Genomic DNA, 115,343 nt, shown 5'->3' on the forward strand with positions numbered 1-115,343 from the left:
TCCCGGGGGGGGCGGCGTCACGCACATCCACCCCTGCGCGGGGGGGGGGGGGCCGGGGCGGGCGCCCCCCCCCCCCCCGGGGGGGCGGCGCGCCCCCCCCCCCCCCCCCCCCCCCCCCGCTCCATGTTCACGCGTACGAGAGGCCGTTGGTGGCCCCGTCCGCGGGTCAGACCTCCACGACGACCGGGAGGATCATCGGCCTGCGGCGATACGTGTCCGAGACCCACTTGCCGAGGGTCCTGCGGATGAGTTGCTGCAGCTGGTGGGGCTCCACGACCCCGTCCTGCGCCGAGCGTTCCAGGACCTCCGAGATCTTCGGGACGACGGCCGCGAACGCCGAGTCGTCGATGCCGGAGCCGCGGGCCTGGATGTGCGGACCGCCCGTGATCTTGCCGGTGGAGGAGTCGACCACGACGAAGACCGAGATGATGCCCTCGTCGCCGAGGATCTTGCGGTCCTTCAGGGCCGGCTCGCCGACATCGCCGACGGAGAGACCGTCGACGTACACATAACCCGCCTGGACCTTGCCGGAGATCTTGGCCTTGCCCTCGACCAGGTCGACGACCACGCCGTCCTCGGCGATGACGATGCGGTCGTGCGGGATGCCCGTCAGGGCGCCCAGTTCGGCGTTGGCGCGCAGATGGCGCCATTCGCCGTGCACTGGCATCAGGTTCTTCGGCCGGCAGATGTTGTAGAAGTACAGCAGTTCGCCGGCGGAGGCATGGCCGGAGACATGCACCTTGGCGTTGCCCTTGTGGATGACGTCGGCACCCCAGCGGGTCAGGCCGTTGATGACGCGGTAGACCGCGTTCTCGTTTCCGGGGATCAGGGACGAGGCCAGGATGACCGTGTCGCCGTCGACGATACGGATCTGGTGGTCGCGGTTGGCCATGCGGGACAGGGCGGCCATCGGTTCGCCCTGGGAGCCCGTGCAGACCAGGACCACCTGGCTGTCCGGGAGGTCGTCGAGCGTCTTGACGTCGACGACGAGACCCGGCGGGACCTTGAGGTAGCCCAGGTCCCGGGCGATGCCCATGTTGCGGACCATGGAGCGTCCGACGAAGGCCACCCGGCGGCCGTACTCGTGGGCCGCGTCCAGAATCTGCTGGATGCGGTGGACATGGCTGGCGAAGCTCGCCACGATGATCCGTTTGCGGGCTCCGGCGAAGACCTGACGCAGGACGCTCGAGATCTCGCGCTCGGGCGGGACGAAGCCCGGCACCTCGGCGTTCGTCGAGTCGGCCAGAAGAAGGTCGATGCCTTCCTCGCTCAGCCGTGCGAACGCGTGTAGATCCGTCAGACGGTGGTCCAGCGGGAGCTGGTCCATCTTGAAGTCGCCGGTGTGCACCGCCATGCCGGCCGGGGTGCGGATGGCCACGGCCAGGGCGTCCGGGATGGAGTGGTTGACGGCGACGAACTCGCAGTCGAAGGGGCCGATGCGCTCGCGCTGCCCCTCCGCCACTTCCAGGGTGTACGGGCGGATGCGGTGCTCCTGGAGCTTCGCCTCGATGAGGGCGAGGGTCAGCTTGGAGCCGATGAGCGGGATGTCCGGCTTCTCGCGGAGCAGGAAGGGGACGCCGCCGATGTGGTCTTCGTGGCCGTGGGTGAGGACGATGCCCTCGATGTCGTCGAGACGGTCCCGGACGGACGTGAAGTCCGGCAGGATCAGGTCGATTCCGGGCTGCTCCTCCTCGGGGAAGAGCACCCCGCAGTCGACGATCAGCAGACGGCCGCCGTACTCGAAGACGGTCATGTTCCGGCCGATCTCGCCGAGCCCGCCGAGCGGGGTGACGCGCAGGGCGCCTTCGGGGAGCTGGGGCGGCGGGCCGAGTTCAGGATGCGGATGACTCAAAAGACTCTCCTCACCACCCACGCCACGTACCGGTCGGGCACGTGGCGTGGATGACGTTCGTGCATAAGCAGTTGTCGTTGTGGAGTGCGGGCACCGGTGTCCCGCCGTATTCAGTTGTTAGGCCTTGCTACGCGGACGTCCGCGTGAAGTCTGTTGTCAGAGCTGTACCCCGCCAGCAGCAAGATCGATCTTGAGCTGGGCGATCTCCTCGGCCGAACATTCGACCATGGGGGCGCGCAGCGGCCCGGCAGGCAGTCCCTGGAGGGTCAGCGCGGCCTTGGTCGTCATGACGCCCTGGGTGCGGAACGTGCCGGTGTAGACCGGGAGCAGCTTCTGGTGGATCTCCATGGCCTTCTGCACATCACCGGAGATGAAGGCCTCGACGAGGGCCCTGAGGTCCGGGGTGACCACATGGCCCACGACCGAGACGAAGCCGACGGCGCCCACGGAGAGCAGCGGCAGGTTGAGCATGTCGTCGCCGGAGTACCAGGCGAGGCCGGACTGGGCGATGGCCCAGCTCGCGCGGCCGAGGTCGCCCTTGGCGTCCTTGTTGGCGACGATCCTCGGGTGCTCGGCCAGGCGGACGAACGTCTCGGTGTTGATCGGAACGCCGCTGCGGCCGGGGATGTCGTAGAGGATGACCGGCAGTCCGGTGGCGTCGGCCACCGTCGTGAAGTGCCGGTACAGGCCCTCCTGCGGGGGCTTGTTGTAGTACGGCGTGACGACCAGCAGGCCGTGTGCGCCGTCGCGCTCGGCCTGGCGGGCCAGCTCGATGCTGTGGTGGGTGTCGTTGGTGCCGACGCCGGCCACGATGTGGGCGCGGTCGCCGACCGCCTCCAGTACGGCTCGTACCAGGTCCGATTTCTCCGCATCGCTGGTGGTGGGCGACTCACCGGTGGTGCCGTTGATGATCAGGCCGTCGTTGCCTGCGTCCACCAGGTGGGTAGCGAGCCGCTGCGCGCCATCGAGGTCGAGTGCGCCGTCCGCCGTGAAGGGCGTGACCATGGCGGTGAGGACCCGCCCGAAGGGGGTCTGCGGAGTGGAGGTCGGAGCCATGGGTTACACGCTACTCGGTGCTCACGGCGCGGTCTGCCCTTGGGGTGTGGGGAAAGTCCTGACAAATGCGGAGCCCGGCACTGCCTGCTCGGGGGTTCAAGCAGTGCCGGGTCCGTTTGATCAGGCTAGATGAACTTCACTAAATGCCGCAATACGGACACCTCTCAAGGCCGGTCCGCACGGACGTCGACCAGAGGAGCCCGCCGGCCTTGCGCCTACGATGAGATCCCGGCGCCGAAGCGGTACGGCCGCTGCCCGGCCCCCGCAGCCAGGCACAACGGCACCGGCGTGGGAGGATTACGCCTCTCTGCCCCATTCTGAACTGGAGTGATCACCATGCACGCGGTCGAACCACAGGTGCATCTCATCGGCCGCCCGGAGCTCGACTACGACGAGATCGCGGCGTACCTGCAGGATGTCGGTGGAGAGAAGTGGCTGGAGCGCATCGACCGCGGTGAGCTGGACGACGCGCAGAACCTCGCGGAGTTCGCGGGCCGTATCTGCTACCGCTCCTGGGAGCCCGGTCTCAACCCGAACGTCACGCGTATCCGCGCGGACCAGGAGAAGTACCTGAAGAACATCCTGGCCAGCGCCCATGGGTCGGTCCTGGAGCACGTCACCTTCAACTTCATCCTGCACAACGTGAGCCGCGTGGCCACCCACGAGCTGGTACGCCACCGGGCGGGTGTCGCGGTGTCCCAGGAGTCGCTGCGTTTCGTGCGTCTGGACGACCTGCCGTTCTGGTTCCCCGAGTGGGCCCAGCAGGACGCGGAGCTCATGTCACGCGCCGAAGGGCTCCTCAAGGAGATGGAGACCTTCCAGCTCTGGATGGCGGACCACTTCGGACTGGACGAGGAGGGCGTGCCCTTCGCGGAGAAGAAGGCCAAGACCTCCTTCATGCGACGGTTCGCACCCGAGGGTCTGGGGACCGGCCTGGTCTGGAGCGCGAACGTGCGCACCCTGCGGCACGTGATCGAGAACCGCACGGCGGCCGGGGCCGAGGAAGAGATCCGCCTCATCTTCGGAAAGGTGGGCGAGCTGATGGTCAAGGAGGCCCCGGCGCTCTTCGGTGACTACACCGTCGAGGACGGCGCGTGGGTCCCGGGCTGGCGGAAGGTCTGACGCCGCATCCAGTTCCGTACATCGGAGACACGGCCGGGGTTTTCCAGCGCGATCGTGCTGGAAGGCCCCGGCCGTCTTGTGCAGCGTCCAAGACTCCAGGGCGGCCCGCTGACATCGGGGCGTTCGGTACCGGGGCGCGACATCTTTGGCGAACTTCGGTGAAGTTCTGTGAATTCGGGGCAACCGGGCACCTATCGCTACGTTCGCTCGTCTGTGTTGGTGAGAGCGATTCGTTCGATCCCTTCCCGCGGTTCCAGAAAGGAGACGCCCCCGATGTTCCTCCCCCAGCGCCCGCTGGGCGGTGCCCCCAGGCGCCAACCCGTACCCTTCGCCTTCATCGCCGAAGCCGACAAGTTCCGCAGCAATGTCGCTCCCCCACCCCGTCAGCGGTCGTCCGTGAGTCAGATAGCCGGGCGCTGGCTGCTCGGGCTCACCATCGCCGCCGGCTTGGTGGGCGCGCTGGTCCTGGGCATGCCGGCGTTGTCCACGCCGTCCGACACGGGAACCCAGCAGTCGCAGGCCTCTCAGGGGCACTGACTCTTCCGGACCCCCGCGAGTGGTGAGCGGGAACACGGCCGGATAGCCTCACCGGGCACAGCCCATGCATGGATTGAGTGAGGACCAGCCGTGCCCCTGCCCTTCCTGATGGCCGACCGCACCGATGACGCGGCACTCGACAGCCCCCTGCCCTTCGACGACCGGGACCGCTGGCGCCGTCCCTACCGGCCCGGGCCGTGGCGGGTGGGCGGAGCCGCCCTGTGGCTGCTGCTGGCCTCGTTCGTGCTGTTCGCGGCGGTCGCGCTGGCCCTGACCGGCTCGCTCTCCTCCGCCGGGGCGGTCCTCGGCATCGCCCTGCTGATCATCGCCGGCGCCCTGCGGATACTGCGCATGGGCGTGTGGGTCAGCGCGCGGGGGGTGCGCCAGGTGGGTCTGCTGTACACGCGGACGGTGCCCTGGAAGCGGGTCGTCTCGGTGCGCACGGCACAGCAGCCGGTCCGCTGGCTGGGGCTGCCGCGCACGGTGCAGGGTCAGGCGCTGACGCTCGTACGCAAGGACCGGTCGTCGGACGACATGGATCCGTTGCTGACCACGCACGGGATGGACTTCCTGGGCCGGGCGTCGGCCTTCGACCGTGCGGCGGACGCGGTGGAGGCGTGGGCGGCGGAGTACGGGCGCGGCTGAGCGCCCCCGGTGGCCATACGAAGCAGGGGCCGGTCCGCGTGATGCGGACCGGCCCCTGCCGTGTATGCGGGGTGCCGCTCAGGCCTCCAGCGGCCTGCCGTCGTGCAGGGCGATGGCGCGCTGCATCGCCTTGCGGGCGCGCGGGGTGTCCCGGGCGTCGTGGTAGGCGACGGCGAGCCGGAACCAGCTGCGCCAGTCGTCGGGGGCGGCCTCGGTCTCGGCCTTGCGCTTGGCGAAGACCTCGTCGGCGGAGTCCCGGTCGATGCGGCCGCCGGGGGTGCGCTTCAGTTCGTCCACGGGCAGGCCGCCCTCGGCGTCGAGTTCCGCGGCGAGGGCGTTGGCCCGGCGGACGAACTGGGTGTTCTTCCACAGGAACCACAGGCCGATGACCGGCAGGATCAGCACCGCCACCCCGAAGGTGACGGTGAGGACCGTGCCGGTCTGGATGAGCATCACGCCCCGGCTGCCGACCAGGACGAAGTAGAAGACCAGGACGGCGGCCGTGAGGGCGTAGGAGAGCTTCGCGCGCATGTCAGAGGTCTCGTATCAGCCCAGGTCCAGGAAGTTTTCCAGGCCGAAGGTCAGGCCCGGAGTGGTCACCACGCGGCGGGCGCCGAGCAGGATGCCCGGCATGAAGCTGCTGTGATGGAGGGAGTCGTGGCGGATGGTGAGGGTCTCGCCCTCGCCGCCGAGGAGGACCTCCTGGTGGGCCAGGAGGCCGCGGAGGCGGACGGCGTGGACGGGGATGCCGTCGACATCGGCGCCGCGGGCGCCGTCCAGCGCCGTCACCGTGGCGTCCGGGGCCGGGGCGGTGCCGGCCGCGCGGCGGGCCTCGGCGATGAGCTGGGCGGTGCGGGTGGCGGTGCCGGAGGGGGCGTCGGCCTTGTTCGGGTGGTGGAGTTCGACGACCTCCACCGATTCGAAGTAGGGCGCGGCGATCTGCGCGAACTTCATCGTCAGCACGGCGCCGATGGAGAAGTTCGGGGCGATGAGCACGCCGGTTTCCGGGGACTGGTCCAGCCAGCCCGTCAGCTGCGCGAGGCGCTCGTCGGTCCAGCCCGTGGTGCCGACGACGGCGTGGATGCCGTGGCGGACACAGAAGTCGAGGTTGCCCATCACCGAGGCGGGTGTGGTCAGTTCGACCGCGACCTGGGCGCCGGACTCGGCCAGCGCCTCCAGCTTGTCGCCCCGGCCGAGGGCGGCGACCAGCTCCATGTCCTCGGCGGTCTCGACCGCCTTGACCGCCTCGGAACCGATACGGCCCCGGGCGCCGAGGACCGCCACGCGCAGCTTGCTCATCTTCTTCGTTCCTTACCGGTGGTGTGTCAGGCGACGGCGTCGTGCAGGCGTGCGGCCTGTTTGTCCTTGAGCGGGCCGATGACCGACAGCGACGGGCGCTGTCCCAGGATGTCGCGGGCGACGGAACGGACCTCGTCCGGGGTCACCGCGGCTATCCGGGCCAGCATGTCGTCGACGGACATCTGCTCGCCCCAGCACAGCTCGCTCTTGCCGATACGGTTCATCAGCGCGCCGGTGTCCTCCAGGCCGAGCACCGTGGAGCCCTGGAGCTGGCCGATGGCACGGCCGATCTCCTCGTCCGGCAGGCCGTGCTCGGCTACCTGGTCCAGTTCGTCCCGGCAGATCTTGAGGACGTCGTGGACCTGCGAGGGCCGGCAGCCGGCGTACACACCGAACAGGCCGCAGTCGGCGAAGCCCGAGGTGTAGGAGTACACGCTGTAGGCCAGGCCGCGCTTCTCGCGGACCTCCTGGAAGAGCCGGGAGGACATGCCCCCGCCGAGGGCGGTGTTGAGCACGCCGAGCGCCCAGCGGCGGTCGTCGGTACGGGGCAGTCCGGGCATGCCGAGGACGACGTGCGCCTGTTCGGTCTTGCGGCCGAGGAGTTCGACGCGGCCGGAGGTGCGGATGGTGCGGCTGCCCTCGCGCGGGCCGATGGGGGCCGCTTCGGCGGTCCGGAAGGCACCGGCCTTCTCGAAGGCCGCGCGGACCTGTCGTACGACCTTGTTGTGGTCGATGTTGCCGGCCGCCGCGACCACCAGGTGGGTGGGGTCGTAGTGCTTCTTGTAGAAGCGGCGGATGCGGTCGGCGGTGAGGGCGTTGACCGTGTCGACCGTGCCGAGGACCGGGCGGCCGAGGGCGTTGTCGCCGAACATGGTGTGCGCGAACAGGTCGTGCACGCAGTCGCCCGGGTCGTCCTCGGTCATGGCGATCTCTTCGAGGATCGCGCCCCGCTCGACGTTGACGTCGTCCTCGAGGATGAGCGAGCCGGTCAGCATGTCGCAGACGACGTCGATGGCGAGCGGCAGGTCGGTGTCGAGCACGCGCGCGTAGTAGCACGTGTACTCCTTCGCCGTGAACGCGTTCATCTCGCCGCCGACCGCGTCGATGGCGGAGGAGATGTCCAGGGCGGAGCGGCGCGTGGTGCCCTTGAAGAGGAGGTGCTCCAGGTAGTGCGTGGCGCCGTTCAGGGCGGGGGTCTCGTCGCGGGAGCCGACGTGGGCCCAGATGCCGAAGGTCGCGGAGCGGACCGAGGGCAGGGTCTCGGTGACGATGCGCAGGCCGCCGGGGAGGGTGGTCTTGCGGACCGTGCCGATGCCGTTCTCGCCCTTGATCAGGGTTTGGGTACGGGCGACGGCCCGCGCCTCCGAAGAGGTGCGGGCCGTCGTCGTGGAGCTGCTCGACGTCACTTGTCGGTGTCGTCCTTTGCGTCCTCGTCGGAGCCTTCTTCGCCCTCGATCACGGGGATCAGGGAGAGCTTGCCGCGGGAGTCGATCTCGGCGATCTCGACCTGGACCTTCTGGCCCACGCCGAGGACGTCCTCGACGTTCTCCACGCGCTTGCCGCCGGCCAGCTTGCGGATCTGCGAGATGTGCAGCAGACCGTCCTTGCCGGGCAGCAGGGACACGAACGCGCCGAAGGTGGTCGTCTTCACGACCGTGCCCAGGTAGCGCTCGCCGACCTCGGGCATCGTCGGGTTGGCGATGCCGTTGATCGTGGCGCGGGCGGCCTCGGCGGCCGGGCCGTCGGAGGCGCCGATGTAGATGGTGCCGTCGTCCTCGATGGTGATCTCGGCGCCGGTGTCCTCCTGGATCTGGTTGATCATCTTGCCCTTGGGGCCGATGACCTCACCGATCTTGTCCACGGGGATCTTGACGGTGATGATCCGCGGGGCGTTCGGGGACATCTCGTCCGGCTTGTCGATCGCTTCCATCATCACGTCGAGGATGTGGAGGCGGGCGTCCCGGGCCTGCTTGAGGGCGGCGGCCAGGACGGAGGCCGGGATGCCGTCCAGCTTGGTGTCGAGCTGGAGGGCGGTCACGAACTCCTTGGTGCCGGCGACCTTGAAGTCCATGTCGCCGAAGGCGTCCTCCGCACCGAGGATGTCGGTGAGGCTGACGTAGTGCGTCTCGCCGTCGATCTCCTGGGAGATCAGGCCCATGGCGATACCGGCGACCGGGGCCTTCAGCGGCACACCGGCGTTCAGCAGCGACATGGTGGAGGCGCAGACCGAGCCCATGGAGGTCGAGCCGTTCGAGCTGAGCGCCTCGGACACCTGGCGGATCGCGTAGGGGAACTCCTCGCGGGTCGGCAGGACCGGGACCAGGGCGCGCTCGGCGAGGGCGCCGTGGCCGATCTCGCGGCGCTTCGGGGAGCCGACGCGGCCGGTCTCGCCGGTGGAGTACGGCGGGAAGTTGTAGTTGTGCATGTAGCGCTTGCGGGTCACCGGGGAAAGGGTGTCCAGCTGCTGCTCCATCCGGAGCATGTTGAGGGTGGTGACGCCCAGGATCTGGGTCTCGCCACGCTCGAACACGGCGGAACCGTGCACGCGCGGGATGGCCTCGACCTCGGCGGCCAGGGTGCGGATGTCGGTGACACCGCGGCCGTCGATGCGCTTCTTCTCCTTGATCACGCGCTCCCGGACCAGCTGCTTGGTCAGCGAGCGGTACGCGGCGGAGATCTCCTTCTCGCGGCCCTCGAACTCCGGGAGCAGCTTCTCGGCGGCCAGACCCTTGACGCGGTCCAGCTCGGCCTCGCGCTCCTGCTTGCCCGCGATCGTCAGCGCGGAGGCGAGCTCCGGGCGGACGGCGGCGGACAGCGCCTCCAGGATGTCGTCCTGGTAGTCGAGGAAGATCGGGAACTCGCCGGTCGGCTTGGCGGCCTTCGCGGCGAGGTCGGCCTGGGCCTTGCAGAGCACCTTGATGAAAGGCTTCGCGGCGTCCAGACCGGAGGCGACGACCTCCTCGGTCGGCGCCTCGGCACCGCCCTGGACCAGCTGGATGGTCTTCTCGGTGGCCTCGGCCTCGACCATCATGATCGCGACGTCGCCGTCCTCCAGGACGCGACCGGCGACCACCATGTCGAAGACGGCGTCCTCGAGCTCGGTGTGCGTCGGGAACGCGACCCACTGGCCGTTGATCAGCGCGACGCGGACGCCGCCGATCGGGCCGGAGAAGGGCAGGCCGGCCAGCTGGGTGGACGCGGACGCGGCGTTGATCGCGACGACGTCGTACAGGTGGTCGGGGTTGAGCGCCATGATGGTGGCGACGACCTGGATCTCGTTGCGCAGGCCCTTCTTGAAGGACGGGCGCAGCGGGCGGTCGATCAGGCGGCAGGTGAGGATCGCGTCCTCGCTCGGCCGGCCCTCACGGCGGAAGAAGGAACCCGGGATCTTGCCGGCGGCGTACATCCGCTCCTCGACGTCCACCGTGAGGGGGAAGAAGTCGAGCTGGTCCTTGGGGTTCTTGGAGGCGGTGGTGGCCGACAACACCATGGTGTCGTCGTCCAGGTACGCCACGGCGGAGCCGGCGGCCTGCTTGGCCAGGCGGCCCGTCTCGAAGCGGATGGTGCGGGTGCCGAAGGTGCCGTTGTCAATGACGGCCTCGGCGTAGTGGGTCTCGTTCTCCACTAGCGTTTTCTCCGTTACTTTCGTCTGCGTTACGTCTTTTGTCCCGGTCTGCCCGTGTGGCAGGGGGACGGTCCCGGAGAAGCGCGCCGTGCTGTGCGGGCCGGTCTTCGATCGAAGCACCCGGGGCTCGCTTCCCCCCGGGGGCCACTACCGAGGACCGGCGGCGGCTTGGGTGCGCTTCTCCTTGTTCGCTGTCGTGCTGTGTCGTGCGTATTGCGTTGTGCTACCACACTACAAAGCGTGAGTGACACTCCGCACGTTTCCGCACGTACGGCAAAGGGAGCGGCCCCGGGTGTCTCCGGGAACCGCTCCCTTCACGGCGTGTTACTTGGCGCCCGCCGCACCGCGGCGGATGCCCAGGCGGTCGACCAGCGCACGGAAGCGCTGGATGTCCTTCTTCGCCAGGTACTGCAGGAGGCGACGGCGCTGACCGACCAGGATCAGCAGACCACGACGGGAGTGGTGGTCGTGCTTGTGGATCTTGAGGTGCTCCGTCAGGTCGGAGATCCGACGCGACAGCATGGCGACCTGGACCTCGGGGGAGCCGGTGTCGCCCTCCTTGGTACCGAACTCGCTGATGATCTGCTTCTTCGTAGCGGCGTCGAGCGACACGCGTACTCCTCGTAGTCTGTGAGTGCCCACCGAGCGCCCCCGGTCTTCATCGCGGGGGAGCTTCCACTACTCGGGAGGCGGGATCCGTCGGGCGCGGCCTCAGGGGTCCACGGGGGACTCCGGGGGTGCGTACACAAACGGCCGTCGACCAGGGTACCAGTGCCGGAGTACAGGAATGTCCGGGACGGTCCCGGACCGTGCGAGACGGCCGAAGACAGGGCGACCGCCAGTAGTGTGACCGTCACAGCGTACGTACGTCGTCGGGAAGGGGTCGCCGCGGGATGAGCGAGACGGCTGAGGAGATGAAGGCGCGCAAGGAGCGGGAACGGGACGAGCTCTACGCGCTCGACATCTCGGGCGTCGAGTGGCACTGCGCGCCCGGCACCGAGCAGGACGAGGAGCGGGTCGAGATCGCCTACCTTCCCGAGGGCGCCGTGGCCATGCGGTCGTCGCTCGATCCGGACACCGTGCTGCGGTACACGGAGGCGGAGTGGCGGGCCTTCGTACTGGGCGCCCGGGACGGCGAGTTCGACCTGGAGCCGAACGAGCGCAACGGCGGCCTGGCCGCCCAGTGACCGACGGCCCGGCTGTGGGGGGGGGCGCCCCCCGGGCCCCCCCCCCCCCCCGGGCCCCCCCCCCCGGGGGCGCGGAGGGGCGGCCCCGCCCCCACGCCGGCCGGGGGGGGGTGTTGTGGGGGGGGGGCATGCCGTGGGGCGCCCGGGGGGGGGGGGCGCCCCGGCCCCCCCCCCCCGCCCCCCGGGCGGGGGCCCCCCCCCGCCCCCGGGGGGGGGGGGGGGGGGCGCCCGGGGGGCGCCCCCCCCCACAGCCGGGCTCAGCTCTCTTCGGCGCTGCCGATGCCGAGCACGGACAGCACGGCGGCCTTGGGGTGCTTGTCGTCGGCGGCGAGTTCCCGCTTCGCGAAGAAGACCCTGCCCTGTTCCACCACGATGTCCGACTGCGTCGGGTCGCCGAGCTCGCCCTCCTCGTCGGACGGCAGGCCGAAGAGCAGGTACGGGGTCAGCCTGCCGGTGCGGGGATTCCAGGCCTCCACGGCGGACGGTTCGATGTCGCTGAGGCTGCTGCGGAACACCAGCAGCCGGTCACCGCTCATCCGCAGCGGGACGACGGGCTCCAACGGCCGTCCGTCGAGTTTGCCCACGGTCTTGCCGGTCGTGCGGTCGAAGGCGACGATCCAGTTCTCCGGCTGGTCGATCTCGGACTGGTCCTTGCTGGTGACGTAGACCTGGTCGGGCCCGACGACCACGCCGTCGCAGTTCTCCAGGTCGCCGAAGAAGCCGGCGGAGAAGTAGCGGTCGCCGCACCGGGGGTCGTAGGCGTCGCCGCCCATGGAGATGGTGGCGAGCTTGCCGCCGTCGTCACCGTCGAGGGTGATGAGGTCGGTGACCAGGGTGTCGCCCGCCGCGACGGCGAGTACCGGCGGATCGGCGGAGGGCAGATAGACGTCCTGGACACCGGCGGCGACCTTGTAGGTCCAGCGCGGCTTTCCGGTGCGGGGGTCGAGCCGCTGCACCCGGTAGGTGGTGTCGGGTGCGGCTCCGCAGCTCTCCAGGGCGAGCAGCGCGCCTCCGCCGGCGAAGCCCTTGTCCACGCACTTGGCGCCGGTGGTGCTGTTCCAGAGCCGCTCGCCGCTCTTCATGTCGTAGGCCACCGAGCCGTGCCCCCAGGCCACGGCGACGACGCCCTTGGTCAGCGTGAGGTTCGTGTTGGTGACATAGGCCTCGCGCGCCGAGGGCATCGTGGCGGTCCACAGCTTCTTGCCGTTGTTCAGGTCGACGAAGACGACCTCGTCGCAGATGCCGGCGTCCTTGGTGCCCTTGCGCTTGTTCGGCTGCACCACGACCGCGGTACGGCCGTCGACGGTGACATGGCCGCTGGTGGCGCAGAGGTGACCGTCCAGTTGGATGGTCCAGGCCGTGTCGTCGACGCCCGCTTCTGTCTTGACGCCCACGATCCTGGTGCCGATGCCCTTGGCCAGGACCTTGCCGGTGGCCCAGGTGCCCGGCGCGTACCGCGGACTGGGGTCGCTCTCCTTGGGGAGGTCCTCCTCGTAGTGGTCGACCACGACCCGGCCCTCGGGCGAGGCCGGGGTCCGCTCGGTGGTCTGCCGTATCGCGTCCGGAGCGGGGGCGGCGGCCTGCCGGGCGGCGGACGACGTGTCGTCACCCAGGGACATCGCCAGCGCGCCGCCCGCGGCCAGCACGACGGCCACGGCGGCCGCCAGCGCGCCGAACAGACGTCTGCGCCGCTTCTTTCGCTCGCCGTCGGCGGCGAGTGTGGACTGGGTGTAGATGGATGGAGGTGGGCCGAAGCTCACGCCGAACGTTCCCTTTCTTCCCTTTTCTTCTCTGCTTCGCGCTACGCGTACGGCAGAACTTCCGGGAAGGCTGCGGCATGTGCCGTGCTCACTCGTACTCCCCCGTCCCCCGTGGCGTCCGCGCGCAATACCCCCGTCTTCGGGGAGAGTTCATCTGTGCTCACGCGAACACACGCTCACCCTATCCCCTTCGCACCAGGGCATCATGGACATGACTCACGCCCCCCGGAGTGGTCAACTACCGCCCGAAGTGACGGTCCTTGCCCGTTTTGTTCATCGATTGTTGGGCAATACGAAAGCTCTGCACAGGAGTTCCGGGCAGGGTGTGACCAGGCGGACGTCCGTATTGAGACGGACGGGCCTGCCGAGGTCCGGCTCCTGGTGATTAGGCTGGGAGGGGGGCGCGACGTCAGGACCGTGAACAAGACGTCGGTGCCCCGAGGGGGAGAGCCGGTGGATCGGACTACCTCAAACGAATACGGATGCTGAGAACGACACGACATGGTCGTCGCGCCGGCACGGCATGAGGGTGCTCGACCACACCAGGAGGAACTGTGAGCAGCGATCGGGACGGGATCCGCGGGGGCTGGGCCACACCCGGCGAAGACCAGCCCGACGCGGAGTCCCCCAGCGAGATGACGGGCGAGTTCACGATCGACTACGCCCCGCCCGCCTGGTACACGCAGAACGCGGCGGGCGGCCCGGGAGCGGCCGACGGCCCTGGCGGGCCGGGGTCGGCTCCGGGTGCCCCGGGGTCCGGTGACCCGTCCGGCGCGCCCGGCGGAGCGGGGGCTCCGGGCTCCGGCTCCGGTACGACGCCTGCCGCGCAGCCCCGTTCGCCGTTCCCGCCGGGAGCGCCGATCCCCGGCCTGACTCCCCCGCCGCACGCCCAGCAGCGGGGCGGAGCGCCGGGTCCCGCCGGTCCGTTCACTCCCGCACCGACGTCGGCTCCGGGTGCGCCCTTCACCCCGCCGCCGACGGCGACACCCGGAACACCGTTCACGCCCCCGCCCGCCTCGACGCCGGGTGCGCCGTTCACGCCCCCGCCCGCCTCGACGCCGGGTGCGCCGTTCACGCCGCCGCCCACCGCCGCACCTGGCGCGCCGTTCACCCAGCCGCCCGCTTCGGCGCCGGGTGCTCCGTCGGCGTCCGTGCCTGCTGCGACGCCCGGGGCGCCCTTCACCCCGCCGCCCACATCAACGCCCGGCGCTCCGTTCACTCCTCCGCCCGCGTCAACGCCCGGTGCGCCCTTCACCCCGGCGCCGACGGCGACACCCGGGGCACCGTTCACCCCGCCGGCCGCCTCGACGCCGGGTGCGCCGTTCACGCCGCCGCCCACCGCCACGCCGGGTGCGCCGTTCACGCCGCCCGCCCCGAGCGCGGACGCGGGGGCGCAGGCCGCTCCGCCGGCGCCGGCCGCCCGGCCCGCCGCGCCGTTCACCCCTGCCGCACCCCCCGCGGAGGGTCCGGCCGCCGTACCGAAGCTGCCGGTCGGTTTCGAACCGCAGCGGCCCGCCGCCGAAGAACCGGCGCCGGAGCCCGAGCCGGACAACGGTGACCTGGACAGCGGGGCGACGATGCGGATCTCCCCCGCCGCGCTGAAGCGTGACATCGCCGAGGCCGCCGGGCAGGCAGCCGCCGTCAGGAACGCGGCCGCCGAGCAGAGCCGCGCCGAGGACGAGGACGGGACCGAGACCGAGACCGACGAGGAGGAGCAGTCGGCGGCCGACGTCATCGCGCTGCTGGTCGACTCCGGCGCCAAGGGCGCGGACGAATCGCCGCACGTCGGCACCGAGGACGAGACCCCCCTCGACGACGACGCCGACCCCAGCGGTACGGCCGAGACCGACGAACTCGCCCAGAACGCCGCCCCGGTGGACGACACCGAGGGGGACGAGCCCCAGGACGCGGTCGCCGACACCGACGACGACGGCGAGCACGACGACGAGTACGGCGAGTACGACGACTACGACGAGACGCACCCCGCGTCCGAGGATGCCGCCGACGCCGTGGCCCCCGAGGACGCCGACGAGCCGGAGCACGCGCCTCCCGCGCCCCAGGACGCCGTAGCCGCCGCTCCCGCGCCGCAGCACGCGCCCCCGGCTCCCGAGGCCGCCGTGCCGCCCACCGCCTGGACTCCCCCGCCGACGCCGCCGACACCACCGGCCGCGGTGCCGCCCCTGCCGCCGTCCTACCAGCCCGCGGCCCCCGCACCGGCCGCCCACTGGCCGGCCCAGCCGGCGCCGTCGGAGCCGGCGCCCGGTCAGCCGCAGCCCCAGCCGGCGGCCGCGCAGGGTCCCACGGCCGTGCCCGGGCAACAGCCGGCGTTCCAGCCGCAGGCACCGCAGCCCGCGCCCGCCGCCTGGCAGCAGCCCCCGGCCCAGCAGCCGGGCGCCCCCGTCCCGCCGCCGCAGGCACCGGACGGCTACGGCTTCCCCCAGCCAGGCGCCCAGCCCCTCGCTCACCCGGCCGCACCGCCGCAGCCCGCCGCCCCCGACGCACAGGGCGGTTACGGCTACCCCGGCGCCCCCGTGCCCCAGGCGCCCGCACCGGCCGGCTACGGCTTCCCGCAGCCGGCCGCGCAGCCCCCGGCGCCCCCGGCTGCCCCGGCCCAGCCCGGCGGATACGGCTTCCCGCAGCCCGGTCAGCAGCCGCAGGCCCCCCAGGACCCGCGCGCCGTCCAGCCCGCCCAGCCGCCCGCTCCGGCCCCGTACCCCGAGCAGCAGGACCCGCAGGCACCGCAGGCTCCCCAGCCCCCGGTCGACCCGCGGGTCGGTGCCGCCTGGCCGCAGCCCATGCAGCACGACCAGCGGCAGATGACCAACCCCGGTGCGGCGCCGCTGGGTTACACCGCGGCCGTGGAGCTGTCCTCCGACCGGCTGCTCAACAACAAGAAGCAGAAGGCGAAGAGCGGCCGGCCCGGTGCCGCACCCTCGCGGTTCAAGCTCGGCGGCAAGAAGGAGGAGGCCGAGCGGCAGCGGAAGCTGGACCTGATCCGTACGCCGGTGCTGTCCTGCTACCGGATAGCGGTGATCAGCCTCAAGGGCGGTGTCGGCAAGACCACCACGACCACCGCGCTCGGCTCCACCCTCGCCACCGAGCGCCAGGACAAGATCCTCGCCATCGACGCCAACCCGGACGCCGGCACACTCGGCCGCCGGGTGCGCCGCGAGACCGGCGCCACCATCCGTGACCTGGTCCAGGCGATCCCGTACCTCAACTCCTACATGGACATCCGGCGGTTCACCTCCCAGGCGCCGTCCGGTCTGGAGATCATCGCCAACGACGTCGACCCGGCCGTCTCGACCACGTTCAACGACGAGGACTACCGGCGCGCGATCGACGTCCTGGGCAAGCAGTACCCGGTCATCCTCACCGACTCCGGAACCGGTCTGCTCTACAGCGCCATGCGCGGTGTGCTCGACCTCGCCGACCAGCTGATCATCATCTCGACGCCGTCGGTGGACGGTGCGAGCAGCGCGAGTACGACGCTGGACTGGCTGTCCGCGCACGGGTACGCCGACCTCGTGTCGCGGTCCATCACGGTCATCTCCGGGGTGCGCGACACCGGAAAGATGATCAAGGTCGAGGACATCGTGGCGCACTTCGAGACGCGCTGCCGGGGTGTCGTGGTCGTCCCCTTCGACGAGCATCTGTCCGCCGGTGCCGAGGTCGACCTCGACATGATGCGGCCGAAGGTGCGCGAGGCGTACTTCAACCTCGCGGCGATGGTCGCCGAGGACTTCGTACGCCACCAGCAGATGCACGGCCTGTGGACCAGCGACGGCAACCCGCCGCCGGTCGCCGCCCCGCCGATGCCGGGCCGGCCGCTGCCCGGCCAGCAGTACGCCCCGCCGCCGGCTCCGGGCCAGCAGGAGCCGTACGCGCCGGGACAGCCGTACCCGCAGCCGTATCCGCAGCAGCCGGGACAGCCTCCGCAGCAGGAGCTCTACGGCCGGCCCCAGCCCGGCGCCCAGCCCTACCCGCAGCAGCCGGGCCAGCCGTACCCCCCGCAGGCGCAGGCGCAGCCCGGTTACGGCTATCCGCAGCCGGGCGCCCAGCCCCCCGCGCCCCCGGCCCCGCCCGGCGGTTACGGCTTCCCGCAGCAGGGCCAGCCCCAGCCGCCGCACCCCCAGGAGCCGCCGCAGCCGCCGCAGCAGTAGCCGATACGCCGAAGGGCGGCCGGTGCCTCACCGGCCGCCCTTCGGCGTGTTCATGGACGAATCCTCGGGTCAGGCGTCCTCGGCCGCCACCAGCTCACGGCAGCGCTTGACGTCCTCGGCCATCTGCTCCAGCAGCGCGTCCAGCGAGTCGAACTTGGCCTGGCCGCGGACGTAGGCCAGGAAGTCGACGGCGACATGCAGCCCGTACAGGTCGAGGCCGACGCGGTCGATGGCGTACGCCTCGACCGTGCGCTCGGTGCCGTCGAACTGCGGGTTGGTGCCGACGGAGATCGCGGCCGGCATCACCTCGCCCTGGGCGTGCAGATAGCCGGCGTAGACGCCGTCGGCGGGGATGGCCGTGTGCGGCAGGGTCTCCACGTTGGCAGTGGGGAAGCCCAGCTCACGGCCGCGCTGGGCACCGCGTACGACCACGCCCTCCACCCGGTGCGGGCGGCCCAGGATCTCGCGGGCGCCCGCCATGTCACCCTCGGCGACCAGGCGACGGGTCAGGGTCGAGGAGAACGGCTCGCCGCCGCCCGCCTCACCGCGCACGTACAGGTCGACGACCTCGACCTCGAAGTCGTAGACCTTGCCCTGTTCGGCGAGGAACTCGACGTTGCCCGCGGCCTTGTGGCCGAAGCGGAAGTTGGGGCCCTCGACGACGGCCTTGGCGTGCAGCTTGTCGACCAGCACCTTGACCACGAACTCGGCCGGCGACAGCCGCGAGAACTCGGTGGTGAAGGGCAGGACCAGCGCCGCGTCCACGCCCAGCTCCGCCATCAGCTCGGCGCGGGTGTGGTGCGGGGCCAGCAGCGGCGGGTGGCTGCCGGGGCGGACGACCTCGCTGGGGTGCGGGTCGAAGGTGACGACGACCGCCGGAATGCCCAGCTCACGGGCGCGTTCGACGGCATGCCGGATGATCAGCTGGTGACCGCGGTGCACCCCATCGTAGGAACCGATGGTGACGACGCTGCGCCCCCAGTCCTCGGGGATGTCCTGCAAGCCACGCCAGCGCTGCACTGTGTCCGCTCCTCGAACCTGTGTCCGTTGTCCGTCTTACGCAGGTCTAAGGGTGCCATGTTTGCCGGACTCGGCTCACACCGGCACGGTCGCTGTGACCGGGCGCACGTGTCCGCGGTCACGCGGGGACCCGGACGCCCGCCAGATTTCCCAGCATGCGGCGGGTGCTGGGCCCGACCACCGCGGCCCATTCCTCCGGGGTGTCGGTGAGCCAGCGGGCCATCTGGGCGGCGAATCCGGGCACGTGCCGGCCCAGGTCGACCAGTCCGCGGTCGAACCGGGTCGCCCCGTCCGGGGTGCGGACCAGCAGCAGCCCGGTGCGCCTGACCAGCTCACGCATCTCGTCGCCGTCGTCCTCGCGCTGTACGGCGGCCGCGTGCAGCAGCGCGTCGAGAACGCCCGGGTCCCGCTCGTGGGCGAGCAGGAACTCCAGCAGTTCCCGGCGCAGCGGGCGCGAGACGGGGGTGCCGGCCGCGCCGAGGACGGTCGCGAGGGCCGCTCGTACCGGCTCGGGGCCGTGGTCGAGCAGCCCGGTGACCAGCGGCAGCAGGGCGGCACGGGCTCCGACGCCCTGGTCGAGGCGGCGCTCGACGAACCCGGCCACCTGCCCTGCGGTCTCCGGGCGCAGCTCGACTGCCTCCAGGACCAGCTCGGTGACCCGGTGGGCGAGGGCCGGTGTGGTGACGTCGGCGAGGGCGCGCAGCACCTGTCCGGCGCCGGGCCCGCGCAGCCGGGTACGGAAGGCCTCCAGGACGTCGTCGGGGTGGGTGGCCAGGGCGGGGACCAGGGCGCTCGGCGCGAGCTGTGGGTCGCCGGTGGCGAAGTGCCCCAGCGCCTGCGGGAGATGGCGGGCCCGGGTCCGCGGGTCCCGGACCAGCAGGGCGAGGGCGCCGCCGTGCAGGGTGCAGTCGGCGGGGCGGGCGAGCAGGGCGAGCGCGGCGTAGCGGAGCAGTTCGCGGTCGGGCTCGCTGCGGACGTAAGGGGCGGCGCGCAGGCCGTAGGCCACGGCGGCCACCCGGCGGGCCGGGCGCTCGTCGTGCGCCCAGCGGTCGACGGCCCGGCACACCGCGGAGGGCTCGTCCTCGGCGAGCACGGCGAGCAGTTCGTCGCCCCGCCGGTGCGCGGCGTCGACCAGTACCTCGGTCAGATCGTCCAGCGCCCGGTGCCGATGAGTGTGCAGCAGCGCCTGCGCCACGGTCGCCACGGTGGCGTGCGGCATCGCGGGCAACGGCCGCTCGTCGTCGAACCACCGGGTGAGATACGGCTGTACGGCGGTGGGGGCGGCGGCGAGCAGCCGGGCGACGGCGTCCAGGTAGCGCGGGGCCGTGCCCTCGGGCTCCTCGGCCGGCGGCCGGGCCCCGAACCGGCCGACGCCCGCGGTCTCCGGCAGCGGCTCGTCGGCGAGCACCAGCCTCCGCAGCAGATCGAAGCGATCGGCGTCGGGCAGGGCGAGCGCGGTCCAGAAGTCCGGCGCGAACTCGGCGGGTGCGGTGCGCTGCCGGCCCACGACCCGGTCGGCGAGCAGCCGCAGCACCCCGGTGTACGGCGTGGCGTCGGGCAGCCGGAGCAGGGTCTGGGTGAGCAGCCGGGCGGCCCACCAGGAGCCCGGGTCGAGGTCGAGGGCGTGCGCCAACTCGTTGAGCCGCGGGGCGAGTTGGGCCGGTCCGTACTGGCGGTCGAGGAGCAGCAGCGCCTGCACGACCGGGCCGACCCGGTGGTGCGGGACGGGCAGGGGGTGGGCGCTCTCGGGGGTCCGGGGGCGGTGGACGAGGGCGTGCAGGGCCTCGTCCAGGTCCAGGTGCATGCCCTGGATCCAGTCGGCCAGCTCCTCGTGGGCGAAGCGGTAGCCGCCGCCCGCAGGGACCAGCAGGCCCTCGGTGAGCACGGCGGAGGCCCAGCCGGAGCCGCCGCCCAGGTGGGCCGGGACGGGTCCCCAGGGGAACACCGCCTCGAACGACTCCCGGTCCAGCTCGCCCTGGCCGGGTCCGAGGCTGCGCCGGGCGGCCTCGTGCACCTGGCCGGAGACGCGGGCGGCGAGCCGTCGTACGGCCGTGCCGCGCAGGCCGTTCTCGGCGGCCAGCCGGACCGCGATGCGCAGGCACAGCAGGTCGAGGTAGGCGGCGAAGACGTCGTGCCGGTCGATCGGGCCGTCGGCGCGGGCGTCCGGGAGGGCGGCGCGGACCTCGGAGAGCAGGCGCAGGGCGAGGGGGTGGCGGGCGTCGCGGTCGGTGAGGGCGCCGTCGGGCACGCCGTAGCGGGAGCGGGCGCGGCGGGCCTCGTCGGGGGTGAGGTCGGCCAGCCGGACGCAGGAGGGGGTGCCGGTGCCCCGGTGCAGCAGGTCGGGCGGGAACTCGGCGCCGGCCCGCTCCCAGTACTCCTCGCGGCAGGCGACGAGGAGCCGGGCGCCGCTGTCGCACAGCCATGAGGCGGTGCCGGCGGTCCAGGCGGAGAGCCGGTGGGCGAGGACCGGTGGCATCTCTTCCGGGCCGTCCAGCAGGAGGAGCAGTGGCCGTCCGGCCCGGGCGGCGACCCGGGCCAGCCGTTCCACGGTGAGTTCGCCCAGGTCGCCCGGGAGTTGGGAGCGGGAGGCGGCGACGATCCGGACGGCGCGCTCCAGCGAGCGGCGGGCCGCGTCGGCGACCGAGTCGTCGGCGTCCTTGAGGTCGGCGCCGCGGAGCCAGAGGGTGGGGGCGGGGTGTGCTCCGCGGTTGCGGCGGGCGGCGAGGGCGGCGAGTTCCGTGGTGCGGCCGGTTCCGGGGGCGCCGACGAGGGCCAGGACGGTCCCGGTGCCTTCGGCGAAGGCCGACAGCTCCGTTGCGGTTGCCGCACGCTCTACGGGCTGAACGGGGTCCGTGTGTTCGTCTGCGGGCGCGTGGGGGCTTGTCGCGTCCACGCGGCGGTAGCCGCATGTTTGATACAGCCCCGCGCCCCTTTGGGGCGCTGCCATGCGAGGACTGGATTGGCCCACATAACCGGCCAGGGCACCCGGGGGGCCGTCCTGGCCTACTGACGTGGCTGTCAGTTCCAGGGTGCCTGCGAGGTTGAGGTCGGTGCCGTAGGCGGGGACCGTCGCGGCGTTGCGGGTGAGAAGGTCGGTCAGGGGGGTGCTGTCGGGGTGGTGGAGCGAGACGGCGAAGCCCACGTCTCGCTGGCCGGACTGGAGGGCCGTGCCCAGGACGCCGAGGACCGCGCCGGTCTCCGCGTCCAGGACCGGGCCGCCGGCCGCCCCGCCGCCGAGGCGCAGGGCGTCCCGGCCTGCCGTGCCGATCGCCAGTTCCAGGGCGTCCTCGAGGAGATGGAAGCGGTCGGTGGCGGTGTACGTCACCTGTGTCGCGGCCAGCACCCGGGCCTCGCGCCAGCGGTCGGCGGCGATCCGAACGTAGGTTCCGGTCGGGATCCGCTCCCGTACCGTGATCGGCAGCGGGTCCACGCAGAGGCCCTCGGTGCGGATCAGGGCCAGGTCGTGGGCGGGCAGCGGGGTGACCGCGTCCGAGTCGACCACGCACGTACGGTCCCCGGCCGCGTGCAGCACGATCCGGGCGAGCCCGTCGACCGCCTCGTGGCTGGTGACCAGGGTGCCGTGGTGGTCGGCCAGGAAGCCGGTGCCGCGTGGGCGTCCGGCGAGGTCGCGGACCCGGACCAGCCGGTCGTCGAGTACCGGCCAGGTGTCCTGCCGCGCCTCCCGCGTACCGTCCGCCGTGCGGCGACCGCTCCCGGTCCGCGGGCCCCGTCCCGCCATGATCGAACCTCCCCGCCCGTACATCCGTGCCCTTGTCTGAGACGGTAGGCGCGAAATGATCAGCAGGACAGAGCGGGTGGCGAACGCGCCCCCCTCCGCTCCCCCGGTTCACTCCGAGCGCCTGCTCGGTCGGGTGAATAGCCCGGGGCGGGTGGATACACCCTAGGGGTGGGGGAACCGAGGGGGGACCGTGGAGCGGCGGCGGCGCCAGACCCCGTGGTCGCCGCTCCACGGGCACACCGGGCGGTTCAGCCGAACACGGCGAGGCTCTTGGCCTTGCCCTTCTGCTCCTCGACGAGCACCAGGAAGCGGCCCTCGGGGCTGAACACGGCGACGGGACCGGCGCCGGCGTACTGCTCGGGCATGTCGATCCGCACCCCGTTGGTGAGCAGGCCGGCCCGCCTGGCGTCGACGTCCCAGCGCGGGAACGCCGCCCCGGCCGCCTCGGCGATCGGCATTACGGTCAGCTCCTGCTGGAGCTGGTCGAGGGTGCGTGCGGAGTCCAGCTTGTACGGTCCGACGCGCGTCCGGCGCAACGCCGTGAGGTGGCCGCCGACGCCCAGGTCGGCGCCCAGGTCGCGGGCGAGGGCGCGGATGTAGGTGCCGGAGGAGCAGACCACCGAGACGACCAGGTCAAGCACGGGGGTGCCGTCCTCGGCGACGGCGTCCCGGACGTCGTAGACCGTGAACGACGAGACGGTCACCGGCCGGGCCGGGATCTCGAAGTCCTCGCCCTCCCGGGCGCGCTTGTACGACCGTACGCCGTCGATCTTGATGGCGCTGACCTTGGACGGCACCTGCATGATGCGGCCGGTCAGCTTGGCGATGGCGGCGTCGACGGCCTCGCGGGTGACCTTCGAGGCGTCGGTGGACGAGGTGATCTCGCCCTCGGCGTCGTCGGTGAGGGTGTTCTGCCCGAGGCGGACGGTCCCCAGGTACTCCTTCTCGGTGAGGGCGAGATGCCCGAGGAGCTTGGTCGCCCGCTCGATGCCCAGGACGAGGACGCCGGTGGCCATCGGGTCGAGGGTGCCGGCGTGCCCGACGCGCCGGGTGCGGGCGATGCCCCGCATCTTGGCGACGACGTCGTGCGAGGTGAAGCCCGACGGCTTGTCGACGATGACAAGGCCGTCGGGCGGGGTGGGCTTGCTGGTCATTCGGTGGCGTCGTCCGTCTCGTCGGCGTCGTCCTCGGAATCCGGCTTCTTGTACGGGTCCGCCTCACCGGCGAAGGCGGCGCCCGCGGAGACCTCGCGGACCTTCGCGTCCGAGGCCCGTGCCTTGTCGAGCAGGTCCTCGATGGTCTTCGCGGTGTCCGGGAGGGCGTCCGCGACGAAGGTCAGGGTCGGCGTGAACTTCACGCCCGCCGCCGCGCCGACCGCCGAGCGGAGCACGCCCTTGGCGCTCTCCAGGCCCGCGGCGGCCGCGGCCCGCTCCTCGTCGTCGCCGTACACCGTGTAGAAGACGGTCGCCTCCCTGAGGTCACCCGTGACCCGGGTGTCCGTGATGGTGACGTGGGTGCCGAGACGCGGGTCCTTGATCCCGCGCTGCAGCTTCTGGGCCACCACCTCTCGGATGAGGTCCGCCAGCCTCTTGGCGCGCGCGTTGTCGGCCACTGGTCCGTCTCCCGTTCTTTCTTCTTTGTCGTTCTCAGGTCTAGTCGTCGTCGCCGTGGACGCGCCGTCGGACGGACAGCAGCTCCACCTCGGGGCGGGCGGCGACCAGCCGTTCGCACCGGTCGAGTACGTCGGTCAGGTGCGCGGCGTCGCCGGAGACCATGGCAAGGCCGATGCCGGCCCTGCGGTGAAGGTCCAGGTGGTCCACCTCGGCCGCGCTCACGGCGAACTTCCGCTGGAGTTCGGCGACGATCGGGCGGACGACGGAGCGCTTCTCCTTCAGCGAATGGACGTCGCCGAGGAGGAGGTCGAAGGACAGAGTCCCCACGTACATGTATGTAACCGGTTCACCCGCCGGTACGGGATCGATGGCCCTGTCAGGAACGGTACCCCGTCCCCGCCTCGGGCTCGACCGACTTTCCCGGCCCCAGGTGGGCGGGAAAAGCGCTGGCCGACGGTACCGAAGTCCCGTCGGCCAGCACCAACCGTGGGCTTACACCCGCGGCTTCTCGCGCATCTCGTACGTCGCGATGACGTCGTCGATCTTGATGTCGTTGAAGTTTCCGAGGTTGATACCGCCCTCGAAGCCTTCCCGAATCTCGGTGACGTCGTCCTTGAAGCGGCGCAGACCGTCGATGTTGAGGTTCTCCGCGATGACCTTGCCGTCGCGGACCAGGCGCGCCTTGGTGTTGCGCTTGACCTCGCCGGAGCGGATGAGAACACCCGCGATGTTGCCCAGCTTGGACGACTTGAAGACCTCGCGGATCTCCGCCGTACCGAGCTCGACCTCTTCGTACTCCGGCTTGAGCATGCCCTTGAGGGCCGCCTCGATCTCCTCGATCGCCTGGTAGATGACCGAGTAGTACCGGACGTCCACGCCCTCGCGCTCGGCCATCTGCGCCGCACGGCCTGCCGCGCGGACGTTGAAGCCGATCACGATGGCGTCCGAGCCCATCGCCAGGTCGATGTCCGACTCCGTGACCGCACCGACGCCGCGGTGCAGGACGCGGATGTCGACCTCTTCGCCGACGTCCAGCTGGAGCAGGGACGACTCGAGAGCCTCGACGGAACCAGAAGCGTCACCCTTGATGATGAGGTTGAGCTGCTGGACCTCGCCGGCCTTGAGCACCTTGTCCAGGTCCTCGAGGGAGACACGGCGCGTGCGCTTGGCGAACGCGGCGTTGCGCTCACGGGCGGCGCGCTTCTCGGCGATCTGACGGGCCGTACGGTCCTCGTCGACCACCAGGAAGTTGTCGCCCGCACCCGGGACGTTGGTCAGACCCAGGACCTGGACCGGCGTCGCGGGTCCGGCCTCGGCGACGTTGTTGCCGTTGTCGTCGAGCATGGCGCGGACGCGACCGTAGGCGTCGCCCACGACCATCGTGTCGCCGACCCGCAGGGTGCCTCGCTGGACGAGGACCGTCGCCACGGCACCGCGGCCGCGGTCGAGACGGGACTCGATCGAGATGCCCTGCGCGTCCTGGTTCGGGTTGGCCCGCAGGTCGAGCGAGGCGTCCGCCGTCAGGATCACGGCCTCCAGCAGGGAGTCGATGTGCAGACCCTGCTTGGCGGAGATGTCGACGAACATCGTGTCGCCGCCGTACTCCTCGGCCACCAGCCCGTACTCGGTGAGCTGACCGCGCACCTTGGTCGGGTCGGCGCCCTCGACGTCGATCTTGTTGACCGCGACGACGATCGGGACGTCGGCCGCCTTGGCGTGGTTGAGCGCCTCGACCGTCTGCGGCATGACGCCGTCGTTGGCCGCGACGACCAGGATCGCGATGTCGGTCGACTTCGCACCACGGGCACGCATGGCGGTGAACGCCTCGTGACCCGGGGTGTCGATGAAGGTGATCTTGCGCTCTTCGTCGTTGACCTCGGTCGAGACCTGGTAGGCACCGATGTGCTGGGTGATGCCGCCGGCCTCGCCCGCGATGACGTTCGTCTTGCGGATGGCGTCGAGCAGTCGGGTCTTACCGTGGTCGACGTGACCCATGACGGTGACGACCGGCGGACGGACCACCAGGTCGTCCTCGCCGCCCTCGTCCTCGCCGAACTCGATGTCGAAGGACTCGAGCAGCTCGCGGTCCTCCTCCTCGGGGCTGACGATCTGGACCGTGTAGTTCATCTCGCCGGCGAGGACCTCGAGGGTCGCGTCGGAGACGGACTGCGTGGCCGTGACCATCTCGCCGAGGTTCATCATGACCGCGACGAGGGACGCCGGGTTGGCGTTGATCTTCTCCGCGAAGTCGGTGAGCGACGCGCCGCGGGAGAGACGGATGGTCTCGCCGTTGCCGCGCGGCAGCATCACGCCGCCGACGCTCGGGGCCTGCATGGCCTCGTACTCCTGGCGACGCTGCCGCTTCGACTTGCGACCGCGACGCGCCGGACCGCCGGGACGGCCGAAGGCGCCCTGCGTGCCACCACGGCCGCCGGGACCGCCCGGACGCCCGCCGAAGCCGGGACGACCGCCGCCACCACCGGGACCGCCGCCGAAGCCGCCGCCACCGCCGCCGGGGCCACCGCCGCCGGGACGGCCGGCGAAGCCGCCGCCACCGCCCGGACGGGCGCCGCCACCGCCGCCGCCGGGACGACCGGCGAAGCCGCCGCCCGCGGGACGACCGGCGCCGCCGCCACCACCGGGACGACCCGCACCGCCGGGACCGCGACCGCCGCCACCGGGGCCGGGACGCGGGCCGGCAGCGGGACGCTGCGGCATCATGCCGGGGTTCGGACGCGGACCCGCGGAACCGCCGCCGGGACGCGGACCGCCCTGCGGACGGGGCATGCCGGACGGGCTCGGACGGGAACCGCCGGGAGCCTGGGGACGCGGACCGCCGCCCTGGGCGCCGGCCGCCTGAGGACGGGGAGCACCGCCGGGACCGCCGGGGCCGGGACGCGCGCCGCCCTGCGGGCGCGGGGCCTGCGGGCGGGCCATGCCGGTGGAGCCACCGGAGGTGAAGGGGTTGTTGCCCGGACGCGGACCGGCCGGACGGGCACCGCCCGGACGGGGGGCGCGGTCACCACCGGGACGCTGGCCGCCCTGACCCGGACGGGCCTGGCCCTGACCGGGGGCGGGACGACCGCCGGGGCGCGGGGCGCCCTGGCTCGGACGGGGAGCGCCACCGGGGCGCTGACCCTGACCCTGGCTCGGACCCTGTGCGGCGGCCGGGCTCTGCGCCGGGGCGGCCGGAGGGGCCGGCGGGGCGGTGAACTCGGGCGCGGCCGGAGCCGGACGCGGGGCGGGCTTCGGGCCCGGGCGCGGGCCGGAGGCGGCCGGCGCCGGGGTGACCGGAGCCGGAGCCGTGGGCGCCGCCGAGGCCGAGGCCGAAGCCGCGGGGGCGGGCGCCGCAGGGGCCGGCGGCTGCGGGACGGCCGGACGCGGCGCGCCCGGCTTGGGGGCGCCACCCGGACGTGCCGCCTGCGCCGGAGAGGGCGCCGCGGGCCTGGGGGCAGCCTTGCGCGGGGCGGGCTTGCCGGCCTTGCCGTTGCCACCGCCCTGGAAGGCGTCTGTCAGCTTGCGTACAACGGGCGCCTCGATCGTCGAGGACGCCGAACGGACGAATTCACCGAGTTCTTGGAGCTTGGCCATGACGACCTTGCTCTCGACCCCGAACTCCTTGGCGAGTTCGTATACCCGGACCTTAGCCACTTCGCTCCTTTTAGGTCCGGGTGCGTCCGGACCGTCGCTACTTCATGGGCGTACTCATCGCGTGCTCATCGAGTGCTCATCGCAATCTCGACCTACTTCCAACTCGCGGGGTACCAGAGCCGCACGGACGTTCCGTACGACGCTTCTTACGGTGTTACTGCTCGACGTAGGGGCGCAACGCCTTTACGTCCAGCGGACCCGGGACGCGGAGCGCCCTCGGGAGTGCCCGGCGGCGCACCGCCTGGTCCAGACAGACCTGGGCGGGGTGTACATATGCACCCCGGCCGGGCAGCGTACCGCGAGGATCGGGGACACATTCGTCCTCGACCGCCACGATCCGCAGCAGTTCGGTCTTGGCCGCTCGCTGCCTGCACCCCACACAGGTGCGCTCAGGGCATGCACGGGCATGCGTCCGGCCAGACACCGCTAAGTCTACCTCCCCGTAGCGACCTCACCCCTTCGGGGCAAAGATCGAACGGCTGTTGTCGTAATCCAAGCGACCTGCGGCTTGGAACTATTCCCCCCGTCCGGGTGAATCCCCGACGAGGTCGAGAGCGATCCGGACGAGGCAAGAGTGATCTACTCGGACACCTGTTCGGTATCCGGCCGGATGTCGATCCGCCAGCCGGTGAGACGGGCGGCGAGGCGGGCGTTCTGTCCCTCTTTGCCGATCGCCAGCGACAGCTGGTAGTCCGGCACGGTCACCCGGGCGGACCGGGCCGCCAGGTCCACGACCTCCACCTTGGAGACCCGGGCCGGCGACAGCGCGTTCGCCACCATCTCGGCCGGGTCGTCCGACCAGTCGACGATGTCGATCTTCTCGCCGTTCAGCTCGCCCATGACATTGCGGACCCGTCCGCCCATGGGGCCGATGCAGGCACCCTTGGCGTTCAGGCCCGAACGGGTGGAGCGGACCGCGATCTTGGTCCGGTGACCGGCCTCGCGGGCGATGGCGGCGATCTCGACGGACCCGTCGGCGATCTCCGGCACCTCCAGCGCGAAGAGCTTCTTCACCAGTGCCGGGTGGGTGCGGGACAGCGTCACGGAGGGACCGCGGACGCCCTTCGCCACCCGGACGACGTACGACCGCAGCCGCATCCCGTGCGGATACGTCTCGCCGGGGACCTGCTCCTGCACCGGCAGGATGGCCTCCAGCTTGCCGATGTCGACGAGCACGTTCTTCGGGTCGCGGCCCTGCTGGACCACACCGGTGACGATGTCGCCCTCGCGGCCGGCGTACTCGCCGAGCGTGGCGTCGTCCTCGGCGTCCCGGAGCCGCTGCAGGATGACCTGCTTGGCGGTGGTGGCGGCGATCCGGCCGAAGTCCGACGGGGTGTCGTCGAACTCGCGCGCCTCCTGCCCCTCCTCCAGGTCCTCGGGGTCCTCCTTCGCCCACACGGTCACGTGCCCGGTGTTCCGGTCGAGCACCACGCGCGCGTGGCGGCGGCTTCCCTCGGTGCGGTGGTAGGCGATGAGGAGGGCCGACTCGATCGCTTCGACCAGCAGGTCGAAGGAGATCTCCTTCTCCCGAACCAAGCCCCGCAGGGCACTCATGTCGATGTCCACGGCTACGCCTCCTCTTCTTCCGTCATGTCCTTCTTGTCCTTGCGGTTGAACTCGACCTGCACGCGCGCCTTGCCGACCTCGGCGAAGCCGAGTCTGCGGGTGGTGGCCTTGCGGCCCTTGACGCCGGGCACTTCGAGATCGAGGCCCTCGTCGTCGACGTCCAGGATGCGCGCGACCAGTTCCCCGCCCTCGGCCAGCTGGAACCGCACCAGGCGGTCCACGGCACGCACGTAGTGCCGGTGTTCGGTGAGGGGGCGCTCCGCGCCCGGGGTGCCGACCTCGAGGGTGTACTCGCCCGCGCCCATCGCGTCGCTGTCGTCGAGCTTCGCCGAGAGCTCACGGCTCACATCGGCGATCTGGTCCAGGTCGGCCCCGGTGTCGGAGTCGACGACCACGCGCAGCACCCGCTTGCGTCCGACGGAGTCCACGGCGATCTCTTCGAGATCCAGGCCCTGAGAGGTGACGAGCGGTTCCAGGAGCTCTCGCAGCCTCTCGCTCTGGGTCGTGCTCATCCGGGTGACTCCTCGGCCGCGTGTGCTGTTGTGGGTTGGGTCGCGTGTCTGGTCAAAGGGTATCCGGTCGTGAGGAGTGTTGCCGTCCACCCGGGTACGGACGGTGCCGATGAGTGGCTTCGGACAGGTGCGCGGGTACGGTGATCACGGGCGGGTCCGTCCCGTACCCCATTCCTTTCGCGTTTCTTCGTTTCCAGCTCCCCGAGGACGTCTGCCGTGCCGTTCCCCCCGCCGTCGCGTACCCCCTGGGGAGTACGCAGAAGGAGCCTGATCGTCTCGGCGGCCTCGGCCGCCGTGCTGGCGGGCTGCTCCGCCGCCCCCGACTCCAAGGCCGGCGGCGGCAGTACGTCGGTCTCCGCGCGGGCACGCGCGCGTGCGGCACGGGACAGTGAGGCGCTGCTGCGGCAGTACGACGCCGTCCTCGCCGCCCACCCCGCGCTGACGGAGCGGCTGCGACCGCTGCGGGCCGAGGTGGCGGCCCATGCGGCGGCCTTCACGGAGGGCGCTTCCGGGGGCGGTACGGCGACCGGCTCACCGTCGGCCACCGCGTCCGCGTCGACCTCCCCCGAGGTTCCGGCCGACGAGAGGTCCGCGCTCGCCGCGCTGGCCACCGCCGAGCGCGGCCTCGCCGACCGGCGGGCCAAGGAACTGCTGGACGTGCCCGGCGAACTGGCGCGGCTGCTGGCCGGGGTTTCGGCGGCCGGGTCCGCGCACGCCTACCTGCTGACGGAGGGGGAGAAGTGAGCGACGAGGCGGAGGCCGGGGTGCTGACGGCGCTCCAGGCGGCACTGGCGGCCGAGCACGCGGCGGTCTACGGGTACGGCGTCGTCGGCGGCCGGGTCGGCCGGCAGCGGCTGGCCGAGGCCCGTTCGGCGTACGACGCGCACCGGGCCCGCCGGGACGCGCTGGCCCGTGAGGTGCGGGACCTGGGCGCCGCGCCCGTCGCCGCGAGCGCGGCCTACGCGTTGCCGTTCGCCGTCACCGATGCGGCGACGGCCGTACGGCTCGCCGCCGAGCTGGAGGACCGGGTGGCCGACGTGTACTCCGACCTGGTCCGGGCGTCTTCGGGCGAGCGGCGCGGGTCGGCGGCCGGGGCGCTGCGGGAGGCCGCGGTGCGGGCGGTGCGGTGGAGCGGCAGGAGCGTAGCCTTCCCTGGGCTCGCCGAGCGGGACGCGCCGCTGGGCCGGGCCGGCGGTTCGGCCTCCCCCTCGGCCTCGTCAACTCCCTAGAGGACCAGTGCAGGACCAGTGCAGGACCAGTCCAGGAAAGGAACGACTCGCGTATGGCTTTCGAACCGCCGCGGCGCCTGGTGAAGGCGCTCGGTGAGACGGCGCCGGACGGTGACGAGTGGCTGGAGAAGCTGCCGGGTACGGTGGAACGGGCCGTCGCGCTACGCGAGTTGACCGTGGAACGGGTCCAGGTCCCCGGCGGGCGCAGCAGCGTGGTCCTGCTGGTGCGACGGGCGGACGGAACACCGGCGGTGCTGAAGCTGGCGCCGCGGCGGGCCCGGCCGGAGAGCGAGGCGGCGGCGCTGGCGCACTGGGGTGGACTGGGCGCCGTACGGCTGCTGGACGCGGACGCGGCCGACGGGGTGCTGCTGCTGGAGCGGCTGCATCCGGAGGTCTCGGTGCGGTCGCTGCCCGAGGCGAAGGCGTTGCTGGAGGCGGCGGGGACGTTGCGGCGGCTGTGGGTGGAACCGCCGGACGGGCCGGTCTTCGAGACGGTGGCGGAACGGACCGGGCGGCAGGCCACGGCGATGCGTGCGGCCGCCGACCTGGAGGTGACGCCGCTGGTCGACGCGGCGCTCGCGGCCCGGGACGAGCTGCTGGCGGCGCCTCCTGAGCGGCGGTTGCTGCACGGCACGTTTCGGCAGAGCAAGGTGCTGGCCGGGGAGCGGCTGCCGTGGCTGGCGGTGGGGCCGGATCCGGTGGTCGGGGAATGCGCGTTCGATCTGGCACGGCTGGTGCGGGACCGGGTGGAGGATCTGATCGCCTCGTCGTCGGGGGCGGCGATCACCCGGCGGCGGATCAAACGGCTCGCGGAGTCGCTCGAGGTGGATCAGGAGCGGTTGCGGGGGTGGACGTTGTTCCGGGCGGTGGAGTCGGGTGTGCGGGCCCTCCGGGTGGGGCGGCCGAGGGATGCGGAGCTGTTGCTTGAATTCGCGGGGTGGGTCTGACGGGGTCGGGTGCGGGTTCGGTGGGGGCTGAGCGCGCCCGCGCGGCGGAGCCGCATATCGGCTGGGGCCCCGCGCCCCTGAGGGGCGTTCAGCTCTGCCTTAGTTTCAGGGCTAGGACCGGACAGTCCAGCGCTGCCCTCCTGGCTCGCTTTCTTGTGCGGGGTGGGATCGGGCGGCCGTCGACCAATGGGTAGCCCCACTCGTCCAGGGTGATGTGTTCTGGCAGTAGCTCTGCGCACAGGCCGTGGCCCTGGCAGGACGTCCAGTCGATGGCTATGTGCTGGTCCATGTCAGATCCGTTCCGTGGGGACGGGCAGGAGGGGCGTGCGGTCGGTCGCGGTGCACACCCCGTGGGCGTGGGCGTCCACCTCGGTCGCGAACGTCGTCAGCGCGCTGCGGACCAGGCGGATGGTGCCGTCGGGGTGGTGGCAGGCGCCTCGGCCCGCCACCAGGCCCGCCCAGCGGGAGACGTCGGCGCGGGTGGTGCCCTGGGGGCCGGGGGCGGCCAGGGTCTGGAAGGCGGCGGCGATGCGCGGGAGGCCGTTGCGGCAGGGGCCGCACTGGCCCGCCGACTCCAGGGCCAGATAGCGCAGGACCCGGGCGGTCTCGGCCACCCCGCAGCGGCCGACGGGCAGCGCGGCCAGCACTCCTGCGCCCAAGTAGGCCGAGGAGAGCGGGACCTGGGCGGCCTCGGTCGCCGGTATCCAGGTGCCGTGGTAGCCGCCGACCAGGGCCGCGGACGCGCCTTCCAGGGGGAGCAGACGGCCGATCGGCATGCCGAAGGGGGCCTCCACCACCCGGACTTCGCGGCCCGGCACATGCAGGGTGCACAGGGTGCTGCCGGGTTCGGCGGGGGTGCCTGCCGTGCGGAACCAGTCCGCGCCGTACCGGGCGATCAGCGCCAGGTGGGCCAGGGTCTCGACGTTCTGGACCAGGGTGGGGGCGCGGCGCACCCCGCGTTCGCGGACCGGCGGGGCCGGATGGGTGGGGCGGGCCGGGCCGCCGGAGATGTACCGCGCCAGGGCCGAGGCCTGCCCGGAGAGGAAGCGGGCGGGCAGCCGTAGGACCGTCACGCTCACCGGGTCGTGGCGCTGGGCGAGGGCCGACTCCAGGTAGGAGGCGCCGTCCTCCACGGCGAGGTAGGCCTCCCCCGCGTCGACGGCCGCGGCCGCCAGCTGCAGCCCGTCCAGGACCAGGTGGGGTGAGAGCCGCAGGAGGGTCTTGTCCTTGTGGCCGGCCGGTTCGCTCTCCGCGCCGTTCGCCACGACGACCGGGGCGCGCCGGGTGCGCCGGGCCGCGTCGGCGACCGCGACGAACTTCCGGTAGGCCGGGAAGCCCGCCCCGCCGCGGCCGGTGAGGCCGGATTCGGCGAGGGTGCGCAGGACGGCGGCCGGGTCGCCGTGGGAGAGCGGGCCGTAGCGCTGCTCGTGCGTGGTGAGGTCGGCCGGGGTGCCGCCGGGGGCCAGCAGCCGGGGTGGCATGTAGACGTCGGTGAAGAGCGTGGTCATCGGTGGGCCCCTTGGGTGTGCAGAAGCGCGGCGGGAGTCTGGCGGGAGGCTCGGACGGCCTGGGCGGTGCGCAGGGCGAAGGCGGTGGTCACCGTCGCCACACAGGCCACCGTCAGCCAGGTCATCCAGTCGGTGACGGCGTCCGTGCCGATGCCGATGCCGTGGATGAGGGCGACCGGCCAGGAGAGGTACGCCAGCCAGTGCACGGCCCGCCAGGTGCGCCGGCCGAGGCGGTCGCGGAGGAGGCTGGTGACCAGGACCGCGAGCAGGAGGTCGAAGGCGACCGTGCCGAGGCCGAGCCAGAGCGGCTGGTAGGCGGAGACGAAGGGGACGAGGGCGTCGAGGGGGCTGATGCCTACGTAGCCGTCGACCACCGCCGCGGCGATGTGCAGGGCCAGGAAGCCGGTGGCGGAGAGGGAGAGACTGCGGTGCAGGGCGACCGTGCCGAAGCGGGGCAGGCCGGGGAGGCGGGTGCGCAGCCGGACGGCGATGCCGAGCAGGACGACGACCGTGAAGAGGACCAGGCAGACGGCGCCGGTGGCGCGGTTGGCGTACCAGAGGGTCTCGGAGGTCATGCGGCCGCCTCCAGCGGCACGGCGGGGGCGGGCCAGCCCGGGGTCGTGACGACCGTGCCCCGGTGGGTCACCAACCGGGCCGGCAGGCCGAGCCGGGTCAGCCAGCGTTCCGCGCCCGCGCCCTTCACCAGGGCCGCCGTGCTCGCCGCGTTGGCGTCGGCGCAGGTGGCCGCGGCCACCGAGACCGTGCGCCACGGGGAGCGGACCGGGAGTCCGGTGCGCGGGTCGACGATGTGGTGGAGGTCGTAGCCGCCGCGCTGCCAGCGGCGGGCGCCGGTGCCGGAGGTGGCGAGGCCTCCGGAGCCCAGGCCGACCATGTCGTACGACCCCTGCGCGGGCCGTTCGCCGACCGGGCCGGTGATGTCCTGGACGCGGATCTGCCAGCCGCCCGCCGGGGTTTCACCGGCGACGGCCGTGTCGCCGCCGAGGCTCACCAGGACCCCGCAGCCGGCCGTGCCGGCCAGCATCCGCGCGGCCCGGTCGGCGGCCCAGGCCTTGGCGGTCGCGCCCAGATCGAGGCGGACGCCCTCGGGGACGGTCACCGTGCCGGTCGCCCGGTCGAGGGTGACCTTGCGCCAGCCCGGGGCGCGCCGCACCCGCAGGGAGACCGGGCGGTCGTCCTCGCGGACGAGGGTGAAGTCGCGGTCGTAGCCGATCGCGTCCATCGCCGAGCCGACCGTGGGGTCCACGGCGCCGTCGGTCGCCTCGGCCGCGCGCAGGGCGACGGCGAGGGCTTCGGCGAGCAGCGGGCTGACCCGGACCGGGCGGCCCCGGGTGGTGTCGAGGGCGGCCAGCTCGGAGTCGGTGCGGAACCGGCTGCAGGCCGCGTCCACCTCGGCGAGCTGCCGGGCGAGGAGCAGGTTGCAGGAGTCCAGCAGGGCCGGGTCGGTGACGACCAGGCGGACGGTGGTGCCGAGGGCACGCCAGTCGGCGGCGGCCGTCGTCCGCGGGGCGAGGGCGGTCATGACGCCCCCGAGGTGGCGTCGGTGGAGCCGCTGCCGGAGGTGAGCCCGTCGGAGGAGGACTGGAGGTCCGAGGAGGAGTCCGAGGAGCTTGAGGAGTCCGAGGAGCTGGACGAGGAACTGTCCTTGGCCGAGCCTGAGTTGGAGCTGGAGCTGGAGCTGGAGCTCGATGTCTGTGTACCGGTGCTGCTGCTCGCCGCCGTGTCGGCGTCCGCCTGCATCGTGCCGACCAGGGCGAACACCCCCGCCGCCGCGGCGAGCGTGACCGCCGCCGCCAGGGCCGCCGTACGCCGGGCCCCCCGGCGGACCACCGCGGCCGCCCCCTGCCCGCTCTTCTCCCCCTGTTGCCTGCGCTGCACTCTCTCGGTCATGACCGATCCCCTCCTGCGTGACTCTCTGTCACGCATCACGTTCGGGGATCACCCTGAGAGAAGTCTGTGAGGCTCCCATACGGAGCGGAAGAACTGTCTGAGACCTTCCTGAAAAGACGCGGCGGGGGGGGGGGGGGGGGCGCCCGCCCGCCCCGCGGGGGGGGGGGGGGGCACCGCCGCGCGCCGGGGGCGCCCGGGGGGGGGAGCCGCGGCCGCCAGGGCGGCGCCCCGGGGGGGGGCCCCCCGCTCTTTCTTGGTGGGGGCCCCCCCCCCCCCCCCCCCGCCGCCCCCCCCCCCCCCCCCCCCGGCCGGGGGGGGGGGGGGGGGGCCCCCCCCCCCCCCCCGCGGCGGGAGTTGGCGGATCAGCCGGCGCTCAGGCGGGCGATCGCCTCGTCCACCGTCAGCTCCTCGCGCTCGCCCGTCTTGCGGTCCTTGAGCTCCAGGACGCCCTCGCCGGAGCGGCGGCCCGCGACCAGGATCTGCGGTACGCCGATCAGCTCGGCGTCCGTGAACTTCACGCCCGGGGAGACCCCGGCCCGGTCGTCGACCAGGACGCGCAGCCCGGCCGCCCGCAGCTTCTCGGAGACCTCCAGGGCGAGTTCGGTCTGCAGGGCCTTGCCGGCGGCGACGACGTGGACGTCGGCCGGGGCGACCTCGCGGGACCAGACCAGGCCGTGCTCGTCGGCGGTCTGCTCGGCGAGGGCGGCGACGGCGCGGGAGACGCCGATGCCGTAGGAGCCCATGGTGACGCGGACCGGCTTGCCGTTCTGGCCGAGGACGTCCAGCTTGAGCGCGTCGGCGTACTTGCGGCCCAGCTGGAAGATGTGGCCGATCTCGATGGCACGGTCCAGCTTGAGGCCGGTGCCGCACTTCGGGCAGGGGTCGCCCTCCAGCACGACGACGACATCGACGTACTCGTCGACGGTGAAGTCACGGTCCGCCACGACGTTCTTGGCGTGCATGCCCTCCTTGTTGGCGCCGGTGATCCAGGCCGTGCCGGGGGCGATGCGCGGGTCGGCGATGTACTTGACCTTCTCGCCCAGGCCCTGCGGGCCGACGTAGCCGCGAACCAGGTCGGGACGGCCCGCGAAGTCGGACTCGCTGACCAGCTCGACGGCGGCCGGGGCGAAGTGCTCCTCGACCTTGCCCATGTCCACCTCGCGGTCGCCGGGGACACCGACGGCCACGATCTCGCCGTCGACCTTCACCAGGAGGTTCTTCAGGGTGGCGGAGGCCGGGACGCCGAGGTGGGCGGCGAGGGTCTCGATGGTCGGGGTGTCCGGGGTGGGGATCTCCTCGACCGCGGGCACGCCGGTGGCGTCGACCGGCTTCAGCGTGTACGAGATCGCCTCGGTGTTCGCCGCGAAGTCGCAGTTCGGGCAGTCGGCGAAGGTGTCCTCGCCGGCCTCGGCCGGGGCCAGGAACTCCTCCGACTTCGAGCCGCCCATCGCGCCGGCGGTGGCGGCGACGATGCGGTAGTCGAGGCCGAGGCGCTCGAAGATCCGCTGGTAGGCCTGGCGGTGCAGGGCGTAGGAGTGGGCGAGGCCGTCGTCGTCCAGGTCGAAGGAGTAGGAGTCCTTCATGAGGAACTCGCGGCCGCGCAGGATGCCGGCGCGCGGACGGGCCTCGTCCCGGTACTTGCTCTGGATCTGGTAGAGGATGACCGGCAGGTCCTTGTAGGAGGACGCCTGGTCCTTCACCAGCAGCGTGAAGATCTCCTCGTGGGTCGGGCCGAGGAGGTAGTCGCCGCCCTTGCGGTCCTGGAGGCGGAACAGCTCGGCGCCGTACTCCTCCCAGCGGCCGGTCGCCTCGTACGGCTCCCGGGGCAGGAGGGCCGGGAGCAGCACCTCCTGGGCGCCGATCGCGTCCATCTCCTCGCGGACGACCCGCTCGATGTTGGACAGCACCTTCAGGCCGAGGGGCAGCCAGGACCAGATGCCGGCCGCGGTGCGGCGGACGTAGCCGGCGCGGACGAGGAGCTTGTGGCTGAGGACCTCGGCGTCCGCCGGGTCGTCACGCAGCGTCTTCGCCATCAACTGGGACATGCGTTGGACCGGTGCGTTCGCCATGGTTCTCGTACTCCTGCCGGGAAAGGTTGATGGCTAGGAGGTTAGCCGGGCCTGCTGTGCCGGTGGAAATCCGTTAACGGCTATCGGCGGAGCAGCGGCAGCGGGGCGCCCATCACGGCGTACGGCTTGGGGGCGCTCGGGAAGTGGACCCGGCGGGCCAGGTCCGTGTACCCGAGGGAGTGGTAGAGGCCGCGGGCCGGGCTGTCGGTGTCGATCGCGGAGAGGATCGAGCGGGACTCGGCGGCGCCGTCCGTGATCGTCGTGATCAGCCGGCGGCCGATGCCGCGGTTCTGGTGGCGGGGGTGCACATGCAGCTCGGTGATCACGAACGAGTCGTCGAGCCAGTCGGCGTGGCCCTGGGCGCGCAGGTAGGGCTCAACTACGGTGGACCACCAGTGGGTGCGGTTGTTCGGCATGCCGTAGACGAAGCCGACGAGCAGGCCGTCGGCGGTCGCGCCGAGGGCTCTGGCGCCGGGGTACTGCATATGGCGGACGACGATCTGGCGGCGTACGGCTACCTCGTCGGGGCCCAGGCCGAAGGCGATCGCTTGGACCGCCAGGGCCTCGTCCACGTGGGAGGAGAGGTCCAGGGAGCCGATCACGAGGTCCATGGGGGGAGGGTACAGGGAGGTCACAGTTGCTGCCCCTGCCATCTGTCGCGCGAGGACCGTCAGAACAGGACGCTCATGAACGCGCCGACTTCCTGGAAGCCCACCCGCAGATACGTCCTTCTCGCCGCCGTGTTGAAGTCGTTGACGTAGAGGCTGACCACCGGGGCCACGTCGGCCAGGGCGTAGCGCAGCACCGCCGCCATGCCGGGGGCCGCCAGGCCCATGCCCCGGTACTCGGGGGCCACCCACACGCCCTGGATCTGGCAGGCCTCCGGGGTCGCCGCGCCGATCTCCGCCTTGAAGACCACCCTGCCGCTGTCGTCGAGCCGGGCGAACGAGCGGCCGGAGCCGACGAGTTCGGCGACCCTCGCCTGGTAGAGGAGGCCGCCGTCGCCGGCCAGCGGGGAGACGCCCACCTCCTCGGTGAACATCGCCACGCACGCCGGCATGATCGCCTCCATCTCGTCCTTGCGGATCCGGCGGACGTACGGATCCGCGGCGATGTCGGCGGGCATCCGGTCGGTGACCATCAGGGGCTGGTGGGCACGGACCTCGCGGGCCGGTCCCCAGTGCGGCTCCAGGAGGCGCCACAGCAGGGCGGTGGCCTCGCTGGGGCCGACGATGGAGGAGCAGCGGCGGCCGGCCCGGCGGGCGCGGTCGGCGAACGCCCGGACCGCGCGCGGGGTGGCACAGATCGGGACCAGGTTGGCGCCGGCGTAGCAGAGGGACGTGAGCATGCCGTCCTCGTACCAGCCCCACATCTCGCCGCCGAGACGCCAGGGGTCGAGGCCGGCCACCTGGACGCGCGAGGTCACGAAGGCGTTCGTGACCGGCTCGCGGTCGAGTACGGCGAGCGCGGCGTCCAGGTCACTCGGTGCGAGCACCCGAGAGGTGGTCTGCGTCAACACGTGCGGGGCCTCACGCTGAGGGGTTCTGCTGATCTCCGCACTGTACCTGCGGAGGCTTGGCGGTGCCGCCCCGTGTGCTGTGAAGCGGCCGTCCACCGGGGTCCCGTCCCTGGGGGGTGCCGCCCCCGGACCCCCGCTTCGGCCTTCGGCCTCGTCCTCGAACGCCGCCCGAAGACGGTCTCAGCCCGCCACCGACACCGACGGCTCGCCCGACTCCGTGCCCTCCGCCTCCATCTGTTCGGCCAGCTTCATGGCCTCCTCGATGAGGGTCTCGACGATCTTGGACTCGGGGACGGTCTTGATGACCTCGCCCTTGACGAAGATCTGGCCCTTGCCGTTGCCGGAGGCGACGCCGAGGTCGGCCTCGCGGGCCTCGCCGGGGCCGTTCACGACGCAGCCCATGACGGCGACGCGCAGCGGGACCTCCATGCCGGTCAGGCCCGCCGTGACCTCCTCGGCCAGCTTGTAGACGTCGACCTGGGCACGGCCGCAGGACGGGCAGGAGACGATCTCCAGGCCGCGCTGCTTGAGGTTGAGGGACTCCAGGATCTGGTTGCCGACCTTGACCTCCTCGACCGGAGGCGCGGAGAGCGAGACGCGGATCGTGTCGCCGATGCCCTGGGAGAGCAGCGCGCCGAAGGCGACGGCCGACTTGATCGTGCCCTGGAACGCCGGGCCGGCCTCCGTGACGCCGAGGTGGAGCGGGTAGTCGCACTGGGCGGCGAGCTGCCGGTACGCCTCGATCATCACGACCGGGTCGTTGTGCTTGACGGAGATCTTGATGTCCCGGAAGTCGTGCTCCTCGAAGAGGGACGCCTCCCACAGGGCCGACTCGACCAGGGCCTCGGGGGTCGCCTTGCCGTACTTCTGGAGCAGCCGGCGGTCCAGGGAGCCGGCGTTGACGCCGATGCGGATCGGGGTGCCGTGGTCCTTGGCGGCCGCCGCGATCTCCTTGACCTTGTCGTCGAACTGCTTGATGTTGCCGGGGTTGACCCGGACCGCGGCGCAGCCGGCCTCGATGGCCGCGAACACGTACTTCGGCTGGAAGTGGATGTCCGCGATGACCGGGAGCTGGGACTTCCTCGCGATGGTGGCGAGGGCGTCGGCGTCGTCCTGGGTGGGGCAGGCCACCCGCACGATCTGGCAGCCGGACGCGGTCAGCTCGGCGATCTGCTGGAGGGTGGCGCCGATGTCCGACGTACGGGTCGTGGTCATCGACTGGACCGAGACCGGGGCGTCTCCGCCGACAGCCACGGAGCCGACCTGGATCTGCCGGCTCTTCCGGCGCTCGGCGAGCTTGGTCGGAACGGACGGCATGCCGAGAGAAATCGCAGTCATCTGCTGTGCAACCCCAAGTCGTGGATCTAGGTCCAGGTCCCGTCGTAAGCGGGTTCCAGACTCCGAGATTACGGCACCGGGCCAGGCGCGAGCACATCCCCCAGCGGTAAACCCACTCAATGGAAGCGGCCCGGAACACAGCGTTCCGGGCCGCTTCGAACGCCGTATGGCTACGAGATTTTCACGGGGTTAACGACATCGGCCACCTTCAGAGCCTGGTACGGATGGCCAGCGTCGGGCCTGCCTCGTAGTGCAGGACCGGTGTGCCCGCTCCCTCGTCATTCAGGAGCATCACGATCTCCCGCCACACGCCGTCCGCCAGCCAGGTGCGCTGCCGCGCTCGGACCTTCTCTGGGTCACCGAACCGCTCGGGAAGATCGCGCCAGAGGATGCCCGTGCGTAGACGGTGCAGCATCCCGGTGAAGGCCGCTCGCAGATCCAACGGTGAGCGAAAGTGATGCGCCCGGTACCTGAGGCGGAGCAGCTCCTCGATGCGGTGCCACTGGCTGTCAGCAGGGTCGGGAGGAACGAGTGTCCCTGTGCTCTCGTGCCAGCGGACGGTCAAGCACTTCGTTCCCTCTCGATACCGGAACTCCGCGTCCACGATGTCAACCTCCACCCCGGCCACCTCGATCAGGCGACGCAGCTCCGCCGAGGGGAGGGACCGGATGTCCGGAGCGGCCGCCCCCAGAGCGGCCGAAAACCGGGCTTCCCGGGCGCACAGTTCTTCCAGTTCCGCCAGCCGGTCCCGCGCGTGGGTCAGGATCCGTTCGAAGGCCCTCTGCTCCGTTTCGAGCTGCCGCATCGCAGCGGCGACGACCCGGTTGTTCTGGGTCTGGCATCGCAACTCGCCGAGTTCCTCCAGGCACTCTGCAACGAGTCGTTCCAGCGATGTCACCCGATCAAGATGCCGAATCAGCCTCGCCCGCGCCTCACAGGAAAGCGGCAGCGTCGGCCTGCTGCGCAACGGCATCGCGGCCAGCTGAGCGTTGACGTGCCGCGCCACCTCTTCCTCGACGTGATCAGCGGGCAGGAAGACACAGCCGCAGGAGTCGGCCGCGTTCCATCCCGAACAGCGATAGGTCCGCATTCCGTCCTTGCTGCGGAAGCACCCGATATACGGACGCCCGCATCTCCCTCGGATCCGTCCACTGAGCGGGTAGTCCCGGATAGGGTTCCTACGCTGTCGACTCAGCGCAGCCAATGCTCCCCGAAAGGCACACATCCGTTCAGCCGGGAGAATTGCAGGCAGCGGGATCACCACGGGCTCGCCGTACAGGGGACGTCCGTCGTCGCCGAGCCTGGTGGAGTGATCGCCCCATTGCCGATCAGGGCGCCGAAAAACCACCTCTCCGACGAATGCCGCGCTTTGCAATCGTTTGTGAATGTTCACGGAAGTCCAGCGCTTGCCGCTCCGGGTGCGGATTCCGCGACCGTTCAGCTCCACCGCAAGATCCGCGAGGGTACGCCCGCCTTCAATCACGAGATCGGCCAGCAGCCTCACCACGTCTGCTTCAGCAGGGTCCACTTCGAGGGTCGAGCCGAAAGCACCCTTCCCGTTGATCTTGTAGCCGTAGGGAGGCGGGCCACCCGGCCATCCGCCGTCGACCGCCTTGAGTTGCCGACCCGCCTGTGTGCGGCTCACGATGCGCCCGTAGTCGGCCTCGACCTCCCGTGCGAGACGGTCGATCATGAGCCACCTGTCGAGACCGGGTTCAACCAGAACTTGGGCACAGCACTCCACCCTCGCTCCGGCGTCCTCGATCTGCCACATACAACGCCAGATCGCACCCTCTGTCCGCCCAAGACGGTCGAGACGGTGCACCAGGACGAGTTTCACCCGCCCTCGGGTGATGTCATCGAGGAGCGCGTTCAGTCCCGGGCGCGAGTCCTTCGAGCCTGATGCACCGATGTCCTCACGAGACTCCACCAGACGCCACGACGAACGCTGTGCCACGAACTCGCGGATAACACGTGCCTGTGCCGGAATTCCGTACCTCCCCTTCTGTTCCGCGGTGGAGACCCTCATGTACGCCGCCACGTCCAAGGTCTCCGCCTCAGCGGGCTTGCCGTCTGCGCACGGCGCAGTACCTTGCTGCATGTCAGTCCCTTTCCAGACTGGCCAGACCCCAGGGTGTTGGCGCACCGCTGGGGTCACCCATGAACAGCAAGAACGTACGAAGATCCCGTACGCGTCGCACAAAAAAGCCGCGTCCTTCACTCGTCAGAGTTAGGCGAGTGAAGGACGCGACCCAGGCAGAGCGACAGAAATTGCTCGTTAGCTAGCTGATTTTGACCGGATTAACGACATCTGCAATGAGCACGAGAACCGTAAAGCAGATGAAGATCCCGGCCACCACATAAGCCACCGGCATCAGCTTCGCCACGTCGAAGGGGCCGGGGTCCGGGCGGCGGAGCACCCTCGCCAGGTTGCGGCGGAGTGACTCCCACAGGGCGCCCGCGATGTGGCCGCCGTCCAGCGGGAGCAGCGGGAGCATGTTGAAGAGGAACAGGGAGAGGTTGAACCCGGCCACCAGCATCAGGGCCATGGCCAGCTGCTGCGTGGGCGGGATGTCGAGGGTGAAGATCTCGCCGCCGACCCGTGCCGCGCCGACCACGCCCATCGGGGAGTCCGGCTGGCGGGGGGCGCCGTCGAAGGCCGCGTCCCACAGGGCCGGGATCTTTCCGGGCAGGCCCGCGATGGAGTCGACGGCCTCGCCGAGGCGGTCGCCCATCCAGGTCACCGACTGGCCGAGGTCCTGGCGGACGATGCCGGTGGCCGCGCTGAAGCCGAGGAAGCCCGCCGTGACGTACTGGCCCTGGACGATCTGGCCGCTGGAGTCCTTCTTGGCGACCTGGTTGGTGGCGATCTTCGCGTGCAGGGTGACGTCCTGGCCCTTGCGGTCGACGACGATCGCGACGTCCTTGCCGGGGGTGGCGCGGATCAGGTCGGAGAGCTGGTTCCAGCTGGTGGTCCGCACCCCGTCGAAGGAGACGATCTTGTCGCCGGCCTTCAGGCCCGCGGCGGCGGCCGGGGCGGCCGCGTCGGTCTTCTTGCAGGTGTCGCGGTTCTGGCTCTGCGCGATCACGCACTGGGAGACCGAGCTGACGGTGGTGGTCTGCTGGGAGATGCCGAAGCCCATCAGGACCGTGAGGAACAGGGCCACCGCGAGGATCAGGTTCATGAAGGGGCCCGCGAACATCACGATCACGCGCTTCCAGGGGGCGCGCGTGTAGAAGAGGCGGGTCTCGTCGCCGGGCTGGAGCTCCTCGAAGGCGGCCGAGCGGGCGTCCTCGATCATGCTGCGCCAGGGGGAGGTGGAGCGCGCGGTGATCCGGCCGTCGGCGCCCGGCGGGAACATGCCGATCATGCGGATGTAGCCGCCGGCCGGGATGGCCTTGAAGCCGTACTCGGTCTCGCCCTTGTGCCGCGACCAGATGGTCGGGCCGAAGCCGACCATGTACTGCGGGACGCGGATGCCGAAGAGCTTGGCGGTGGACAGGTGCCCCAGCTCGTGCCAGGCGATCGAGACCAGCAGGCCGATCACGAAGACGACTATGCCGAGGATCATCATCAGGGCTGTCATGCACGCGCCTCCGCGGTCGCCGTCTGTGCTGTCAGTTCCCGGGCCCGGGCCCGGGCCCAGGTCTCCGCTTCGAGTACGTCCGGCACGGTGAGCGAAGTTCCCGTCCGACCCGTACGGGGTGTGCCGTGTTCCTCGACGACCCGGGTGACGGTCTCCATGATCCCGTTGAAGGGCAGCAGACCGCTCCGGAACGCCTCGACGCATTCCTCGTTGGCCGCATTGAACACCGCCGGCGCGGTGCCCGCGAGCTCACCGACGTGCCGGGCGAGGTTCACGGAGGGGAAGGCCTCGTTGTCCAGTGGGAAGAACTCCCAGGTGGAGGCCTTGCTCCAGTCGAAGGCGGGGGCCGCGTCCGGGACCCGTTCGGGCCAGCCGAGACCGATGGCGATCGGCCCCCGCATGTCGGGGGGCGTCGCCTGCGCGATCGTGGATCCGTCCGTGAACTCGACCATCGAGTGGACATACGACTGCGGGTGCACGACCACCTCAATCCGATCGAAGGGAATGTCGTAGAGGAGGTGTGCCTCGATGACTTCCAGTCCCTTGTTGACCAGGGTGGCGGAGTTGATCGTGATGACCGGCCCCATCGCCCAGGTGGGGTGGGCGAGCGCTTCGTCGACGGTCACCCGGGCCAGGTCGGCCTTGGTCCGGCCCCGGAAGGGCCCCCCGGAGGCGGTGACGACCAGTTTGCGGACGTCGGCCCGGGTCCCCGCCGCCAGCGCCTGGAAGAGAGCCGCGTGCTCGGAGTCGACCGGGATGATCTGGCCGGGCTTGGCCAGCGCCTTGACCAGCGGGCCCCCGACGATCAGCGACTCCTTGTTGGCGAGCGCGAGGGTGCGGCCCGCCTCCAGGGCGGCGAGGGTGGGCGCGAGGCCGATGGAGCCGGTGATGCCGTTGAGGACGGTGTGGCAGTCGGAGGCGGCTACCCAGGTGGCCGCCTCCGGTCCGGCGAGGATCTCGGGGAGCGCCTCGCCGGCGCCGTAGAGACCGGTCAGGGCCTCGCGCAGTGCCGGTACGACGTCCTCTCGGGCGACCGCGACGGTCCGTACCCGCAGCCGGTGCGCCTGCTCGGCGAGGAGGGCGACCCGGCCGCCGTTGGCGGAGAGCGCGGTGACCCGGAAGCGGTCGGGGTTGCGCAGGACGAGGTCGATGGCCTGGGTGCCGATGGATCCGGTGGAGCCGAGGATCACCACGTCCTTGGGGCCGTCGCCCGCGAGCGGGTCGTACACGAGGTGCGGATCGGCGAGGGGGGCCGGACTGGCAGGACTGTCGGTCATCCCCCCATTGTTGCCGCAACCGGCGGCCCGGAGGACAGCGCGTCCCTCACGCGGGTGCCTTATCAGTTCTTGGCGCCGTATGAAGCGGAATTCCCCTTGTGAGGTTCACGTGAAGATCATGTGATAACACTTCTGTCGGGTCGGCGACGGGCCGACCCGACCGGAAGACATCCTGGGGGGATCTCTCCATGCGTACTGTGCGCATACGTGCTGCCCTGCCCGCGCTCGCGGGCGCCGCGCTGCTCACCGGCACCCTGCTCAGCACCCCGGCGCAGGCCGCCGGCGGCGTGACCATCTACCACGTCTGGTTCGACAGCCCGGGCAGCGACAACCGCTCCAACACGAGCCTCAACGCCGAGTGGGTGCAGATCAAGAACACCGGCGGCTCGGCCGTCTCCATCAAGGGCTGGGTCCTGAAGGACACCTCGAACCACCGCTACGTCTTCGAGAACATCAAGATCGGCGCCCACAAGACGATGAAGGTGCACACCGGCCGGGGGACGGACACCGCGTCGGACAAGTTCCAGAACCGCCGCGCCTACGTGTGGAACAACACCAGCGACACGGCGACGCTGACCAAGGCGACCGGCACCAAGGTCGACTCCTGCTCCTGGACGACGCGGGATCCGAGCGACAAGTACTGCTGAATCGCTACTTCAGCGGGCGGCGGACGTTCTCCCGGGTGGCCGGACCAGGCGTCGCGTCGGCGATCCACGGGCCCTCGCCCGACGGGTCGACGATCCCCCGCTCCAGCCACTCGTAGGAGCCGCCGAGCACCCCCTTGACGACCTTGCGGTCCAGGTCGTCGGTGTTCGACCACAGGCGGGTGAACAGCTCGTCGACGCGGACCCGGGCCTGTCGGCAGAACGCGTCGGCGAGCTGGTAGGCCTCGCGGCCGTGGTCGCCCTGGCGGCGCAGCAGTTCGGCACGCACACAGGCCGCGCTCATCGCGAACAGCTCGGCGCCGATGTCCACGATCCGGCCCAGGAAGCCCTGCTTGGTCTCCATCCGGCCCTGCCAGCGGGACATGGCGTAGAAGGTGGACCGGGCGAGCTTGCGGGCGTGCCGCTCGACGTAGCGCAGATGCGGGGAGAGGTCCACGCCGTGCTTGAAGTCGGCGTACGACGTGGGGAGCTGACCCGGACCCGCGACCAGCTTCGGCAGCCACTTGGCGTAGAAGACGCCCGCGTTGGCGCCCGCCTTCGCCTTGTCCTGGAGGGACTTGTCGGGGTCGATGAGGTCGCCGGCGACCGAGAGGTGGGCGTCGACGGCCTCGCGCGCGATCAGCAGGTGCATGATCTCCGTGGAGCCCTCGAAGATGCGGTTGATGCGCAGGTCGCGCAGGAGCTGTTCGGCGGGGACGGCACGTTCCCCGCGCGCCGCGAGGGACTCCGCCGTCTCGAAGCCGCGGCCGCCGCGGATCTGGACCAGCTCGTCAGCCATCAGGCAGCCCATCTCGGAGCCGTAGAGCTTGGCGAGGGCGGCCTCGATACGGATGTCGTTGCGGTTCTCGTCGGCCATCTGGGAGGACAGGTCGACGACCGCCTCCAAGGCGAAGGTGGTCGCCGCGATGAAGCTGATCTTGGAGCCGACCGCCTCGTGCAGCGCGACGGGCTTGCCCCACTGCTCGCGGACGGCCGACCACTCGCGGGCGATCTTCAGACACCACTTGCCGGCGCCCACGCACATCGCGGGCAGGGAGAGCCGGCCGGTGTTGAGGGTGGTGAGGGCGATCTTGAGGCCCGCGCCCTCGGGGCCGATGCGGTTGGCGGCCGGGACCCGGACCCGGTGGAAGCGGGTCACGCCGTTCTCGAGGCCGCGCAGGCCCATGAAGGCGTTGCGGTTCTCGACGGTGACGCCCTCGGAGCCGGCCTCGACCACGAAGGCCGTGATGCCGCCCTTGCCGTCCGCGGACTTGGGGACGCGCGCCATGACCACGAGCAGGTCGGCGACCACCCCGTTGGTGGTCCACAGCTTCACCCCGTCGAGGACGTAGTCGTCCCCGTCCCGTACGGCGGTGGTGGCCAGGCGGGCCGGGTCCGAGCCGACGTCCGGCTCGGTGAGCAGGAACGCGGAGATGTCGGTGCGGGCGCAGCGGGGCAGGAAGGCGTCCTTCTGCTCCTGGGTGCCGAAGATCTTCAGCGGCTGGGGTACGCCGATCGACTGGTGGGCGGAGAGCAGCGCGCCGACCGCCGGGTTCGCGGAGCCGACCAGGGCGAGGGCCTTGTTGTAGTAGACCTGGGTCAGGCCGAGGCCGCCGTACTTGGTGTCGATCTTCATGCCGAGGGCGCCGATCTCCTTGAGGCCGGAGACGACCTCGTCGGGGATGCGGGCCTCGCGCTCGATGCGGGCCGAGTCGATCTTCGTCTCGCAGAACTCGCGCAGCCGTGCGAGGAATTCCTCGCCGCGGCGCACGTCCTCGTCCGCGGGGAGCGGATGCGGGTGGATGAGGTCGAGCCGGAAGCGCCCGAGGAACAGTTCCTTGGCGAAGCTGGGCTTGCGCCAGTCCTGTTCCCGGGCGGCCTCCGCCACCTGACGGGCTTCCCGCTCGGTGACGGTGGGTTTCTTGGTGGTGGGGGCGGACATTGGGGCTCACCTCGCCACGAAAGGGAGTGTTGCGGACTGTTCGGTACCGACCAGTGCTACTGGATCGTTGGTACCCGAAACGGGCCGCCCCCACCAGTCCTCGCGGTCCGATCGGGTCACCCGGGCCGACCGTCCCCCGAGGGCGTGTCAGCCGATGTCGACGGAGTACGACCCGGTGTCCAGGCGGCCCGAGCCCTTGAAGACCTCGCTGCCGGACTCGATGCCGGAGACGTACTTGTCCTCGCTCAGCAGCTTGCGGCGGACCAGGGCCTGGGTGAAGTCGTCGAGGTTCAGCGTGGCGCTGGTGGTGTTGGCGCGGCGGACGAAGGAGTAGACGTGCCAGCCGATGTCGCCCTGGTAGATGTCCCACATCGCCCCGCCCAGGCTGACGCTGCCGTACTTGGTGCCCAGCGGGCCCGCGCCGCCCTGGCGGTTGAGCCAGATCATGATCTCGTCGGTGGGCTGGTCCTGCCAGTCCGCGGTGCTCTTGGCGTGCAGCCAGAGGTCGTAGGCCACGTTCAGGGTGCCGGGGTCGGAGCTGAGGGCGAAGCTCCACTTGGCGGTGACCTTCTTGCGGTCGCCGACCCGGATCGGCAGCCCGGTGGACGCCTTGTCGGTCTTCCAGCCCCAGTGCCAGCCGAGGACGGTACTGGCGTACGACTTGACGTCCGAGTCGGTGCCCTTGCTGTTGTTCGCCCAGGTGTACGACGTCCCCCAGGAGATCGTCGAGCCCGACCGGGAGTTGTCCCAGACGCACTGGCTGCCGGTGCCCCTGTCCTGACCCCAGAGGTTGTTGTTCAGGTAGTACTTGCCGAGCGTGACGGTGTCGAAGGCGGTGCACTTCCTGCTCGACTCGCCGGCCTGCGCCACGGTGACGCCCGCGGCGGCCGCAAGCGCGACCGAGGCGGCCAGCAGCGACTTCGCCGTAGTGGACAGGCGCGGTCTGCGGTGTTGCATCGAGGGGTCCTTCCAGGGGACGGTTCGGGGTACGACCCGTCTGACGGCCGTACGACCTCCTTGTGACCGCCGCCCCTCCGAAAGGTTGCCGAAGGCGTGCCGTCAATTAACTGTCGAAGCGCTTCGACACCCTATGGACACCCACCCCCACTGAAGCTACTGTCGAACCACCCTCACTCACCCTTGTCAGCAATGCGCACTGTCGAAGCGCTTCACAAAACTTGGAGAGCTGGATGGTCACCCTCGCCGAGGTCGCCCAGCACGCCGGAGTCTCGGCGAGCACGGTGAGCTATGTCCTCAGCGGCAAGCGGTCCATCTCCACCACCACCCGGCAGCGGGTCGAGCAGAGCATCCGGGAGCTGGGCTACCACCCGAACGCCGGCGCCCGTGCCCTGGCCAGCAGCCGGTCGAACATCATCGCGCTGATGATCCCGCTGCGCACGGACATGTACGTGCCGGTGATGATGGAGATCGCGATCGCCGTGGCCACCACGGCCCGCGCGCACGGCTACGACGTCCTGCTGCTCACCGGCGAGGAGGGGCCGGACGCGGTACGCCGGGTCACCGGCAGCGGGCTGGCGGACGCGATGATCCTGATGGACGTGGAACTGGAGGACGAACGGCTGCCGCTGCTCCGGGGGACCGACCAGCCCACCGTGCTCATCGGTCTGCCCGCCTCCACCACCGGGCTGACCTGCGTCGATCTCGACTTCGGGGCGACCGGCGCGCTGTGCGTGGAGCACCTCGCGAAGCTCGGCCACCACGACATCGCTGTCATCGGCGAGGCGCCGGCGGTCTACGAGCGGCACACCGGCTTCGCCGAACGCACCCTCGACGGACTGCGGTCCCGGGCCCGGGAGTTGGGGCTGCGGGTGCTGCACCGGCCGTGCGAGGGCGGGTACGACGCGATGACCGTCACCCTGGCCCGGATCTTCGACGAGCGCCCGGGCACCACGGGCTTCGTCGTCCAGAACGAGTCCGCGGTGGAGCCGCTGCTCGCGCTGCTGCGCCAGCAGGGCCGGGCCGTGCCCGAGGACGTGTCGGTGGTCGCGATCTGCCCGGACCAGGTCGCCGTCCAGGCCTCGGTGCGGCTGACGTCCGTCGCCATCCCCGCCCAGGAGATGGGCCGGCACGCCGTGGAGCACCTGGTCGCCAAGCTGGACGGCCGGGGCGGTGACGAAGTCGTGCTGATCGCGCCCGAGTTGACGGTGCGGGCGAGCACGGGCCCGGCGCCGGCCTGACGCTCCGGCACCGCTCACCCGCCTCTACCTGGGCATCCCATGCCTGTGCTCCTTCAGGAGCACGCCTCTTGAACCCTCCCCCTGTGGGAACAGAGGGATTCCTGGCTCACGCCGCTCGGCCGCTCAGCGAACGACCGGGTCTTACGCGATCAGCACCAGCCGGGTTGGAACCAGCCCGGTTGTCCCGAAAGACAAGGAGGTTGCGCGTGCTTGGTTCTCGCTACGCACGTTGCGTAGCTTACCCGATCGCCTGGGTGACGGTCCGCGACATCATCGGAGGCTGCCAGTGAATCAGTCCGCCGAAGCGCAGCCCAAGGTGAGCCTCGCGCAGTCCTCCCCCACCGTCGGCACGTTCCGTGAGCGGGACGGTGCCCTGGAGTGGAGCGGGCGCCAGGAGACGCTGCGGATCGAGCCATGGGGGCCGGACGCGGTCCGGGTGCGTGCCCGGCTCGGCGGTCCGGTCCTCGACGACCTGCCGGGCGCCCTGCTCGACGAGCCGCCGGCCACCGGGTCGACCGTCGAGATCGTCGACGGTGAAGGCCGGCTGACGGTCGGCGGCCTGACCGTCGAGGTGTCCGCCGAGGGCCTGGTCCGGTTCCTGCGCACCGACGACCTCTCGGAGATCCTGGCCGAGCAGCGCGCCCACTTCTGGTGGCCCGGCTCGCGTCTCTACACCGCCGTCGGCAACGGCCACCACCGGCTGGAGCAGCGGTTCGCCGCCTACGAGGGCGAGCGGCTGTACGGCCTGGGCCAGCACCAGCACGGCCGCCTCGACCAGAAGGGCCTGGTCCTCGACCTGGTCCAGCGCAACGCCGAGGTCTCGGTCCCGGTCCTGGTCTCCAGCCGCGGCTACACCCTCCTGTGGAACAACCCCGCGATCGGCCGCGTCGAACTGGCCGGCAACGGCACCCGCTGGGTGGCCGACTCGGCCCGCCAGCTCGACTACTGGATCACCGCCGGCGATCCCGCCGACGGCCAGCGCAACTACAGCGCGGTGACCGGCCGTTCGCCGATGCTGCCGGAATGGGCGGCGGGCTTCTGGCAGTGCAAGCTGCGCTACCGCACCCAGGACGAGCTCCTCGCCGTGGCCCGTGAGTACAAGCGGCGCGGGCTGCCCCTCTCCGCGATCGTCTGCGACTTCTTCCACTGGACCCACCTCGGCGACTGGAAGTTCGACCCGAAGGAATGGCCCGACCCGGCCGCGATGGTCCGCGAACTGGCCGAGCTGGGCGTCAAGCTGGTGGTGAGCGTGTGGCCGTCGGTGTCCCCGCTGTCCGAGAACCACCCGGTGATGGAGCAGCGCGGGTACTTCATCGGCACCCAGTACGGCCCGATGGCGCACGCCGACTGGCCGGACAAGGAGGTGGCGTCGACCGTCCAGGTCGCCTTCTACGACGCCACCAACCCCGAGGCCCGCGCCTTCGTGTGGTCCCGGGTGAAGGAGAACTACCTCGATCCGTACGGCATCACGGCGTTCTGGCTGGACGCCTGCGAGCCCGAGCTGAAGCCCGGCTTCCAGGAGAACCTGCGCTACTGGACGGGCCCGGGTCTGGAGGTCGGCAACAGCTATCCCGCCGAGAACTCCCGCACCTTCCACGAGGGCCTGCGGGCGCAGGGCGAGGAGGTCGTCACCCTCAACCGTTCGGCCTGGGCGGGCAGCCAGCGCTACGGCGCCGCCCTGTGGTCCGGCGACATCGGCACCGACTTCGCGACCCTGCGCCGGCAGATCGCGGCCGGCCTCAACACGGCCCTGTCCGGTATCCCCTGGTGGAACACGGACATCGGCGGCTTCCACGGCGGCGACCCGGACGATCCGGCCTACCGCGAGGTGCTGGTCCGCTGGTTCCAGTTCGGCGCGCTGTCCCCGCTGATGCGCCTGCACGGCTTCCGCGACCCGGGCATGGCGCTGGGCCCCGACATGACCGGCGGTCCCAACGAGGTGTGGTCGTACGGCGCGGAGGCCGGCGCGATCCTGGAGAAGTACCTGCGGCTGCGCGAGCGCCTCAGGCCCTACGTCCTCCAGGTCATGCGGGAGGCCCACGAGGAGGGTCTGCCGGTGCTGCGGCCGCTGTTCCTGGAGTTCCCGCAGGACCAGGCGGCCTGGACGGTCGACGACAGTTACCTGTTCGGCCGGGACCTCCTGGTGGCGCCGGTGCTGACGGCGGGCGCCACGGCCCGGACGGCGTATCTGCCGGCGGGTGCCTGGTGGACGGACGCGTGGACCGGTGAGTCGTACGAGGGCGGTACGGCGGTGACGGTGGACGCGCCGCTGGACCGTATCCCGCTGTTCCTGCGGGACGGGGCGGAACTGCCGGTCTCGGAGTAGCACCGGCAGACTTCGGTTACCGGCCGGTTAATGTCTCAACTCAGCGGTGTGGTGGGGCAGTTGGAGGGGGTAGTACGTATCCCCTCTTCCTGTCCCCCCACGAAGGGTCCCGTTGCCGTGTCCTTTGGACCGCTCTCCCTCACGCTCGCCAATCTGCTGCTCAGACCTTCCTACCGCGGCCGCCGGGCACCGGACCGGGCCTTCGACCGGCTGCTCGACGCGGCCGGGCCGGCCGACGGCGACGAGCGGTTCGCCGACGACTTCCGTCACCTGCTGCGATGTTGGTCCGGCGCCGAGCACCTCACCCCCGTCGGCTGGCTGTCGGCGCGCGGCCACATCGGCCGCCATCTCGCCAACCGGGCCCGGGTCCGCCGGCTGCTCGCCGAGCACCCCGGGATCGAGCGGGAGCCGGTCGACCGGCCGGTGTTCGTGGTGGGCCTGCCCCGCACCGCCACCACGCTCACCCACAGCGTGCTCTCCCTCTCCGCGGACCACCGCTGCCCGCTGCTCTGGGAGTTACTCACCCCCGACCTCGAACTCGACCCCATGGAACGGGAGAAGGCGATCACGACCGCCCGCCGCCTGGTCGGCGGGATCAACCTCTTCGCCCCGGGCTTCCGCCACATCCACAACCTCCGCCCGGAGGGGCCGGAGGAGTGCACCTTCACGCTGCCGCACACGGTGATGCCGCTGTCCCAGGCCGTGATCCCGGAGTACCTGCCCTGGCACGAGGGCCATGACTTCGGGGCCGACTACCGGTACCTCAAGCAGATCTACCAGGTGCTCCAGTACGGCCGCCCGCGCCGCCGCTGGGTGCTGAAGTCCCCGCTGCACCTGGAGAACCTGGACGCGCTGCGCGCGGTCTTCCCGGACGCCACGATCGTGTGGACGCACCGCGATCCGGCCACCGCCGTGGCCTCGTTCTGCAGCCTGGTCGAGCACGGGATGGCGGTCAACACCCGCCCCCTCGACCTGAACCGGATCGGCGCCACCTGGCTGGAGCTGCTCAGCCGCTCGGCCGCCCGTGGCCTGGCCGCCCGTGCGCGCATCCCTCGCGAGGCACTGGTGGACGTGCCGTACACCTGGCTGGGCGCCGAGCCGGCCGCGGGCGCCCCGAAGCTCTACGCGGCCGTCGGCGCCCGCTGGACCGAGGCCGACGCGGCCCGCCTCCCCGCGGTCGTCGCCCGCCCCAAGGGCACCCGCGTTCACAGCTACGACCTGGCCCGCTACGGCCTCAGCCGCGCGGACGTCGACACGGCCTTCGCCGACTACAACGCGCTACGCGCGGAGGTCGACCGGGCGTGACCGCGCACGGGCCGGCCCCGCGACGCGCGCGGGGCCGGCCCGGCCGGCTCAGCTGCTGCTGACGGTGAGGCTGTTGGTGGTGAAGTTCAGCCCACCGGACGAGCTGGTGATCTCGTAGCCGAACTGCACGTCACCGATGGTCACGTTGCCGAACCAGCCCTTGGTGTCCTTGATCCACTTCAGGATCGGCAGGATGTCGATCGTGCCGGAGGTGGAGTTGGAGCTCCGGATGAACGAATAGACGTTGTTCGCGCCGTTGTTGCCCTTGTAGACGGTCCAGGTGTTGCTGCCCAGGGTGAGCGTGCCCTGCGAGGTGCCGAGCGGGCCGACGGCGCCGGTCTTGTTGACCCAGAGCATGATCTCGTTGGCGTATCCGGTGTCCCAGATGTCGTACGAGGTGTTGTACGCGCCGGACGACGGGACGGTCACGTTGTAGCTGCTGGTGAGCGAGGACAGCGAGGTGATCGTCTTGTTGATCACCTTCTTGGAGTTGGGGTACGACTTGATGCCACCGGTGTTGGGGTGGTTGGCGGTGACGCCCCAGTTGGTGCCGGAGTTGGCCCAGATGCACTGGGTGCCGGCGCCGGAGCCCCAGATGTTGTTGTAGAGGGTGTAGCCGTTCAGCGTGGTGTTGCCCCACTGGTCGCAGGAGCTCCAGACGGCGGCCGAGGCGGGCGCCGAGGCGAGGCCGACGACGGCGCCGAGGGCGAGCGCGGGGGCGATCAGGGCGGTGGCGGCCCTGCGATACGTGTGTGGTGCCATGGTGTCCCTTCCATGGGTGGGGGGAGGTGCGGGTGGCTACCACGTCCCCAGGGTGAGGACGTGGTCTTCTCCGGCGACGAGGTCGAGCGGCTGGGTGCCGGAGGAAGTCCACAGGTCGATACGGAGCGTCCGGTGCGGCTTCAGGACGGCTCGCGCACCGCCGGGGGTCCAGGAAAGGTCGAGTTCGGCTCCGAACCGGGTGCGGATTCCGGTCAGCCGCCCTCGGCCGAGGGCGGTCGGGGGTGCGGGGAGCAGGACCAGCCGGTCCGGGGTCGACTGGACGAGGGCCTCGATCAGGACGGCGGGCAGGGTGTGCGCGGCGTCGGCGTTGTAGACGTCGCGGTTCGGGTAGTGGGCGCTCATCAGGGAGGCGTGGAAGAAGTCGCCGTCCAGGACCTGGCCGAGGGCGGCGGCGACCCGTTCGCCGTCCCGCAGCCGGGCGGCGACGAGTGCGTGGTGGAGGTGTCCGTGCGCCGAGTCGTTCTCGGCTCCGCGCAGTTCGAGCGCACGGTGGGCGGCGGCCGCCAGTTCCGGGGTGTCGTAGGGCGTGATCTCGTCGAGCGGCCAGACGCCGTAGAGGTGGCTGAGGTGGCGGTGGTCGTAGGTGTCCCGCAGGCCGGGCCAGGCCCATTCGGCGAGGGCGCCGTCGGCGTTGATCCGGTGCGGGGGGAGCCGATCCGCGAGGGCGCGCCAGCGGCCGGCGTCCGGTCCCGGGTGGTAGTCGGCGGCCGTGCGCAGGGCGTGCCGGGCGGCCGAGAGGTCCATCGCCGCGTTGACCGCACCCCAACTGCCGTTGGCCGGCCGGTTCTCGGGCGAGTAGGACGGCACGATCACCAGGTGGCCGTCGGCGTCGGTCCGGGTGAGGAGGTCCTCGTAGAAGGCGGCGACCTGGGCGAGCAGCGCGGCCGTACGCGGATCGCGCGCGCCGCGGATCTCGTCGTGGTCGACGAGCGGCTTGAGCAGCCAGTCGGCGCCCGCCGTCCACAGGTGCAGCGGGTACTCGCGGCTGAAGTGGTACGAGAGCCCCGACTCGCCGTCGGTGTGCGCGGGTGCGACCACGCCCCGGGCACCGAAGACCGTACGGGCGTTCTCCCGCCAGTCAGCTTGCTGACGCTGGATCAGAGACCGCAGGGCGTCAGTGACTTCGGGGAGTGCGGCGACGCCCGCGGAGGCCGTCTGGAGGTTGAGGTTGGCGTCGTTGGTGAAGGCGCCGGACCAGGCGGTGTCCCACTCGCCGGTCCACAGTCCGGTCAGGCGGGGCGGGTTGAGGCCGGAGGAGGAGAGCAGGTGGTAGCGGCCGGCGGCGAAGAGCCGCTCCAGGAGAGCGGCACTGCGGGTGCGCTTGAGCAACTCGGTGCCGGACAGGGCTCGTTCGGCGGGATCTGCGGCCAGGTCGAGAGTGACCCGGGTGTAGGCGGTGCGGTGCGGTTCGAGATGCCGGGCGAGCAGGGTGTCGTACGACGGCGCGCCCTCGAGGATCTCGCGCAGCTCGCGCGCCTCGGCGGTCACGTCGAGTTCGCCGGTGTGGCGGCGGACCCGGGTGAGGAGGAGGACGGAGTCGGCGCAGGCGACGCGGACGCCGGGCGGGACGAGCTCGGTACTGCCGCCGGTGACGGCGACGAGGGTGACACCGGTGTAGGCGCGGTCGCTGCCGGGGTAGCGGGCGCGGAGGCTGAGCAGGGCGCCCTCGGGGGTGCGCAGAGCGCTGTGTCCGATGCCCAGGCCGGGCGGCGCGCCGGGGAGCCGGTGGTCGAGGGCGATGCCGAGGTGGCCGGTGCCGACCTGCTGCACGATCACGTCGTCGGCGCGGGAGACGAAGAGGCGGCTGGTCCAGTCGGCGGTGGTGGCGACGACCTCGCCGGTACTGAAGTCGACGGTCCGGCGATAGCCGTCCGCCCGGGCCTCCGGCCTGCGCAGCCGTATCCGGAAGGCCGGGTGGAAGGGCTGGACCCACTGGAGAGGGCGGCCGTCGGTGAAGCTCTCGGCGGCCCGGAGGTCGCCCGCGAGCAACCGGTCCTGCACGCCGGCGAGTTCGGCGGCCAGGTGTGGCGGGCGGGCGTGTTCGCCGCCGTTCGGGCGGACGAGGGTGTGCTGGGTGACGATGACACGGTCGTCGTTCGGATCACCGAACACCAGGGCGCCGTGGTGGCCGTTGCCGCTCAGGAAGGCGTCCTCCCAACGGGCGGCCGGGGCGGGCTCCCAGGTGCCGTGCACGGGTCCGGTGGTGGTCATGGCTTGAGCACCGCCACTCCGTAGCGGTCGAGGGTGACCGCGTCGGTGACGGCCGCACCGGTCAGCAAGTCCCGGTGTGTGCCCGGGACTTGCACCTTCACCGCCTCGCGCCCGTGGTTGAACAGGAACAGCAGCTCACCCCGGCGCACCGCCTCCACCCCCGTCGGCAGCCCGTCGAGCACCGGACGGACCCCCGCCCCCGCGGCGATCCCCCCGACCAGCTCCCGGAGCGCCTCCGGCTCGGGGAGCGTGGAGAGGTACCAGGCGCGCCCGTTGCGCAGCACCGCGGGCAGCCCGTCGAGTTCCCCGCCCCGGTACGGCACGGCCTCGGAGACCCCGGGAGCGGCCTCGATCTCCTCCGACCACAGGATCCCCCGGAAGCCCTCGCACCCGACGCTCTCCCCCGCGTCCAGCGGCCACCACTCGTGCAGGGTGCGGATGCCGAACAGCTCGCGCAGCCGGGCGTCCATGCCGCCGGGGCGGATCCGGTCGTCCTCGTCGGCGACGCCGGTCAGGAAGCCGCTGACCAGGGTGCCACCGCCCCGGACGTAGCCGAGGAGGTTGTCGATGGCGGTGTCGGTGAGGAGGTACAGCTGGGGCACGACCACCAGCTTGTAGGCGGACAGGTCGTGTTCGGGGTGGGCGAAGTCGGTGGTGAGGTTCGCCTCCCAGAGGGCGCGATGCCAGGCGTGCAGTACGTCGGGGAGGTCCACCTCGGCGGAGAGCCGGCCTTCGTGGGCGCCGGCCCACCAGGAGTGCCAGTCGTGGAGGACCGCGACGTCCGCGGCGAGGTGACTGCCGATCACCTCGTCGCCGAGGGCGGCGAGATCGGCGCCGAGGCGCTTGACCTCCTGGTACGTACGGCCCTCCTCCCCCGCGTGGCTGACCATCCCCGAGTGGAACTTCTCCGCGCCCTGCCGGGACTGCCGCCACTGGAAGTAGCAGACGGCGTCCGCGCCCCGGGCGACGGCCTGGAGGGACCACTGACGGTTGAGGCCCCGGGGTTTGGGGTGGTTGACCCCGCGCCAGTTGACCGGCCCGGCGGCCTGCTCCATCAGCATCCAGGGGCCGCGCGCCTGGGAGCGGGTGAGGTCGTGGACGAGCGCGCCGTGCTGCGCGCCCAGCGGATCGCGCGGGTCGGGATAGAGGTCGACGGAGACGACGTCCTCCTCCGCCGCCCAGCGCCAGGCGTCCTGGCCGATCCACAGCGGCATGAAGTTGGTGGTCACCGGGATGTGCGGGGTGTGCCGGGCGACGATGTCCCGTTCGGCCGCGTAGCACTCCAGGAGCATGTCGGAGGTGAACCGGTGGAAGTCCAGCACCTGGGTGGGGTTCTTCATGTAGTGGGCGTGGCGCGGCGGCAGGATGCCGTCCCAGGTGTCGTACCCCTGGCTCCAGAAGGCCGTGCCCCAGGCGGAGTTGAGGGCGTCGAGGGTGCCGTAGCGCTCGCGCAGCCAGCGGCGGAAGGCGGCGGCCGCCTCGTCGCCGTAGTCGAAGGTGCAGTACTCGTTGTTGATGTGCCACAGGGTGAGGGCCGGGTGGTCGCCGTAGCGGGCGGCGAGGTCCTCGGTGATGGCGGCGGCGTAGCGGCGGTAGGTGGCGCTGGAGTGCGAGAAGTGCTGGCGGCCGCCCCACCACTCGGTGCGGCCGTCCGCGTCCCGGGGCAGGGTGTCCGGGTGCAGCCGGCCCAGCCACGGCGGCGGCGCGGAGGTCGGGGTGGCGAGGACGACTCCGATGCCGTTGCCGTGCATCAGGTCCATGAGCCGGTCCAGCCAGCCGAAGTCGCGCTCCCCCGGCTGGGGTTCGAGCTTCGCCCAGGAGAAGACGCCCATGGTCACGGAGTTGACGCCGGCGGCCTTCATCAGCCGGACGTCCTCGTGCCAGGTCTCTTCGGGCCACTGCTCGGGGTTGTAGTCGCCGCCGAAGAGGATGCGGCCGCGGGTGGCGTCGGAGAGGTTCGGCATCAGACGGGCTCCCCGTACTGGATGCCGCGCCCGTTGGTGGCGAGGTAGACCCGGCCGTACACGCGCGGGTCGCCGGTGATCGCCTGTCCGGTCCAGCCCCACTGGTGCCGGTCGTCGTTGATACGCGTCCAGGTCGCGGCCTCGTCGTCGGAGCGGTGGACGGCGGTGACGGTCTCCGTGGAGCCGACGAGGTAGATCGCCGGGTAGTCGGCGCCGTCGGCGGCCCTGCCGAAGCCGAGGGTGTAGGCGGCCCAGCAGCTGGCGACCTTGGTGAAGGTGACACCCCCATCGGTGGACCGGTACAACCCGTTCCACTTCACGCTCAGCCACAGGTCACCGGATCTGCCGGGAGCCGCGACCAACTGGAACTGACTGTCCCCGGCGGGCAGCCCGGTGGCACGCGCCGTGAACGTACGGCCACTGTCAGTGCTGGCTTGTAGCGTTCCTGTGTCGGTGTCGTATGCGTAGAAGAGCGTCGGGTCGGCCGGGTCGGCGACCGGCGTGGCGCCCTTCGGGAAGGAGGGGATCTCGGTCCAGGTGGCGCCGTTGTCGTCCGACCGGTGGGCGGGGTACTTCGTCCCGTCCCAGTGCACGAAGGACCACAGCAGCACGCTGCCGTCGGCGTTGGCGGCGATCGGCCCGGGTGCGTCGTGGGCGAGGGAGGGCTGGGCGGCGAAGGGCGCCCAGGTCCGGCCCCCGTCGTTCGAGAAGGCACCGTTGCCGTGGTCGCCCCAGCCGGTGCGGACCACGTACGCAGGCCTGCCCGCGGCCTGCGCGAGTCCCGTCGCCGACCCGAACACGGGGTTCGTGGCCATACCGCGGGACGGAGACGCGGTGAGCCGCTCGTGGTACAGGACGCCGATGTCCCCCGAGCCGCTCAGCAGGTGCGCCTCCCCGACCGGGGGCGACACCAGCTGCAGTACGGACGTCTCCTCCAGACCGCGGATCCGCGGGGCCCAGTGGACGAGGTCGCGGGTGCCGTAGAGGGTGGCACCGGTGCCGTAGACGACGTGCTTCGAGTCGTGCGGGTCGACGGCCACGGCCTGGATCCACCACCCGAACTTGGGCTGATCGCCGCCCCACTTCAGGAAGGGAGTCTCCGACACGTCGAAGACGGCGGTGTCCTTCAGGGACGTCCAGGTACGGCCGCCGTCGGTGGTCCGGTAGAGGGTGTCCACGGCCGCCCACCGGTTGTTCGTCGAGACGATGACGGTGCCGGGCCGGCGGGCGTCGACGGCGACCCCGCCGTAGCCGAAGATGTCGCCGCCGCCGGGGTGGACGGGGGTGACCTCGGTCCAGCGGCCGGTGACGGTCGAGAGCTTGTGCACGCTGCCGTCGGCCTGGCCGTTGGGACCGGGCGCGTCGGCGTAGGTCACGTACAGCTCGCGCGCGTGCCGGTCGTGGGCGGCGCGGACCGGGATCTTGGCGGAGGTGCCGGTGGGTTGGCCGGGGACGGCTTCCCAGGTGGTCCCGTCGGTGGTGCGGTACAGGCTGACGGCGGTGGCGCTGCCGTCGGCGTCGCCCCAGCCCGCGTAGACGGCGCGGCCGACGGCGACGAGGAGGGTGACGCCCTGGCCGGAGGCGGCGGGGGCGGCCGGGAAACCGGCGACGGCCGCCCACGTGGCGCCGCGGTCGGTCGACCTGAGCAGTCCGTCGTGCCTCGTCCCCAGCCAGAGGGTGTCGCTGTCACGCGGGTCGACGAGGAGGCGCTCGCCCGTGCCCCGGCCGTCCTCGTTGGCGCCGAGCTTGACGGTGAGGTCGGTACGGGTCCAGGTGGCGCCGCGGTCGTCGGAGCGGAGGACCGCGCCGTTGCCGGCCCAGGACTGGGCGTAGGTGCCGAGGGCGAGGTAGAGCCGGTTCGGGTGGGCGGGGTCCACGGCGAGGGCCTCGACACCGAGGAGGTTCCAGTCGTCCCAGCCGAGGTGGTCGGTGAGGGGGGTCCAGCGGGCGGCGGGGGCGTCCCAGCGGTAGGCGCCGCCGATGTCGGTGCGGGCGTAGGCGAGGCCGGGGGCGGTGGGGTGGAAGAGGACGCCGGTGACGAAACCGGTACCGCCGATCACGGCGTTGCGCCAACGGTAAGTGGGGGTGGCTGCGTTGGCCGGGGTGGTGAAGGCGGGGACGGTGGTGAGGGCTGCGGTTGCCGCGGTGGCGGCGAGGACTGCTCTGCGGCTCAGGGTGGGCATGGGGAACCTTCGGTGGGCGTGGGTGGGTGGAGGTGGAGCGGGGGGTGTCGCTTACCGGCGCTGGCAGGGTGCCGCTGCGCCCACCCGTGCCGCCTGGGGGTCCCCCCAGGCCTTTCAGGCTCTGGGGGAGGCACGACTGCCCGCAGCTGAATAGCTCCGCAGCTATGAAGGACGCAGCTGGGAAGCGCCCCGTCAGGGGCGCGGGGAACTGCGCGACCGGCCGCGAACCACCCGCAGCCGCCGACGCTCCCCGCCACCCCCGTCATTGGGCGAAGTCGGCTACCCCTTCACCGCCCCCGTCAGCATCCCCTTCTTGAAGTGCTTCTGGACGAACGGCGAAAGCACCGCCACCGGCAGCAGCGCCATCACCATCACCGCCATCTGCACCGCGAGCCCCGACAGCTGCCCCGTCTTGATCGCCTGCCCCAGCCCCACCGGGGCTTCCTGCTTCTGCACCAGCTGGATCATGACGTTCTGCAGCGGCATCTTGTCCTGGTCGTTGAGATAAAGGGACGCGTTGAACCACGCGCTCCAGTACCCGACCGCGTAGAAGAGGGTGATCACGGCGAGCACCGCACGGGACAGCGGCATGACGATCTGCCACAGGATCCGGAAGTCGCCGGCGCCGTCGATGTGCGCGCTGTCGATCAGCTCCTGCGAGATGCCCATGAAGAACCCGCGCAGGACGAGGATGTTGAAGACGCTCACCGCGCTCGGGAGGATCAGGGCGAGGTAGCTGTCGGTCAGGCCCAGGGACTGGACCAGGAGGTACGTCGGGATCAGGCCCGCGCTGAAGAACATGGTCGCCAGCAGCAGCATCAGGAACCAGCGGTGGCCCAGGGAGCCGATGCGCGAGAGGCCGTACGCGCACAGCACCGACACGGCCATCGAGAACAGCGTGCCGACGACGGTGATCAGGATGCTGATGATCGTGGCCCGGGTGACCTGGCCGCCGCTCAGCAGCTCCTTGTACGCGATGAAGGTGATGCCCTTGGGCACCATCACCAGTCCGCCGGCCTCGTCGATCGTCTTCCGCGAGGAGAGGCTGGTCACGACGATGATCCACAAGGGGAAGAGGATGCCAAGGCAGGCGAGGGCGAGCACGAGACCCTTGCCGGCCAGGCCCGCCCTGCCGGGCTCCTCCTCCCATGACGGACGGGGTGGGGCGGCCCATCGGGAGGGTTCCCGTACGGGAGGCTTGTCGATGACGGCGGTCACTTCTTGTACACCCCCTGCTCGCCCATGAGATGGGCCACTTTGTTCGCGGCGAGGACCAGGCCGAGGCTGACCACGCCCTTGATCAGACCGGCGGCGGCCGCGTACCCGAAGTCCTGGTTGCGGACGCCGTTCCACCAGACGAAGGTGTCGAGGACTTCGGCGGCTCCTGGGCCGACCGCGTCGCGTTGGAGCAGGATCTGTTCGAAGCCGACGGTCAGCGCGTCGCCCACGCGCAGCACCAGCAGCAGGGCGATCACCGGCCGCAGGGCGGGCAGCGTGACATGCCAGATGCGGCGCCAGCGGCCGGCCCCGTCCATCGCCGCCGCCTCGTAGAGGTCCGGGCTCACGGAGGCCAGCGCGGCCAGGAAGACGATGATCCCCCAGCCCGCGTCCTTCCAGACGCCCTCCGCCGTGACCAGGAACTTGAAGGTCGACGGGTCGGTCATGATGTCGAGGCCGTCGTAGCCGTGTTGCCTCAGCAGCTGCGACAGCAGACCCGCGCCACCGAAGATCTGCTGGAAGACGGAGATGACCAGCACCCAGGAGAAGAAGTGCGGGAGGTACAGGACCGCCTGGGAGATCGCCCGTACCCGGGGCCGGACCACGCTGTTGATGAGCAGCGCGAGTGCGATCGGGATCGGGAAGAACAGCACGAGCTGCAGGGAGAACAGCACCAGCGTGTTCTTCACCGCGTCCCAGAACGCCGAGTCGGCGAAGATCCGCTGGAAGTTCTCGAAGCCCACCCAGGGGCTGTGCAGCATGGAGACGATGCCGTTGTCGCTGACGTACGGGTCGTAGTCCTGGAAGGCGACGATGTTGCCCAGGATCGGCAGGTAGTTGAAGACCAGGATCAGCAGGACCGCCGGCAGCGTCATCAGGATCAGCGCGCGGTCGCGTCTGAATCTGAGGCGCAGGCTCAGCTTCCCGGTCCCCTTCTTCCCGTTCTTCCCGCGAGTGCCGGTGGCGCCGCCGGACGCCACCGGAGTCCGCCCCGCGCTGTCGTCTGCCTCGGCCCTGCTGCGAGGCACCGTGCTGTGGGACACGGCCGTTCTCCTTGCCTCGGTGCCGGGTCAGCTCGCCGACGAGCCGTTGTCGTCGAGCAGCTTCTTGTACCAGTCGCGCAGCTGGTCGCCGCCCTTGCTCTTCCAGTCGGAGACGGCCTGCTGCATGTCGCTGATCTTCTTGCGGCCGCGGGTGATGTCGTCCTCCAACGTCTCGAAGTCGTTCATGAGGTTGGTGTAGCGGGACGGCTCGGTGATCATCTGGCCGAAGAAGCTGGACTTCCTGGTGAAGGAGCCCATCCGCTGCTGCCATTCGACCTGCGCCTTGGCGACGTCGGGGAAGTCGGGGTGGGCGATGGTGGCGGCGGGACTCGCGACCATGACGTAGGCGTTGAGGACCTCGTTGTTGCCCTGGGTGGTCTTGGTGGGCACGCCGTTCTTGACGGTGTAGTGGGTGCCCTCGACGCCGTAGTTGGTGGCCATGTACTCCTTGGTGCCGTACGGCGCGGCGGTGACGTTGGCGACGGCCAGCACGTCGTGGATGACGGACTCCGAGGCCTTCTTGTTGATGAAGGCGAAGATGCCGGCCGGCTGTTCGGCCCAGACCTGCGGGTCGCCGCCGTCGTGGGCGTAGACGTCCATGCCCCAGATCTTGTAGTCCGGGTTCTGGGTGGCCTGTTCGGCGGTGCGGCTCCACCACTGGCTGATGTCCTGGGCGTAGATCAGGAACTCGCCGGCCGCGAACTTGGGGCCCGGGTCGGGGGCGTTCTTGCCCAGCTTGGCGTCGGGGTGCACGACACCGGCGGCGAAGAGCTTGCGGGCCCACTCCAGTGCTTCGAGGTACTCGTCGGTCTCGATGCGGTTGATCAGCTTGCCGTCGACGAGGTTCCAGCCGAGCGGCTTCTCGCTGCCGGAGAGGACGCCGAACATCTGCCAGGCGGTCCACTTCATGTCCATGCAGGCCCAGCGCTTGGCCTTGGCGTTGGTGATCTCCTTGGCCAGGGAGAGGAACTCGTCCGCCGAGCGCGGGACCTCGTAGCCCTCCTTGTCGAAGATGTCCTTGCGGTAGAAGGGCACGATGTTGGTGACGTACGAGGACGGCATCGGCAGTCCGCGCAGCTTGCCGCCGAAGATGCAGCGCCGCCAGGCGTCGGTCGGGATGGCGGCCAGGTTCGGGTAGTCCTTGACCTTGTCGCCCGACAGATACGGGCCGAGGTCGGCGAACTTGCTGATGATGGCGGTGGGTATCTTGCCGCCCATGTTCCAGTTCGGGACGACCACGACGTCCGGTACGTCGCTGGAGGCGAGGACCGCGCCGAGTTTCTGGTCGTAGGTGTTGCCGTCCTGGTTCTGCCACTCGACGTCGACGCCGATCAGGGCGTTCATCGCCTTGTAGTAGGCGTTGTCCTGCTTGGGCGGGGAGCCCCAGAACGGCGACATGACGGTGACCTTGCCGCCCTTGCCGAGCTTCGTCGGGACCGAGGTCTTCAGGGTCGCCAGGTCGAGCTTGCTGGTGAAGCCGATCGCCGAGCCGTTCTTCGCCGGGATGTCCGGGGCCACCACGTTGTTGGCGACGTAGGACGGCAGCAGCTTCGTCGCGTCCTTGCCCGAGGAGGAACCCCCGCCCGACCCGCTGTCCGACGCCCCGCAGGCGGCGAGCAGCGGCGTGCCCCCCGCCACCGCTGCGGCGGCGACCGCCGTGGAGGCGAGGAAGCTTCTCCGGCTCGGACCGGAAGGACCAGAGGAGGGGGAAGCGGCGTTCGGCGTCATTGCGTCAACCCTTCATGGCGCACCAGGACACCCGGCGGTGGCCGTCGGCTGCGGTGTCTCGAGTGGAACTGGCTGAGCTGAAGCGATCCCCCGACCACGGTCGACCGCTGTCATGTGGTCCCTGGGGCGGACCGGTGAGTCGGCTGGTCGGCTAGTCGAAGCGCTTCGATGTTGCTGCGAGGTTAAGTGAACACCCGGGGGTGCACAAGGGTCGCTCCCAAGATTCCTCCGAGCTGACAGGGACGACCTCTTCGTATGTGCTGCTTGAAATTTCGGTGAGCGTCTCTTGACACCCGACGGTGCGTCGAATGAGCATCGAAGCGCTTCGAAAGCGCCTCGCCGCTCCATCGCAAGGGGAACCGCACGTGACCGCTCAAACGCCGCCTACGCCGCCTTTCCGCGATGCGCACCTGCCGTTCGCGAAGCGCATCGACGACCTGCTGGCGCGGCTCACCCTGGACGAGAAGGTCTCCTTCCTGCACCAGTTCGCCCCCGCCGTGCCACGCCTGGGCATCGCCGCCTTCCGCACCGGCCAGGAGGCCCTGCACGGGGTCGCCTGGATGGGCCCGGCCACGGTGTTCCCGCAGGCGGTCGGCCTCGGCGCGACCTGGAACACCGATCTCGTACGACGGGTCGGCGAGGCCGTGTCCCGGGAGGTCCGGGCGATGCGCGCCCGCGACGACCGCGTGGGCCTGAACGTCTGGGCGCCGACGGTGAATCTGCTGCGCCACCCGCTCTGGGGCCGCAACGAGGAGGGCTACTCCGAGGACCCGAAGCTCACCTCCGCCATCGCCACCGCCTACACCCGCGGCCTGCGCGGCGACCACCCGGTGTACTGGCGCACCGCGCCCGTCCTCAAGCACTGGCTGGCCCACAACAACGAGACGGACCGCGCCACTTCCTCCTCCTCGGTCCGCCCGCGGGTGCTGCACGAGTACGACCTGCGCGCCTTCGAGGAGACCGTGCGGGCGGGCGCGGTGGCCGGGGTGATGCCGGCGTACAACCTGGTCAACGGCCGCCCCAACCACGTCTCCCCGTACCTGCGCGAGCAGTTGCGCAGCTGGACGGCGGAGGATCTGCTGGTCTGCTCGGACGCCGGCGCGCCCAGCAACCTGGTCGACCACGAGCACTACTTCGACACGCACGAGGAGGCCACCGCGGCCGCCCTGCTCGCCGGTGTCGACAGCTTCACCGACCACGGGACGGACGGTTCGGTGATCGTCGCGCGGATCAACGGGGCCTTGGCTCAGGGCCTGTTGACGGAGGCCGACATCGACTCGGCGGTGCGCCGCCAGCTCTCGGTCCGCTTCCGCCTCGGCGAGTTCGATCCACACAACGATCCACACGCCGACCCGCACCCGCACACGTCCGACTTCGACACCCCCGCGCACCGCGCCCTCGCCCAGGAGGCGGCGGAACAGGCGGTCGTCCTGCTCAAGAACGACGGCGACCTGCTGCCGCTCGCGCCCGACACCCGGATCGCGGTGGTCGGCCTGCTCGCCGACGAGTGCAAGCTCGACTGGTACAGCGGCACGCTGCTGCACCGCTCCACCCCGCTGGAGGGCCTGTACGAACGGTTCGGCGCGGAGCGGGTGGAGTTCACGGAGGGCGTGGACCGGGTCCGGCTGAGGCTCGCGGACGGCACCTTCCTGCACGTACCGCCCGCCCCCGAGGCCGCCGACGAGACGCGCGGCGCGACGGGCGCCCTGGACCCGGCGCTGCTGGCGGGCCGTACCGACCTGCCCCCGCTGACGACCGACCCGACGGGCACCGAACTCGCGCTCGTCGACTGGGGCGAAGGCGTGCTGACGCTCCGCGCCCCCGACGGCCGCTATCTCTCGGTCGCCGACGACGGCCGGGTCCGCGCCTCCGCCGACCAGCCCGGCGGCTGGGTCGTCCAGGAGACGTTCCGCCTGGAACCCCATGAGAACGGTCACCTCCTCCGGCATCTCGGCACGGGTCGCCACGTCTCTGTCGCCGCCGACGGCGTGAAGGTTGCCGCCGAGAACGCGTCGATCTTCGAGTTGATCATCGTCGAGCGGGGTGCGGAGGCCGTCGCCAGGGTGGCAGCCGCGGCCGACGCGGTCCTGGTCGTCGCGGGCAACGACCCGCACATCAACGGCCGTGAGACCGAGGACCGTACGACCCTGGCCCTGCCCCCGCACCAGGAGCGCCTGCTGCGGGCGGCCCGGTCCGCGAACCCGCGGACGGTCCTGGCCCTGACGTCGGCCTACCCCTACGCGGTGGACGTGGCCCGCCTCCCGGCGGTCCTGTGGACGGCGCACGGCGGCCAGGCGGCCGGCACCGCGCTGGCCCGCGTGCTGGCCGGTGACGTCTCCCCCGCGGGCCGCCTCCCGCAGACCTGGTACGCCTCCGACGCCGACCTCCCCGACCTGCTCGACTACGACGTGCTGGGCGCCCGCCAGACGTACCTCTACTTCGAGGGCACCCCGCTCTTCCCGTTCGGCCACGGCCTGTCGTACGCGTCCTTCTCCTACGCCGACCTGGTCACCGAGGTGGCGGACGGGACGGTCCGCGTGTCCTTCACGGTCACCAACACCGGTGACGTGACGGCGGACGAGGTGGCCCAGCTGTACTCCCGGGCTGTCGAGCCGTCGTCGGTGCGCCCGCGCCGCGAACTCCTGGCCCACCGCAGGATCACCCTCGCCCCCGGTGCACGGACCGGGCTGACCTTCGAAGTCCCGCTCTCCGCCTTCGCGTTCTGGGACGTGGCACGGGCCGGCTGGCGCGTGGAGCAGGGGCCGTACGAGGTCCTGGCCGGCGCGTCCAGCGAGGACATCCGGCTGCGTACGACGGTGATCCTGGACGGCGAGCAGGCGGTACCGCGTGATGTCGCCGCCGAACGCGGCCTGGAGGCGGCCGACTTCGACGAGCAGTCGGGCATCGCGATCGTGGACCGTACGAAGGCGGTGGGCGACGCGGTCACGCCGAAGGGCGACGGCCTCGGTGAACTCGTCTACCGGGACTGCGACTTCGGCCAGGGGGTGACGGAGGTGACCGCGCGGGTGTCAGGCGCCGGCTCGCTGGAACTGTCCCTGGACGGCGGCCCGCCGCTGGCGGTGCTGACGCTCACCGAGCCGACGCCGGGCCCGTACGCGTACACGTCGCTCACCGCCGGCATCGTCGCCGAGGGCGTGCACGACGTCCGCCTGAGACTGCGCGGCCCGCTGCGGCTCGCGCACGTCGGCTTCTCCGGTTGAGGGTCCGGAGCGGCCGGCGCCGAGAAGGGGTCCGGCACCGGAAGGCATCGGTGCCGGACCCCTTCGAGGGGACGACGACGAGCGTCACGGGAGACCGTATCTGAAAATGGTTCCCATTGACAAGAAGGCTTGCCCCGGTGACCGGGTCCGCAGCACACCGACGGCCGGAGCCCCCGCACAGCGGGCTCCGGCCGTGGTGTCCTGTCCGTGGCAGGTCAGAGGGCGAGGCCGGTGAGGACCAGGACTCGCTCGTAGGTGTAGTCGTCCATCGCGAACTTGACGCCCTCGCGGCCGACGCCGGACTGCTTGGCGCCGCCGTACGGCATCTGGTCGGCGCGGTAGGACGGGACGTCGCCGACGACGACCCCGCCCACCTCAAGGGCGCGGTGGGCGCGGAAGGCTGTCTGCAGGTCGTGGGTGAAGACGCCCGCCTGGAGGCCGTACTTGGAGTCGTTGGCGGCGGCGAAGGCCTCGGCCTCGCCGTACACCTTCTGCACGGTGAGGACGGGTCCGAAGACCTCCTCGCAGGAGATGGTGGTGTCCGCCGGGACCTCGGTGAGGACGGTCGGCGCGAAGCTGGCGCCGTCGCGGTCGCCGCCGGTGACCAGGGTGGCGCCGGCCTCCACGGCCTCCTTCACCCATGCCTCGACGCGCTCCGCGGCGGCCTCGCTGACCAGCGGGCCGACGTCGGTCCTGCCGTCGGCGGGGTCACCGGTGACCTGGGCCTCGACGGCGGCGACGATACGCGGGAGCAGCCGGTCGTACACGGACGCGTCGGCGATGACCCGCTGCACGGAGATGCAGGACTGGCCGCCCTGGTAGTTGGAGAAGGTGGCGATGCGGGTGGCGGCCCAGTCGAGGTCGGCGTCGCTCGCGTAGTCGCCGAGGACGACGGCGGCGCCGTTGCCGCCCAGCTCCAGGGTGCAGTGCTTGCGGGGCACCGAGTCCATGATCGAGTAGCCGACCTTCTCGGAACCGGTGAAGGAGATGACCGGGAGGCGCTCGTCCTGGACGAGGGCGGCCATCTTGTCGTTGGCGACCGTGAGGATCGACCAGGAGCCGGCCGGGAGGCCCTCGGTCTCGGCGAGCAGCTCGCCGATGATCAGGCCGGAGAGGGGGGTGGCGGGCGCCGGCTTGAGGATGATCGGCACGCCGGCGGCGATGGCCGGTGCGATCTTGTGGGCGCAGAGGTTGAGCGGGAAGTTGAAGGGTGCGATGCCGAGGACGACGCCCTTCGGGAAACGGCGGGTCAGCGCGAGCCGGCCCTGGCCGCCGAGGTCGGTGTCGAGCCGCTGGGCCTCGCCGCCGTTGAAGCGCCGGGCCTCCTCGGCGGCGAACCGGAACACGGAGACGGCACGGCCGACCTCGCCGCGCGCCCACTTGATCGGCTTGCCGTTCTCGGCGGAGATCAGCTGGGCTATCTCCTCGGTGCGCTCGACGAGGCGCCGGCTGACGTGGTCGAGGGCGGCGGCGCGTATGTGCGCCGGGGTGGCGGCGAACTCGTCCCGTACGGCGTACGCGGCGGCGACGGCTTCCTCGACCTGCGCGTCGGTCGGCACGCCGACCTTGCCGACGAGGCGCCCGTCCCAGGGGCTGGTGACGTCGAAGGTGTCCTCGCCGGTGACCTGACGGCCGGCGAGCCAGAAGGCGTGGGTGGCGGTCATGAGAGTCCCGGCCCTTCCGCGTGTGTGGGGATGTTTCTTGGCTTCCAAGGTCCACCGTAGGCGCGGGAGGGAGAAGCGGCGCTTGTCCGGGGTGTAGTGGTGGGGAACGGGGGTGCGCCTCTTTGGCAGGGGCGCGCGGGCCGCGTTCTCCGGTCCTCCGAGTTCCCCGGCGGTGGTCAGTCCGCCGAGGTCGCCTTCAGGGCCAGCCACAGCTCCATCCGGGCGTCCGGGTCGTCCAGGGAACGGCCCAGGATCTCCTCGACCCTGCGCATCCGGTACCTCAGCGTATGCCGGTGCACGCCCAGGTCGGCCGCCGCCGCGTCCCACTGGCCGTGCCGGGACAGCCAGGCCCGCAGGGAGGCCACCAGGTCACCGCGGCCCGTCGCGTCATGCTCGTACAGCGCGCGCAGCAGACCGTCCGCGAACGCCTTCACCGCGTCGTCGGCCAGCAGGGGCAGGACCGAACCGGCGGCCAGCTGCTCGTGCTCGACCAGCACCCGGCCCCGCCGCCGGGCCACCGACAGGGCCTGCTCGGCCTGCTTGTAGGCGGCCGCCGCACCGATCGGACCGGACGGGGCGGACATCCCCACGACCAGGTCGTCGTCCTCGGCGGCACCCTGCTCCGCGGCGGCCCGGACGGCCTCGCGCGCCGCCGCGTGGTCGACGCAGGCCGCCACCGCCGCGCCCCCGTCCGCGGCCAGCACCACCAGCCGCTCCCCCTCCGGCACCACCAGCACCGCCTCCCCGGCGCGCGCCGCGGCCGACTCGACCGCCTCCGCGAGACCGGCGAGCAGCTCGGCGCCCGCATCGGCGACGATCATCCGGAAGGGTGCGTCGAGAAGCCCGCCGTACAGATCCCCGGCGACCCCCCGGGCATGGTCCGGCTGCCCGGCGAGCAGCATGCGCAGGACCGCCGCGCCCACCCGCTGCTCGGCCGCGTGCAGCGAACGGGAGCGTTCCGTCGTGAGCGTGAGCAGGGCGATGGCCGAGTGGACGGCGTACCGCTCGGCGGTGCCGAGGGCCGCCGCGGTGCCGACCGCGAGGGCCGCCCGGGGCCTGCGGCCGGTGCCGAGCGAGTGCAGCTCCACCCGGTCCTCGTTGTCCGGGCCGCCCACCACCGACGAGGCCGGCGCCGGGCGCTCCCGCAGCCGTTCCACCTCGGCCGTCAGCCGGGCCGCCCGGCGGCCCGCCCACTCCGGTGCCGTGGCGACGACCGCGCCCGAGGCGTCGTACAGCGCCGCCCAGCCGTTGACCTGCGCGGCGAGTGCGGCCAGCAGGCCCTCGGGACCGGCGTTCAGGGCCTGCCTGGTCAGTTCGCGCTGGGCGGCGAAGCCCGCCGTCACCGCCCGGTACTGGTCGGCCGCGATCGCCGCCGACACGGCCTTGCTGATGGCGAGGAAGGGGGTGCGGCGCGGCACCTCCAGCAGGGGCAGGTCCTCCTGCTCGGCCGCGTCGACCAGGGCCTTGGGGATCTCCTCGTAGTTGACCCCGACGGCGAAGCCCAGACCCACCACACCCGCTCCCACCAGGCGTTTCACATACCGTCGCATCGCCTGCGGATCGTCCGCGTCCAGCTTCAGCGCGGTGATCAGGAGGAGCTCCCCGCCCTCCATGTACGGCACGGGATCGGCGAGTTCGCTGACATGGGCCCAGCGCACGGGCACGTCGAGGCGGTCCTCGCCCGCGCGCACCGTCAGTTTGAGCGCGGAATGGTGGACGAGCGAGGCGAGCGTGGGTGGCATCGGGCCGTCAGATCTTCTCTTCGGTCGTGAACACGTGAGGACGTGCACAGGAGGAGGTGCACAGGGGCAGCGGGCCTTTGGCCGTCTCGTATGAACGGCCTCTCTCGATTCTGCCTCACTGTACGGTCGCGTGTGACTCCGTGTTCAAACCCGGCCGGCGCCGCCCCTGAGGTCCACCAGCAGCGGTGGCGCGTGCTCGCCCTTGACGGTCGTCAGGGAGAGGACCGCATGGCCCGCCGGCACGCCGTGGGCGAGCTCGGAGGCCGACCAGCGCTCGCGCTCCACCTGCCGGACGGTGACCGCGCGGGCCGTGGGCGCCTTGCCGGTGATGACCCGCCGTACGACGTGCAGCGCCTTGCCCGCCGGGGTCTCCGCGATGATCTGGCGGTCGGTGACGTCCCGGGCCTCGGTCCACTCCTTGCCCCAGACCTCGGCGAAGTCCTGGCCGTCCCAGGGGGTGAGTCCGGCGAAGGCCATCCGGCAGCCGGTGGCGCCCAGCAGCGGCCCGCGCAGGGGGCGGGGTACGTCGTCCAGGGTGCGCAGGGTCAGCGCGACGCCCGCGTTGGCCGACCGCAGACGCTGGACGGCGCGTACCGCCTCCGGCGTCACCACACCCGTCGCGTCGTCCAGGAGCAGGCAGGCGAAGAGCGAACGGTCGTCCCGTACCGTCACGCTCGCCGTGAACTGGGCGAGCACCAGCCGGGCCAGGATGCGGGAGGCGTCCGCGTGGCCGCGCTCGGGCAGGTCGATACGGACCCGGACCGGGTGGTCGAGGGCCTTGAGGGAGAAGGGGCGGGACTGGCCGGAGGTGTCGAAGAACCCGGCGAAGGCCGGACGGTCGAGGAGAGCGATACGGTCGGCGAGCACCGCGCCCACGTCCCCCGGTTGCCCCATCTGCCGTTCCCGGGCGTCGAGTTCGCGCAGCAGCGACTCGTGCCCTGTGGCCGACAGCGCCTTGCGGAGCGCGGCCACCGGGCCGGGGGCGCCGTCGAGGAGCTGGCGGAGTTCGGGTACGGAGGGGAAGCGGCCGTGGACCGCTTTGAACGGGCCGAGCAGCTGGGCGAGGACGGTGGTGGAGCGGCGGCTGTCGCTGCCGGGGTGCGGGTCGGCGAGGTCGCCGACGAGGGCCTCGGCGATTATGGCGGCGGCCTCGTCGGGGTCGGTGGTGCCGCCGTACAGGTCGAGGTCGTAGACGGACTCGGGGTGGGCGATGCGGACGACGACGTCGTAGGAGTCGGCGGGCCCGAGTCCGGCGCCGGCCGCGCCGACGACGACCACGGAGGCGCGGCCGGCGAGCGCGTGCAGGCAGAGCGACTCGGCGAGCGGGCGCACCAGCGCGCCGGTCTTGCCGGAGCCGGCCGGGCCGACGGCGAGCAGGGAGGTGCCGAGCAGGTCGGGGCCGACGGCGAGGCCGGTGCCGCGGTAGAGGTAGGGGTTGCGGGGGTCGTCGGCCGTCGTACCGAGCCGCACCTGGCCGGTGACCAGGTCGTGCCGGGCGTGCCGGGCGGGCAGGTCGCGTTCCCCGGAGGGGTGCAGGCAGGCGGCGGCGCCGTCCTTGACCACGGCGGCGGAGAACGACGCCATGCTGTGCCGGCCGCTGCGCACGCCCTGCCAGGCCCGGGCGATCCGGGCCTGGTCCACGTCCCCCATCAGTCCGGCCCGCGCCTCGGCGGCGAGCCGGTCAGCGGCGTCGTTCGCCCCGGCGGCGCGGAGGTGGGGCCACTGGGCGGGGTCCTGCTCGGGGGCGGGGGGCCGTTCGGTGGCGGGGGCGCCGGCGGCCTGGGTCCAGGCGCGCGGGCCGTAGCGGCGCCAGACCTCGCCCCAACGGCCCAGCCGGCCGACCACGAGCATGATCGCCACGGCGATGAGCGTGTAGTAGCTGTACCAGAGGACGGCGTTGCCGACGCGGTCGTCGCTGTGTCGCCAGGAGTCCGGGGTGAACAGTTCCAGGGGCACCACCCACCAGCCGCCCAGATAGCCGTTCCACAGCAGCGACCACACCAGCCAGCCGACCAGGAACGCGATCAGCGCGCCGCTCAGCAGTTGCCGGGCCGGGATCCGCTCGGGCTCCTCCTCGGGCCTGGGTGTGTACCGGAACCGCCACACCCCGGGCGCGGCCTCCGGCCTCGGCGCCCGCAGCCAGCTCAGGAAGGCCGAGCCGTCCGGCAGCGGAGGCACCGCCGGTGGTGCCTCCGGACGCGGCGGTACCGCGCCCGCGTCCTGCGGCCCCGCCGGACGCGGTACAGGATTCGTGTGCGTGCCCTGTGTGTCCCGCGTCCTGTCGCTGTCCATCGCCCTTTCCCCCTGACCAGCCGTTCCGTCCACCGTCAGCGAGTCAATCTAACGCCCTACCCAGGGGAGTTCACCGCTTACACGGCCGAGGAACCGTCAGCCGGGTCCCACCGCCGCCCAGCACAGTATGTCCACCACGGACAACGCCACCCCCGGACAACACCCACATGGAGCATGCCCACCTCCCACAGCCGGACCTAGCCTGCGAAGAAAGAAGGAGAGCGTCCGGATACGCACCGCCGGAGCCGCCCCGGGGCCGCCGGACACGCACAGCGCCCCGGAACGCACGATTGATCAGGGAGCCCCCATGACCGCACTTCCGCAGGAGCGCCGCGTCGTCACCGCCATCCCCGGCCCCAAGTCGCAGGAGCTGCAGGCCCGCCGTACCGCCGCGGTCGCGCAGGGTGTCGGTTCCGTGCTGCCGGTGTTCACCGCCCGCGCGGGCGGCGGCATCATCGAGGACGTCGACGGCAACCGTCTGATCGACTTCGGTTCCGGTATCGCGGTGACCAGCGTGGGCGCCTCCGCCGAGGCCGTCGTACGCCGGGCCGCCGCCCAGCTGGCCGACTTCACCCACACCTGTTTCATGGTCACCCCGTACGAGGGCTATGTGGCCGTCGCGGAGGCGCTGGCCGAGCTGACGCCCGGCGACCACGCCAAGAAGTCCGCGCTGTTCAACTCCGGCGCCGAGGCCGTCGAGAACGCCGTGAAGATCGCCCGCGCCTACACCAAGCGGCAGGCCGTCGTCGTGTTCGACCACGGCTACCACGGGCGGACCAACCTCACCATGGCGCTGACCGCGAAGAACATGCCGTACAAGCACGGCTTCGGGCCGTTCGCGCCCGAGGTGTACCGGGTGCCGGTGGCGTACGGCTACCGCTGGCTCACCGGCCCCCAGAACGCCGGCGCCGAGGCCTCCGCCCAGGCCATCGACATGATCAACAAGCAGATCGGCGCGGACAACGTGGCCGCGATCATCATCGAGCCGGTGCTCGGCGAGGGCGGCTTCATCGAGCCCGCCAAGGGCTTCCTGCCCGCGATCAGCCAGTTCGCCAAGGACAACGGGATCGTGTTCGTCGCCGACGAGATCCAGTCCGGGTTCTGCCGTACGGGTCAGTGGTTCGCCTGTGAGGACGAGGGGATCGTCCCGGACCTGATCACCACCGCCAAGGGCATCGCCGGCGGTCTGCCGCTGGCCGCCGTCACGGGTCGCGCCGAGATCATGGACGCCGCGCACTCCGGCGGCCTCGGCGGGACCTACGGCGGCAACCCGGTCGCGTGCGCCGGTGCGCTCGGTGCCATCGAGACCATGAAGGAGCTGGACCTCAACGCCAAGGCGAAGGCGATCGAGGCGGTCATGAAGCCGCGGCTGTCCGCCATGGCCGAGAAGTTCGACGTCATCGGCGACGTGCGGGGCCGCGGCGCGATGATCGCCATCGAGCTGGTCAAGGACCGTACGACCAAGGAGCCGAACCCGGAGGCGACCGCCGCCCTCGCCAAGGCCTGCCACCAGGAGGGCCTGCTGGTCCTGACCTGTGGCACCTACGGCAACGTGCTGCGCTTCCTGCCGCCGCTGGTCATCGGCGAGGACCTGCTCAACGAGGGGCTCGACATCATCGAGCAGGCCTTCGCCCGGATCTGAGCCACAGGGTTCTCCTGGCCCGCTCACAAGGTCTCGAACCCGTGTGCCACCGCCGCCCCACCCCTCCCACCTGGCGTGATGTGGGGGGCTGGGGCGGCCCCCGTCAGGCCGTGTGAAGAAGGTGTGCGAGGTGGATGACGGGACGCGATTCCGCCTGTCGCCGCACCGCACTCTGCCGTAGGTTCTCAGCAGATGAGAGATACACCTCGCTCACAGGGGACTGTGGGCGACTTCAGGCCGGGGCCTCCCCAGCTTCGACCTGGTCGTGCCCTCGCGCACACAACCGGGGCCTCCGGCTCCGGATCTCCTCACCGATCGGACGGTCGCTCGCCCCAAACCCCCCGGGGCGCGCGGCGTTCCGATCCGGACGGCCGCCTCGGAACCACCCCCCCTGTTCCGGGGCGGCCGACCTCCTTCCTTCGCTTTCCCCTCGCGGGACTCCTGGGGCTCGTGGTCCTTCCGGCCCTTCTCTTCGCGCTGATCACCTGGCAGGTCGTGGCCCATGGCCCCCTGCTCCGCCTGGACAGCCGCCTGAGCAGCGCACTCGTCCACCCGGACCGGTTCTCCGAGCTGCTCTCCGACCTCGGGAACGTGCAGGTCGCGGTTCCGGTCCTGGTGCTCGTCATCGGATACGTCGTCCGGCGCGGCCGTGCCAGTGGTACAGACCGCTGGTGGCTGCCGCCCGCCGCTGCCGCCGCCCTGATGGCCCTGGTCCCGGCGATCATCGTGCCGGTCAAGGACTGGACCGCCCGTCCGGGGACCCCGGTGGTGCCCCCGGCGGTCGGCTACTTCCCCTCCGGCCATACGGCGACGGCGGCGATCGCCTACGGCTCCGCGGCCCTGCTCCTCCTCCCCTGGCTCCGCTCCGGCACCGCCCGCCGCACCGTCGTCACCGTCTGCGCGGCCCTGGTCCTCGCCGTCTCCTACGGTCTGGTCCGGCGCGGCTACCACTGGCCGCTGGACGTGGCGGCCAGCTGGTGCCTGTGCACGGTCCTGCTGACGGCACTGTGGCTGCTGCTCAGCCGAAGTACGCGTCGAAGGTCTTCTGGAACTCCCAGTTCGAGTACCGGTCCCAGTTGACCGACCAGGTCATCAGGCCGCGCATGGCCGGCCAGGTGCCGTGGGTCGCGTACGAGCCGCAGTTCGTCTTCTTCGTCAGGCAGTCCAGGGTCTTGGTGACCTCGGCCGGGGCGACGTAGCCGTTGCCGGCGTTGGTCGAGGCCGGCATGCCGATCGCGATCTGGTCCGGGCGCAGCGGCGGGAAGACGTTGTCGGCGTCGCCCGCCACCGGGAAGCCGGTGAGCAGCATGTCGGTCATGGCGATGTGGAAGTCGGCGCCGCCCATGGAGTGGTACTGGTTGTCGAGGCCCATGATCGGGCCCGAGTTGTAGTCCTGGACGTGCAGCAGGGTCAGGTCGTCGCGCAGGGCGTAGATGACCGGGAGGTACGCCCCGCAGCGCGGGTCCTGGCCGCCGAACTTGCCGGTGCCGTAGAACTGGTAGCCCATCTGCACGAAGAAGGTCTCGGGCGCCATGGAGAGCACGAACTTCGCCCCGTACTTGGCCTTCAGCGTCTTCAGCGCGGAGATGAGGTTGACGACCACCGGGGTCGTCGGGTTCCTGAAGTCCGTGTCGCTCGCGTTCAGGGACAGCGAGTGGCCCTCGAAGTCGATGTCGAGGCCGTCCAGGCCGTAGGTGTCGATGATGTTCGAGACGGAGGAGACGAAGGCGTCCCGGGCGGCGGTCGTGGTCAGCTGGACCTGGCCGTTGGCGCCGCCGATCGATATCAGCACCTTCTTGCCGGCCGCCTGCTTGGCCTTGATCGCCGCCTTGAAGTCGGCGTCGCTCTCGACGTTCGGGCACTCGGTGACCGGGCAGCGGTTGAAGCGGATGTCCCCGGAGGTGGCCGACGTCGGCTCGCCGAAGGCCAGGTCGATGACGTCCCAGCTGTCGGGGACGTCGGCGAGCCGGGTGTAGCCGGAGCCGTTGGCGAAGGAGGCGTGCAGGTAGCCGACCAGGGCGTGGGTGGGCAGGTCGCCGGAGCCTCCGGAGGAACCGGCGGTGGTGGTGGCCGTGACGGCGGCGGACTTCGCGGACTCGCCGGCGTCGTTCACGGCGGTGACCTGGAAGCTGTAGGCGGTGGCGGGCGTGAGACCGCTGACCGTGGCCGACGTCCCGGTCGCCGCCTGGACCTTCGCCCCGTTCCGGTAGATCGCGTAGCTCGTGGCGCCGGTGACCGCCGTCCAGGACAGACCCACGCTGGAGGAGGTGACCGTGCCGGTCTTCAGTCCGGTCGGGGCGGCGGGCGGCTGGCCCGTGGCGCCGCCGGGGCCGACGAGGGAGATGTCGTCCGCGTAGTAGGCGCCGGTGCCGTACCAGCCGTGGGTGTAGATGGTGACCTTGGTCGTCGAGGCGCCGGTGGTGAAGGTGGTCGTGAGTTTCTGCCAGTCGGGGGCGGACTGGGTCCAGGTGGAGACGTCGGTGCTGCCGGTGCCGCTCGCGCCGAGGTAGACGTAGGAGCCGCGGACGTAACCGGACAGCGTGTACTGCGCGTTGGGCTGTACGGTCACCGTCTGCGCGCACTGGGCGTTGTCGCTGCCGGCCGGGGTCGCCTGCAGCGCGGAACTTCCGCCGTGCACGGGTGAGCCGACCGTCGTACCGCTGCCCGCCGTGCAGGTCCAGCCGGAGAGGCCGGACTCGAACCCGCCGTTGACGGCGAGATCCGCGTCGGCCGCACGGGCGGCCGACGAGAGCGCGGTGATACCGGACACGGCCAGCAGCCCGGCCGTGAGCATGGTGAGGACAGGTCTCGCACGAACCACAAGTGCCTCCGGTGGTGGGGGAATTGGAGGAGGTGGAGTCGCGCTCAATTTGGTCCAGACCAATCCACTTGTCAAGACCTACGGCACAGCGCCCCGTAGGGGCGCGGGGAACTGCGCGACCAGCCACAACGCAGCCGCAGCCGACCTCCGCCCCTGACGCGAACGGCGTCTAGTCATCGGCCAAGCCGGCGGCAGCCTCGTGCATCGCCAGCTCCAGCAGCGCCGGATCCGTCAGCGTCCCCGACCCGTCCGGCGCCACCAGCCACCGCACCCCCTGAGTCGACCGCCCCGGATACGGCACGACGATCCAGGTGCCGGCGCCCGCCGTGCGGATCCCGGTGCCGAGCCACCGCGCGGCCGTGCCGGGCGGCACGAAGAAGCCCACCCGACTGTCCCCGAAGTCGACCAGGACGGGCCCTGGTTGGTCGAGGACGCGGGTGAGCACGTCGAGCGTGGGGTAGCCGAGCTCGCCCGGCAGGATCAGTACGTCCCAGGCCTTGCCGGCGGGCAGCAGCGCGATCCCCAGAGGGTTGCGCTCCCATTCCCAGCGGCACGCCTCGGGGTCAGGTGCGACGGATGCCAGCCATTCGACCGCCGTCTTCGCCCCAGTCATCAGAAGACCTCCCAGTCCCACTCGTCGACGCGGGCGTCGCGTCACGAGGAGAGAGGGAGGTCTTCCAGGGGCATTACGCGGGTTTCACCACCCCGTTGAAGTGAGCTGGATCACACACGCGAACGGGTCAGCTGTCGAAGCCCAGTCCCATCCGGTCCATCGCCCTGAGCCACAGGTTGCGGCGGCCTCCGTGGGCGTCGGCGCGGGCCAGCGACCACTTGGTGAGGGCGATGCCGGTCCAGGCGAACGGCTCGGGCGGGAACGGCAGCGGCTTCTTGCGGACCATCTCCAAGCGGGTGCGCTCGGTCTCCTCGCCGGCCAGCAGGTCCAGCATCACGTCGGCGCCGAACCGGGTCGCGCCGACGCCGAGGCCGGTGTACCCGGCCGCGTACGCCACCCGACCCTGGTGGGCGGTGCCGAAGAACGCCGAGAAGCGGGAGCAGGTGTCGATCGCGCCGCCCCACGCGTGGGTGAAGCGGACGCCCTCCAGCTGCGGGAAGCAGGTGAAGAAGTGCCCGGCGAGCTTGGCGTAGGTCTCCGGGCGGTGGTCGTACTCGGCCCGGACCCGGCCGCCGTAGTGGTGGATGGCGTCGTAGCCGCCCCAGAGGATCCGGTTGTCGGCCGACAGGCGGAAGTAGTGGAACTGGTTGGCCGAGTCGCCGAGGCCCTGCCGGTTCTTCCAGCCGATCGCGCCGAGCTGCTCGGCGCTGAGCGGCTCGGTCATCAGGGCGTAGTCGTAGACCGGGACGGTGTAGGCGCGGACCCGCTTGAGCAGGTTCGGGAAGATGTTGGTGCCGAGCGCGACCCGCCGGGCCCGGACCGAGCCGTACGGGGTGCGTACGGCCATGCCGGCGCCGTACGCCTTCAGTTCGACGGCGGGTGTGTGCTCGTACACCCGGACGCCGAGGGCGAGGCAGGCCTGCTTGAGGCCCCAGGCGAGCTTGGCCGGGTTGATCATGGCCACGCCCCGGCGGTCCCACAGCCCGGCCTCGAAGGTGGGCGAGTTCACCTGCTCGCGCAGCGCGTCGGTGTCGAGGAACTCGATGCCGTCCGCGAGGCCCTTCCGCTCCAGCTCCCGGTACCAGTCGCGCAGTTCCCAGGCCTGGTAGGGCTCGGTGGCCACGTCGATCTCGCCGGTGCGCTCGAACTCGCAGTCGATGCCGTGCCGGGCGACGGCGGCCTCGATCTCGTCGAGGTTGCGCCGGCCCAGCTCCTCCAGGCGGTGGATCTCACCGGGCCAGCGGGCGAGCCCGTTGGGCAGTCCGTGGGTGAGGGAGGCGGCGCAGAAGCCGCCGTTGCGGCCGGAGGCGGCCCAGCCCACCTCGCGGCCTTCCAGCAGGACCACCTCGCGCCCGGGGTCGCGCTCCTTGGCGTTGAGCGCGGTCCACAGTCCGCTGTATCCGCCGCCGATGACCAGCAGGTCGCAGGTGTCGGCGCCGGTCAGCGCGGGCTCGGGGTGGGGCTTGCCGGGGTCTTCGAGCCAGTACGGAACCGGCTGTGCTTCAGAAAGAGACTTGGTCCAATCTGCCTGACGGCTCATGGCGCTTGGGGCCATGATTTTCAACTCCCTACAGAGCCAATTAAGGGTTATGCCTTTTGCCTGGTGCGGCGGTTGGTGATGAGCATCGATACCAGCACGAGCAGTACCGCGACCAGGAACATGGCCGTACCGATGACATTGATCTGGACGGGCGTGCCGCGCTGTGCCGAACCCCAGACGAACATGGGGAAGGTGACGGTGGAGCCCGCGTTGAAATTGGTGATGATGAAATCGTCGAAGGAGAGCGCGAAGGACAGCAGCGCACCCGCCGCGATTCCGGGGGCCGCGATGGGGAGGGTGACCCTGACGAACGTCTGCACCGGTCCGGCGTAGAGGTCCCGGGCCGCCTCCTCCAGGCGCGGGTCCATCGACATCACGCGCGCCTTGACCGCGGTGACGACGAAGCTGAGGCAGAACATGATGTGCGCGATCAGGATCGTGTAGAAGCCCAGTTGGGCGCCCATGTTCAGGAAGAGGGTGAGCAGCGAGGCGGCCATGACGACCTCGGGCATCGCCATCGGCAGGAAGATCAGCGAGTTCACGGCGGAGCGGGCGCGGAACCGGTAGCGGACCAGTGCGAAGGCGATCATCGTGCCGAGGAGCGTGGCGCCGATGGTCGCCCAGACGGCGATCTGGAGGCTGATGGAGAGCGAGCCGCACATGTCGGCGACTCCGCACGGCTGCTTCCAGGCGTCGAGCGAGAACTGCTGCCACTCGTAGTTGAAGCGCCCCTTCGGTTTGTTGAAGGAGAACACCGTGACGATGACGTTCGGAAGCAGCAGATATCCGAGGGTGAGCAGTCCCGCGATGACGACGAGACGCTTCTTGAACCAGTTGACGAAGGGCATTTAGACCAGATCCTCCGTCCCGGACCGGCGAATGTAGATCGTGACCATGAACAGGATCGCGGCCATGAGGATGAAGGAGAGCGCGGCCGCCGTCGGATAGTCGAGAATCCGCAGGAACTGCGTCTGGATCACGTTTCCGATCATGCGGGTGTCGGTCGAGCCGAGGAGTTCGGCGTTGACGTAGTCACCGGCCGCCGGGATGAAGGTCAGCAGCGTGCCGGAGACCACGCCCGGCATCGACAGCGGGAAGGTGACCTTCCGGAAGGTCGTCCACGGCTTGGCGTACAGATCGCCGGCCGCCTCGTGCAGCCGTCCGTCGATCCGTTCCAGCGAGGTGTAGAGCGGCAGGATCATGAACGGCAGGAAGTTGTACGTCAGTCCGCAGACGACGGCGAGTGGTGTGGCGAGGACGCGGTCGCCGGCCGTCCAGCCGAGGAAGTCGGTGACGCTCAGGATGTGCAGCGAGTTCAGTACGTGCACGACCGGGCCGTTGTCGGCGAGGATCGTCTTCCAGGCCAGGGTGCGGATCAGGAAGCTGGTGAAGAACGGCGCGATCACCAGGATCATGATGAGGTTGCGCCAGCGGCCCGCACGGAAGGCGATCAGGTACGCCAGCGGGTAGCCGAGCAGCAGGCAGAGCACGGTCGCCCCGGCCGCGTAGAAGACGGACCGCAGGAACTGCGGCCAGTACTCGCTCAGCGCGTCCCAGTAGGTCGCGAAGTGCCAGGTGACCTTGTAGCCCTCCTCCAGGGAACCCGTCTGGATGGAGGTGGAGGCCTGGTAGACCATCGGCAGCGCGAAGAAGATCACCAGCCAGAGCAGGCCGGGCAGCAGCAGCCAGTACGGCGTGAACCGGCCCCGCTTGCGCGGGGACTTCGTCGCGGGTTCGGCGGGCGCCAGGGGCGGCGGCGCCTCGGAGAGCGTGGCCATCAGGCGGCTTCCTCCTCGGTGCCGGCGTCGATGTCCTGGGAGGCGTCGAGACCGAAGGTGTGGGCCGGGCTCCAGTGCAGGACGACGTCGGCGCCCGGGACCAGCCGCCCGTCGCGCTCGACGTTCTGTACGTACACCTCGAACTCGGGGCAGACCGCGCTGTCGATGACGTACTGCGTGGAGACGCCGATGAAGCTGGCGTCGGCGATCTTGCCGGTGATCCGGTTGCGTCCCTCGGGGATCGAGCCGGCGTCGTCGGCGTGCGTGAGGGAGATCTTCTCGGGCCGGATGCCGACGAGCACCTTGCCGCCCGTCGCGGTCGGGGCCGAACATCGCGCCTCGGGCAGGACGAGCTTGCCGCCGCCGGCCTTGAGGACGATGTCGTCCCCGCTCTTCGTGTCGACCTCGGCCTCGATGAGATTGGACGTCCCGAGGAAGTTGGCGACGAAGGTCGTGTGGGGGTTCTCGTACAGATCGGTGGGCGAGCCGAGCTGCTCCACCCGTCCCGCGTTCATCACGGCGACCGTGTCGGCCATGGTCATGGCCTCCTCCTGGTCGTGCGTGACATGGACGAAGGTGATGCCGACCTCGGTCTGGATCCGCTTGAGCTCCAGCTGCATCTGACGGCGCAGCTTGAGGTCGAGGGCGCCCAGCGGCTCGTCGAGGAGCAGCACCTTGGGGTGGTTGATGAGCGCGCGGGCCACCGCCACCCGCTGCTGCTGGCCGCCGGAGAGCTGGTGCGGCTTCTTGCGCGCCTGCTCGCCCAGCTGGACCAGGTCGAGCATGTCCTCGACCTGCTTCTTCACGCTCTTGATGCCGCGCCGGCGCAGGCCGAAGGCGACGTTCTCGAAGATGTCGAGGTGCGGGAAGAGGGCGTAGGACTGGAAGACCGTGTTCACCGGCCGCTTGTACGGCGGCAGGCTGGTCACGTCCTGGTCGCCGAGGTGCACGGTGCCGCTGGTCGGCTCCTCAAGGCCCGCGATCATGCGCAGGGTGGTGGTCTTGCCGCAGCCGGAGGCGCCGAGCAGGGCGAAGAAGGAACCCTGGGGCACGGTCAGGTCCATCGGTTTCACGGCGGTGAAGCCGTTGTCGTAGGTCTTGCCGATGCCGGTGAGGCGGACGTCGCCGCTGCTGTCTGTCGTCATGGTGTCGTCACGCCCCTGTGAGCTTCGCGAACTTCTGCTGGTATGCCGTCTCTTCCTTCGAGCTCAGTGAGCGGAAGGCATGGGACCTGGCCTGCATGGCCTTGTCGGGAACGATCAGCGGGTTGTCCGCCGCCGACTTGTCGATCTTGGCGAGGTAGGGCTGCACGTCCGCGACCGGGCTGACGTAGTTGATGTAGGCGGCGAGTGCGGCGGCCGGCCCGGGCTCGTAGTAGTAGTCGATGAGCCGCTCGGCGTTCGTCTTGTGGCGCGCCTTGTTGGGGATCAGCATGTTGTCGGTCGACGTCATGTAGCCGCTGGCGGGGATGACATAGCCGACGTCCGGGCTGTCCGCCTGGAGCTGCACGATGTCGCCGGCCCAGGCGATACAGGCGGCGAAGTCGCCCTTGCTGAGGTCGGACGTGTAGTCGTTGCCGGTGAAGCGGCGGATCTGGCCCTTGTCGACGGCCTTCTGGAGGCGGGCGATGACGGCGTCGTAGTCGTCGTCGGTGAACTTCGCCGGGTCCTTGCCCATGTCGAGCATGGTCATGCCGATGCTGTCGCGCATCTCGGTCAGGAAGCCGACGCGGCCCTTGAGCTTGGGGTTGTCCAGCAGGTCGGAGACCGTCTTCACCTCGATGCCGTCGAGCGCCTTCTTGTTGTACGCGATGACGGTCGAGATGCCCTGCCAGGGGTACGAGTAGGCGCGGCCCGGGTCCCAGTCGGGACTGCGGAACTGGTCCGACAGGTTGGCAAAGGCGTGCGGGAGGTTCGACGCGTCCAGCTTCTGGACGTAGCCGAGCCGGATCATGCGGGCGGCCAGCCAGTCGGTGAGGACGATCAGGTCCCGGTCGGTGTCCTGGCCCGCGGCGAGCTGCGGCTGGATCTTGCCGAAGAACTCGTCGTTGTCGTTGATGTCCTCGGTGTACTTCACGGTGATGCCGGTCCGCTTGCGGAACGCGTCCAGCGTCGGACGGTGCTTCCCGCTGTCGTCCACGTCGATGTACTCGGGCCAGTTGGAGAAGTTGACGACCTTCTCCTTCGCCGAGTGGTCGTCGGCGGAGACGCCGCCCTGGGACTTGCCGGCCGCGGGGATACCGCAGGCGCCCAGCGCTCCGACGCCGCCCACCGCGAGCGCACCACCCAGGAACGACCGGCGGGCCAGGGCGGCCCGGCCGGTGCGGAGGCTGCGCCGCATGGCGGCCACTTCGACCGGCGTCGGACGGTCGGGCTCGTACTGCCTCATGCGCTTGATGCCCTTTCGGGAAGAGGGCCGTGATGAGCGGCCGCAGGTATGACTATCGGTCCCCGAAGATCGTGCGGTGCCAGTCCTTCCGAGCAACCGCCGTATTGTCGAACATTACGTGCTTGACCTGGGTGTACTCCTCGAACGAGTACACCGACATGTCCTTGCCGAAGCCGGACGCCTTGTAGCCGCCGTGCGGCATCTCGCTGATGATCGGAATGTGGTCGTTGACCCACACGCACCCCGCCTTGATCTCGCGGGTGGCGCGGTTCGCCCGGTAGACGCTGCTGCTCCACGCGGAGGCGGCCAGACCGTACGGGGTGTCGTTGGCCAGCCGGATCCCCTCATCATCACTGTCGAACGGCAGAACGACCAGCACCGGACCGAAGATCTCGGCCTGGACGATCTCGCTGCCCTGGGGCGCGTCGGCGATCAGGGTGGGCCGGTAGTAGGCGCCGCTCTTCAGCTCGTCCTGCGGCGGCTCACCGCCGGTCACGACGCGCGCGTAGCCGCGCGCCCGCTCGACGAACCCGGCGACCCGGTCCCGCTGGGCGTGCGAGATCAGCGGCCCGAGGTCGGTACCGGGGGCGAACGGGTCGCCCAGCCGCACGGTCTCCATCAGGGCGGCCGTCTGCTCGACGAAGGCCTCGTAGAGCGGCCGCTGCACGTACGCGCGGGTGGCGGCGGTGCAGTCCTGCCCGGTGTTGATGAGCGCCCCGGCGACGGCCCCGTTGACGGCCGCCTCCAGGTCGGCGTCGTCGAAGACGACGAACGGCGCCTTGCCGCCCAGCTCCAGGTGGAGCCGCTTGACGGTCGCCGTCGCGACCTCCGCCACCCGCTTTCCGACCCCGGTGGAGCCGGTGAAGGAGGTCATGGCGACGTCGGGGTGCCCGACGAGATGCTCTCCGGCCAGCTTCCCCGTCCCGGTGACGATGTTGACGACACCGTCGGGGATACCGGCGAGGGTGGCCGCCTCGGCGAAGAGCAGCGAGGTCAGCGGGGTCAGCTCGGCCGGCTTGAGCACGATGGTGTTGCCGGCCGCGATCGCCGGGAGGATCTTCCAGGCGGCCATCTGGAGCGGGTAGTTCCAGGGCGCGATCGACCCGACGACACCGATGGGTTCACGGCGGATGTACGACGTGTGGTCGCCGGAGTACTCACCGGCCGCCTGCCCCTGCAGCTGCCGGGCGGCCCCCGCGAAGAACGCGGTGTTGTCGATGGTCCCCGGTACGTCGAACTCACGCGTCAGCTTGAGGGGCTTGCCGCACTGGAGGGACTCGGCGCGGGCGAATTCCTCCGCGCGGTCGGCGAGCATGGCGGCGAACCGGTGCAGCGCGTCCGAGCGCTCGCCGGGGGTCGCCCCGGCCCACCCGGGAAAGGCGTCCCGAGCGGCGGCGACGGCCCGGTCGACGTCGTCCGTCCCGGCCAGCTCGTACGTGTACACGTCCGCGCCGGTGGCCGGGTCGACGACGGCGTGCGTACGGCCCGACGTGCCCTTGCCGAACCGGCCCGCGATGTACTGCGCGCCGCCCGCGAGCCGCTCCCGCGCGGGGAAGGTCTCCGGGGTGGCGGTGCCCGGGTTGTCCATGTCGCTTCTCCTCCGCTGTCGTCCCGTCCCGAGGGGTGGGTGGCGTAGCTCCAGCTGGATTTGACTGCCGATCCTGACAGAGCAAGGGGAGTCCAACAAGTGATTCCGTTGTTGCCTTTTGGTTACGCGACGGAATCTGTCGACCAGATGTCGAGTCGGAACCGAAAAGGCGGGACGGAGTGTCAGTGGTGCCTGCCAGACTGGCGTGCATGGCGAAGATCGATTCTGCGGAAGCCCTGATCAGGGCGGTCCGGGCGGGGGCCAGGATCAAGTACCTGCACTTCTGGGGACACCGGCCCGGGCCGGACGGACAGCTCTCGGCGAGCTGCCTGAGCCAGTGGTGGCCGTCACCCTTCGTGGTCGACGGTGTGGAGTACGCGACCGCCGAGCACTGGATGATGGCAGGAAAGGCCCGGCTGTTCGGGGACGCGGAGGCGGAGCGCCGGGCCGTGGCGGCCGGACATCCCGCCGAGGCGAAGAAGGCGGGCCGACTGGTCCGGAACTTCGACGGGGCGACCTGGGAGCGGGAGCGCTTCGAGATAGTGGCCCGCGGCAGCGTGCACAAGTTCGGGACCGACCCGCACCTGCGGGAGTACCTGCTCGGCACCGGCGACCGGGTACTGGTGGAGGCGAGCCCGGTGGACCGGGTATGGGGGATCGGCTTGGCGGCGACGGACGAGGCGGCGGCGGACCCGACGCGGTGGAAGGGGCTGAACCTGCTGGGGTTCGCCCTGATGGAGGCACGGGAGAGGCTGCGGGCGGCGGGGGTGTAGGTCTACGGGTCGGGACGCTTCCGGCCGACGGGGACTGGTCCCACCCAAGGGACGGAAGACCGAGCGCTTCCAGCCGACGGGGACCGGTCCCACCGAAAGGGGCGCGGGGAACTGCGCGACCAGCCCCCACCCACCCGCACCCGACCACTCGCCCCCCGCCGACCCCCCTACCGCGTGCTCGCCACCACAAGCAGCACGATGAACCCCGCGGCGAGAACAAGCCCCGCCGACCCGCAGATGATCCCCGCCAGCGCCTGCCCCCCGTTCGTGGCCTCCCCCCGCCCGACCCGGGCCCGCCCGATCGAACCGAAGACGATGGCCAGCACCCCCATCACCAGCGCGACCGGCCACGCACAGAACCCGACCACACTGATGATCCCGGTGACGAGACTCGCCGTGCCCAGCCCGTTGTTGGGCATCGGCTGCATACCGGGCCAGCCGCCATATCCCCCGGGCCCGCCGGGGTAGGGCGGAAACGCCTGCCCGGGGTAGCCGTACCCCGGACCGGGAGCCGGTGCGCCCGGGTAGCCGTAAGGCACCTGACCGGGCCCCTCCGGAGCCATCGGCGGCGGAGGCACCGCCGCACTCTGCGGATACGGCGGCGCGGGCGGGGCGTAGGGACTCGGCGGCGGGTACGCGCCCGGCGCACCCGGCGCCGCGAAGGGGTTCACCGGCGCGGCCGGAGCCGCGTCCGACGGCGCCGCGAAGGGGTTCGCCCAGCCCTGGGGCGGCACCCCGTCCTCCGCCCCCGGCATCGCCGCGACCGTCCGCTGGTCGTGGATCGAGGACGGCACCGACGGCTCCGCCCCGGCCCCCTCCCTCTCCTCCGCCGTCTTGTCCAGCCGTATCTTCGGAGTCTCCGGCGCCTCGTCAGCCATCTCGCGATGTCCCCTCTCCCGCACGCGTGCCGCCGTCATGCTAAGGCCCGTCCGCCTCGAACGCCGGTCCGGCCTACGATGGCCCCGAATCACCGATCAGCCGATCACCGCGCAGGGGGCCAGCTCAGGGCCGTACCACCGCCGAAGGCGGCCCCGCGCCGTTCCGGGGAGGAACCCTTGTCCGACCGCCACACCGAACCCGCCCTCCGCGACGTGCACGCCTTCATCGCCGGGCTGCCCAAGGCCGAACTGCACGTCCACCACGTCGGCTCCGCCTCCCCCCGGATCGTGTCGGAACTGGCCGCCCGGCACCCCGACTCCAGGGTTCCCACCGACCCGGAGGCCCTGGCCGACTACTTCACGTTCACGGACTTCGCCCACTTCATCGAGGTCTATCTCTCGGTCGTCGACCTGATCCGCACGCCCGAGGACGTCCGGCTGCTCACCTACGAGGTGGCCCGCGAGCTGGGCCGCCAGCAGGTGCGCTACGCCGAGCTGACCATCACCCCCTTCTCCTCCACCCGGCGCGGGATCGACGCACGGGCCTTCATGGACGCGATCGAGGACGCGCGGAAGGCGGCGGAGGCCGAGTTCGGAACGGTGCTGCGCTGGTGCTTCGACATCCCCGGCGAGGCGGGCCTGGAGGCCGCCGAGGAGACGGTGCGGCTCGCGACCGACGACCGGCTCCGCCCGGAGGGCCTGGTCTCCTTCGGTCTCGGCGGCCCCGAGATCGGCGTGCCCCGGCCGCAGTTCAAGCCGTACTTCGACCGGGCCGTCGCGGCCGGCCTGCACTCCGTCCCGCACGCCGGTGAGACCACGGGACCCGGCACGGTCTGGGACGCCCTCGTCGAACTGCACGCCGAGCGCATCGGCCACGGCACCAGCTCCGCGCAGGACCCGAAGCTCCTCGCCCACCTCGCCGAGCAGCGCGTCGCCCTGGAGGTGTGCCCGACCTCCAACATCGCCACGCGTGCGGTCCGCACCCTCGAAGAGCACCCGATCAAGGACTTCGTGGACGCGGGCGTGCTGGTCACGGTCAACTCCGACGACCCGCCGATGTTCGGCACCGACCTGAACAACGAGTACGCGGTCGCCGCCCGCCTCCTCGGCCTCGACGAACGCGGCGTCGCCGACCTCGCCAGGAACGCGGTGGAGGCGTCCTTCCTGGACCAGACGGGCAAGGCGAGGATCTCGGCCGAGATCGACGCGTACACGAAGGCATGGCTCGCCCCCTGAAAATCCCCTGCGGAGCCCTGAGAACATGGGCTCATGCAGACCGTGACCGCCGTGGCCCACCGCGGCGACCCCTACCGCTTCCGCGAGAACACGCCGGACTCCCTGCGTTCCGCGCTCCAACAGGGCGCGGACGCGGTGGAGATCGACGTACGGCTGACGCGTGACGGCGTCCCCGTCCTCCTGCACGACGAGACCCTGAACCGGCTCTGGGAAGTCGACCGCCCGCTGAGCGCGCTGTCGGCGGACGAGGTGCGCGGCCTCACGGCGGGCGGCGTGCCGACGCTCGCCGAGGCGCTGGCGGCGGCGGGGGGCAGCCGGGTGATGATCGACCTGCCCGGCGGCCCCAGCGAGCGGGCGGTGGCCAGGATCGTGGCCGTGGCCCGGGAGTGCGGTGCGACGGAGCGCGTCTACTACACGGGAGACGCGGCGGCGATGCTGGCGGTGCGCGCGGCGGACGCGGCGGCGGAGATCGCGCTGACCCGCAAGACCCTGGCGCCCGCGCGCCCGGCGCTCCTGGACGTGATCCGCCCCCGCCACCTCAACTACCGCTTCACCCTGCTCGACCACGCCCTGACCGAGCACGTCCACCGCAGCGGCTACCTGGTCTCGTGCTGGACCCCGGACACCCGCCGCTCGATGCGCCGCCTGCTGGACATGGGCGTCGACTCGATCACCACGAACCGGGTGGACGTGCTCGACTCGCTCCGGCGCTACACGACCGACCGCTGAGCGACCGTCGCCGGATCGCTCGGCGTCCCCCGCGTCACATACTGCGGAACCGGCGCCGAGTCCTTCCCGTCGTCCCGGACCAGCCCGTACCGGATGGCCCCGTCCGGCGGCCCGTACAGCACGTCCTTCTCCACCGCGTCCCAGGTCGACGGGAAGACGCTCACCCCGTAGTCCGCGCCCCGCTCGTTCACCGTGAACGTCACGCTCCCGTCGACGTAGAAGTACTCGTTCTGCCACATCTGCTGGGTGCCGGCCGGCAGGACGGCGTAGCCGGTGGCCGAGCTGCCCATGCCGGTGGCGGAGGCGTCGGTGCTGCTGACGCGGTCGTCCATGCGGCGGCCGCCGCCCGACGCCACGTGGAAGAGCCTGCCCTTCAGGCCGGTCCAGCTGGGCATGACGAGGCTGCCGACCCGGGACAGCGGGGCGATCTGCCAGCGGACGAGGACATAACCCCGGCCGGTGAGCGTCACGTTGTCCCCGCGGTGGTTCAGGACGGCGTGCGCCCCGCCCGTGCTGGTGATCCCCGTCTCCGGCCGGTGCGGCAGCGTGCCGGGTCTGCGGTCCGGGTCCGGTGCCTTGTCGACCGCGTCGACGACCGACCCGTACGGAGCGGCGCTCGCCGACGGGGACGGTGACGGCGAGGCGGAGGGCGAGGCCGACGGGGACGGCGAGGCGGTGGCCGACGGGCTCGGTGCCGGCGCGCCGGTGACCGCCGCCGTGGGCGCGGTGGCCGTGTGCGGTGCCGGACGATCCGGGGTCTGGACGACGACGTAGGCGCCGCCCGCCACGATGGTCGCCCCCGCCGTGACCGCCACCGCGGGTTTGGCCAGCGCGCCCAGCACCTTCGCCGACCAGCCGGCGGAGGTCGCCGCGGCCGCCGTCTTGCCGCCGAGCGCCAGCGACAGCGTGAACCCCACCGGCACCGGTACCAGCGCGATCCCGACCAGCAGCCGTTCCGCCGGTACGACGGAGTCGCGGGGGCCGCCGCAGTAGCCGCAGCCCCGGATGTGCCGGGCCAGCCGCTTGCGCCAGACGGAGTCGGGGCGCCCGTCCCAGCGGGCGGTCAGCTCGCGCAGCTCGGGACAGGCGCCGTCCAGCGCGCGCACGATGCCCCGCGAGATCTCCAGCCGTTCCTTCATCCGCTGCACGCGGACCGCGGCGTGCTGCCGGCTGATGCCGACGGCCGCCGCCAGCTCGCGCCGGGTGAGTTCGCCGGAGACCTCCAGCCACCACAGGGACACCAGCTGCCGGTCCTCGGCGTCCAGCCAGCGCACCGCCTCCGCGACCTCCTTCCGCTGGCCCTCCAACTGGAGGCGCAGCACGGTGAGTTCGGCGAAGTCGGCGGTGCCGTCCGGGATGCCGTCGTCCAGTTTCCGCTCCTGCCTGCGGCGTGCCCGGTCGCGTATCTGCCGCATGGCGATGGCCACCAGCCAGGACCGGAAGCTGTCCGGGTCACGGAGGCTGCCGAGGTGGTCGACGGCGCGCAGCATGGTCTCCTGGACGACGTCGTCGACGTCGGAGTGGCCGTTGAGGGCGCGGCCGACCACGTTGTAGACCAAGGGCAGCCAGCCCTCGACCAGTTCGTCCAGCGCCCGCCGGTCGCCCGCCTGCGCGGCCGCGATGGTGGCGCGCCACTGCCGCGACACGTGCACGTCCGTCCTCATGACCGCACCTTCTCAGCCGGGGCGGTGAGCTTGGCAATGTCGGGGATCACAGTGTGGAGACGGAGTACGGATTCCGGGATAACACTTTTTCCGTCCCAGCCTCCCCACCGCCCGCCACCCCTACGGGCTGTCCCCCACAACTCCCTTATTTCTCAGCGAAGTTGGTGAGGGGCGGTTCAGGGGCGTGCGCCCTCCTCGGCGACGATCCGGCGGCCGCCGTACCCCCGGAGGATGACCAGGTCCCTTCACCCGTCGCCTCCCTGGAGCTCACGCATGCCTGTCCGCAACCGGAGCACCGTCCTCGCCGCCTCCCTCGTCCTGGCCCTCTCGGCCGGACCGCTGGTGGCGCCCGCCCTCGCCGCATCCGCAGCCGCAGCCGCACCCGCCGTCACCGCGCCCACCACCGCCGGCCCGGACGCCGAGGCCCTGCGTGCCGCGATCGCCGGGCTGCCCGACGCGGACGCCACCGCCGCGCTCGTCCGGGTCGGCGGCACCGACGGCGCCTGGCGCGGCAGCGCGGGCGTGCACGACCTGACGAGCGGCGGCGCGGCGGACCCGGACGGCCGCTTCCGGGCCGGTTCGACGACGAAGGTGGTGACGGCGGCGGCCGTACTGAAACTGGCCGCACAAGGGCGGATCGACCTCGACCGCCCCGTCCAGCGCTACCTCCCGGGCCTCTTCACCCGCGCCTTCCGGCCCATCACCGTCCGGCAGTTGCTGAACCACACCAGCGGTATCCAGGCGGGCGACGGCTGGGGCGACTCCTTCGAGACGCAGTACGCGCACCGCTTCGACACCCTCACCCCGGAGCAGGTGGTGCGGTCGGCGGTGGCGAAGGGGCCGGAGTTCCGCCCGGGCAGGAAGCAGGACTACCTCAACATCAACTACACCGTGCTCGGGCTGCTGATCGAGAAGGTGACCGGGCAGTCGTACGCCTCCGAGGCCACCCGGCTCGTGCTCCGCCCCGCCGGGATGCGGGACACCTACTTCCCCGGCACCGACCCGCGCATCCTCGGCCCGCACAACCACGGCTACCAGAAGGTGACGGAGGCCGACGGGACCACGTCGTTCGTGGACGTCACCGACTGGAACCAGGCGGACCGGTTCGCCGCCGGCGACATGATCTCCACGACCGCCGACCTGGAACGGCTGCTGACCTCCCTCTTCCGTGGGCGGATCGTGCCGCCGGGACCGTGGCTGGAGGAGATGTTCACGGTCCCTGCGCACATCAAGGGAGCCACCTACAGCGCGGGGTTGCAGCGCTTCGAGTACGACGGCCGGGTGTACTGGCTCAAGTCGGGCTCCCGGTACGGCTACAGCGCGGTGCTCGCCGGGAGCCGGGACCTGAGCCGGACCCTCGTCTACTCGGTCGGCTCGACCGACGCCAAGGGCGAGGACATGAACCCGGTGGCGCAGCGGATCGCGCTGGCCGCGCTCAAGCAGGGCTGACGGCACGGGCGGTGCTCCGGTCGCGGTACGGCCGGGCTCTCGGGAGTGGTACCCCGGTACCACTCCCCCGCCGAAGATTCCCCCGGGGTCCCAGGGCCCGAAACACGTCGGCCGGGTCCTCGCCAAGATCGGGGCGCGGGACCGGATCCAGGCCGTGATCACGGCGTACGACACGGGGCTGGTCCGCGCCGAGTGAGCACGGCGGGGAGGGCGGGGCCGGGAGAGCGGACCCCCTCTGCCGGGGCGGCGCATCCAGGCGTAGCATGTGAACGAAACTGTTTCGTTCACGGAACGGACCTCGCATGGAGAAGACAGGCATGGTCTCCGTACTCGTCGTCAACGACCAATCCCTCCAGCGCCTCGCCCTGCGCATGCTCCTCACCGCCGAACCCGGCCTGACGGTCGCCGGGGAGGCGACGGACGGGGACGGGGCGATCCGTGCGAGCGCCGCGCTCCACCCCGACGTCGTCCTCATGGACAGCCGGACGTCCGGGGCGGCCGGCATCGAGACCATCCGGCGCCTCACCCACCCCGCCCTCCGGACCACCCGCACCCCCGGATTCCCCGCCGCCGTCGCCGTCGCCGAGGAGGCCCACGCTCCCCGGGTCCTGATGCTGACCGCGGCCGGGCAGGAGGGGGAGGCCTGGGCCGCCCTGCGCGCCGGCGCCGGCGGCTTCCTGCTCGACGACGCCGACCCCGCCGAACTGACCGCGGCCATCCGGGTGGTGGCCGCCGGGGACGCCGTCATCACGCCCGGTCTGACCCGCGCGCTCATCGACGCCGTCCGCGAGCAGCACACCGTCCACCCCCTCCCCCGCACCACCGGGCTCGGCACCCTCACCGAGCGCGAGCGCGATGTCCTGGTCGCCGTGGCCTCCGGCTGGTCCAACGCCGAGATCGCGCAGTGGCTGTCCATCGCCCCGACCACCGTGAAGACGCACGTCAGCAACGTCCTCGCGAAGATCGGCGCCCGCGCCCGCGTACAGGCGGTGGCCTTCGCCTACGAGTCGGGACTGATCCGGCCGGCGGCCTAACTAGAAGCTCTCGCCACCCAGGGCCTTGATGAACGCGAGCGGGTTCCAGTACTCGCGGTACTTGACGATCTTGCCGTCCTTGAACGTCACGAACGTCGCGTAACTCATGTCGTACGGGTTCCCGTTGGCCAGGACCCGGCCGGTGACGCTCCAGTCGGCGATGGCCGTGTCCGGGTCGTCGGTCCCGCGGATGGTCGCCGACGTGATCTGCTGCACGTCGATGAGGTCGGGGTAGCCGCGCAGGTACTCGTAGACGGCGGTCCGGCCCTCCAGCCGGGTGGGGCTGCCCTCGGGGGCGAAGGGGAACTCGACGACGACGTTCTCGTCGCACTGGTCCGCCCAGGCCTTCATGTCCTTGGAGAGGAAGATGTCGAGGCTGCGCTGCACCAGGTCGGCGGCGGAGAGGTTCTCGCTCATGGTTCGTTTCCCATCGTGATACGGAGTGGGCCACGCATTAATGTGGCTAGCCACATATTTACTTGGCTAGCCACATAAGTCAAGGGGTCCCGCGCTCACATGAAGAGGCCGCCGCCGTCCACGGTCAGGATCTGGCCGGTCAGCGCCTCGCCCTCGGGGCTCGCCAGGAAGCCGACCGTCGCCGACACGTCCTCGGGCGTCAGCGCGCGGGGCAGCGCCTGCCCGGCCTGCGAGGCCTCGAAGGCGGCGTCCGGCTGGTACGCGGTGGACGCGGTCCGGGTCAGGCCGGGCGCCACTCCGGTCACCGCGATCCCGTACCGCCCGAGCGCGGCGGCCAGCGACCGGGTGACGGCGATCAGCGTGCCCTTGCTGGCCACGTACGCCAGCAGGTCCGGGCTCGGCGGCTTCCAGAAGGCGTCGGAGACGACGTGCACGATCCGGCCGAAGCCGCGCTGCCGCATCCCGGCCACGAACGCCTGGGCCAGCAGCAGCGCGGACTCGACATTGACCGCCTGGACCCGGCGCCAGCGGTCCAGGTCCACGGTCTCCACGTCCATCAGGTCGGTGGCGGCGGCCGCGTGCACCAGCACGTCACACCGCCCGTTCTCGGCCAGGACGCGACCCGCGGCCGCGCGTACGTCCTCGGCGTCGGCCAGGTCGCAGACGATGTCGCCGGCACGATCCAGGATCCGTACGACATGGCCGCGCCCGGCGAGCTCGCGGACGATGGCGCCGCCGATGGCCCCGGCCCCGCCCACGACGACGGCGACTTTGGGCGCGGTGGATTCCTCAGGCATCAGGTGCTCCTTCTCGTGGTGGTGTCTCGCGTCGGGCGCCACCCGGGGGCGTCGTCCTCCGTGCATGCGTCGGTGCGGTACGCCGACGGCTGCCCCTGCCCCCCACGTACCGCACCGACCGTCTTGTTTCGGCCCTTATTTGCTCGCGTAAGCAATCAACTGCTGCCGCGAAAACCCGTCAGGCGTGGATGGCGCTGCCCAGACCGAGGTCCAGCCGCAGGGACTCCACCAGCGAGAAGGCGCTGCTCTCGGTGAAGACGTCGGCGGCCGCGAGCGTCCCGGTGTACTTGGCCGCGACCGGGGCCGCCGCCTGCCGGCAGACCTCGTCGAGCCAGGTCTTCACGACGGCCCAGATGTTGTCCCCGTACTTCGCCGCGTAGACCCCGTAGTCCACGGTCCCGAGCGCCTGCTTGAGCGACGCGGTCAGGTCCTCGAGGTACTGCTGGTGCACCGTGACGTCGGCGCGCTTGCCGAGCCGTCCCATGTGACCGGCGATGTGGTACTTCCACGGGTACGACAGCGCCTTGGCCGGGGCGGCGAGGTAACCCTGGATGTCCTCGCTGAAGTTGAGCGCGCCGAACGGGGCCCAGCCCGGAATGTTGATGTCGACCAGCATCAGGGCGTCGTGGTGCGGGAACCGGATGTAGATGTTGTCCGGCGAGTGGTTGCTGCCGTGGTGTGCGAGTTCCACCCGCTCGCCTCCGACGTGCAGGGTGTAGCGGTCGGCGAACGTTATCTCGGGCGCGGGCTTGTTGGGGTCGTTGTCGCGCCGCAGCAGCCTGCGGTTCTCCTCGTGCCCGATCCGGACCACGTGACGGCCGAAGAGCCCGGACGCGCCGACGTGGTCGGAGTGGTGGTGCGAGTGGACGATGTGGGTGACCTTGTTGCTGGTGCCGTTGGCGGCGGCGATCTCGTCGACGGCACGCTGGAGGTTGTGGCCGATGGTGGGCGGCGCGTCGAAGAGGACCACGCCGTCGCGGGTGGTGAGGAAGGCGGCCTGGTAGTCGCCGTCGGTCACCCAGTAGAGGTTGTCCTTGACCCGGCCGACGTAGTAACCCTGGCTGTTCACCGCCGGGCCGAGGGATCCCGCGGGCACCGGCGCGTAGTCCGGCAGACCGGCGCCGGAGGATCCGGCGGCCGGGGTGCGGGGGGTGGCCGCCGAGGCCGTCGTCGCGGTGCCCCCGGCGACCAGGGCCGCGGCCGCCGGCACGGCGGTGGCCGCGGCGACCCTGGCGAGGAACGAACGGCGGTCGGTTCCGGATTCGGAGCTGGATGACATGACGATTCCCTTCGGAACGATTCCAGGAGGGCCAGGGGCGATCCGCCCCTGCGGCTCCCGCCCGGCGCAACGGGCTCACGGTAGCGCCCATTAGCTTGCGCACGCAAGCAACTTGTTCCTCACTCCGAAGCGACGGCGGACGTCTGACGTCCCTCGGAGGCCGCCGGGGAACCAGCCGTCAACATCCGCTGCGACTAAGGTATTCCCAGCCCCGGAAGCAGCAGAGAGCAACGGCTTTCCGCCCCCTATCGCCCGCCAGACGAGGAGCGCCATGCCAGCCGCGAAGCCCGACCCGGTGATGCCTCGGCCCAGCCTCGTCGAGCGCGCCCCGGTCAGCTTCGGCCTCTTCGCGCTCTCCCGCGAGCTGCACGGTTACGGCGCCGAACTCCTCCTGAAGCTCGGCCTGCACCCCGGCCAGGAGCTGATCCTCATGCGGCTCTTCGACCGGGACGGCCAGACCCAGGCCGAGTTGCAGCAGGCGGTCGGGCTCGACCACTCCACGGTCTCGCGGTCGATCCGCCGCATGGAGGACGCGGGCCTGGTCGCCCGGGCCCGCGCCGAACACGACCGCCGGGCCTTCGTCGTCTCGCTCGCCGAGGCCGGAGAGGCGCTCCGCGAGCCGCTCGCCGACCTCTGGACCGCCCTCGACCGGCTCGCCACCGACACCCTGCGCCGGCTGGAGGGCGCCGACTTCCTCAGCACGGTCGCGGAGCTGGAGCGCGCCTACGCCACCGCACGCCGCGGCTGACCCACGCCCCCGGACGACACCCCACCACCGCCGCGGGACCGTTCCACGGCGGACACCGCCACGCCCCCGCCGCACACCGAACGCCGAGGTGTCGCGGCATGCATGCACCAGGCTCATGGATTGCTCCTGTTCTAGGCATTGGACGCATGCATACCCGGCTGCCAGGCTTCCGGAGTGAGCGCATTTCCCGGAGACGCGAGGCGCTTCGAGGCAACCCGACGCACCCCCGACCGCCTCGAAGAGACCCGGACGCACTCCGGCAGCACTCTGGAAACGACGCGGAAAACGGACAAGGAGCCGATCATGGGGACCCAGTGGAACGCCGACGAGGGGCACATCGAGACGACCGCCCGAGGCCGTGCCGTACTCTCCCAGCCCCGCCTCAACCGGGGCACCGCCTTCACCCGGGAGGAACGGCAGTCACTGGGCCTGGTGGGCCTGGTCCCGTCCGCGGTGCTGACCCTGGAGCAGCAGGCCGAGCGGGCGTACCAGCAGTACGCGGCCCAGCCCACCGATCTGGCCAAGAACGTCAATCTCACCGCGCTGCACGACCGCAACCAGGTGCTCTTCTACCGGCTGCTCGGCGACCACCTCGACGAGATGCTGCCCATCGTCTACACCCCGACCGTCGGCAGGGCGATCCAGCGCTACAGCAACGAGTACCGGCGCCCGGCCGGCGTGTACCTGTCGGTGGACGCGCCGGAGGAGATCGAGGGCGCGCTCATGGCCACCGGGCTGGGCCCGGACGACGTCGACCTGATCGTGGCCACCGACGGCGAGGCGATCCTCGGCATCGGCGACTGGGGCGTGGGCGGCATCGACATCTCGGTGGGCAAGCTCGCCGTCTACACCGCCGCCGCCGGCATCGACCCGAACCGCACCCTGGCGGTCATGCTGGACGTCGGCACCAACCGCCAGGAACTGCTGGACAACCCGCTCTACCTGGGCAACCGGCACCCGCGGGTGGACCGGGAGACGTACGACGCCTTCATCGACGCCTATGTCCTCACCGCCCGCCGGCTCTTCCCGGACGCCCTGCTGCACTGGGAGGACTTCGGCGCCGCCAACGCCCGCCGGATCCTTGAGCGTTACCGCCCGAACGAGTTCACCTTCAACGACGACGTGCAGGGCACCGGCGCCGTCAACCTCGCCGCCGTGCTCTCCGGGGTGAAGGCCAGCGGGATCGCGCTGCGCGACCACCGTGCGGTGATCTTCGGCGCGGGCACCGCCGGCATCGGCATCGCCGACCAGCTGCGCGACGCCATGGTCGCCGACGGGCTGACCGTCCAGGAGGCCACCGGCCGCATCTTCGGCGTGGACCGCTACGGCCTGCTCACCGAGGACCAGGAGGGGCTGCGCGACTTCCAGGTCCGCTACGCCCGCCCCGCCGCCGAGGTCGCCGACTGGCGCCGGGACGAGAAGGTCGGGGGCATCGCACTGGCCGAGGTCGTCGAGCGGGTACGGCCGACGGTCCTGATCGGCACCTCCGGCCAGGGCGGCTCCTTCACCGAGGACATCGTCCGCACGATGGCCGCCCACACCGACCGTCCGATCGTCCTGCCGATGTCCAACCCGACAGACCTGGCCGAGGCGGTCCCCGCCGACCTGCTGGCCTGGACGGACGGCCGCGCCCTGATCGCCACCGGCAGCCCGTTCCGCCCGGTCGAGCAGGGCGGGGTCCGGTACGAGATCGGGCAGGCCAACAACGCGCTGATCTTCCCGGGCCTCGGTCTCGGCGCGATCGTCGCCCGGGCCACCCGGGTCACCGACGGCATGCTGGCCGCCGCCGCGCACGCCGTCGCCGGCCGGACCGACGCCACCGGCCCCGGCGCGCCGATCCTGCCCCTCACCGACCAGTTGCGCGAGACGTCGGTGGCCGTGGCGGTCGCGGTGGCCCGCGCGGCCGCCGCCGACGGGGTGGCCCGCGCGACGGTGGACGACTCCATCGAGGACCGGGTGAAGGCGGCGATATGGCAGCCGGTGTACCCGCCGATCAAGGCCGTCTGAGCCGCCACGGGGCGGCCGCGGGACCCCGGCCATGCGCCCACGGCCTGGATACGTCCCGTCCGATGCGGCGGGAGAATAGGACCATGGATCTCCAGGTACTGCGCTCCTTCCAGGCCGTGGCCGAGGGCGTGACCGTCACCGAGGCCGCGGCCACCGCGCACATCACCCAACCCGCCCTCTCCCGGGCCCTGAACCGGCTGGAGAGCGAGATCGGCGCGGAGCTCTTCCAACGGGTCGGGCGGGTCCTGCAACTCACCCCGGCCGGGCGGGTGTTCAAGGAGTACGTCGACACCGTGCTGGACAGTTACGACCGGGGCCGGCGGGCCGTGGCCGAGGTCGTCGACCCCGACAGGGGCGTGGTCTCGCTGGCCTTTCTGCACACCCTGGGCACCTGGCTCGTACCCAAACTGGTCACCGGCTTCCGGCAGCGCTTCGCCGCCGTACGGTTCGAACTGCACCAGGCCGACGAGAACGGTCTCACCCAGCACCTCCTGGACTCCACCGCGGACCTGATCATCACCGGCAAGGACCCCGGCCACCCGCTGATCACCTGGCGGCTGCTCCTGGTCGAGCCCCTCTGGCTGGCCGTCCCCGCCCGCCACCGGCTCGCGCAGCGCCGGCGGGTGCGGCTGGCCGAGGTGGCCGACGAGCAGTTCATCGTGCTCAAGCCCGGCTACGGCCTGCGCAGCGTCACCGAGACCCTGTGCCGCCAGGCCGGGTTCAGCCCCCTCGTCGGCTTCGAGGGCGAGGAGGTGGAGACCCTGCGCGGGCTGGTCGCGTCCGGTCTGGGCGTCTCCCTGATCCCGGCCGCACCGGACGCCACCGCGGCCGCGGCCACGGAGGCGAACCCGGACCTCCCCATCCGCTACCTCAGCCTCACCGACGTCCGGGCCGCCCGGGACATCGGCGTCGCCCGCCTGACCTCCCGCACCCTGCCCCCGGCCGCCCGGCGCTTCATCGAGCACGCCCTGGACACGACGGCCGGGCCGGGAGAGGCGCCCCTGCGGCACACCTGAGCACCGCACCACCGCACCACCGTGGACGATTTAACACAACACGGTTGCACTAATAACGCAACCGTGTTGTGCTGTCGGTATGACTACCCACACCTGGTTCATCACCGGCTCCTCCCGCGGCTTCGGCCGCGACCTCGCGATCGCCGCCCTGGAGGCCGGCGACAACGTCGTCGCCACCGCCCGCAGGCCCGAGCAGCTGGGAGACCTCGTCGAGAAGTACGGCGACCGCGTCCTGCCCGTCGCGCTCGACGTCACCGACCGGCCCGCCGCCGTGACCGGCCTCCGGGCGGCCGTCGACCGCTTCGGCCGGGTCGACGTCGTGGTCAACAACGCCGGATACGCCAACCTCGCCGCCGTGGAGACGACCCCCGAGGACGACTTCCGCCGCCAGTTCGACACGAACTTCTGGGGCGTCTACAACGTCTCCACCGCCGCACTCCCGATCCTCAGGGCCCAGGGCGGCGGCACCCTCGTGCAGTTCTCCTCCATCGGCGGCCGCGTCGGCGGCACCCCCGGCCTCGGCTCCTACCAGGCCGCCAAGTTCGCCGTGGACGGCTTCACCCGGGTCCTCGCCGCCGAGGCCGCGCCCTTCGGCGTCCGCTGCCTGGTCGTGGAACCCAGCGGCTTCGCCACCGACTGGGCCGGCCCCTCGATGCGGATCCCCGAGGTCGCCCCGGAGTACGACTCCACCGTGGGGGAGATGGTCCGCCTGCTCGGCGGCACCGTGTCCGCCGCCGGCGACCCCGGGCGCGCCGGCGAGATCCTGGTACGGGTCGTCAAGTCGCCGAACCCGCCGACGCACCTGCTCCTCGGTGTCAATGCCGTCGAGATGGCGCAGTACTACTCGCGCGGCCAACTGGAGGAGGCCGCCGCCTGGGAGCAGGTGAGCCGCTCGGCCGACTTCGACCAGGACTACCCGACCGAACTCCCCGACGGGGCCCGGCCGATCAGGTAGTCCACGAACAGGCCCGGCGGAAGTGTCCGGACCCTGCCCTCCCCCCTCTTACGCCTCTTACGCATCTCCCTGCCACAGCACGCCCCTTCCCCTACTTCCGCGCCGCGGTCCGGAGATCCCGGGCGGCCTCGGCGGCGGAGTAGGAGGAGGCGAAGGTGAACGCGCGGGCAGACGGTCCGTGCGCACGCAGGTCGGCCAGCCGCTCCAGGGCCTCGTCGACGGTCGGGAGGTGGCCGGCCGGGACCCACCAGAGCACCAGGTGCGCCTCGACGTGCCGTTCGAACCATTCGCGCCGCCGCCGCATCACCTCAAGGTGCTCGCTGCGGTAGGTGAAGCCCCACAGCGCCTCCGGGGTCTCCCAGACCGTCAGGTTGACGATGACGTCCTCGCCCGCCGGGCGCAGGACGGTGGCGTCGGCCGCGCCCTCCGCCACGAGCCGCCACACGAAGCCGGGTGCGCCGTCGGCAGCGGTGTTGACCGAGTCGAGCATCTCGACGAACGGCGCGACGCGCGGGTCGTCGAGGGGGTGGCGGAGCGTGGCGACATTGAGCTGGGCGAGGTGAGCGGCATACGTGGATGCGGTCATGACCTCATGTCAGCATGCCCCCATCTCTATGTCAATCGTCGTTGTTTTTAGAACTTTCGAGCACTACACAGCACCGCCCCGGCCAGGCGTCCATGCGGGCCCGGACGGGGCCATCGGTACCGATCAGCCCCTCCAGCAGCGCCAGGTTCATGCCGCAGACGAGCGGCGGAAAGCGCTCGGCGACGCCATGGAAGGGGCAGTTGCGCATCCGGACGACGACCGCCCCCTCACCCGCGCCCTCGGCGCCCCGGTCGCCTCCCGCCCGCTCCAGGTGCGGTTCGTAGCCGCGCGCGGCCAGCGTCTCCATGACCTCTTCGAGGCCGCCGCCGGGCGCCGCCGAGCCGCGCAGGGCCTCGCCGCGGCGGCGGGCGGCCGCGCAGAGTCCGGCGTCCAGTCCGGCCTGTTCGGCGGCCTCGGCGAGCAGTTCGGCGGCGGTGCGGTAGTCGCGGGCGGGCAGCGACACCGCCCGCTCCTCCAGCGCCCGCGTGTACACCTTGGCCGGACGCCCCGCCCCCGGCCCCGACCGCCCCGTCAGACGGCGGCTGCCGGTGTCGAGCAGCCCGGCCTCGGCCAGCCGGTCCAGATGGTGCGCGGCGAGCGTACGCGCCACCCCGGTCGCCTCGGCGGCCTCGTTACGGCCGACCTCACGGCCCTGCGCCGCCACGTACTCGTACAGTCGGCGTCGCACCGGATCCTGCAGCGCCGCGATCGCGTCGATGTCGTCCACCCGGTCATTCTAGGAACAACACAGGTTGGAGATAGAAACGCGGCACCGCGGAACCCCGAGGCGCCCGTCCAGGACAAAACGCCGGCGCGCCGACCGAGGCGGTCGCGGTCGCGGTCAACGGCCGGTCGCCGTCGTACACGCCGCGACGCAGGGCACGAGGCGTGTCACGGCAGCCGGACGTCTCTCCCGTCGGCTCGCCGGTCTCCGCACAGTGTGCGGAGCCGCAGCGGGCTTCATCCCGCGAACGGCGCGGAAGAGACGTCGGGCGGCAGGTTGAACGGTGTGACCACCTGGATCGCCGAGGGGAGGGTCGGGCCGTCGTCCGGCAGTGCCTGGTGGGCCCGCATGACGGTCTGGCAGGCGCGGCGTACGTCCTGGCGCAGGTCGTGGTGGAGGACGGCGGAGAGGCGGCGCTCCCGCAGAAGCCGCGTGTTGTCGTGGTCGAGGTCGTGTGCGACGAAGACGGCGCACGGCCTGTCGAGGTCGTCGAACGCGTCCAGCGTGGCGAGGTTGCCCCCGCCCATGGAGTAGACCGCGACGATGTCCTCGTCGCGCTTGAGCGCGTCGAGCACGAGGTCGCGCTGGGTGGCGTCCAGGCCGTCGCTGTCGGTGACCTCGACCAGGGAGCGCTTGGCGTCGGCGAGCCGCATGGCGCTGCGGAAGCCCATCTCGCGCTCCTCCTCGCCCCTGAAGGAACCGCGGCTGATCGTGGTCAGCACGTTTCCCGGCCGGTCGCCGAGCCATTGCTGGAGGAGGTAGGCGGCGGTGGCGCCCGCCGCGCGGTTGTCGATGCCGACGTACGCCAGGCGCGGACTGTGCGGCAGGTCGGTCACCAGCGTGACGACCGGGATGCCGGCCGCGACCAGCCGCCCGACGGCGGCGGCGATCTCCGGCAGGTCGGGGGCCTTGAGGAGCACGCCCTGCGAACCGCGCTTGGCGATCTTGTCGAGGGTGGCGGTCAGCTCCGTAGCCGAGCAGGTCTCGCGGAAGTGGAAACGTGAGCGCACGACGGCGGGGTGCAGGGAGGGAAGTTCGGCCTCCAGCGCCTCGCGTACGGCGGTGGAGAACCGCTCCGGTGCCTGCATGACGATGTCGATCATGAAGGTCCGGCCGGCGATCCGGACCTGGCTCTGCTGACGGTCCAGGTCCTTGATGGCTTCCTGTACCTCACGGATGGTGCTCTCCCGCACATTGCCCCTGCGGTTGAGGACACGGTCGACCGTGGCGGTGCTCAGCCCTGCCTGACGGGCGATTTCCCTGATCGGATAGGGGTGATGCATGGCTGATCCCCGAGGATGATGATGGATTTTTGATTCGCCGCTGAGGATTGATTGATGCGTGCGGGTTCTCAAGACTGGCAGAAAAGCAGGCACTGCGAAAGGACCCGGATGCCTTCTCCAACGACGGCGAAGCGGGCATGGCTCACCGAGGCCGACTGCGATCTCGACGCGCTCCGCTCACTCGTCGAGCAGAAGACCGACGTCGGGGACTACCCGTCGGCCGCGGGCGTGGAGCAGAACGTGCTGCTCTACGACAGCGACCGGCTCCGGAGCCTCGCGGCCACCGCCGAGGGCCGCCGGGACGTCCAGGAGGAGCTGATCCGGGCGCTGCTCGACGGACCCGGCATCGTGGTCCTCAAGGACGCGTTCGCCCAGGCGGCCGTCGTGGACCAGGTGTCCGAGGCCTTCGCCGCGCTCATCGAGGAGGAGCGCCGCCAAGGCACGGCCCGCGGCGACCACTTCGCCCGGGCCGGCGCCAACGACCGCGTCTGGAACGCCCTGGACAAGATCGCCGTACGGGCGCCGGAGGTGTTCGCCGACTACTACGCCAACGACATGCTGGCGCTGGTCGCCGAGGCCTGGCTGGGCCCCGCCTACCAGGTGACGTCGCAGGTCAACGTCGTCAATCCGGGCGGTGCCGCGCAGAGCGTGCACCGCGACTACCACCTCGGCTTCCTCTCCCAGGAGCGCGCCGCCGCCTACCCGGCGCATGTGCACCGCCTCTCCCCCGTCCTCACCCTCCAGGGCGCGGTCGCCCACTGCGACATGCCCGTCGAGTCCGGCCCGACCCTGTACCTGCCGCACTCGCAGAAGTACGAGCCGGGCTACCTCGCCTGGCGACTGCCACGGTTCGTCGAGTACTTCGGCACCCACCACGTCCAGCTCCCCCTGGACAAGGGCGACGCCGTCTTCTTCAACCCCGCGCTCTTCCACGCCGCCGGGCACAACCGGTCCACCGGCATCCGCCGGATGGCCAACCTGCTGCAGATCTCCTCCGCCTTCGGCCGCGCGATGGAGACGGTGGACCGCGAGGCGATGGCGAACGCCCTCTTCCCGGTGCTGCTGCGCCGCAAGGCCGAAGGCACCTCGGCGGAGTGGCTGCACCGGGTGGTCGCCGCCACCGCCGAGGGCTACCCGTTCCCCACCGACCTGGACCTCGACCCGCCGGTCGACGGTCTGGCCCCGCCCTCCCAGGCGGACGCCCTCTGGCAGGCGGTGACCGAGGGCTGGGCCCCCGATCGGCTGCGCCGGGAACTGCGCGCGGCCGCGGTACGCCGCCGGCACTGAAGGAGACACCGCACTCATGGGACTTTCCGAGGACCTGGTCCTGGCCGGCACCCGCCGTTCGCCCTGCCCGGGGGCGGACGCCGTCGGGGCGGGCTGGACCGCCGAGGCACGCACCCTGTCGCTGCGCGAGCACCGGCCGGTACGACTTGAGGAGGTAGGCAAGGGATGACGGACGAGCCACTGCGGATCGGTGTGCTGGGCGCGGCCCGGATCGCCGAACTGTCCATCGTGGGACCGGCCCGGGCGTGCGGTCACCGGCTGGTGGCGGTGGCCGCCCGCGACCGGGACCGGGCCGAGGCGTTCGCCGCCGCGCACGGCGTGGAACGGGTGGCCGGCTCCTATGCCGACCTGGTCGGCGACCCGGAGGTCGAGGTCGTCTACAACCCGCTGGCCAACGGCCTGCACGGGCCGTGGAACCTGGCGGCGCTCCGGGCCGGCAAACACGTGCTCACCGAGAAGCCGTCCGCGAGCAACGCCGAGGAGGCGACCGAGGTCCACCAGGCCGTCGCCCGGGCTGGCACCGTGTTCATGGAGGGCTTCCACTACCTGTTCCACCCGGTCACCCGGCGCCTGCACGAGCTGCTCGACAGCGGGGAGCTGGGCGACCTCCGGCATGTCGAGGCCATGGTCGCCATGCCCGCGCCGCCGGACAGCGACGTGCGGTGGTCGCTGCCGCTGGCCGGCGGTGCGCTGATGGACCTCGGGTGCTACAGCCTGCACGCGCTGCGGATGCTCGCCCCCTGGGCCGGCGGAGCGCCCCGGCTGGCCGGCGCCCGCGGGGGCGAGCGAACCGGGGCTGCGGGAGTCGACGAATGGCTCTACGCCGACCTGGAGTTCCCCGGCGGCGCCACCGGAACCGCCCGCTGTCACATGGCCTATCACACGTGGCAGATGAGCTGTCGCGTCGTGGGCACGCGCGGCGAGGCCACGGCGACGAACTTCGTCCAGCCGCACCTGGACGACCGGGTGGTGGTGCGTACGGCCAACGGCGAGCGCACGGAGGAACTCGGCCGCCGGTCGTCGTACACGTACCAACTGGAGGCGTTGGCGGCGCAGCTGCGGCACGGCGCACCGTCGGCGCTCGACGCCGATGACGCGCTGACCACCATGCGGCTCATCGACGCGTGCTATCGGGCGGCCGGATTCCCCGTCCGGCCGCGTACGCTGCTCCCCGCCACGGCGTGACGCAGCGGGAGGGGGCGGTACCGGACCGGTACCGCCCCCTCCCGCTGTGTGTACGGCTACCGGTACAGGGCCGGGCGTTCCGCCAGCTCGACCGCCACGCGCCGCCCCTCCCGCTGGGACAGCACACCCGCCTCGCAGACGGCCGCGGCGGCGTAACCGTCCCAGACACTCGGGCCGGTGACCTCCCCGCGACGGGTGGCGTCGACCCAGGCCTGGACCTCGCGGTCGTAGGCATCCTGGAAACGCTCGATGTAGTCCGGCGTGACACGTCCGCCCCAGCGGCCGTCGGCGCTGACCCGCGGTCCGTGCTCGTCGCCGATGCGTACGGTGCCGTGTTCGCAGACCGCCTCGGCGTGCACCTCGTAGCCGTAGCCGCAGTGCCCGAAGATCTCGACGTCGACGAGCGCGCCCGACCCGGTTTCGAAGAGGACGAACTGGGGGTCGCTCATACCGGCGGGCGCCTGTGCCGACGGTGCCGGTTTGTGCACGGTGACCGCTGTGATCTCCTGGCCGAGGAGCCAGCGTGTCACGTCCATCTCGTGCACGACCGAGTCGTTGATGAGCATCTCCTCGGTGAACCAGGTGGGCATGGCCGGGTTGCGGTGCTGTTGGTGCAGCATCAGCGTCCGGCCCAGCTTGCCTTCGTCGAGGAGCCTCTTGAGCTTCAGGTACTCGGCGTCGTACCGGCGCATGAAGCCCACCTGGACGCGCCGGTGCCCGAGCCTCTGTTCGGCCTCCAGGACGCGCAGGGCGGAGGCCGCGTCGGGGGTGAGCGGCTTCTCGCACAGCACCGGCAGGTCCCGGCGCAGGGCTTCGAGCAGAGCCGCCTCGTGGGCGGGCCCCGGTGAGGCGATGAGGACCGCGTCCACGTCCTGCGCCGCCATGGCGACCGCGGGTTCGGTGTACGCCGTGCAGCCCTCCGTCGCGTCGGCCAGCGACTTGGCCCGTTCCGCGTCGATGTCGACGACGGCCGTCACGCGTGCCCCGCTGATGACGTGGCGGAGTCTGCGCACGTGGTCCGCGCCCATCGTGCCGGTGCCGACGACGGCAACGCGCAGCGCTCGCTGAGATGACATGTTCCGGTGTCTCCCGTGGTCGTGGTCAGTTGGTGCGGGGTTCGCCGACCCGAAGTGCGTCCGCTGCGGGGAGCTCCTCGACGTCCACGCCCCGGACCTGGGACAGTTCGTGCTTGAGGGCGGCGAGTTCGGTGCCGCCGGCCATGTGGTTGGTGAGTTCCTCGAGGGTGATCTCGCTGCGCTCGGCGGAGAGTTCCAGGGTGCCCAGGCGCAGCACGCTGAAGTGGTCGCCCACCATGTAGGCGTGGTGCGGGTTGTGGGTGATGAAGATGACGCCCAGGCCGCGTTCGCGGGCGGCGGCGATGTACTTCAGCACCACCCCGGACTGCTTGACGCCGAGGGCTGCGGTGGGCTCGTCCAGGATGAGGACCCGGGCGCCGAAGTAGACGGCGCGGGCGATGGCCACACACTGGCGCTGACCGCCGGAGAGCGTGCCGATGGGCTGGTCCAGGTCGTCCAGGACGATACCCATGTTCCGCAGTTCGCGGTCGGCGGTCTCCTTCATCCTGGTGATGTCCAGACGGCGCACGGGCCAGGGGCCCCGGGTCATCTCGGAGCCGAGGAAGAAGTTCCGCCACACCGGCATCAGGGGAACGGTGGCGAGGTCCTGGTAGACGGTGGCGATGCCCTTGTCCAGGGCCTCGCGCGGGGTGGTGAAGCGCACCGGATCGCCGTCGACCAGGAAGTCGCCCTCGGTGTGCTGGTGCAACCCCGAGATGATCTTGATGAGGGTCGACTTGCCGGCCCCGTTGTCGCCCAGGACACAGGTGACCCGGCCGGGAAAGACCCTGAGGTCGACGCCGTGCAGGGCGCGGATGTTGCCGTAGGACTTGCCCGCGCCGCGCAGTGCGACGACAGGGCCGTCATGCTGCTCGGGGACGGTGTCCGCGAGGATCGCGCCGTGGGTGCCGGCCTTGCTGGTGGATGTCATCGCGTCACCTCCGGGTCGCCGTGCGGCTGACCCACAGATTGATCAGGACGGCGCCGAGCAGCATCACGCCGAGGAAGGCCTTGAACCAGTCCGGGTTCCAGCCCGCGTAGACGATGCCCTGCTGCACCATGCCGAACATGAAGGCACCGAAGACCGGGCCGATCGCCGAGCCCGCACCACCCGTCAGCAGACAGCCGCCGATCACCGCCGCGGAGATGTAGATCAGCTCCTGGCCCACGCCCTCACCGGACTGCACCGTGTTGAACGAGAACAGCTGGTGCATGCCGACGAACCAGGCACCGAAACCGACCAGCATGAACAGCGAGATCTTGGTGAAGGTCACCGGCACACCGACCGCGCGCGCCGACTCCTTGTTGCCACCGACCGCGAAGACCCAGTTGCCGTACTTCGTGCGCAGCAGCACCCAGGTGGCGATGGCCGCGAAGACCAGCCAGTAGAAAACGGTGATCTTGACCTGGACGCCGCCGACGGTGAAGGTCGAGGCGAAGATCTTCTGCGCCTGGCCGAAGCCGTCCATGTTGCTGATGTCGTCGGTGGCGACGTTGCCGGTGACCAGCTTGGTCACCGCGAGGTTGACGCCCTGGAGGATCAGGAAGCTTCCCAGGGTGATCAGGAAGCTGGGCAGACCCGTCTTGACGACCAGCCAGCCGTTCAGGAAGCCGATCGCCAGCGAGACCAACAGGGCCGCGATCACCCCCACCCAGACGTTCATGGACAGCTGGTAGGCGAGCATGGCGGCGGTGAGCGCCGAGGTGATGACGGCGACGCCTGCCGACAGGTCGAACTCGCCGCCGATCATCAGCAGGGCGACCGGCAGGGCCATGATGCCGATGGTGGAGGACTGGTAGAGCACCGTCGCCATCGAGCCGCCGTCGCGCACCGGCGGGGCCGCGATCAGGAAGAACACGTACACCGCGGCGGCACCGAGGAAGACACCCACCTCGGGCCGGGCCAACAGCCGCACAGCCGGGGACCGTTCGGCTGTCCGCCCGTCCTTCTGGTGGGCCGGCGGAGCCGGCGACGGGGAGTCCGTCGCCGGGGCCGGGCTCTGGACCGTGCTCATCACCGGGTTCCCTTCGCCGCGAACTCGGCGATCTTCGCGACGTTGGTCTTGTCGACGAAGGCCGGTCCGGTCAGCACCGGCGCCTCACCGCCGCCGCTGTAGTTGCCGTTGTTCTTGTAGAGCCACAGGGAGTCGACCGACAGGTAGCCCTGGAGGTAGGGCTGCTGGTCGACGGCCCACTGGATCTTGCCCGACTTGATGGCGCCCACCGCGTCCTTGTTGAGGTCGAACGTGGCGAGCTTGGCCTTGCCGCCCGCGTCGGCGATGGACTGGATGGCGGTCATCGCGAACGGAGCACCGAGGGTCGTCACGTAGTCGATGGACGGGTCCGTCTTGAGCTTGGCGGTGATCGTCGACTTCACGGACGGCATGTCGGTGCCGTTGACATAGAGGATGTCGGTCTTGCCCTCGAACGTCTTCTTCACCCCGGCGCAGCGGGCCTCCAGGGAGACCTGCCCCTGTTCCATGATCACGCAGACCGTGTGCTTGGCGCCGGCCTCGTTCAGCTTGCGGCCGAAGGCCTCCCCCGCGATGCTCTCGTCCTGGCCGAAGTACTCGAGCAGACCCTGCTTCTTCCAGTCGGCCACGCCGCTGTTGAAGCCGACGACGGGGATGCCGGCCTGTTCGGCCTTGGCGACCACGGCCTTCATGGCGTCCGGCTTGGCGAGGGTGACCGCTATGCCGTCGACCTTCTGGTCGATCGCGTTCTGCACCAGGCTGGCCTGGTTGGGGCCGCTGGGGTCGCTGGAGTAGACGAGCTTGACGTTGTCCTTCGCGGCTGCCGCCTCGGCGCCCTTGCGGATCGTGTCCCAGAAGGTGTCACCGGGCGCGGCGTGCGTGATCATCGCGACCGTCATACGGGCGGTGGTGGCCTTGCCGGCCGAGACGCCGCTGTCGGCTTCCTCGGCCTTCTTGCCTCCGGAGTTGCTGGAGCATCCGGCGACGAGCAGCGTGGCCGCTGCCGCTATGGCGACGACGGGGGCGATTCTGCGGGAGCGGGGGTACGACGAGCGATCCATCTTCCGGCACCTCACTGTGCGACGGGGAGGAGAAGGATGCGACTGGCTGCGCAGGCGCTACGGGACACATGCCGTTTACGCGGCTGTTTCCCATGACGAGATGGAACCGCCATGAACACCGGGGGTCAACGTTTGTAATGACATCATTTATCCATCAGGACACGATGTCAGGACATGCATCCAGCGCCGATTACGGCGCCCTTCGCACCCGAAATAGCCTGAGCCATTCCGCCTCCCTTTTTAGATGTATTAGCCACCCAGCACGCGGCCGCACGGCAGGGAAAAGGGATTCCGGGCCGACCGGAACGGGCGGGGTCAATTCCCGCACGGACGCGAATTCGACCCGGAATCGGCGAAACAGGTGGTCCGGGTACGTTTACACGGTGGCGCGCAGCACCGAACGCAGATGCTCGGCGCTTTCCCACACCTCGTCGACGGGTCCCTTTCCCGTGGGTTCCCCGGCGAGAATGGTGTCCTGTTCCAGGACGTACCAGCCGTCGTATCCGCGGGCGCCGAGATGGGTGACGATGGCCCGGACATCGACGTCACCGGCGCCGAGCGGGCGGTACATGCCTTCGCGTACGGCCTCGGTATAGGTGAGGCGGCCGGACCGGACCTTGGCGGCGAGGGCCGCGTCCACGTCCTTCATGTGGGTGTGGGCGATGCGCTCGGGTGCCTGCCGGGTCAGTTCGGCGGGGTCGGTACCGCCGATGAGCAGGTGTCCGGTGTCGAGGCAGAGGGAGATCGCCGAGTGCTCCAGGACACGGCGGACCTCGTCGCCGTTCTCGATCATCGTGCCGACGTGCGGGTGCAGGACGGCCCGGACCCCGCGTTCGGCGGCCAGCGCCGTCAGCCGGTCGAGGTTGGACAGGAGCAACCGCCAGCCGTCGGCGTCGAGTTCGGGCCGGGAGTCGTAGCCGTCCTGGCCGGTGATGGCCGACAGGACGAGGACCTCCGCGTCCGAGGCGGCGTAGCTCTCCAGGAGCTGTTCCGCCACCGGCAGCGGGTCGTGTCCGGGCACGTGCAGCAGCAGCGGGGTGAAGCCGCCGACGGCGTGCAGGTCGTGGTCGGCGAGCACCTGGGCCATGGCGCCCGGTTCCGCGGGCAGGAAGCCCTCGGGGCCGATCTCGGTGGCGGCCAGGCCGACCTCGCGCATCTCCTTCAGCACCCGTTCGGGCGTCAACTGGTAGCCCCAGCCCGGCACTTCGCACACCCCCCAGGAGATGGGCGCGCCGGCGATCCTGTCGAGCGGGGAGGTGGTCATGCTGTGGCCTTTCGGTGGTTCCATTCGAGGTCGGCGACCGCGGCGGGCGGGCGGCCCGCGAGGACGTCCGCGACGCCACGCGCCGCGTCGACGAAGGTCAGTGTCATCGCCCGGCGCGTCATACCCATCAGGTGCGGGGTGAGGACGACGTTCGGGTGGTCGAAGAGCGGGTGGTGGCGGGCCGGCTCGGGGTCGAACACGTCCAGGCCGGCGCCGGACAGCCGGCCCGTCTCCAGGGCGGCCAGGGTGGCGTCGAGGTCGAGCAGACCGCCCCGGCCGCAGTTGACGAGGATCGCTCCCGGCCTCACCCGGGCCAGCAGCTGCTCGTCCACGAGGTGCCGGGTGCCGTCGGTGAGCGGGGCGTGCAGGGTCACGACGTCGGCGGCCTCGACGAGTTCGCCCAGGTCGGCGCAGGCCACCTCGGCCGGCGGAGGGCTGAACGGGTCGTACGCGAGCGTCCGCATCCCGAACGCGGCGGCGAGTTCGCCCACCCGGCGGCCGATACGGCCGTAGCCGACGATGCCCAGGGTGGCGCCGTCCAGATCGCCGACCGGCAGGGTGGCGCGCTCGGCCCAGCGGCCCTCGCGCACCAGCTCGGTCAGCGGATTCAGCCGCTTGGTCAGATGGAGCGCCATGGCGAGGACTCCCTCGGCCACCGCCCGGCTGCCGCTGTTCGGGGTGACGACGACGGCGATCCCGCGGGCGGAGGCCGCCGCCACGTCGACCAGCTCGACGCCCACCCCGGTGCGGGCGATGACCCGCAGCCGTGGCATCCGCGCGAGGAGGTCCCCGTCGACCTGCCGGTCCGCGCGGACGATGGCCCCCGCGGCGACCGCGAGATCGCCGGGCGTGGGGTCGGTGACGAAGGTGACCCGCTCGCCGAGGACGGGGATCACCGTGTCGGCGTCGACCGGCCCGAGGGCCACTACGACATGCTCGGCAGGCATACGATCAACTCCGCGCCGGATGACCGAAGGTCGCGCCGGGTACCGCGAGCACCGACTGCCAGGAGCCGCTCTCGGCGGAGGCGGCGGCCGCCGCGATCACCTCGGCGACGGCGTGCGCGTCCTCGATCGTCGAGTGGTGGTGCTCGATGCCGGCGACGGCGGCGAGGAACTTCTTGGCCTCGATGACCTTCAGGTCGTCGTAGCCCATGCTGTTGCCGGGGCCCGGCTGGAAGCCGGCGTAGTCGCCCATGTGACCGTTGCCGAGGACGGTGGTGTAGCCCTGGTGGGGGCCGCTGCGGTCGAGGGCGACGCGCAGTTCGTTCATGCGCTCGAAGTTCCAGGTGACCGAGCCGTCGGTGCCGTAGACCTCGAAGCCGATGCCGCACTGCGGGCCGACGATGACGCGGGACGCCTCCAGGGTGCCGACGGCTCCCCCGCCGAAGCGGACGAGGGCGGCGGTGTAGTCGTCGTTCTCGACCCGCGCCATCTCACCGCCGTCGATCACCGCGAAGTGCGTGCCGGAGCCCATGGGCAGCAGCGGGCGCTCGGTGTAGACGGTGCTGGTGAGCGCGGAGACCTCGTCGATCGGGGCCACGACGTAGCTGACGAGGTCCACGACGTGGCTCATCAGGTCGCCGAGCGCGCCGTGTCCGGCCAGGTCCCGCTTGAAGCGCCAGGACAGGGCGGCCCTGGGCTCGGAGGCGTAGCCGGAGAAGAAGGTGGCGCGGACGTTGGTGATCCGGCCGAGCCTGCCCTCGGCGATCAGTTGGCGGGCCCGCTCGACGGCGGGGGCGTGCCGGTAGTTGTAGCCGATGGAGGTGACCACGCCGGCGGCCCGGGCCGCGGCGGCGACCTCGGCGGTCTCCTCGGCGCCGCGTCCGACGGGCTTCTCGATCCAGAACGGCTTGCCGGCCTTGGCGGCGGCGATGCCGATCTCGTGGTGGAGGAGGTTCGGCGCGCAGATCGAGACGACCTCGACGTCCGGATCGTCGAGGACGGCACGGTAGTCGGTCGTGGCCTTCTCGTAGCCGAGGACGTCACGGGCGTACGCGGCGCGGTCCTCGGCGGTGTCGGCGGCGTGCACGAGGCGGGGCCTGATACCCAGCTCGGGATAGACGGAGGGCAGCTCCCGGTAGGCACGGCTGTGCAGCTTGCCCATCCAGCCGACGCTGATCAGGCCGACACCGATCTCCCGTGCGGGAGCGGGGGTGAATGAGGTCATGGGTTTCTCCTACGAGCCAACGGAACGGGTCGACTGAACTCGGCTGCGGTTCCACAGCGCCCTGAAGGCGCGGGGCTGTGACATGTGCGGCTCCGCCGCGTGGGCGCTGCCGGCAACACCTCGCGGCACCCGGAGCGCAGCGCCTAACGCTGAGCCCGGGCCTCGCCCAGCGCCGCGGACACCGCGGCGGCGAGCAGCGTGGTGTCGGAGCCGATGCCGACGAACGTCCAGCCCTCGGCGAGTTGGGCGGCGGCCGCCCTACCGTCCGATACGAGCAGGCCGCAGGCCTTGCCCCGGCCGGCGGCGGCCTTGCGGACACGTTCCAGGGCCTCCCGGTAGACGGGGGCGGTGAAGTCGCCGGGCACGCCGAGGTCGTGGCTGAGGTCGCGGGGGCCGACGAACAGCACGTCGGCGCCGTCCAGGGCCGCGATCTCCTCGACGTCGCCCAGCGCGCTCGCCGACTCGATCTGGATCACGCCGAGGATCTCGCCCTCCCGGTCCAGGGCCGCGGGGTCGAGTCCGAAGCGGCAGGCCCGGTTGTAGGTGGCCACACCGCGGTCGCCCGCGGGCGGGTACCTCAGGTGCCGTAGCGCTTCGCGTACTTCGGCCGCCGTGTCGAGGCGGGGCAGCATGACGCCCGCGACGCCCAGGTCGAGGACGCGGCCGATGCGGATACGGGCGGCGGACTCGACGCGTACGACGGTCGGTACGCCGTACGCGGCGGCGGCCGGGACGGTCGTACGGACCTGCTCCTCTCCCCCGGCGCCGTGTTCGAGGTCGAGCAGTACCCAGTCGACGCCGGCGGCGGCGCACACCTCGGCCGTGACCGGGGAGGCGCTGCCGACGAAGGTGCCCACCGTGGGCTCACCGGCGGCGAGCCGGGCGCGCAGCCGGCCGTGGTCCAGGATCGAGCGGGTCATCCGTACCACCTCTGGGAAGCCAGGCCTTCCTCGTACTCATGGCGCAGCCGCGCGACCGTCTCCTGCTCGGAGACCTCCGCCGGGGCCACGTCCCACCACACGCCCGCACCGGGGAGGTCGGCGTGCGGGATCACGGGGACGACGAGGACGACGGGTCCGTCGTGGTCCCGGGTGCCGGCCAGGGCGGCCCGCACCTCGTCGGCGGTGGTGGCGCGGATCGCGCGGGCGCCGAGGCCCTCCGCCGTCTTGACGAGGTCGACCTGGAGGTAGCCGCCCTCCAGGCGGGCGGGCTTCCCGGAGCCGATCTCCAGGCTGCCGTCCCGGTAGCGGAACTCGTTGCCGAACTCCCGTCCGCTGCGCCCCATCTGGAGGCGGTGGATGACCTGGTACCCGTGGTTCTCCGGGATCACGATGGTGACCGGCAGCTTCTCCTGTGCGGCGGTGACCAGTTCGGTCGGCGCCATGAGGAAGGTGCCGTCGCCCAGCAGGGACAGCACCCGCTTCGACGGGTCCGGCTCGGCGAGGCGGACGCCGATCGCGGCGGGCAGTTCGTAGCCCATGCAGGAGAAGCCGAACTCCAGGTGCGCGAAGCGGCCTTCGGTGGCGTCCCACACCTTCTGCAGGTCGCCGGGCGGGCCGCCGGCGGCGGCGATGATCGTGTCGCCGGACCGGGCGTGCTCCTGCAGCAGCCCGATCAACTGGCCCTGGGTGAGCACGGCGTCGGTGTCGCTCACGATGTCGGTGTCCGCGGGCAGCGACGCCAGGTCGAAGGGGGTGTCCGGGTCGAGGGCGGCGGCCCGCTCGGCCTGCCACCGCGCGTCCAGCGCACGCACCTTCTCCTGCCAACCCGCGGACGTGGTGGTGCCGTTCGCGCGTACGGCGTCCGTCAGCGCGGCGAGCGCCCGCTTGGCGTCGGCGACGATGCCGGTGGCGCCCACGCGGTTCGCGTCGTGCGCGTTGACGTTGATGCTCGCGAAGCGCACGTCGGGGTTCTGGAAGAGGGAGTGCGAGGCGGTCGCGAAGTCGGTCAGGCGCGAGCCCACGGTGAGGACGAAGTCGGCTTCCCGGGCGAGGGCGTTGACGGCCTGGGTGCCTTCGAGGCCGATACCGCCCAGCTGCCACCAGGCCCGGCGCTGCACCGCGCCCTTGCCGGCGAACGTCTCCGCCACGGGGATCCCCGCCGCGTCGGCCAGCGCCTCCAGTTCCTCGCCGGCACCGGAGTACACGACCCCGCCACCGGCGATGATCATCGGCTTCTCCGCCTCGGCGA

At 71.3% G+C, this 115,343-nt stretch carries 93 protein-coding genes and 1 pseudogene (1 of these 94 running past the window's edge); 28 read left to right on the top strand and 66 right to left on the bottom strand.

The window, feature by feature from the left end; genetic code table 11:
- Positions 1–166 precede the first annotated feature (166 nt).
- A complete protein-coding gene (locus tag ACGFZQ_RS18100) occupies positions 167–1,852 on the bottom strand; it encodes a ribonuclease J (RefSeq protein ID WP_393841212.1) in 1,686 nt (561 codons plus the stop codon).
- Positions 1,853–2,008: 156 nt separating this feature from the next.
- Entirely contained in the window at positions 2,009–2,908 is a 900-nt protein-coding gene (gene dapA, locus ACGFZQ_RS18105) for a 4-hydroxy-tetrahydrodipicolinate synthase (RefSeq protein ID WP_351747494.1), read from the bottom strand.
- A 336-nt stretch (positions 2,909–3,244) separates the two neighbouring features.
- On the opposite strand from dapA, the gene thyX reads away from it, so the two are divergent.
- The 3 genes from thyX to ACGFZQ_RS18120 all read left to right on the top strand — a co-directional run bounded on the left by thyX (position 3,245) and on the right by ACGFZQ_RS18120 (position 5,212).
- A complete protein-coding gene (gene thyX, locus ACGFZQ_RS18110) occupies positions 3,245–4,030 on the top strand; it encodes an FAD-dependent thymidylate synthase (protein WP_351747496.1) in 786 nt (261 codons plus the stop codon).
- Positions 4,031–4,303: 273 nt separating this feature from the next.
- Positions 4,304–4,567, top strand: coding sequence for a hypothetical protein (locus ACGFZQ_RS18115; protein ID WP_351747497.1), 264 nt, complete (start codon positions 4,304–4,306; stop codon positions 4,565–4,567).
- Positions 4,568–4,657: 90 nt separating this feature from the next.
- Positions 4,658–5,212: a hypothetical protein gene (locus tag ACGFZQ_RS18120; protein ID WP_351747499.1), complete on the top strand. Its 555-nt coding sequence runs from the start codon at positions 4,658–4,660 to the stop codon at positions 5,210–5,212.
- Positions 5,213–5,290: 78 nt separating this feature from the next.
- On the opposite strand, the gene ACGFZQ_RS18125 is transcribed toward ACGFZQ_RS18120, so the two are convergent.
- The 5 genes from ACGFZQ_RS18125 to rpsO form a co-directional block, all read right to left on the bottom strand.
- Positions 5,291–5,743 carry a hypothetical protein gene (locus ACGFZQ_RS18125; protein ID WP_351747501.1) on the bottom strand — a complete coding sequence of 151 codons (453 nt, stop codon included), beginning with the start codon at positions 5,741–5,743 and terminating at the stop codon, positions 5,291–5,293.
- A gap of 15 nt (positions 5,744–5,758) precedes the next feature.
- Entirely contained in the window at positions 5,759–6,511 is a 753-nt protein-coding gene (gene dapB, locus ACGFZQ_RS18130; protein ID WP_365805976.1) for a 4-hydroxy-tetrahydrodipicolinate reductase, read from the bottom strand.
- A gap of 26 nt (positions 6,512–6,537) precedes the next feature.
- Positions 6,538–7,917, bottom strand: a complete 1,380-nt coding sequence (locus ACGFZQ_RS18135; protein ID WP_382547335.1) for a M16 family metallopeptidase — start codon at positions 7,915–7,917, stop codon at positions 6,538–6,540.
- Positions 7,914–10,136 (bottom strand): polyribonucleotide nucleotidyltransferase, encoded by a 2,223-nt coding sequence (locus ACGFZQ_RS18140; protein WP_351747506.1) that lies wholly within the window; start codon positions 10,134–10,136, stop codon positions 7,914–7,916. Before ACGFZQ_RS18140 ends, ACGFZQ_RS18135 begins: the two co-directional genes overlap by 4 nt.
- Before the next feature lie 324 nt (positions 10,137–10,460).
- On the bottom strand, positions 10,461–10,748 hold the full coding sequence (gene rpsO / locus ACGFZQ_RS18145; RefSeq protein WP_351747508.1) for a 30S ribosomal protein S15: 288 nt from the start codon (positions 10,746–10,748) through the stop codon (positions 10,461–10,463).
- Positions 10,749–11,029: 281 nt separating this feature from the next.
- On the opposite strand from rpsO, the gene ACGFZQ_RS18150 reads away from it, so the two are divergent.
- The gene (locus tag ACGFZQ_RS18150; protein WP_123973668.1) at positions 11,030–11,323 is read left to right on the top strand and encodes a DUF397 domain-containing protein; all 294 of its coding nucleotides are present in this window, start codon (positions 11,030–11,032) and stop codon (positions 11,321–11,323) included.
- 257 nt (positions 11,324–11,580) lie between these two features.
- Here the strand turns inward: ACGFZQ_RS18150 and ACGFZQ_RS18155 are convergent, their stop codons facing one another.
- Positions 11,581–13,083 (bottom strand): PQQ-binding-like beta-propeller repeat protein, encoded by a 1,503-nt coding sequence (locus ACGFZQ_RS18155; RefSeq protein ID WP_393841213.1) that lies wholly within the window; start codon positions 13,081–13,083, stop codon positions 11,581–11,583.
- A gap of 554 nt (positions 13,084–13,637) precedes the next feature.
- Between ACGFZQ_RS18155 and ACGFZQ_RS18160 the strand changes: the two genes are divergently transcribed.
- On the top strand, positions 13,638–17,246 hold the full coding sequence (locus ACGFZQ_RS18160; protein ID WP_393841214.1) for an SCO5717 family growth-regulating ATPase: 3,609 nt from the start codon (positions 13,638–13,640) through the stop codon (positions 17,244–17,246).
- A 69-nt stretch (positions 17,247–17,315) separates the two neighbouring features.
- Here ACGFZQ_RS18160 and ACGFZQ_RS18165 read toward each other — a convergent pair whose 3' ends face one another.
- The 9 genes from ACGFZQ_RS18165 to rimP form a co-directional block, all read right to left on the bottom strand.
- Positions 17,316–18,266: a bifunctional riboflavin kinase/FAD synthetase gene (locus ACGFZQ_RS18165; RefSeq protein WP_393841215.1), complete on the bottom strand. Its 951-nt coding sequence runs from the start codon at positions 18,264–18,266 to the stop codon at positions 17,316–17,318.
- Between the two features lie 118 nt (positions 18,267–18,384).
- Complete coding sequence (locus tag ACGFZQ_RS18170) at positions 18,385–22,005, bottom strand: trypsin-like peptidase domain-containing protein (protein WP_393841216.1); 3,621 nt, start codon at positions 22,003–22,005, stop codon at positions 18,385–18,387.
- Positions 22,006–22,253: 248 nt separating this feature from the next.
- Positions 22,254–23,159 (bottom strand): tRNA pseudouridine(55) synthase TruB, encoded by a 906-nt coding sequence (gene truB, locus ACGFZQ_RS18175; RefSeq protein ID WP_393841217.1) that lies wholly within the window; start codon positions 23,157–23,159, stop codon positions 22,254–22,256.
- Positions 23,156–23,617, bottom strand: a complete 462-nt coding sequence (rbfA, locus tag ACGFZQ_RS18180) for a 30S ribosome-binding factor RbfA (RefSeq protein WP_382546818.1) — start codon at positions 23,615–23,617, stop codon at positions 23,156–23,158. The genes truB and rbfA overlap by 4 nt, the downstream gene beginning before the upstream one ends.
- A gap of 40 nt (positions 23,618–23,657) precedes the next feature.
- Complete coding sequence (locus tag ACGFZQ_RS18185; RefSeq protein ID WP_351747520.1) at positions 23,658–23,951, bottom strand: DUF503 domain-containing protein; 294 nt, start codon at positions 23,949–23,951, stop codon at positions 23,658–23,660.
- A gap of 159 nt (positions 23,952–24,110) precedes the next feature.
- The gene (gene infB, locus ACGFZQ_RS18190; protein WP_393841218.1) at positions 24,111–27,269 is read right to left on the bottom strand and encodes a translation initiation factor IF-2; all 3,159 of its coding nucleotides are present in this window, start codon (positions 27,267–27,269) and stop codon (positions 24,111–24,113) included.
- Positions 27,270–27,423: 154 nt separating this feature from the next.
- A complete protein-coding gene (locus tag ACGFZQ_RS18195; RefSeq protein ID WP_351711953.1) occupies positions 27,424–27,693 on the bottom strand; it encodes a YlxR family protein in 270 nt (89 codons plus the stop codon).
- Between the two features lie 155 nt (positions 27,694–27,848).
- Positions 27,849–28,835 (bottom strand): transcription termination factor NusA, encoded by a 987-nt coding sequence (nusA, locus tag ACGFZQ_RS18200; protein WP_351747526.1) that lies wholly within the window; start codon positions 28,833–28,835, stop codon positions 27,849–27,851.
- Between the two features lie 2 nt (positions 28,836–28,837).
- Positions 28,838–29,347: a ribosome maturation factor RimP gene (gene rimP, locus ACGFZQ_RS18205; RefSeq protein ID WP_393841219.1), complete on the bottom strand. Its 510-nt coding sequence runs from the start codon at positions 29,345–29,347 to the stop codon at positions 28,838–28,840.
- Positions 29,348–29,563: 216 nt separating this feature from the next.
- On the opposite strand from rimP, the gene ACGFZQ_RS18210 reads away from it, so the two are divergent.
- From ACGFZQ_RS18210 to ACGFZQ_RS18220, 3 genes are read left to right on the top strand one after another with little or no spacing between them, the layout of a single operon-like run.
- The gene (locus ACGFZQ_RS18210) at positions 29,564–30,091 is read left to right on the top strand and encodes a hypothetical protein (RefSeq protein WP_393841220.1); all 528 of its coding nucleotides are present in this window, start codon (positions 29,564–29,566) and stop codon (positions 30,089–30,091) included.
- Complete coding sequence (locus ACGFZQ_RS18215; protein ID WP_393841221.1) at positions 30,088–30,576, top strand: DUF4439 domain-containing protein; 489 nt, start codon at positions 30,088–30,090, stop codon at positions 30,574–30,576. Before ACGFZQ_RS18210 ends, ACGFZQ_RS18215 begins: the two co-directional genes overlap by 4 nt.
- 53 nt (positions 30,577–30,629) lie before the next feature.
- Positions 30,630–31,523 (top strand): aminoglycoside phosphotransferase family protein, encoded by an 894-nt coding sequence (locus tag ACGFZQ_RS18220; protein WP_393841222.1) that lies wholly within the window; start codon positions 30,630–30,632, stop codon positions 31,521–31,523.
- An 88-nt stretch (positions 31,524–31,611) separates the two neighbouring features.
- Here the strand turns inward: ACGFZQ_RS18220 and ACGFZQ_RS18225 are convergent, their stop codons facing one another.
- The 12 genes from ACGFZQ_RS18225 to dxr form a co-directional block, all read right to left on the bottom strand.
- On the bottom strand, positions 31,612–31,812 hold the full coding sequence (locus ACGFZQ_RS18225) for a ferredoxin (RefSeq protein ID WP_393841223.1): 201 nt from the start codon (positions 31,810–31,812) through the stop codon (positions 31,612–31,614).
- Position 31,813: 1 nt separating this feature from the next.
- Entirely contained in the window at positions 31,814–33,031 is a 1,218-nt protein-coding gene (locus tag ACGFZQ_RS18230) for an NADH-ubiquinone oxidoreductase-F iron-sulfur binding region domain-containing protein (RefSeq protein ID WP_393841224.1), read from the bottom strand.
- Positions 33,028–33,606 carry a ferric reductase-like transmembrane domain-containing protein gene (locus ACGFZQ_RS18235; RefSeq protein WP_393841225.1) on the bottom strand — a complete coding sequence of 193 codons (579 nt, stop codon included), beginning with the start codon at positions 33,604–33,606 and terminating at the stop codon, positions 33,028–33,030. Before ACGFZQ_RS18235 ends, ACGFZQ_RS18230 begins: the two co-directional genes overlap by 4 nt.
- Positions 33,603–34,571, bottom strand: coding sequence for an FAD:protein FMN transferase (locus tag ACGFZQ_RS18240; RefSeq protein ID WP_393841226.1), 969 nt, complete (start codon positions 34,569–34,571; stop codon positions 33,603–33,605). Before ACGFZQ_RS18240 ends, ACGFZQ_RS18235 begins: the two co-directional genes overlap by 4 nt.
- The gene (locus ACGFZQ_RS18245; RefSeq protein ID WP_393841227.1) at positions 34,568–34,939 is read right to left on the bottom strand and encodes a hypothetical protein; all 372 of its coding nucleotides are present in this window, start codon (positions 34,937–34,939) and stop codon (positions 34,568–34,570) included. The genes ACGFZQ_RS18240 and ACGFZQ_RS18245 overlap by 4 nt, the downstream gene beginning before the upstream one ends.
- A 362-nt stretch (positions 34,940–35,301) precedes the next feature.
- The gene (locus ACGFZQ_RS18250) at positions 35,302–37,008 is read right to left on the bottom strand and encodes a proline--tRNA ligase (RefSeq protein WP_393841228.1); all 1,707 of its coding nucleotides are present in this window, start codon (positions 37,006–37,008) and stop codon (positions 35,302–35,304) included.
- A gap of 80 nt (positions 37,009–37,088) precedes the next feature.
- The gene (locus tag ACGFZQ_RS18255; RefSeq protein ID WP_393841229.1) at positions 37,089–37,619 is read right to left on the bottom strand and encodes a GNAT family N-acetyltransferase; all 531 of its coding nucleotides are present in this window, start codon (positions 37,617–37,619) and stop codon (positions 37,089–37,091) included.
- Between the two features lie 59 nt (positions 37,620–37,678).
- Complete coding sequence (locus ACGFZQ_RS18260; protein WP_393841230.1) at positions 37,679–38,527, bottom strand: GNAT family N-acetyltransferase; 849 nt, start codon at positions 38,525–38,527, stop codon at positions 37,679–37,681.
- A 180-nt stretch (positions 38,528–38,707) separates the two neighbouring features.
- Entirely contained in the window at positions 38,708–39,865 is a 1,158-nt protein-coding gene (gene ispG / locus ACGFZQ_RS18265; protein ID WP_351747546.1) for a flavodoxin-dependent (E)-4-hydroxy-3-methylbut-2-enyl-diphosphate synthase, read from the bottom strand.
- Positions 39,866–40,073: 208 nt separating this feature from the next.
- On the bottom strand, positions 40,074–41,966 hold the full coding sequence (locus ACGFZQ_RS18270; RefSeq protein ID WP_393841231.1) for a recombinase family protein: 1,893 nt from the start codon (positions 41,964–41,966) through the stop codon (positions 40,074–40,076).
- A gap of 181 nt (positions 41,967–42,147) precedes the next feature.
- The gene (locus tag ACGFZQ_RS18275; RefSeq protein ID WP_393841506.1) at positions 42,148–43,440 is read right to left on the bottom strand and encodes a M50 family metallopeptidase; all 1,293 of its coding nucleotides are present in this window, start codon (positions 43,438–43,440) and stop codon (positions 42,148–42,150) included.
- 8 nt (positions 43,441–43,448) lie between these two features.
- Positions 43,449–44,729, bottom strand: a complete 1,281-nt coding sequence (dxr, locus tag ACGFZQ_RS18280; RefSeq protein ID WP_351747548.1) for a 1-deoxy-D-xylulose-5-phosphate reductoisomerase — start codon at positions 44,727–44,729, stop codon at positions 43,449–43,451.
- A gap of 188 nt (positions 44,730–44,917) precedes the next feature.
- Here dxr and ACGFZQ_RS18285 point away from each other — a divergent pair, with 188 nt between their 5' ends.
- Entirely contained in the window at positions 44,918–45,376 is a 459-nt protein-coding gene (locus tag ACGFZQ_RS18285; RefSeq protein WP_393841232.1) for a lamin tail domain-containing protein, read from the top strand.
- 4 nt (positions 45,377–45,380) lie between these two features.
- Here the strand turns inward: ACGFZQ_RS18285 and ACGFZQ_RS18290 are convergent, their stop codons facing one another.
- Positions 45,381–47,315 carry an acyl-CoA dehydrogenase family protein gene (locus tag ACGFZQ_RS18290; protein ID WP_393841233.1) on the bottom strand — a complete coding sequence of 645 codons (1,935 nt, stop codon included), beginning with the start codon at positions 47,313–47,315 and terminating at the stop codon, positions 45,381–45,383.
- Between the two features lie 147 nt (positions 47,316–47,462).
- Positions 47,463–48,272, bottom strand: coding sequence for an endo-1,4-beta-glucanase (locus tag ACGFZQ_RS18295; RefSeq protein WP_393841234.1), 810 nt, complete (start codon positions 48,270–48,272; stop codon positions 47,463–47,465).
- Positions 48,273–48,505: 233 nt separating this feature from the next.
- Between ACGFZQ_RS18295 and ACGFZQ_RS18300 the strand changes: the two genes are divergently transcribed.
- From ACGFZQ_RS18300 to ACGFZQ_RS18310, 3 genes are all read left to right on the top strand, one after another.
- Positions 48,506–49,513, top strand: coding sequence for a LacI family DNA-binding transcriptional regulator (locus tag ACGFZQ_RS18300; RefSeq protein WP_393841235.1), 1,008 nt, complete (start codon positions 48,506–48,508; stop codon positions 49,511–49,513).
- Positions 49,514–49,799: 286 nt separating this feature from the next.
- Positions 49,800–51,839 carry a TIM-barrel domain-containing protein gene (locus tag ACGFZQ_RS18305; RefSeq protein ID WP_393841236.1) on the top strand — a complete coding sequence of 680 codons (2,040 nt, stop codon included), beginning with the start codon at positions 49,800–49,802 and terminating at the stop codon, positions 51,837–51,839.
- A 117-nt stretch (positions 51,840–51,956) separates the two neighbouring features.
- Positions 51,957–53,144: a sulfotransferase family protein gene (locus ACGFZQ_RS18310; RefSeq protein ID WP_393841237.1), complete on the top strand. Its 1,188-nt coding sequence runs from the start codon at positions 51,957–51,959 to the stop codon at positions 53,142–53,144.
- 48 nt (positions 53,145–53,192) lie between these two features.
- Here ACGFZQ_RS18310 and ACGFZQ_RS18315 read toward each other — a convergent pair whose 3' ends face one another.
- The 7 genes from ACGFZQ_RS18315 to ACGFZQ_RS18345 all read right to left on the bottom strand — a co-directional run bounded on the left by ACGFZQ_RS18315 (position 53,193) and on the right by ACGFZQ_RS18345 (position 64,274).
- A complete protein-coding gene (locus tag ACGFZQ_RS18315) occupies positions 53,193–53,906 on the bottom strand; it encodes a hypothetical protein (RefSeq protein ID WP_393841238.1) in 714 nt (237 codons plus the stop codon).
- A 36-nt stretch (positions 53,907–53,942) separates the two neighbouring features.
- Positions 53,943–56,138, bottom strand: coding sequence for a glycoside hydrolase N-terminal domain-containing protein (locus ACGFZQ_RS18320; protein WP_393841239.1), 2,196 nt, complete (start codon positions 56,136–56,138; stop codon positions 53,943–53,945).
- On the bottom strand, positions 56,135–58,102 hold the full coding sequence (locus ACGFZQ_RS18325) for a beta-galactosidase (RefSeq protein ID WP_393841240.1): 1,968 nt from the start codon (positions 58,100–58,102) through the stop codon (positions 56,135–56,137). The genes ACGFZQ_RS18320 and ACGFZQ_RS18325 overlap by 4 nt, the downstream gene beginning before the upstream one ends.
- Entirely contained in the window at positions 58,102–60,285 is a 2,184-nt protein-coding gene (locus tag ACGFZQ_RS18330) for a 1,4-beta-glucanase (RefSeq protein ID WP_393841241.1), read from the bottom strand. The genes ACGFZQ_RS18325 and ACGFZQ_RS18330 overlap by 1 nt, the downstream gene beginning before the upstream one ends.
- A 279-nt stretch (positions 60,286–60,564) precedes the next feature.
- Positions 60,565–61,503 carry a carbohydrate ABC transporter permease gene (locus ACGFZQ_RS18335; protein WP_351747564.1) on the bottom strand — a complete coding sequence of 313 codons (939 nt, stop codon included), beginning with the start codon at positions 61,501–61,503 and terminating at the stop codon, positions 60,565–60,567.
- Entirely contained in the window at positions 61,500–62,546 is a 1,047-nt protein-coding gene (locus ACGFZQ_RS18340) for an ABC transporter permease subunit (protein WP_351747566.1), read from the bottom strand. The genes ACGFZQ_RS18335 and ACGFZQ_RS18340 overlap by 4 nt, the downstream gene beginning before the upstream one ends.
- Positions 62,547–62,573: 27 nt before the next feature.
- Positions 62,574–64,274 carry an extracellular solute-binding protein gene (locus ACGFZQ_RS18345; protein ID WP_393841242.1) on the bottom strand — a complete coding sequence of 567 codons (1,701 nt, stop codon included), beginning with the start codon at positions 64,272–64,274 and terminating at the stop codon, positions 62,574–62,576.
- Between the two features lie 365 nt (positions 64,275–64,639).
- Between ACGFZQ_RS18345 and ACGFZQ_RS18350 the strand changes: the two genes are divergently transcribed.
- Positions 64,640–67,495 (top strand): glycoside hydrolase family 3 C-terminal domain-containing protein, encoded by a 2,856-nt coding sequence (locus ACGFZQ_RS18350; protein WP_393841243.1) that lies wholly within the window; start codon positions 64,640–64,642, stop codon positions 67,493–67,495.
- Positions 67,496–67,710: 215 nt separating this feature from the next.
- Here the strand turns inward: ACGFZQ_RS18350 and ACGFZQ_RS18355 are convergent, their stop codons facing one another.
- From ACGFZQ_RS18355 to ACGFZQ_RS18365, 3 genes are all read right to left on the bottom strand, one after another.
- Positions 67,711–69,159: an aldehyde dehydrogenase family protein gene (locus ACGFZQ_RS18355; protein ID WP_393841244.1), complete on the bottom strand. Its 1,449-nt coding sequence runs from the start codon at positions 69,157–69,159 to the stop codon at positions 67,711–67,713.
- Between the two features lie 176 nt (positions 69,160–69,335).
- Positions 69,336–70,901, bottom strand: coding sequence for a PucR family transcriptional regulator (locus ACGFZQ_RS18360; protein ID WP_393841245.1), 1,566 nt, complete (start codon positions 70,899–70,901; stop codon positions 69,336–69,338).
- A 144-nt stretch (positions 70,902–71,045) separates the two neighbouring features.
- The gene (locus tag ACGFZQ_RS18365; RefSeq protein ID WP_393841246.1) at positions 71,046–73,193 is read right to left on the bottom strand and encodes an ATP-binding protein; all 2,148 of its coding nucleotides are present in this window, start codon (positions 73,191–73,193) and stop codon (positions 71,046–71,048) included.
- 307 nt (positions 73,194–73,500) lie between these two features.
- Between ACGFZQ_RS18365 and gabT the strand changes: the two genes are divergently transcribed.
- Positions 73,501–74,835 carry a 4-aminobutyrate--2-oxoglutarate transaminase gene (gabT, locus tag ACGFZQ_RS18370; protein WP_351747574.1) on the top strand — a complete coding sequence of 445 codons (1,335 nt, stop codon included), beginning with the start codon at positions 73,501–73,503 and terminating at the stop codon, positions 74,833–74,835.
- A gap of 192 nt (positions 74,836–75,027) precedes the next feature.
- The gene (locus ACGFZQ_RS18375) at positions 75,028–75,915 is read left to right on the top strand and encodes a phosphatase PAP2 family protein (protein ID WP_393841247.1); all 888 of its coding nucleotides are present in this window, start codon (positions 75,028–75,030) and stop codon (positions 75,913–75,915) included.
- Here ACGFZQ_RS18375 and ACGFZQ_RS18380 read toward each other — a convergent pair.
- The 8 genes from ACGFZQ_RS18380 to ACGFZQ_RS18415 all read right to left on the bottom strand — a co-directional run bounded on the left by ACGFZQ_RS18380 (position 75,854) and on the right by ACGFZQ_RS18415 (position 85,563).
- A complete protein-coding gene (locus ACGFZQ_RS18380) occupies positions 75,854–77,629 on the bottom strand; it encodes a chitinase (RefSeq protein ID WP_393841248.1) in 1,776 nt (591 codons plus the stop codon). The two genes, ACGFZQ_RS18375 and ACGFZQ_RS18380, sit on opposite strands and share 62 nt — an antisense overlap.
- Positions 77,630–77,825: 196 nt before the next feature.
- On the bottom strand, positions 77,826–78,269 hold the full coding sequence (locus tag ACGFZQ_RS18385) for a hypothetical protein (protein ID WP_393841249.1): 444 nt from the start codon (positions 78,267–78,269) through the stop codon (positions 77,826–77,828).
- A gap of 127 nt (positions 78,270–78,396) precedes the next feature.
- Positions 78,397–79,824, bottom strand: coding sequence for an NAD(P)/FAD-dependent oxidoreductase (locus tag ACGFZQ_RS18390; protein WP_393841250.1), 1,428 nt, complete (start codon positions 79,822–79,824; stop codon positions 78,397–78,399).
- Between the two features lie 32 nt (positions 79,825–79,856).
- Positions 79,857–80,657: an ABC transporter permease gene (locus ACGFZQ_RS18395; protein WP_393841251.1), complete on the bottom strand. Its 801-nt coding sequence runs from the start codon at positions 80,655–80,657 to the stop codon at positions 79,857–79,859.
- Positions 80,658–81,587, bottom strand: coding sequence for an ABC transporter permease (locus ACGFZQ_RS18400; protein WP_393841252.1), 930 nt, complete (start codon positions 81,585–81,587; stop codon positions 80,658–80,660).
- Entirely contained in the window at positions 81,587–82,732 is a 1,146-nt protein-coding gene (locus ACGFZQ_RS18405) for an ABC transporter ATP-binding protein (RefSeq protein WP_393841253.1), read from the bottom strand. Before ACGFZQ_RS18405 ends, ACGFZQ_RS18400 begins: the two co-directional genes overlap by 1 nt.
- A 7-nt stretch (positions 82,733–82,739) precedes the next feature.
- The gene (locus ACGFZQ_RS18410; RefSeq protein ID WP_393841254.1) at positions 82,740–83,975 is read right to left on the bottom strand and encodes a PotD/PotF family extracellular solute-binding protein; all 1,236 of its coding nucleotides are present in this window, start codon (positions 83,973–83,975) and stop codon (positions 82,740–82,742) included.
- Between the two features lie 52 nt (positions 83,976–84,027).
- Positions 84,028–85,563 carry a gamma-aminobutyraldehyde dehydrogenase gene (locus tag ACGFZQ_RS18415; protein ID WP_393841255.1) on the bottom strand — a complete coding sequence of 512 codons (1,536 nt, stop codon included), beginning with the start codon at positions 85,561–85,563 and terminating at the stop codon, positions 84,028–84,030.
- Between the two features lie 209 nt (positions 85,564–85,772).
- On the opposite strand from ACGFZQ_RS18415, the gene ACGFZQ_RS18420 reads away from it, so the two are divergent.
- Positions 85,773–86,336, top strand: coding sequence for an NADAR family protein (locus ACGFZQ_RS18420; protein WP_393841256.1), 564 nt, complete (start codon positions 85,773–85,775; stop codon positions 86,334–86,336).
- A 167-nt stretch (positions 86,337–86,503) separates the two neighbouring features.
- Here ACGFZQ_RS18420 and ACGFZQ_RS18425 read toward each other — a convergent pair whose 3' ends face one another.
- The gene (locus ACGFZQ_RS18425) at positions 86,504–87,214 is read right to left on the bottom strand and encodes a DUF4190 domain-containing protein (protein WP_393841257.1); all 711 of its coding nucleotides are present in this window, start codon (positions 87,212–87,214) and stop codon (positions 86,504–86,506) included.
- A 78-nt stretch (positions 87,215–87,292) separates the two neighbouring features.
- On the opposite strand from ACGFZQ_RS18425, the gene ACGFZQ_RS18430 reads away from it, so the two are divergent.
- Both ACGFZQ_RS18430 and ACGFZQ_RS18435 read left to right on the top strand, forming a co-directional pair.
- Positions 87,293–88,450, top strand: a complete 1,158-nt coding sequence (locus tag ACGFZQ_RS18430) for an adenosine deaminase (RefSeq protein ID WP_393841258.1) — start codon at positions 87,293–87,295, stop codon at positions 88,448–88,450.
- 33 nt (positions 88,451–88,483) lie between these two features.
- Positions 88,484–89,179 (top strand): glycerophosphodiester phosphodiesterase, encoded by a 696-nt coding sequence (locus ACGFZQ_RS18435; RefSeq protein WP_393841259.1) that lies wholly within the window; start codon positions 88,484–88,486, stop codon positions 89,177–89,179.
- On the opposite strand, the gene ACGFZQ_RS18440 is transcribed toward ACGFZQ_RS18435, so the two are convergent.
- Entirely contained in the window at positions 89,161–90,843 is a 1,683-nt protein-coding gene (locus ACGFZQ_RS18440; protein ID WP_393841260.1) for an RNA polymerase sigma factor, read from the bottom strand. The genes ACGFZQ_RS18435 and ACGFZQ_RS18440 overlap by 19 nt on opposite strands.
- A gap of 273 nt (positions 90,844–91,116) precedes the next feature.
- On the opposite strand from ACGFZQ_RS18440, the gene ACGFZQ_RS18445 reads away from it, so the two are divergent.
- The 3 genes and pseudogenes from ACGFZQ_RS18445 to ACGFZQ_RS18455 all read left to right on the top strand — a co-directional run bounded on the left by ACGFZQ_RS18445 (position 91,117) and on the right by ACGFZQ_RS18455 (position 93,326).
- Entirely contained in the window at positions 91,117–92,292 is a 1,176-nt protein-coding gene (locus ACGFZQ_RS18445; RefSeq protein WP_393841261.1) for a serine hydrolase domain-containing protein, read from the top strand.
- Positions 92,293–92,392: 100 nt separating this feature from the next.
- A pseudogene (locus ACGFZQ_RS18450) lies at positions 92,393–92,488 on the top strand (DNA-binding response regulator); the annotation flags it as partial.
- Between the two features lie 121 nt (positions 92,489–92,609).
- Positions 92,610–93,326 carry a LuxR C-terminal-related transcriptional regulator gene (locus ACGFZQ_RS18455; RefSeq protein WP_393841507.1) on the top strand — a complete coding sequence of 239 codons (717 nt, stop codon included), beginning with the start codon at positions 92,610–92,612 and terminating at the stop codon, positions 93,324–93,326.
- Here the strand turns inward: ACGFZQ_RS18455 and ACGFZQ_RS18460 are convergent, their stop codons facing one another.
- From ACGFZQ_RS18460 to ACGFZQ_RS18470, 3 genes are all read right to left on the bottom strand, one after another.
- Positions 93,327–93,743 (bottom strand): nuclear transport factor 2 family protein, encoded by a 417-nt coding sequence (locus ACGFZQ_RS18460; protein ID WP_393841262.1) that lies wholly within the window; start codon positions 93,741–93,743, stop codon positions 93,327–93,329.
- 95 nt (positions 93,744–93,838) lie between these two features.
- A complete protein-coding gene (locus ACGFZQ_RS18465) occupies positions 93,839–94,540 on the bottom strand; it encodes an SDR family NAD(P)-dependent oxidoreductase (protein WP_393841263.1) in 702 nt (233 codons plus the stop codon).
- Positions 94,541–94,718: 178 nt separating this feature from the next.
- The gene (locus ACGFZQ_RS18470; protein WP_393841264.1) at positions 94,719–95,819 is read right to left on the bottom strand and encodes an MBL fold metallo-hydrolase; all 1,101 of its coding nucleotides are present in this window, start codon (positions 95,817–95,819) and stop codon (positions 94,719–94,721) included.
- 271 nt (positions 95,820–96,090) lie between these two features.
- On the opposite strand from ACGFZQ_RS18470, the gene ACGFZQ_RS18475 reads away from it, so the two are divergent.
- From ACGFZQ_RS18475 to ACGFZQ_RS18490, 4 genes are all read left to right on the top strand, one after another.
- Positions 96,091–96,567: a MarR family winged helix-turn-helix transcriptional regulator gene (locus tag ACGFZQ_RS18475; RefSeq protein ID WP_393841265.1), complete on the top strand. Its 477-nt coding sequence runs from the start codon at positions 96,091–96,093 to the stop codon at positions 96,565–96,567.
- Positions 96,568–96,870: 303 nt separating this feature from the next.
- Entirely contained in the window at positions 96,871–98,574 is a 1,704-nt protein-coding gene (locus ACGFZQ_RS18480; RefSeq protein ID WP_393841266.1) for an NAD-dependent malic enzyme, read from the top strand.
- 83 nt (positions 98,575–98,657) lie between these two features.
- Positions 98,658–99,590, top strand: coding sequence for a LysR family transcriptional regulator (locus ACGFZQ_RS18485; protein WP_393841267.1), 933 nt, complete (start codon positions 98,658–98,660; stop codon positions 99,588–99,590).
- Positions 99,591–99,669: 79 nt separating this feature from the next.
- Complete coding sequence (locus ACGFZQ_RS18490) at positions 99,670–100,545, top strand: SDR family NAD(P)-dependent oxidoreductase (protein ID WP_393841268.1); 876 nt, start codon at positions 99,670–99,672, stop codon at positions 100,543–100,545.
- Positions 100,546–100,636: 91 nt separating this feature from the next.
- Here the strand turns inward: ACGFZQ_RS18490 and ACGFZQ_RS18495 are convergent, their stop codons facing one another.
- The 3 genes from ACGFZQ_RS18495 to ACGFZQ_RS18505 form a co-directional block, all read right to left on the bottom strand.
- Complete coding sequence (locus tag ACGFZQ_RS18495) at positions 100,637–101,131, bottom strand: DUF3291 domain-containing protein (RefSeq protein WP_393841269.1); 495 nt, start codon at positions 101,129–101,131, stop codon at positions 100,637–100,639.
- Between the two features lie 31 nt (positions 101,132–101,162).
- Complete coding sequence (locus tag ACGFZQ_RS18500; RefSeq protein WP_393841270.1) at positions 101,163–101,858, bottom strand: helix-turn-helix transcriptional regulator; 696 nt, start codon at positions 101,856–101,858, stop codon at positions 101,163–101,165.
- Between the two features lie 233 nt (positions 101,859–102,091).
- Positions 102,092–103,138: a LacI family DNA-binding transcriptional regulator gene (locus tag ACGFZQ_RS18505; protein ID WP_351748571.1), complete on the bottom strand. Its 1,047-nt coding sequence runs from the start codon at positions 103,136–103,138 to the stop codon at positions 102,092–102,094.
- Positions 103,139–103,246: 108 nt separating this feature from the next.
- Between ACGFZQ_RS18505 and ACGFZQ_RS18510 the strand changes: the two genes are divergently transcribed.
- Genes ACGFZQ_RS18510 through ACGFZQ_RS18520 form a run of 3 tightly spaced genes read left to right on the top strand, consistent with a single transcriptional unit; the run spans position 103,247 to position 105,610 of the window.
- A complete protein-coding gene (locus tag ACGFZQ_RS18510; protein WP_393841271.1) occupies positions 103,247–104,425 on the top strand; it encodes a phytanoyl-CoA dioxygenase family protein in 1,179 nt (392 codons plus the stop codon).
- Positions 104,426–104,441: 16 nt separating this feature from the next.
- Positions 104,442–104,594: a hypothetical protein gene (locus ACGFZQ_RS18515; protein WP_393841272.1), complete on the top strand. Its 153-nt coding sequence runs from the start codon at positions 104,442–104,444 to the stop codon at positions 104,592–104,594.
- Positions 104,591–105,610, top strand: a complete 1,020-nt coding sequence (locus ACGFZQ_RS18520; protein WP_393841273.1) for a Gfo/Idh/MocA family protein — start codon at positions 104,591–104,593, stop codon at positions 105,608–105,610. The genes ACGFZQ_RS18515 and ACGFZQ_RS18520 overlap by 4 nt, the downstream gene beginning before the upstream one ends.
- Before the next feature lie 56 nt (positions 105,611–105,666).
- Here the strand turns inward: ACGFZQ_RS18520 and ACGFZQ_RS18525 are convergent, their stop codons facing one another.
- The 9 genes from ACGFZQ_RS18525 to iolD form a co-directional block, all read right to left on the bottom strand.
- Complete coding sequence (locus tag ACGFZQ_RS18525) at positions 105,667–106,686, bottom strand: Gfo/Idh/MocA family protein (RefSeq protein WP_393841274.1); 1,020 nt, start codon at positions 106,684–106,686, stop codon at positions 105,667–105,669.
- A 25-nt stretch (positions 106,687–106,711) separates the two neighbouring features.
- A complete protein-coding gene (locus ACGFZQ_RS18530) occupies positions 106,712–107,617 on the bottom strand; it encodes an ATP-binding cassette domain-containing protein (RefSeq protein WP_393841275.1) in 906 nt (301 codons plus the stop codon).
- 4 nt (positions 107,618–107,621) lie between these two features.
- Positions 107,622–108,701: an ABC transporter permease gene (locus ACGFZQ_RS18535; protein ID WP_393841276.1), complete on the bottom strand. Its 1,080-nt coding sequence runs from the start codon at positions 108,699–108,701 to the stop codon at positions 107,622–107,624.
- Positions 108,701–109,720, bottom strand: a complete 1,020-nt coding sequence (locus ACGFZQ_RS18540) for a sugar ABC transporter substrate-binding protein (RefSeq protein ID WP_351739234.1) — start codon at positions 109,718–109,720, stop codon at positions 108,701–108,703. Before ACGFZQ_RS18540 ends, ACGFZQ_RS18535 begins: the two co-directional genes overlap by 1 nt.
- A gap of 376 nt (positions 109,721–110,096) precedes the next feature.
- Entirely contained in the window at positions 110,097–110,984 is an 888-nt protein-coding gene (locus ACGFZQ_RS18545; protein WP_393841277.1) for a sugar phosphate isomerase/epimerase family protein, read from the bottom strand.
- Positions 110,981–111,931, bottom strand: coding sequence for an NAD(P)-dependent oxidoreductase (locus ACGFZQ_RS18550; protein ID WP_393841278.1), 951 nt, complete (start codon positions 111,929–111,931; stop codon positions 110,981–110,983). The genes ACGFZQ_RS18545 and ACGFZQ_RS18550 overlap by 4 nt, the downstream gene beginning before the upstream one ends.
- A gap of 4 nt (positions 111,932–111,935) precedes the next feature.
- Positions 111,936–113,153 (bottom strand): Gfo/Idh/MocA family protein, encoded by a 1,218-nt coding sequence (locus tag ACGFZQ_RS18555; RefSeq protein WP_393841279.1) that lies wholly within the window; start codon positions 113,151–113,153, stop codon positions 111,936–111,938.
- A 143-nt stretch (positions 113,154–113,296) separates the two neighbouring features.
- The gene (locus tag ACGFZQ_RS18560; protein ID WP_393841280.1) at positions 113,297–114,073 is read right to left on the bottom strand and encodes an HpcH/HpaI aldolase/citrate lyase family protein; all 777 of its coding nucleotides are present in this window, start codon (positions 114,071–114,073) and stop codon (positions 113,297–113,299) included.
- On the bottom strand, positions 114,070–115,343 hold the 3' portion of the coding sequence (gene iolD, locus ACGFZQ_RS18565; protein ID WP_393841281.1) for a 3D-(3,5/4)-trihydroxycyclohexane-1,2-dione acylhydrolase (decyclizing). The gene runs 691 nt beyond the window's last position; the window shows 1,274 of its 1,965 coding nt (coding positions 692–1,965); its start codon lies off the right edge, out of view; the stop codon is at positions 114,070–114,072. The genes ACGFZQ_RS18560 and iolD overlap by 4 nt, the downstream gene beginning before the upstream one ends.

The sequence above is a fragment of the Streptomyces sp. NPDC048254 genome (assembly GCF_043201895.1).
GTDB lineage: Bacteria > Actinomycetota > Actinomycetes > Streptomycetales > Streptomycetaceae > Streptomyces.

Coding starts and splice junctions, on each gene's coding strand:
- dapA (WP_351747494.1), bottom strand. CDS start 2,908: ATGGCTCCGACCTCCACTCCGCAGACCCCCTTCGGGCGGGTCCTCACC.
- thyX (WP_351747496.1), top strand. CDS start 3,245: ATGCACGCGGTCGAACCACAGGTGCATCTCATCGGCCGCCCGGAGCTC.
- ACGFZQ_RS18115 (WP_351747497.1), top strand. CDS start 4,304: ATGTTCCTCCCCCAGCGCCCGCTGGGCGGTGCCCCCAGGCGCCAACCC.
- ACGFZQ_RS18125 (WP_351747501.1), bottom strand. CDS start 5,743: ATGCGCGCGAAGCTCTCCTACGCCCTCACGGCCGCCGTCCTGGTCTTC.
- dapB (WP_365805976.1), bottom strand. CDS start 6,511: ATGAGCAAGCTGCGCGTGGCGGTCCTCGGCGCCCGGGGCCGTATCGGT.
- ACGFZQ_RS18150 (WP_123973668.1), top strand. CDS start 11,030: ATGAGCGAGACGGCTGAGGAGATGAAGGCGCGCAAGGAGCGGGAACGG.
- ACGFZQ_RS18170 (WP_393841216.1), bottom strand. CDS start 22,005: ATGGCGGGACGGGGCCCGCGGACCGGGAGCGGTCGCCGCACGGCGGAC.
- truB (WP_393841217.1), bottom strand. CDS start 23,159: ATGACCAGCAAGCCCACCCCGCCCGACGGCCTTGTCATCGTCGACAAG.
- ACGFZQ_RS18185 (WP_351747520.1), bottom strand. CDS start 23,951: ATGTACGTGGGGACTCTGTCCTTCGACCTCCTCCTCGGCGACGTCCAT.
- rimP (WP_393841219.1), bottom strand. CDS start 29,347: ATGAGCACGACCCAGAGCGAGAGGCTGCGAGAGCTCCTGGAACCGCTC.
- ACGFZQ_RS18220 (WP_393841222.1), top strand. CDS start 30,630: ATGGCTTTCGAACCGCCGCGGCGCCTGGTGAAGGCGCTCGGTGAGACG.
- ACGFZQ_RS18225 (WP_393841223.1), bottom strand. CDS start 31,812: ATGGACCAGCACATAGCCATCGACTGGACGTCCTGCCAGGGCCACGGC.
- ACGFZQ_RS18230 (WP_393841224.1), bottom strand. CDS start 33,031: ATGACCACGCTCTTCACCGACGTCTACATGCCACCCCGGCTGCTGGCC.
- ACGFZQ_RS18235 (WP_393841225.1), bottom strand. CDS start 33,606: ATGACCTCCGAGACCCTCTGGTACGCCAACCGCGCCACCGGCGCCGTC.
- ACGFZQ_RS18240 (WP_393841226.1), bottom strand. CDS start 34,571: ATGACCGCCCTCGCCCCGCGGACGACGGCCGCCGCCGACTGGCGTGCC.
- ACGFZQ_RS18245 (WP_393841227.1), bottom strand. CDS start 34,939: ATGACCGAGAGAGTGCAGCGCAGGCAACAGGGGGAGAAGAGCGGGCAG.
- ACGFZQ_RS18250 (WP_393841228.1), bottom strand. CDS start 37,008: ATGGCGAACGCACCGGTCCAACGCATGTCCCAGTTGATGGCGAAGACG.
- ACGFZQ_RS18255 (WP_393841229.1), bottom strand. CDS start 37,619: ATGGACCTCGTGATCGGCTCCCTGGACCTCTCCTCCCACGTGGACGAG.
- ispG (WP_351747546.1), bottom strand. CDS start 39,865: ATGACTGCGATTTCTCTCGGCATGCCGTCCGTTCCGACCAAGCTCGCC.
- ACGFZQ_RS18270 (WP_393841231.1), bottom strand. CDS start 41,966: ATGCAGCAAGGTACTGCGCCGTGCGCAGACGGCAAGCCCGCTGAGGCG.
- ACGFZQ_RS18275 (WP_393841506.1), bottom strand. CDS start 43,440: ATGATGATCCTCGGCATAGTCGTCTTCGTGATCGGCCTGCTGGTCTCG.
- dxr (WP_351747548.1), bottom strand. CDS start 44,729: ATGACCGACAGTCCTGCCAGTCCGGCCCCCCTCGCCGATCCGCACCTC.
- ACGFZQ_RS18285 (WP_393841232.1), top strand. CDS start 44,918: ATGCGTACTGTGCGCATACGTGCTGCCCTGCCCGCGCTCGCGGGCGCC.
- ACGFZQ_RS18290 (WP_393841233.1), bottom strand. CDS start 47,315: ATGTCCGCCCCCACCACCAAGAAACCCACCGTCACCGAGCGGGAAGCC.
- ACGFZQ_RS18295 (WP_393841234.1), bottom strand. CDS start 48,272: ATGCAACACCGCAGACCGCGCCTGTCCACTACGGCGAAGTCGCTGCTG.
- ACGFZQ_RS18300 (WP_393841235.1), top strand. CDS start 48,506: ATGGTCACCCTCGCCGAGGTCGCCCAGCACGCCGGAGTCTCGGCGAGC.
- ACGFZQ_RS18315 (WP_393841238.1), bottom strand. CDS start 53,906: ATGGCACCACACACGTATCGCAGGGCCGCCACCGCCCTGATCGCCCCC.
- ACGFZQ_RS18320 (WP_393841239.1), bottom strand. CDS start 56,138: ATGACCACCACCGGACCCGTGCACGGCACCTGGGAGCCCGCCCCGGCC.
- ACGFZQ_RS18325 (WP_393841240.1), bottom strand. CDS start 58,102: ATGCCGAACCTCTCCGACGCCACCCGCGGCCGCATCCTCTTCGGCGGC.
- ACGFZQ_RS18330 (WP_393841241.1), bottom strand. CDS start 60,285: ATGCCCACCCTGAGCCGCAGAGCAGTCCTCGCCGCCACCGCGGCAACC.
- ACGFZQ_RS18345 (WP_393841242.1), bottom strand. CDS start 64,274: ATGACGCCGAACGCCGCTTCCCCCTCCTCTGGTCCTTCCGGTCCGAGC.
- ACGFZQ_RS18355 (WP_393841244.1), bottom strand. CDS start 69,159: ATGACCGCCACCCACGCCTTCTGGCTCGCCGGCCGTCAGGTCACCGGC.
- ACGFZQ_RS18360 (WP_393841245.1), bottom strand. CDS start 70,901: ATGCCACCCACGCTCGCCTCGCTCGTCCACCATTCCGCGCTCAAACTG.
- ACGFZQ_RS18365 (WP_393841246.1), bottom strand. CDS start 73,193: ATGGACAGCGACAGGACGCGGGACACACAGGGCACGCACACGAATCCT.
- gabT (WP_351747574.1), top strand. CDS start 73,501: ATGACCGCACTTCCGCAGGAGCGCCGCGTCGTCACCGCCATCCCCGGC.
- ACGFZQ_RS18375 (WP_393841247.1), top strand. CDS start 75,028: ATGAGAGATACACCTCGCTCACAGGGGACTGTGGGCGACTTCAGGCCG.
- ACGFZQ_RS18380 (WP_393841248.1), bottom strand. CDS start 77,629: ATGCTCACGGCCGGGCTGCTGGCCGTGTCCGGTATCACCGCGCTCTCG.
- ACGFZQ_RS18385 (WP_393841249.1), bottom strand. CDS start 78,269: ATGACTGGGGCGAAGACGGCGGTCGAATGGCTGGCATCCGTCGCACCT.
- ACGFZQ_RS18390 (WP_393841250.1), bottom strand. CDS start 79,824: ATGGCCCCAAGCGCCATGAGCCGTCAGGCAGATTGGACCAAGTCTCTT.
- ACGFZQ_RS18395 (WP_393841251.1), bottom strand. CDS start 80,657: ATGCCCTTCGTCAACTGGTTCAAGAAGCGTCTCGTCGTCATCGCGGGA.
- ACGFZQ_RS18400 (WP_393841252.1), bottom strand. CDS start 81,587: ATGGCCACGCTCTCCGAGGCGCCGCCGCCCCTGGCGCCCGCCGAACCC.
- ACGFZQ_RS18405 (WP_393841253.1), bottom strand. CDS start 82,732: ATGACGACAGACAGCAGCGGCGACGTCCGCCTCACCGGCATCGGCAAG.
- ACGFZQ_RS18410 (WP_393841254.1), bottom strand. CDS start 83,975: ATGAGGCAGTACGAGCCCGACCGTCCGACGCCGGTCGAAGTGGCCGCC.
- ACGFZQ_RS18415 (WP_393841255.1), bottom strand. CDS start 85,563: ATGGACAACCCGGGCACCGCCACCCCGGAGACCTTCCCCGCGCGGGAG.
- ACGFZQ_RS18420 (WP_393841256.1), top strand. CDS start 85,773: ATGGCGAAGATCGATTCTGCGGAAGCCCTGATCAGGGCGGTCCGGGCG.
- ACGFZQ_RS18425 (WP_393841257.1), bottom strand. CDS start 87,214: ATGGCTGACGAGGCGCCGGAGACTCCGAAGATACGGCTGGACAAGACG.
- ACGFZQ_RS18430 (WP_393841258.1), top strand. CDS start 87,293: ATGGCCCCGAATCACCGATCAGCCGATCACCGCGCAGGGGGCCAGCTC.
- ACGFZQ_RS18435 (WP_393841259.1), top strand. CDS start 88,484: ATGCAGACCGTGACCGCCGTGGCCCACCGCGGCGACCCCTACCGCTTC.
- ACGFZQ_RS18440 (WP_393841260.1), bottom strand. CDS start 90,843: ATGAGGACGGACGTGCACGTGTCGCGGCAGTGGCGCGCCACCATCGCG.
- ACGFZQ_RS18445 (WP_393841261.1), top strand. CDS start 91,117: ATGCCTGTCCGCAACCGGAGCACCGTCCTCGCCGCCTCCCTCGTCCTG.
- ACGFZQ_RS18455 (WP_393841507.1), top strand. CDS start 92,610: ATGGTCTCCGTACTCGTCGTCAACGACCAATCCCTCCAGCGCCTCGCC.
- ACGFZQ_RS18460 (WP_393841262.1), bottom strand. CDS start 93,743: ATGAGCGAGAACCTCTCCGCCGCCGACCTGGTGCAGCGCAGCCTCGAC.
- ACGFZQ_RS18465 (WP_393841263.1), bottom strand. CDS start 94,540: ATGCCTGAGGAATCCACCGCGCCCAAAGTCGCCGTCGTCGTGGGCGGG.
- ACGFZQ_RS18470 (WP_393841264.1), bottom strand. CDS start 95,819: ATGTCATCCAGCTCCGAATCCGGAACCGACCGCCGTTCGTTCCTCGCC.
- ACGFZQ_RS18475 (WP_393841265.1), top strand. CDS start 96,091: ATGCCAGCCGCGAAGCCCGACCCGGTGATGCCTCGGCCCAGCCTCGTC.
- ACGFZQ_RS18480 (WP_393841266.1), top strand. CDS start 96,871: ATGGGGACCCAGTGGAACGCCGACGAGGGGCACATCGAGACGACCGCC.
- ACGFZQ_RS18485 (WP_393841267.1), top strand. CDS start 98,658: ATGGATCTCCAGGTACTGCGCTCCTTCCAGGCCGTGGCCGAGGGCGTG.
- ACGFZQ_RS18490 (WP_393841268.1), top strand. CDS start 99,670: ATGACTACCCACACCTGGTTCATCACCGGCTCCTCCCGCGGCTTCGGC.
- ACGFZQ_RS18495 (WP_393841269.1), bottom strand. CDS start 101,131: ATGACCGCATCCACGTATGCCGCTCACCTCGCCCAGCTCAATGTCGCC.
- ACGFZQ_RS18505 (WP_351748571.1), bottom strand. CDS start 103,138: ATGCATCACCCCTATCCGATCAGGGAAATCGCCCGTCAGGCAGGGCTG.
- ACGFZQ_RS18510 (WP_393841271.1), top strand. CDS start 103,247: ATGCCTTCTCCAACGACGGCGAAGCGGGCATGGCTCACCGAGGCCGAC.
- ACGFZQ_RS18515 (WP_393841272.1), top strand. CDS start 104,442: ATGGGACTTTCCGAGGACCTGGTCCTGGCCGGCACCCGCCGTTCGCCC.
- ACGFZQ_RS18520 (WP_393841273.1), top strand. CDS start 104,591: ATGACGGACGAGCCACTGCGGATCGGTGTGCTGGGCGCGGCCCGGATC.
- ACGFZQ_RS18525 (WP_393841274.1), bottom strand. CDS start 106,686: ATGTCATCTCAGCGAGCGCTGCGCGTTGCCGTCGTCGGCACCGGCACG.
- ACGFZQ_RS18530 (WP_393841275.1), bottom strand. CDS start 107,617: ATGACATCCACCAGCAAGGCCGGCACCCACGGCGCGATCCTCGCGGAC.
- ACGFZQ_RS18535 (WP_393841276.1), bottom strand. CDS start 108,701: ATGAGCACGGTCCAGAGCCCGGCCCCGGCGACGGACTCCCCGTCGCCG.
- ACGFZQ_RS18540 (WP_351739234.1), bottom strand. CDS start 109,720: ATGGATCGCTCGTCGTACCCCCGCTCCCGCAGAATCGCCCCCGTCGTC.
- ACGFZQ_RS18545 (WP_393841277.1), bottom strand. CDS start 110,984: ATGACCACCTCCCCGCTCGACAGGATCGCCGGCGCGCCCATCTCCTGG.
- ACGFZQ_RS18550 (WP_393841278.1), bottom strand. CDS start 111,931: ATGCCTGCCGAGCATGTCGTAGTGGCCCTCGGGCCGGTCGACGCCGAC.
- ACGFZQ_RS18555 (WP_393841279.1), bottom strand. CDS start 113,153: ATGACCTCATTCACCCCCGCTCCCGCACGGGAGATCGGTGTCGGCCTG.
- ACGFZQ_RS18560 (WP_393841280.1), bottom strand. CDS start 114,073: ATGACCCGCTCGATCCTGGACCACGGCCGGCTGCGCGCCCGGCTCGCC.